Here is a 113,794-nt window from a genome sequence, read left to right on the forward strand (position 1 = left end):
CACCCTGGTCGAACTGGACCCGGCGATGACCCGGTTGGCGCGCACCTTCGAGCCGCTGCGCAAGCTCAACCACGGTTCGCTGGACGATCCGCGGGCCGAGGTCGTCAACGCGGACGCGTTCACCTGGCTGCGCGAGGCACGGCAGCAGTACGACGCGGTGATCATCGACTTCCCCGACCCGGACTCGGCGTCGCTGGCGAAGCTGTACTCGGTGGAGTTCTACGATCTGCTCCGCCGGGTGCTGGCGCCGAACGGCCAGGTCATGGTGCAGAGCGGATCGCCGTTCTTCGCCCCCAAGACCTACTGGTCCATCGCCAAGACCATCGAGACGGCCGGGTACGCGACGACGGAGTTCCAGATCGACGTGCCGAGCTTCGGCAACTGGGGCTTCGTGCTCGCCCGCCCCGGCACCGAGGCCCCGCCGCTGCGGCTCGCCCCGGACACGCCGAAGCTGCGCTACCTGGACGAGGCGGTGCTGAAGGCGGCCACCGTGTTCCCGGTCGACCGCCGCCGCACCGACGTACGGCCGAGCACCCTGATGGATCCCGCGGTGCTCGAATACGTTCAGGACGAGTGGCGCGACTACTGAGCCAGGACGACGCGGCCGTGCCCGCCTCCGTGGGGGTACGGAGACGGGCACGGTGTCCGGGGGGTGGGCCTTACCGCGGGGTCAGACTCCCGTCGGGTCCTTCTCGTACGTCCGCTCCGCCACGGGCGCCGGCTCGTGGCCGCCCTCACTGAGGCCGAAGCGGTCGTGCACCTTGCGCAGGAACGGCGGGGCGTACCAGGCCGAACCGCCGAGCAGGCGCATCGCGGCGGGCACGAGCACCCCGCGGACGGCGACGGCGTCGATGAGGATGGCCAGTCCGCTGCCCAGACCGAACATCTGCATGTAGCTGATCCCGGCCGTCCCGAAGGCGAAGAAGCTCACCGCCAGCAGGCAGGCCGCCGCGCTGACGATCCGTCCGGTGTGCCCGAGGCCGTCGACGACCGCGGTCTCGTTGCCGGCGCCCTGGTCGTGCAGCTCCTTGATCCGGCTGGTGACGAACACCTCGTAGTCCATCGAGAGGCCGAAGGCGATGCAGAACATCAGCAACGTCATCGACACCTCCATCGGCTGCGGCGTGAAGCCGAACAGGTCGGAGAAGTGGCCGTCCTGGAACATCCACGTCATGACGCCCAGGGCCGCTCCCAGGCTGACGATGTTGAGCACCAGCGCCCGCAGCGGCTGCACCACGCTGCCGGTGAACAGGAACAGCAGGATGAAGGTGGTGACCGCGATCAGGCCCCCGGCGAGCGGAATCAGGCCGGTGATGGATTCCTTGGAGTCGACCAGCGCGGCGTCCCTGCCGCCCACCAAGGGGTCGGTCCCCTCGGGTGCCGTGACCGCCCGGACGTCCTTGACCAGGTCCTGGGCCGCGTCCGACATCGGGGCCAGGTCGCTCACCACGTTGATCCGCTGTGCCTCGGGGCGGCCGAGCGCGGCGTTGCGCGGACCGGGCGCCGCGGCCCGCCCGCCGGTGTAGGTCCCGGTGGACGCCTCGACGCGGACGACACCGTCGAGTCGCGAGAGCCTGCCCGCGTACGAGCCCAGCGGTGCCGCGTCCACGGACTCGTCCATGACCACGTGGACGGCCGCCGCGTCACTGCCGTTGAAGTTCTCCGCCAGTTGGGCCGAGACCTGGCGGCTCGCCGCGTCCTCGGGCAGCGAGCGCTCGTCCGCGATACCGATGGAGATGCCCAGCAGCGGACTCGCCGCCAGCAGCAGCACCGCGAGCACCGGCAGCGCGGTGAGCGCGGGACGCCGCATGGCCGTGCGGGCCAGCCGCCCCCAGAAGGGCACCCGGGAGGAGGCGTCCTGCCGCTCCGTCTTCCCCGCCCACGGCAACTGCCCCTTGTTGACCCGGTGCCCCAGGACGTGGAGCAGGGCCGGCATCACGAACAGGGTGCTGACGGCGGCGATGACGACCACACCGACGCCGGCGTACCCGAACGAACGCAGGAAGTACTGCGGGAACACCAGGAGCGCCGCGAGCGCGACCGCCACCGTGGCGGCGGAGAAGGCGACCGTACGGCCCGCGGTGTGCACGGTGTGCCGGACGGCGTCGTCCACGCTCGCGCCCTTCGCGAGCTGTTCGCGGAACCGGCTGACCATCAGCAGCGCGTAGTCGATGCCGAGGCCGAGACCGAGGGCGGTGGTCAGGTTGGTGGCCGTGATGGAGATGCTGGCGACGCTGCCGAGGAGGAAGAGTTCCGCGAACGTACCCACGATCGCGATGAGCCCGATGGCCAGCGGCAGCAGGGCCGAGACCACACTGCCGAAGACGAACAGGAGCAGCAGGAGGGTCAGCGGCAGGGCGATCGACTCGGCGAGGACCAGGTCCTCGCCGGAGTAGGTCCCCATGTCGTCACCCACGGCCGCGCTGCCGCCGGCCTCGACGGTGAGCCCGCCGTCCCCGGCGCCGGTGTACTCGTCGATGATCTCCTTGGCGTTCTCCCGCTCCTTGGTGTCACCGCCCTTCACGTGGGCGAGCACCATCGCCTGCTCGCCGTCCTCGGAACGGAGGTCCGGGTTGCCCGTGTCCCAGTACGAGATCACGTTCGCGACCGTCTTCTCCTCCTTGAGGCCGGCCGTCAGCTCCTTGCCCTGCTGCCGGGCGCTCGCGGCGTCGACGCCGCCCTCGGGGGCACGGACCAGCAGGACCAGGTTCGACTCCCCGCCGAACTTGTCGGTGATGACCGTCCTGGCCCTGCTGGACTGGGAGGACGGATCGTCGAAGCCACCAGGCAGGAGCTTGCCGAACGCGCCGGCGCCCAGGGCTCCCATGAGGACCACGGCCACGGCTGCGACGACGAGTACCAGCCGGGACCGGCGGATCGCCAGTTCGGCTATACGGTCAAACACGCACTCTCTCCTTGCGTTCTCACGGCGTGAACCCTTGGCCCGCGCTGGTGGTGGGGGTGCGGCGGAGCCGCTGCCCCGTCGCCGGCCCTGACGCTATCCACGCCGTAAGTGTCTTTGGCAGTGCGAGATTTTCTTGACACCGTCAAGTCGTTGTCGTGCGGGCGCACTTCAGTCGACGGTCGCCTCGGGGACGAGCTCGCCGTGCCAGGTCTCCTTGCCGTCCTCGTCGTAGGCCGTCACCTCTCCGTCACGGAAGTGGTAACTGGTCCCCTGCGGCCGGAAGTCCACCACGTAGCCCTGCTCGGACTCCCTGGCCTGCGTGGGGTCGCCGTACGGTTCACCGTCCCTCGCCCTGGCGAAGTAGAAGACCTTTCCCGACGTGGTCCGGCAGAAGGCGTACCGCTCCTCGAGATCGTCCCGGCTGTAGGCGGCGACGAGTCGCGCCCCGGAACCCTCCGGCAGCATGTCGGCCATCGGCTTCGGGCAGGGCCCGCTCGCCGAGGGCGCGGGGGAGGGCTTCGAGGAGTCGGACCCGGTCACGAACGAGGTCACGGCCGACCAGTTGAGGATCAGCAGGACGATCGGGGTGATGATGGCGGCCGCGATGAACAGCAGGCAGCCGCACCCCGCCACCATCTCCCCGCGGGTCGCTTCCCTGGGGGGTGTCCGTGCGGGGAGGGGGGAGCTGCCGAAAAGGGCCTCCTCCGGGAGGGACTTGGCGGCGATCGACCAACGCGTGCCGCACCTGTCGCACCTCATGGCGCCGACCACACGGTGCGCGCAGAGCGGGCACTCCCACACGAGTCCCCGCACGGTCGGGCTGCCCGTCCCGGTCACGTCGACGCGCATGCCGGGCGGCGTCCTCCTGCCGCCCGTGGCGGGCAGGTCCGTGACGGGGGCCCGCTTGGCGGGGGCGGACTTCCGGGTGGCGGCCGGTTTCCTCGTGGCGGCCGCCTTCTTCGCGGCGGCGGACTTCTTGGCGGCCGCGGCCTTCTTCGGTACAGGCCTCTTCGGTGCGGCCTTCTTCGGTACCGCCTTCGTCGGTACGGTTTTCATCGGTACGGATTTCGCCGCGCGCGGCGTGTCACAGACGTCGCACACCCGCACCGCGGCGTCGTTGTACGTGTCGCAGTCCGAGCACTGCCAGGTCGGCCCGGTCACCATGCCTCCCTGAACTCACGAGTCCGCGACGGGCAAGCGGGCCATGACCGCGCGGAACAGGTCCCGCGTCGCCGGTGAGACGGGCGAGCCGACCCAGTCCCGGCTCTCCTCCCGCTCGGCGGCGGACGGCTCGGCGTCGTCCCACCAGGAGGCGGAGACGTCCTCGACGCGGTACGTGTGGGCGAACCACTGCGCGAACTGCCAGGCGGGCTCCGCCTGGTCGGCGCCCACGACGACCTCCGCCACCAGGTCGCCGGCGCTCGCCCCGGCGGGCCGGAACCGGAAGGCCAGCCGCAGGCTCCCGTCGTGCCCGGACAGCCGGCCCGCGATCGAGAGACAGCACTCGGGCTCCAGGTACAGCCGGCCGCCGACACCGGCCGCGCCGCCGTCCCGGCGGCTCCAGGAGAAGACCAGCCACCGCCGCCCGTCGAAGTCCAGCCGGACGCCGTCGCCCCGCAGCCGGAAACTCACAGGCTGTTCGCGATCGTCTCGATGATCTCGTCCATCTCGAACTCCTCCAGCCCCTCCCCGGCCCTGGAGGGGAAGTGCAGCGTGAGGTCCCACTCCTCCCCGATCGCCTCCTGCCAGGGCTCTTCCTCGGGAGCGAAGAGGACGAGTCGCTTCGCGGACTGTTCCATCACCGCCGTCTGGCTGCGGGCGTATCCCCATTGCTCGAAGAGATCGTCCATGGAGCGCGGGATGTTCCGCGGATACGTCTGCGCGGTGACACCCACCGTGCCGAGCGGGTGGGCGGGAGCGTCGGTGAACATGACGATGACGTGGCGCCGCCGGTCGAGCCCCGTCTCCCAGGGGGAGTTGATGGCCAGGGCCAGCGCCTCGAGACCGGACTCGGGGATGTCCCCGCCGCCGCCCGCCTCGAGGTTCCGCACGAAGTTCTCGAATTCCGCCACCTGCTGGGGCAGGCGCAGGAACTCCGTCTGCTCGATGGCGTCGGAGGGATCGTCCCCGAAGTCCCGGAAGGCGATGATCCGCAGCCGCAGCTGGCTGATCTCCTTGCTCTTCCTCGCCATCACCTCGTTCAGCCGCTGATGGAACCGGAGCGAGTTGTTCTTCACGATGTCCAGTACGGGATACATGCTGCCCGTGGCGTCGATGCACATCACGATGTCGACGGCGTACTGCAGGTTGCCGTGGTACTTCTCGATCTCCGCGCTCACGCGTTGCTCCTCGGTTTCGGTCATGGGGCGGAACGGCTGCCGGGGAGGTCGTCCCGGTGGCGGCCGAGGTTGATCCTGACCCTGGACTTCTTCGGTCCGTCGTCCGGCACGGCCGGCGGCCGGTGTCCGGAGCGGTCCGGCGGGTTGAACTGCACCCGGCTCCTGCGCGGTCCGTCGGACGTCGCGGAACCGGCGGGCTCCCCGCCCGGACCGGGGGCGGCCGGGCGTGGCTGCGGTGTGCTGTGGAGCGTGCACAGCCCGGTGTCCGTCAGCGCCTCCAGGAACGCGGCGACGGTGGGCCGGTGCTTCGGGTCGGCCGCCGTCATGGCCGCGATCAGCTCCTGCGTCGGGGTGCCGAGCCGTTCGTCGGCGACCAGCGGTTCCGCCGCGTTCACCGCGTCCGCCGGGGACCCGTAGCGGCCGGTGTACGCGGGCAGCGAGCCGGTCAGGTAGAGGTGTGTCATCAGGCCCAGCGCGAACACGTCCACGGCCGTCGTCAGGTCCCGGGCCTGTACGGACTCGTCGCCCCGCACATAGCGCCGCCACTCCGGTGCGCCGAACAGCGAGTCACCCGCGATGTCCTCGCGGGCCGGAGGACGGCCGGAGAGGTACGAGTCGTCGAAGTCGATGAGCTTGGCCGTGTGGAACGCGGCGGCCTTCCGCTTCTGGACCAGGACGTTGGCCGTCTTCAGGTCGCCGTGCACCACGTCGATGTCGTGCAGCAGCCGCAGGCTGACCGCCAGCGTCCGCAGCAGGACCGCCTTCTGCTTCGGGCCGAGCGAGTGCGGATCCGCCAGGCCAGCGGTGTCTATGCGTTCGGTCACCTTGTAGTAGGTGCTGCCCGCGTGGAAGAAGTCGTTGGCGAGCACCAGGTTGCCCGCGCCGCTGGCGTCGGGACGCAGCAGCTTCATGATGCTCCGGTGCCGTTCCTCGAATTCCCGGCACGTCTCCAGCCTGATGCGCCGGCTCGCGGCGCTGCCCGCGGAGCCCTCGCGAGGGCGCTTGGGTTCCAGGAAGCGCTTGAGGAAGTACTCCTTGCCGTTCTTCTCGGCGAAGGCCCACACGCATTTGCCGCCGTCGGCATTGGTCGGCTCGGTGACGACCCGGTACCCGCCGATCACATCACCCGGCTTCACTCACGCACCTCCGGCATGAACTTCTCGTACGAGGGTCGGTAGGTCCGCCAGGTCCGGTCCTGCCAGCCGCGCACCGCCTCCGGGCCGTCGCCCGGCGGGACGTGCGGGTATCCGCTCCGGACGACGTCCGCGTGCCGCTCGGCGAAGGCCTGCCGCAGCTGCCCGAAGTCCGCGAAGCCGAGGGCCGCGAGCGAGAGCGACGCGTCGTCGCCCGTGGCCGGCTGGATGGCCCGGCGCAGCAGGTCGGCCCACTCACCCGCGTCCCGGGCCCGCCCGAGCGTTTCGAGCAGTACGCACTCGAACTGCGCGGGCGTGTGCACGTAGCCGAAGAAGCCGTCGGTGGCGGCCAGCAGGACGCACGGCTCGCGGAACTCGCCGCGGTGGGCGGACAGGGTGAAGTCGCGGTCCGCGCAGATCACGTTCGTCATCGGCGGGTCCTGCCGGAGCTGGTCGAGGGCGTCGGCCTCGCGCGTGTCGTCCCGGGTGAGCGCGTGCAGTCCGCTGCCCGGAAGCAGGGCGTACGACCGGGAGTCGCCGGCCCAGATGGCCTGCCAGTGGACTCCCTCGTCACCGGCCCGGTACCGGACGGCGGCCAGGGTCGTGGGCAGTACGCGGCGCATGGACCCGGTGATCTTGCTCCGGGCTCCCGTCGGAGCCGCGCGCAGCATGGTCCGCAGGCAGTGCTTCAGGTGCGGCAGGGAGTCCGGCTCCTCGAAGGCCGCGACGCGCTGGAACCAGCACTCCGCGGCAAGCCGGGCGACCCGGGCGCCGGTCCAGGCACTGGTGTACGTCGCGCCGTCGGGTCCGCGCCAGGCAGGGGCCGCTCCGGAGCCGCCGGAGCCGTCGAAGACGGCCAGCAACCCGTTCGCGGTGGGCCGGTGGTACGCCGCGAGCGGTTCGGCGTCCTCACCGTGGCCGGGGCGGCGTTCCGTCCACACGACGAGGGCCTGGAAGCCGCCCTCGGCGGCCGACCAGGTCAGATGGCCGGACGGGGAACGAGGACGGCCCGGCGGGAGGGCGGGCCTGGGCGGAATGATCACGTGCGTCCACCGCCCCGGCGGTCGCGCCGCCCGTCGTCCGTCGTCCCCGCGCCCCGCACCCTGCTCACCCGACGCTCCGGCGCGGACACCGGGGGTGGCGGCACGTCGGGCGGCCGGGGCGGCGGAACGTCGGGGGGCCGGGACGGCCTGGGCGGTGGCAGTGGTTCCTCCTTGCGTGCCACCACCTCGCCCGGCAGTACGCCGGATCCGCCGAGTCCCGGCGGCGCCGCGGGCGGGCGGTGCGGTATTCCGCGCACGCGGCTGCCGCCGGGTCCGGCGGACGGTTCCCGGCGGGGGAGCAGTTCGGCCCGGGCTCCGTACAGCCGGACGTCCGGGTCCCCGGTGAAGTCCCGCAGGGCGGCGTTCAACGCGTCCTGCACCGCTGCCCGGGACCGGTCGGCGCCGTATCCGCGCGACACGTTCCGCAGCCGTTCGCGCAGCGGGCCGTGCCATGCGGCGCTCATGTCACGGATGCCCCGTGCCACCACGGCGCCGGGATCGGTCACCCGGCACATCAGCTCCACCCGGCAGTGGAGGGCGGACGGTCCCCGCCCGGCCAGTCGCAGATCGAGGACCAGCCGGTGCTCGGTCGTGTCGACCAGGAACATCCGCCGGTACACGCCGGCCCGCAGCTCGGGCACCGGTTCTCCCGCACGGACCGTGCGCATCGGCCCGGCGTCCGGGACCAGCACCCACGCCCTGCCCGGCGGCGGCGTCCGCAAGGGGCCCGGCGGGAGGGCCCGCGGCAGCGTGCGGCCCTCGAGCACCGGGTCGTACGTCAGCGCACGCGTCACCATGCCGGCTTCCGGTGCCCGGCCGCGGCCCTCCGGTGCGCCCCCGCACGGCGCTCAGCCATGGCGCCTTCCGCCATACGTCTTCCTCCCCCGGGACACGCGGCGCGGGGCCGCTGAGTGATCTGAAGGGCCTGCGATGCCGATTTCAGCGTGTCCCGAGTTGTTCAGCAGCCCGTTCCGGGCGGCTGAACAACTGACGCGTTCTCGCTTTCGTCGTCCCGCTCGCCCTCCGCCTGCGAGGGAGTGGTGTGCGGCACGTCGGGGGTGTCCGGCTCGTCGTCGCGTTCGCCCTCGGCCTGGGACGGGGTCGGCTCGCTCATCGTGGTACCTCCTCCTGCCGGGCGGTCACGGCCCGGGTACCCCGTCCGCAAGACCGGCACCATCCGCCCGGCGGCACCTAGAGCGGCGCCCACCAGGTGACCGTCGTGCCCCGCCCCGCGCCCCCGGCGTCCGCGCCGTCGTCGGCGACCCGCAGGCGCACCCCGTCCCTGCCCTCCGGCGAGGGTGCGGGCGTCTCGACGGTGACCTCGACGCGGGAGACGCCCGGGCGCGCCGACGCGGCGGCCAGCGCGTCGCGCAGGGCGGCCAGCAGGCGATCGGCGACCCGGTCGGGCACCCGGGCGTCGACGGGGCCCCTGAAGTGCGTGGACGGCGCGGTGCCGAGCCGGGCGGCGGCGGACGCGGTCTCGCGCAGGACCCGGCCGCGCAGGCCCGCCGGGGGGCCTGCCGGGGGCTGCTGGAGGGTGAGGATCGCCGTACGGACCTCACGGACCGTGGAGCGCAGCTCCTCCACCGCGCGGCCGAGGATGTCACGGACGTCGTCGGCACCCGGGCGGCGCTGGGTGGACTCCAGCATCATGCCGGTGGCGAACAGCCGCTGCACGACCAGGTCGTGCAGGTCCCGGGCGATGCGGTCGCGGTCCTCGTAGACCGCCAGCCGCTCCCTGCCGCGCCGGGCGTCGGCCAGGACGAGGGCGAGCGCCGCCTGCGAGGCGAACTGCGTCGCGAGCAGCCGCTCCAGGTCCGTGTACGGGCGCCCGCCGCGGCGTCGGGGCAGGGCGAGGGTGCCGATGAGCCGCCCGCCCGCCTGCAGGGGCAGCATCATGCTCGGCCCGAACCGGTGCCGTACGTGGGTCGTCATGCGCGGGTCGGTCGCCGAGTCGTCGATGAACACCGGCTCGCCGCCCAGGAGCTGTTCCAGGACCGGGCTGCCCGGCGCGATGGTGGCGCCGACCATGCCGTCCGGGTCCTCGGGCGTGGAGGCGGTCACGATCGCCATGCCGCCCTCGGCGGTCGGGTGCAGGATGACGCCCGCGGAGGCGTCGGCGAGCAGCCGGGCCCGTTCGGCCACCGTGGCCAGCGCGTCGCCCGCGCCCTCCTCGGTGAGCAGCGCGGTGGTGACGGCGGCCGCGCCCTCGATCCAGCGCTCCCGCTGCCGGGCCGTCTCGTACAGCCGGGCGTTGCCGATCGAGACACCGGCCTGCACGGCCAGGACCCGCAGCACCTGTTCGTCCTCGACGGTGAACGGGCCCGCCCCGGGCCGCCCGGCCAGCCGCAGCTCGCCGAACTCCTCGTCCCGCACGTGGACCGGCATCCGCAGCAGGGGCGCCGTCTCCGGTACGGGACGGTCCGGCCCCGGGGTGCGGATCCGGGCGAGGCCGCCCGGGTCCGGGTCCGCGACGACCAGGGCCGCGCGGTCGGCGCCGGTCAGCTCGGCGGCGCCGTCCACGATGTGCTGCAGGACGCCGCGCAGGTCCAGGGCGGTGCCGACGTCCAGGAGCGCCTCCAGGAGACGGGCCAGTCGGGGCGCGGGCTGCGCGGTCATGCGTCAGGCTTCCTCAGTTTTCCGGTTCTCCGGTTCTCCGGTTCCCGGGCTCCCCGGTCGCCGCCCGGCGGCGGGTCAGTCGGAGTCGGCGTGCGGGTCGGAGCCGGCGGTCGTCGGGTGCAGGACCAGCGGCTCCACCCGGCCCTCCAGCATGCTGCCGAGACCCTGGACCGCGCACACGTCGGGCCGCTCCGCGATGTGCACCGGCATGCCGGTGGCCTGACGCAGCATCTGGTCGAAGCCCGGCAGCAGCGCGCTCCCGCCGACCATCATGATCCCGCGGTCGGCGAGGTCCGCGACCAGGTCCGGCGGGCAGTCCCGCAGTACCTTGCCGATGCCGTCGAGCACGGCCGTCAGCGGGGTCTGGATGGCGTTGCGCACCGTGGCGGTGTCGACCCGCACACTGCGGGCCAGCCCGGTCGCCACGTCCCGGCCGTGGATCTCGGTGGACGCCGGTCCCTGCGGGGTCAGCCCGTTGCCGGACAGGGCGAGCTGCAGCGGGCGCACGGACTGGCTGGGCAGCACCAGCTCGTGCTGGTGGCGCAGCAGCTGCACGATCGCGTGGTCCACGGCCTCGCCGCCCACCGGAATGCGCACCGCGGTCACGATCGAGCCCAGGGAGAGCACCGCGACCTGCGTGGCGTGCGCGCCGCACACCATGATCATGGTCGCCTCGGGCTGCTCCACGGGCAGTCCGCAGCCGACCGCCGCCGCGATGAGCGTGTCGACGAGTTCCACGCGGCGCGCGCCGAGCCCGACCAGTGTCTCGATCGCCGCGCGCTGGGACAGCGGATCCGCGTCGTGCGGGGTGCAGACGGCGGCCCGCAGCCGGGGCTTGCGGCGCAGGGCGCGGCGGACCCGGTCGCCGAGCAGATGGCGCAGCATGCGCTGGGCCATCTCGATGTCGACGACCGTGCCGCCGGAGACGGGCCGCACGACACGGATGTAGCCGGGGGTGCGGCCGGTCATCTTCTCCGCGAACTCGCCGACCGCGATGAGCGCGCCCGTGCGGGTGTTGACCGCCGCGGCGGACGGCTGGTCGACGACGAGCCCGGCACCCTTCACGTACACGCGGGTCCGCGCCGCGCCCAGGTCGACGGCGAAGTGGCAGCGGCGCAGCGCCTCCAGACTGGCGGTATTGGCAGTACTGGCGGTCATGGCGAATCCTCCCGAGAGCGCGGACCGTGCGGGGCCGCCCGGTGGCCGGCCTCTTAGGCACCGATCGTGCGCGGCCGCGCGGGCGGGCGCCCGCTGGAGGGGGCCGGGCGGGGGGCCGCTGAACGAGGGGCGTTCCCGGCGCGGCCCGCAAGGACCGCGCCCGGCCGGGTCAGCGGAGGTCCGCCGCCGGACCGGGGCGCCCGCCGCCCTCGACCAGGTGGTACCAGCCGGTGTCGTCGGCCAGCGGGCGGAAGAGGTCCGGCGGGAAGGCGGGCCCGTCCTGCCCCTCCTCGCGCACCTCGTCGTAGTACAGGGAGTCGGACACCGCGACGACGGCCTGCGCGGAGGAGGCGTCCAGGACCGCGCCGACCGAATCGGCGTCGGCACGGCCCAGTGACTGCTCCCCGCTCCCGTCCAGCCCGAACTCCACCTGCCAGAACTCGATCCGCAGCCGCAGGCCGGCCAGGCGGGCCAGCCGCCCGGGCAGACCCTCGACGGTCGCCCTCAGGAGCGGGGCGGCCTCGGCCCGCGGCGCCAGCAGCACCTGCGGGCCACCGGGTTCGTCCACCAGTTCGTAGGCGGCGGTGTCCGTCCCGCTGTCCGCCAGCAGCTCCACGACCAGGCCGTGCAGTGCCGCGCGGGCGTCGTGGTCCACCGGGCCGTCGGCGAGGGTGTACCGGGCACAGGCGCGGAAACCGGTGTCGAAGTCGATCCAGGGCGGCTCCTCCGGTTCCTCCTCCTCCGGTTCCTCTTCCTCCGGCCCCGGATCCTCGTCCGGCTCCGGCTCCGGCTCCGGCTCCGGTTCCAGGCCCTCGCCGCGCAGCGCCTCCCGGCTCTTCGCCCGTTCCTCCCTCTCGTCCCCGTCCGCCGGGGCCCGTGCCGTGTCGTGCTCGGTGTCGTCGTCCAGCAGGGGCGTCCAGAGGCCGTCCTCCGTGGGGAAGGGGCCCTCCGGCAACTCGTCCGGCGCGGACACCATCGACTCGGGGGCGTCCGGCTCCGCGGGGCGGCGCTGCCCGTACTCGCTCCACGGGGGCGCGTCGTCCACCGGTTCGGCGTACTCCTCGCGCAGCTCCCGGCCCAGCGCCGTCAGGGCCGGGCTCCGTCCGCCGGACAGCTCGTACTCCTCGTAGACATCCAGCGCCTCCTCGACCCGGCCCTGGCGGCGCAGGGCGATCAGGTAGAGGCGGCGGAAGTCCTCCCGGTGCGGGTGGGTACGCAGCAGGCCGGACAGCTCGGCGGCGGCCCGGTCGTACTCGCCGAGGACCAGGTCCAGCTCGGCGCGCTTGGTGTGCAGGGCGAGCCGCAGCCGCAGCAGGCGGGTCCGGGCGGTGCGGGCGGCGGGGCCGGGCACGCCCGCCAGGGGGTCGGCGTCGCCCCACAGCGACAGCGCCCCGCAGACCAGGCCGTGCGCCTCGGCGAGCGCGCCCTCCAGCCGGGCCGCGTCGGCGCGCCGCACCAGCTCGTCGCAGCGCACCAGGTCCAGCTCGTCGGCGCTGGTGTGCAGGGCGTAGCCGTGGGCGGCCGTGGCCAGGACGCCCGGGCCCAGGATCTCCGCGAGCCGCTTCGCCAGCCGGCTCGTCTCGCCCCGCGGGTTGCGCGGCTCGTTGCCCGGGTCCCACAGGCCCCACCGCAGCTCCTCGTGGGTCACCGTGCGGCCGTGCTTGAGGAGCAGCATCGCGAGCAGCGCGCGCACGTCCCGCGGCAGGTCGGCCGGACCGTCCGGGAGGCCGACCCGCAGCGGGCCCAGGGCCCGGTACCGGCGCGGCGCGTACGCCTCGCCCGCGCGGGTGAGCAGCGCCGGGTCCCCGAGCAGGTCGAGGCCCCGGGCCTGGGCCGCCGGCGAGGGGGACAGCAGCTGGTCGAAGGCGTGCGCGTAGTGGATCCGCAGGGCGGTGGGCAGCCGGTCCAGACGGCGGGAGTCGACCGGGGCGGCCGGGCGCGAGGTTCCCGACGTCAGCCGCAGCAGCACCTCGCACAGGGCGCGCAGGTCCGCCGGGCGGGTCCCCGGGCCCGAGGCCAGACCCGGTTCGAAGAGGCTGAGCCGGACCGTGCCGTCCGGCAGGAGGACCACCCGGGACGCCTCCAGGCCGCCGTGCGCCAGACCCGCCCGGTGCAGGGCGGTGAGCGCCCGTGCCAGCTGCGCCCCCACGGACACCGTCAGCGGCACCGGCAGCCGTCCGTCCCCGGACCGGGTGAGGGCGCCCAGCGCTATCCCGTCGAGGTGCTCCATGACGACGTACGGGACGTCGCCCTCGATGCCCGCGTCGAACACGGCCACCAGGTTCGGGTGGGAGAGCCGCGTCAGCCGGCGCGCGTTGCGCAGGAACGCCTGGCGCGCGGCCGGGTCGGGGGCCGGGTCGTGCAGCCGGATCACCACCGTCCGGTTCGCCGGCCCGGGGTGGGCCGCCGTCCGGTCCGCCGCCGTCCGGTCCGCCGCGGTCCGGTCCGCCGCGGTCCGGTCCGGTGCCGTCCGGTCCGCCACCATCCGGTCCGCCGCCGTCCGGTCCGGTCCGGTGTCCTCCACCAGCCAGATCCTGCCGGACGGGGTGAGCCGTCGCGCGGGCCGGTACCGGGCGCCCAGGCCGGGCGGGAACGGCGAGGGGGCGGGGGGCCGCTCCCGCACGGTCAGCTGCCGGGCGCTCTCCTCGCTGATCGTCGCGAACGACTCGCTCGTGCCCGCCCGCTCGGTGCCCTCCCGGGAGGGGATCAGCGCGCGGAACTCGCCCGGCGAACGCCCCGCCCGGTCGTCGATCAGGCCGCCGGTGCGCAGCAGCAGGTCGTGGGTGCGGTTGCGGGCGGTGCGGGGCAGCCCGCGCAGGAGCAGCTCGCGCACCCCGGGGCGGAAGGCGTAGGAACCGGGCGGTCCGGCGACCGTGGTCAGCAGTCCGCCGAGGATGACCTCGGCCAGGTGCTGGGGCCGCGGATCCGGCTCGACCGCGGCCTGCACCAGCCGCATCACGGGCAGGTCGGGGCGTCCCAGCGCGAGGTGGCCGGCCAGCCGGTAGGCCTGCGGGGAGGCGCTGGCGCGGAAGCGCAGGACGAGTTCCCCGGGCGACAGCCGCGCGACGTCGGTGCGGTCGTCGGCGTCGGCCGGCAGCGGGCGGTGCAGCGCCGCGGCCGCGCCCGGGTACGGGGTGCCGCCCGGGCTCGCGACCAGCGCGGCCCAGTTCGCCAGCCACTCGGGGCCTGGCTCCAGCACGGGGACGTGCACGGTCCCCTCGGGGGCGCGGGGCGCGGCGGTGTCGTACGGCGTGAAGGCGAGCGAGGAGCTGGGCGCCGCCCGGTGCGGGGCCGACAGCCGGCCCGGGACCGGCACCAGGGCGGTGTCCCGCCACAACTGCTCGGGCAGCGGCTGGAGCACCGCCAGGGGCGTGCGGCGTGCCCAGCGGCGCAGCGTGGCGAACCACCGGGTGCCGTCCGGGCCCGCGCGCCACTGCGGCCCCATGCAGTCGCTGATCAGCAGCATCACCGTACGGCCGTCGGCGGGGATCTGGGCGCCGTCGCCGCGGACGGTGCCGTCGGGGTCCGCGCGGTGCAGGGTGACGGTGCGGAAGACGCCCGACTGGGCCAGCGCGGCCTGCAGTTCGCGCACGAGGGGCTGCCAGACGGGCATCGTGGGGCCCGCGTCGTGCACCAGGTGCAGGCGCAGCCACCGTTCCCGTACGGGGCGCAGCACGGGCAGCCACCACTCGGGGCCGGCGCCGAGGCGCGCGATGCGGTCGGCGGTCGCGGCCTCGTCCACCTCGTGGCCGACGGGCGCGTCCGCACGGCGCTTCAGCGGACGCAGGGCACGCTGCAGCGCCAGCGTGCGGTGCAGCATCGGCGGTGCGGGCGCGAGCAGGGCGCTGTGCGGCTGCGCCGCCGAGGTGCCCGGGGCGGGGGCCGGGGCCGGCAGGCGCAGGGGCGTGCGGGGGGCCTCGGAGCGGGGATGGGGCCACACCGGCCCTTCGCCCCGGGCCCCTTGCCCCGGCCCCCCGTCCTGGTCCTGGTCCCGCTCCCGGTCGCCGTGCCGGTCCCGCTCCGGCTTCCGGTCCCGCTCCCGCTCCCGTTCCTGTTGCCCGTCCCCTTCGTGGTCCTGCTCCCGGTGCCCCTCCGGGGCCGGTGGCGGCTCCGCCGGCCGTGTCCCGGACGCCGGGCCGTGCGGCGGGTCCTGCTCCGGGGGCTCCATCTGACCGGCCAGCCACAGGAGTTCGGCCAGCTCCAGCGGCGTCGGGCGGGCACCGGTGGCCGCCGCCCGGCCGAGGAGGTCGGCGAGGCGGGGCAGGGGCGGCGGGTCCGGTGCGCCGGGGCGGTCGGTGGGCATCAGAAGGCGTCGGGCTGCGCGGACCGGCCGAGGTAGGGCATCAGCTGCTCGGCCAGCTCGTCCAGGGAGTCGGCGGCCAGGCCGGAGGAACGGGCCAGGTAGATGGCGTTGAGCAACTGGTCCGTGGCCAGTTCGCCGCTGCCCACCCGGGACAGGAACCGGTGGATCAGCTGTCGCGCGTACCCGTCGGGCTCGCCCAGGTGGGCGCGGACGATCTCGGCGAGGTGGTCGTCGTCGGGCTGCCGCAGCCGCAGCGAGACGCAGCGGCGCAGGAAGGCGGGCGGGAACTCGCGCTCGCCGTTGCTGGTCAGGACGACGAAGGGGAAGGCGTTGCAGCGGACCCGGCCGCGCTCCACCGGCACCCGCTGGTCGGTGCCGTCGAGCAGGACCTCGGCGTGGCCGTCGGGGATGTCGCGGGAGGCGCGGACGAGTTCGGGGATCTCGTACTGGCCCTCCTCCAGGACGTGCAGCAGGTCGTTCGGCAGGTCGAGGTCGCTCTTGTCGATCTCGTCGATGAGCAGGGCGCGCGGCCGGGCGTACGGCAGCAGGGCGGTGCCCAGCGGGCCCAGCCGCAGGTGGTCCTCGACGCCAGTGGCGGCGGCGGGGGCGTCGGGCGGCTGCGTGGTGTGGCGCGCCGCGTAGAGGCGGGAGAGCGGGTCGTAGGTGTAGAGGCCGTCGCCCAGGGTGCTGCGGCTGGTGATGTTCCACCTGAGGACGGGGCCGAGCCGCAGTTCACGGGCGACCGCGTAGGCGAGGGACGACTTCCCGGTGCCGGGCGGGCCGGTGACCAGCAGCGGACGGCGCAGGTACAAGGCCGCGTTGACCAGTTGCACCGTGTCCTCGGTGGCCTGGTAGGTCGCGGCACGGTGGGCGCGGTCGGGCGAGGCGGCCGCGGTGTCGCCGTCCGCGTCCGGCGGATCGAGCACGGGGCCGCCGTCGAAGGCCCGCCAGGGCGGGGGCGGGGGCAGCCGGGTGATGCCGTCGTGGGGGGCAGGCGCGCCGGTGTAGACGGGCCACAGGGGCATGGGTTCTTCTCTCCGGGCGGTCGGTGCGGCGGTAGGTACGGGGGTCGGTACGGTCATCGGTGCGCGGGTCGGTCCGGCGCGGTCGCGGTTCGTCGTGGTGCGTCGGTGCATGGGCGCGGCGGGCGGTTCAGCCGACCGGGGAGTGGAGCAGGGCGGGCGGCTCGGCGAAACAGCGGGGGTCGTCCCACAGGAGCTGGACGTCCCGCGCCCAGTGCTCCTCCGGGACCTCCGCCGCGTCCGCCGTCTCGCGCAGTTCCATGACCAGGCGGGGCAGTTCGGCCGGGGGCACGCCCGCCACCGACGCCGCCAGCTCGTCGAGGAACGCCGTGCCGGAGCAGCGGCCGTCGGGGCCCTCCTCGCCGGGGCACTCCCGCAGCGGCCACAACAGCACGGGGACGGGCAGGTTGAGGCCGACCTCGAAGTACTCCGGCGCCGCCGAGGGCGGGGTGGCGAAACCGGCCAGCTCCGCGTCGTCCCGCAGCCGTTTGCGCAGCCCGGCCGGCCGCTCCCGGGTGCCGCAGTCCACACGGTGCAGCGTGCCGCCCGTGCCGGGCCCGAGCCTGCGCCACTTCTTGTGCAGCTGGTGGCGCAGGCGTCCGCTGCGGTGGCGGTACCGGTCGGTCACCACGAGCGGGTAGGCGCAGCCCAGCGGCGTGGAGTCGTCCTCTCCGCACTCCCAGTGCGCCACCGGTTCGTTCAGCCACTCGCGCGGGAGCACGAAGGTGAGCAGTTCGTCGGCGCCGGGATCGAGCTGGGTGAACGCCTCGTCGATGCGTTCCTGGACGAAGGACCGCACCGCGCCGCGGGCCAGCCGGCGCGCACCCACCGGGCGGCGCCGGCCGTCCCGGTAGGCGGACACCTCGACGGTGACCTGGTCGGCACCGGCACCGCTGTGGTCGATCTCCACGACGATGGGCGACCAGGTCGCGGGGCGCGGCGCCGGGACGGGCGGGGCGTGCAGCCGCTCCGTCAGCCGGTCGGCGAACCGGGCCACGGCCGCCGGGTCCGGCACCTCCCACTGCACGTAGGCGGCGGCCTCCCGCAGGGAGCCGAAACCGCCCTCCGGCAGCGGTGGGTCGAACGCGTCCATGGCGGACACGTACAGCCGGTTGGGGTCGCAGTCCAGGCCGCTCTCCTCGGCCCGGCGCACCAGCGCGTACAGCCGCCTGCGGGCGTCCGCCCGGTGGCCGGGGGTGGGCACCAGCTCGCCCAGCTCCGGCCAGTAGCGCGCCAGGACCTCGACGGGCAGCATCCTGCCGACCCGTACGTCCCGGGCGCCGGCCACGGCGGAGACCATGCCGACGACCGTGCCGTCGGCCAGTGTCAGCGCCGCGCCGCTGAACCCGGCGGCCAGCGGCTGCCCGTGTGCCGTGACGGCCTCCAGCTGGACCCACTCGTCGGAGATGAGGGGCCCGGGCAGGGCGCGGTAGGAGGCGAGCATGCCCTCGTCGTACCCCTTGGGGAAACCGTAGGCGATCAGCTCGGGGACGGGGGCGGTCCGCTCCGTGCCGGGCCGGGCGAAGACGGCCGGGGCGAGCGGCACCTCCCGGTCCAGCTCCAGCACCGCCAGGTCGCCGAGGTCGGCGGCACCCTCCTGCCACCCGCCGTGCACGACGACCGTGCCGGACAGCTCGCCCAGCTCCCGGCGGCCCGGGAAGGTCACCGTCACCGGCGCGCGGTCGGCCCACCGGACGACATGGGCGCAGGTGAGCAACCGGCGGGGGGAGACCAGGAATCCGGCGCCGACCTCCCTGCCGCACTCGACGCGGGCGTGCCACGCGGCACCGCTCATGACAGCGCGGCGGCGTCCGGGGCCTCGGGACGCGTCGGGGACGGCAGCGGTTCGGCACGCGTCGCGGGCGGCCGCGGTTCGGCACGCGTGGGGGACTGCTCGGGACGCGTGTGGGATTGCTCGGTACGCGTGGGGGACTGCTCGGGCGACCAGCTCAGCCGCACCACCAGGTGGCCCTCCGCCGAGCCCTTCGCGATGAGCGCGCCGGCCTCCGCGCTCAGCTTGACCCCGAACTCCAGCTCCACGGCGTCGGGTTTGAGCGAGCCGTCCCGGAAGACGCGCAGCGCGGACGCGGCCGCCGCCCGCACGCCGTCCAGGGAGTCCTCGAAGGTGCGGGCCGCGCGGGCCGGCCCGTCGCCGCGCGAGACCAGCCGCGCCCCGTCCTCGTCCTCGACGCCCTCGACGACCACCCGCACGCCGTCCTCGGTCTTGAACTCGACCAACCCGTCCATGACGCCGCTCGCTCCCCGTGTGCCGTACGTGTCCGTGCGCAGCACCATTGTGACGGACGGTACTCGGCCGTGTCCCGTCCCGCGCCGCCGGCCCGTCCCGCCGCTGGCGGAAACCCGCCAGGGCGACTAACCGCCGCCTCCGGTCAACTCCCGTGCCCCACCGGCCCCCTGAGACTGCTCACAGCACTCTTCACCGCACTCTACGACGACACGAAGAGAGACGTGGATGAGCACAGGACCAGTCAGACGCGGGGCGACCCTCCTGTCGGCGGGACTCGTGATCGCGCTGCTGCCGGCCGGGACGGCGGCGGCGCAGGATCCACCCCCGGACCCGGCGCCGCCCCGAACGGCGGCCGCCCGTACGGCCGGTGCGGCCGACGCGGCCCGCACCGTCACCCTCGTCACCGGCGACCGGGTGACCGTCACCGACCTCGGCGGCGGCCAGAAGACCGTCGCCGTCGAGCGGCCCGAGGGCGCCACCGGAGCCGTGCGCACCAGCAGCTCCGGCGGCCGGACCACCGTCGTACCGGACGAGGCCCTGCCGTACCTGCGCGACGGCAGCCTCGACGAACGGCTCTTCGACGTCGGGGAGTTGCTGGAGCAGGGCCTCGCCGACAGTGAGACCGGCGAGCTGCCGCTGATCGTGACCTACGACAAGGGCGCGCGGGCCGCCACCCCGCGGGGCGCCGATCGGACCCGGTCGCTGCCCAGCGTGCGCGGGGCCGCCGTCGAGGCCGACAAGGGACGGGAATTCTGGCGGGAATTCACCCGTGGCGGAGCCGGTGTCGACGGGGTGTGGCTCGACGGCCGGGTCACCGCGGACATGGCCGAGTCCAACGCGCAGATCGGCACGCCCGAGGCCTGGGAGGCCGGACTGACCGGCAAGGGCGTCACCGTGGCCGTGCTGGACAGCGGCGTGGACGCCGGGCACCCCGACCTCGCGGGGCGGATCGCGCAGAGCCGCAGCTTCATCCCCGGCGAGGAGGTCGCCGACCGCAACGGGCACGGCACCCACGTCACCTCCACCGTGGGCGGCAGCGGCGCGGCCTCCGACGGCAAGGAGAAGGGCGTCGCGCCCGGCGCCACGCTCGCGGTCGGCAAGGTGCTGGACGACGAGGGCTTCGGCAGCGAGTCGGAGATCATCGCGGGCATGGAGTGGGCCGCCCGGGACGTGGACGCCGACATCGTCTCCATGAGCCTCGGCTCCACCGAACCCAGCGACGGCACCGATCCGATGGCCCAGGCCGTCAACACCCTGTCCCGCGACACCGGTGCCCTGTTCGTGATCGCGGCCGGGAACACCGGCGCCCCGTCCTCCATAGGCTCGCCCGGCGCGGCCGACGCCGCCCTCACCGTGGGTGCCGTCGACTCCGCCGACCAGGCCGCCTGGTTCACCAGCGCCGGACCCCGGTACGGGGACAACGCGCTCAAGCCCGACCTGTCGGCCCCGGGCGTCGGCATCCTCGCCGCCCGTTCCCGGCTGACCGAGGGCAGCGGCGACTACACCAGCATGGACGGTACGTCGATGGCGACGCCCCACATCGCCGGGGTGGCCGCCCTGCTCGCCGAGGAGCACCCGGACTGGACCGGCGCGCGGCTCAAGGACGCGCTGATGTCCACCTCGAAGGAACTGGACGCCCCCGTCTACCAGTTGGGCGCGGGCCGGGTCAGCGTGCCCGACGCGGTCGACGCCGACGTCACCGCCACCGGCAGCGCCGACCTGGGCTTCTACTCCTGGCCGTACGAGGCCAACGAGCCGGTCACCAGGACGGTCACGTACACCAACGACTCCGACGCGGCCGTCGAGCTGAAGCTGTCCGTGCGGGGCGCCCCCGAGGGCGTCGCCACCCTCGCCGACACCTCCCTCACCGTGCCCGCGCACGGCACCGCCGCCACCACCGTCACCGGGGACGGGTCCAAGGCGCCGGTCGGCACCACCGGCGGGCAGATCGTCGCGGCCGACGCGAGCGGGAAGGCCCTCGCGCACACCGCGTTCGGGCTGGTCAAGGAGGACGAGCGGTACACGCTCACCGTACGCGTCTTGGACCGCTCCGGCGCCGCGACCCCGGCCGACCTGACCGTCCAGCGGCTCACCGAGGGCGTCGACCCCTTCGCGGCGCACGTCGGCGATTCCGGCACCCTGGAGCTGCGGCTCCCGCGCGGGACGTACAGCCTGTCGTCCTTCCTCGACGTGCGCGGCAGCCACGGCGCCGACTCCCTCGGCCTCGGCTTCCTCGCCGCACCCGAGGTCGTCGTCGACCGGGACCGCGAGATCACCCTGGACGGCCGCGAGCTGCGCGAGATCAGCGCCGACGTCGACCGGCGCACCGAGACCCGACAGCTCATCATGGAGTACGACCGCGAGGCGAACGGCTCCGACCTGTTCGGCGCCGTCCAGGTGCCGCTGACGTACGACAGCATCTTCGCCGCGCCGACCCGGAAGGTCACCGAGGGCGGCTTCGAGTACCGCACCGTGTGGCGGCTCGGCAAGCCGCTCCTTGAGGTCAAGGGGATCGGCGAGGCGACCGTCCAGTCCGGCGGCACCCTGACCGAGGGCCGCACCCGGCTGCCCCTGGTCGACGTCGGGGACGTCGGGGCCGGGCCCTTCCCGGACGGCGTACGCGGCAAGGCGGTCCTCGCGAAGCTCACCGAGGGGACCGAACCGACGGCGCTCGCCCAGGCCGCGCAGGACGCGGGCGTCAAGGCGCTGTTCGTGACCGACGACGCCCCCGGACGGCTGATGTCGTGGTGGGGCACCGCCGACAACGCCGACCGGCCGCTCCAGATCGCCACGGTCTCCGCGGCCGACGCCCGCCGGCTGCACCGGGCCGGCCGGGTCGACATGACCGGCACCCGCAACACGCCCTACGTGTACGACCTCTCCGAGGGGCACCCCGGTGCCGTGCCCGACCGGGACCTCACCTTCGAGCCCCGGCACCGCGACCTCGCCGTGGTGCGCGCCAAGTACCACGCCGCCGAACCGGCGAGCGGCGGCGAGTTCCGGTACTCGATCACCGACACCTTCCCGGTCGGCCTCGGCTTCCGGGAGCGGATCGACTACCCCGCCGAACGCACCGCGTACGTGTCCACCGGGCCCGGCCAGCGGTGGCACGAGACCGTGACGACCGGCGGCACGGCGCTGGAGGAGCGCGGCGGACTGATCCGGTACCGGGGAGGGTCGCGCACGGAGCGGAACTGGTTCAAGCCCGTGTGGCACCCCTACCTCGGCACCGGGCTCGGCTGGGGACAGCAGCGGCTGGGCAACCAGATCCAGCTCAACGCCCCCGGCTGGGGCGACTCGGGACCCGACCACACCGGCTTCGGCGACGTGTGGAGCGACGACAGCGGCATGACGCAGACCACCTCGGTCTACCTGGACGGCCAACCGGTCGACCAGGGCAACAAGGGCTCCGCCGCCTATGTGTGGGAGGCACCGGCCGACGAGCACACCTACAAGCTCGTCACCGACACGGCGCTGGACGCGGCGCGCTGGCCGCTGGCGACGAAGGGCCACGCGGAGTGGACCTTCCGTTCGGCCGAGACGCCGGACGACCGGTGGACCTTCCTGCCGCTGATCAACCTCTCCTTCGACGTCGACACCGACCTCGCGGGGAAGGTGCGCGGCGGCAAGAAGCTGCGGGTCGGTCTCGACGCCGCGTACGTGGCGGGCGCCCCGGACACCGGGAAGCTCGGCGGCGGGAAGCTCGAAGTCTCCTACGACGACGGGAAGAGCTGGCAGCAGGTCCGGCTGCGCGGCGGTCACGGTGACGGAGAGGCGTCCTGGCACGGGACGCTGCGCGTGCCGCGCGACGCCGAGCACGTCTCGCTGCGGGCCTCCGCGCGCGACGACCGGGGCGGCTCGGTCACGCAGGAGATCGTGCGGGCGGTGGCCGTGCGGTAGACCGCGCCCGCTTTCCGCAACGCGGACGGCGCCGCCTCCCTGGGACGGGGAGGCGGCGCCGTCGGTTTCTCGGACCGTCAGACCAGCCAGCCGACGAAGTGGACGATGCCGGCGAGGATGTCGGTGAGAAGGTTCATGATCGTGCAGCTCCTTGCGCTGTTCAGGTGCGGGCCCCTGAGACGGAGACCCGCGGGACTACTCGGGACATGTGCGTCAACTACGGTCTGCAGCCCGTTGCTTGCACACCGTAAGTATCGTTGGTCCCTGCAGTCACATGCGCTCTTCAGAGCGACGATCACCTGTTCCAGCGAACAACTGCTCGCTTGTTCGGATCACGCCAAGCGCCGCCAAGTCCTGCGGACGCAACCGCAGTTGCCCGGCCGTCGCCTCCGCCTCCTGCGGCGGGCGCTTCAGGATCGCCGCCGCGTGCTCCGGCGCGATGACGGAGAAGTAGCTGTCCGGGGTCGCCCAGGTGCGGCCGGGCGCCGCCAGGGCCAGTGCCCCGCCCGAGCCGCCCTCGCCGATCACCAGCGTGGTGACCGGCGTACGCACCGAGGCGACGGCGCCGAACAGGTCCGCGATCGCCGGACCCACCCCCTCCCGCTCCGCCGCCGCGTCGTTGGCCGCGCCCGGCGTGTCCACCAGGGTCAGCACCGGGATGCCGAGCCGGTCCGCGAGGTGGATCAGCCGGGTCGCGGTGCGGTACCCCGCGGGCCGGGTCGCCGTCCCCGTCTGGGCGGCGTACGCGACCGTCCGCCCCGCGTGCGTGCCGAAGCCGCACAGCATGCCCTCCGGGTCCCGGCCGCCGCAGCGGTCGCCGGACAGGGCCACGCGGTCGGTGAAGTAGGCGTCCAGGTACGCCCCGGCGCGCGGGCGTCCGGGATCGCGGGCCCGCCGTACCGCGTCCCAGCCGCTGACCGGCAGGTCCCGGGCGCCCAGTGGCTCCGGCACCGGCGCCGGACCGCCGGACGGCGCCGTCAGCAGCCGCAGCCACCGCCCCAGCACCGCGCGCAGCTCCCCGGGCGGTACGACGGCGTCCGCGCTGCCCGCCGCCAGTTGGGCCTCGGCCGTGTACGCCGCGGGGTCGGCACCCGGCGGCCGGACCCGCGACCCGGCGAAGCCGACCTGGGCGCCGGGCAGGGCGAGGACCACGTCGGCGCCCGCGCCCAACGTCGCCCAGCCGCCACCGGTCGCCGGGTCCCGCACCACCGCGACCTGCGCGAGACCGGCCGCCCGGGTGAGCGCCGACTGCCGGGCCACCCGCTGCAACTGGGTCAGCGCGAGCATCCCCTCCTGCATCCGGCTGCCACCGGTGGCGACCAACGGCACCACCGGCAGCCGGTGTTCACGGGCGTAGGTGTACGCCGCCTCCAGTCGGTCGCCGGTGCGCCGGCCCAGCGAGCCGCCGAGGAAGCCGAACTCGAAGGAGATCAGCACGGCCCGGGTGCCCTCGACACGGCCGGTGCCGCAGACGACGGACTCCGGCTCGCCGGTGCGCTCGGCGGCGCGGGCCCGCGAGGCGTCGTAGCCGGGCCAGCCGAGGGGCCCGTCAGGCCGCCACGCGCCGTCCGTGTGGGGGAGTTCGGCGAAGGCGGCGTCGTCGGCGACCAGGGCGAGGAACTCCCGCGCGGTCGGGCGCTCAGCCACGGTCCAGCGCCCGCTTCATGATCTTCCCCATGTCGTTGCGGGGCACCGCGTCGAGGTACCGGACGACGCGCGGCCGCTTGTGCGGGGCGAGCCGGGCGGCGACGTGGTCGGCCAGCGTGCCGAGGGCGGGCGGCGCGGCGGGGTCGGCCGGGACGATCCAGGCCACGATCCGTTCCCCGAGGTCGGGGTCCGGCTCGCCGGTGACGGCGGCCTCCCGGACCTCCGGGTGTTCGAGCAGGGCGTTCTCGATCTCCCCGGCCCCGATCTTGTACCCCCCGCTCTTGATCAGGTCGGTGGCCTTGCGGCCGACGATGCGGACATAGCCGTCGGGGTCGCGCACCGCCATGTCGCCGGTGCGGAAGAAGCCGTCCTCGGTGAAGGCGGCGGCGGTGGCGTCGGGGCGGTTCAGATACTCGGTGAACAGGTTCGGGCCGCGCACCTGGATCTCGCCGACGCTCTCCCCGTCGAGCGCCGCGATCGGCGTGCCGTCCTCCTCCACCAGCCGCAGCTCCACACCGGGCAGCGGCACGCCCACCGTCCCGGCGCGCGGCTCGCCGTCGGCGCGCACGCTGGTGTTCATCAGCGTCTCCGTCATGCCGTACCGCTCGATCACGCGCCGCCCGGTGGCGGCGGCGATCCGCTCGTGGTCGTGCACCGGCAGCGCGGCCGACCCGGACACCAGCAGCCGGGCCCCGGCGAGCGCCTTCGCCAGCTCCGGGTCGCCGGGGAGCGTCTCGGCGATCCGGTGGTACATCGTCGGCACCCCGAACAGCATGGTCGCGCCGTCGTTCAGCTCCCGCGCCGCGCCCTCGGTGGAGAACCTGCCCAGGTGCCGCACGGACCCGCCCCGGCGCAGCGGGCCGAGGATGCCGAGGACCAGCCCGTGCACGTGGAACAGCGGCAGCCCCTGCACCAGCACGTCGTCGCCGGTCCACTGCCACGCGTCGGCGAGCGCGTCCAGGGTCGTGGCGAGCGCCCGCCGGGGGATGACGGCGCCCTTGGGCGGCCCGGTGGTGCCGGAGGTGTAGACGACGAGCGCGGGGTCGCCCTCCTCGGTCCGGTCCTCGGGGACGGTCCCGCGGGCCGTCACGTCGACGTCGACGCGCTCCAGGGCGCCCAGGGCGGGCGGGAGTCCGGCGCCGGGGGGCGCCAGGACCAGGGAGGGCGCGCTGTCGGAGAGGATGTGCGCGAGTTCCTTGTCGCCGGACTTGGGGTTGAGCGGCACGGCCGCGACCCCGGCCAGCAGGGCCGCGACCACGGCGACGGCGGTCTCCATCGCCGGGGTGGCCCAGACCGCGACCCGGCCGGCGCCGCCGATCCTCCCGGCCGTGGCGCCCGCCGCGGCGGCGAGTTCCGCGTACGTCAGGGAGCGCTCGCCGAACCGCAGGGCGGGCCGGTCGGCCGGAGCGCCCGTCGGAGCGCCGGCCGGGGCCGGGGAGAGGGCCGGGAAGAGAGAGGACACGCGTCGTACTCCTTAGCTGTTGCTCACGATTGCCGGTCTTCGTGGGGCCTACCCGAAGCCGGGCACGACCAGTACGAGCCACGCCAGGGTCGGCACGGCCGCCACCACGATGCCCCCGTAGACCATCAACTGCCGGAAGAAGCGGTCGCGGTCGACGTCCGGGGCCGCGGCCAGCACCAGCGCGCCGTTGGTCGAGAACGGGCTGACGTCCACGACCGTCGCCGACACCGCGAGCGCCGCCACCATGCCGGCCGCCCCGATCTCGCCCTGCGCGAGGAACGGCACCGCCAGCGGGATCAGCGCGCCCATGATGCCCACGGAGGAGGCGAAGGCCGACACGATCGCGCCGATGTAGCAGAGCAGTACGGCGGCCAGCAGCGGGACGCCGATGCCGCCGACGCCCTCACCGGCCCAGGTGATGGTGCCCATCTCCTCCAGTACGCCCACGTAGGTGAGGACACCGCAGATCAGCAGCACCGTGGACCAGGCGATCTCGCCGACGGCGCGGCGGCTGTCGTCCGGCCAGGCGGTGCTCAGTACGACGGCGAGGGTGACCGCGGTCAGACCCGCGTCCAGGTCGAAGCCGAGGACGGCCACGACCAGGGCGACCAGGGCGACCAGGGTGGCGATGCGGGCGGGGGTGAGGCGGATGCCGCCGTCGGCGCCGCCGCCGGTCTCCTGGTCGGGACGGACCGCCACCGCGGTGGGGGCGGTGCCGGTGCCGGTGCTCGTGCCGCCGGTGCCCGTGCCGGTGGACTCCGCGGCCTCGCCCTTGCCGGGGATGCCGCCGTCCTCCGGTGCCACCGCCCCGCGCGACCACAGCTTCCGCCCGCCGAGCACCGCGAACAGCACGGCCGCGATGAGGAGGTTGGCGACCAGGGAGGCGAGGAAGAGGCCGACCTCGCTGCCGGGGAGCTTCTCCCGCTCCACGATGCCGTTGACGATCGAGCCGTAGATGCTGATCGGGGAGAACCCGCCGGCCTGCGCGCCGTGCACCACCATCGTGCCCATGAGCAGCGGGCTGATCGAGTACCGGGTGGCGAAGCTCAGGGCGATCGGCGCGACGATGGCGACCGCGGCCGGGCTGACCGCGCCGATCGCCGTGAGCGCGCCGGTGAGCGCGAACATCACCCAGGGGATCAGCGCGACCCGTCCCCGCACCAGCCGGACGGCCGCGTGCACCAGCCAGTCGGTGGTGCCGTTGGCGCGGGCGATGGCGAACAGGTAGGTGACGCCGACGAGGACGACGAACAGGTCGCCGGGGAACCCGGCGAAGATGCCGTCCGCGTCGAGGTCGGCGACGAGCGTGCCCACCCCGAACGCGGCGGCGAAGGCGAGCGCGCCCATGTTGACGGAGCGGGTGGTGGCGATGACGAACACCACGACGAGGACGAGGATCGAGATGAGTTCGGGGGACATGCGGGGGCTCCCGAGTGCTGACCTGACTGCCGATGGGAATGGCTCAGAGAATGGCTGAGTGGCTGAGCCACTTGGAAGGGTGCGGTTGGCTGGTCAGCGTGGGCCCGGCGGGAGCCGGCGTCAAGGGGTCGCGCAACAATTGGCTCAGCCACTCGGCCACCGGGCCACCGTCGGCCCCGGTGCTACGCTCCCGTCGAGAGGGGGGACCTCATGACCGACGCCCTGCGCCCCATGACCAGACAGCGCCTGTACGAACAGGTGCTGGAGCGGCTGCGCCAGTACGTCGCCGACGGCGGCCTGCGGGCGGGTGACCGGCTGCCGCCCGAGCGGGACCTGGCCCAGCGCCTCGGTGTCAGCCGTGCCTCGGTGAAGCAGGCGATCGTGGTCCTGGAGGTGCAGGGCCTGGTGGAGGCGCGGCACGGCGGCGGGACCTATCTGGTCCGGGACAGCCTCGACGTCGAGCCGGTCGAGAAGATGGTCGAACGCCGCCGGCGCCTCCCGGACGTCCTGGAGGCCCGGGAGGCCCTGGAGACGAAGCTCGCCGAACTGGCCGCCGAGCGCCGCACGGAGGACGACCTCGCCGCCATGCGGTCCGCGCTGGCCGTGATGGCCGAGGAGATCGACCGGGACGGGCACGGCGTCGAGGGCGACCGGCTCTTCCACGCGGCGGTGACGGCGGCGGCGCACAGCAGCCTGCTCGCCGAGTTCATGCGCTCCATCGCCCACCAGATCGCCGAGAGCCGCACCGAGTCCCTGCGCCAGCCCGGCCGCCCCGGCCGCTCCCTGGCCCAGCACCGCGCGATCCTGGACGCCGTCGCCGCCCGGGAGCCCCGGCAGGCCGCCGCCGCGATGCGCCGCCACGTCCGTACGGTCGCCAAGGTCCGCCTGCTGGACTGGGACCCGGAGGACGAGCGCTGACCGCCCGTCCCCGCCGGGCCCGCCGTCCCTGCCGTCCCCGCCTCAGCCGCCGACCGCCGTGCGCTGCAACAGCCCCCAGGTGAACTCCGCGACCACCTCGTGCCGTACGCCCTCCCGGTCCGGGGCGGTGAAGGCCAGCCCCCACCGGGTCGGGGCCGAGCCCTGGAGCGGCCGGGCGGGGGCGAAGGCGCGGGCCGCCTCGTCGACCGTGCACGACCAGGGCGCGAGGTCGTCCAGGGTGCGCAGCTCGGGCCCCCGCACGCCGGGGGCGCGCACCAGCCACTCGTTCCAGACGACGCCCTTGTCCGCGACGAGCACCTCGAAACGCAGGCCGGGCCACAGGGGCAGCGCCCACTGCCGGGCCTCGCACTCCAGGTCGCCGATCCGGCGCGGTGCCACCGACTCCGGCTCGCCCAGGACGGAGCGGTACCGGGCGGCGGCCGAGCGGGCCCGCGGGGAGTGCAGCATCGCCTGCCAGCGCCTGTTGGCCTCGCGCATCTGAGCGACCGAGGCGCCCAGCTCGCGGCGGGCGTCCGCCACCGGGCCGGGGTTGTGGTCGGCCATGCGGCGCAGCAGGACCAGCTGGAAGTCGCGCGGGGTGAAGGGGCCCGCGGGCCGCTTTCCGGTCGGCATGGCAGCCATCATCGCGGACGAAGCGGACCATGGGGCGGCCGCACGCCCATTGCCCGGGCAAACGCGGTATGAGTAGCCTGTGTTCGTTATCCCGATCACCTGTTGAAATCTCGAACACACCTAGGGAGGGGGCTGGACATGGGACGCCTCGTGCCGGCCGTGACCCGGGCTCTCGACATACTGGAGCTCTTCCTCGACGGGGACGGCACGCTCTCCGCCCCCGACATCGTGCGCAGGCTCCAGCTGCCGCGCACCACCGTGCACGAGCTGGTCACCACGCTCGCCGCCCGCAAGTACATCGTCCCCGTCGCCGGGCAGTCCGGACGGTACCGGCTCGGCGTGCGTCCGTACCAGCTCGGCGCCCGCTACGCCGAGCACCTGGACCTCGCCGCGGAGGGCCAGCAGGTCGCCCGCACCGTCGCCGAGACCTGCGACGAGACGGTGCACGTGGCGATCCTGGAGGACACCGACGTCATCTACATCGCCAAGGTCGACTCCACGCACGCGGTGCGCATGGTGTCCGCGGCCGGACGCCGGCTGCCCGCGCACTGCACGTCCGTCGGCAAGATGCTGCTGGCCTCCCTGCCCGAGCCGGAGGTCGCCGCGCGCTTCCCCGACGGCGCCGAGCTGACCGCGATGACCCCGAACAGCATCACCGACCCGGCCGCGCTGCGCGAGGCCCTGGCGGCGATCCGCGAGCGCGGTACGGCGGTGGAGAGCCGCGAGTCCAACCCGGACGTGTCCTGCGTGGCCGCCCCGGTCCGCGACCGCACCGGCCGGGTCGTCGCCGCGCTGTCGATCTCCGTGCCCATGATCCGCTGGAGCGAGGAGCGCCGCGCCGAACTGGAGCAGCTCGCCGTCAAGGGCGCCGCCGATCTCTCCGAGCGGCTCGGCCACCGGAGCGCGGCATGACGGCGACCGGTACGGCCTTCGAGGTGGCCGTCCACACGGAGGCGTCCCTCGGCGAGGGCCCCACCTGGGACCCGGCCACGGGCCGCCTCCTGTGGCTCGACATCCTGAACTCCCGTGTCCACACCCACGACCCGGCCACCGGCCGGCGCACCGTGCGCCGCACCGACCAGCACGTGGGCGCCGTCAAGCCCCGCGCGGGCGGCGGCCTGGTCCTCAACCTGCGGGACGGGATCGGCCTGCTCGACCCCGACGACACCTTCCGCTGGCTGCACCGCGAGCCCGTCCCCGGCCGCCGCGGCAACGACGCCGCCGTCGCCCCCGACGGCAGCCTGTGGGCGGGCACCATGCGCTACGACGAGGCGCGCGGCGGGGGCACGCTGACCCGGTACACCGGCGACGGCACCGCCGAGACCGTCCTCGACGACGTGACGGTGAGCAACGGCACCGGCTGGAGCCCCGACGGCACGCTCATGTACTACGCCGACACCCCGACCCGCCGTATCGACGTCTTCGACGTCACCGCGGACGGCCGGGTCGCGAGCCGCCGCCCCCTGGCCGCGATCGAGGACGGCGCGGGCTTCCCCGACGGCCTGTGCGTCGACGCCGACGGCTGCGTGTGGGTCGCCCTGTGGGACGGCGGCGCGGTACGCCGCTACACCCCGTCCGGCGACCTGGACCGGGTGATCGCCCTCCCCGTCCCCCGGGTCACGGCCTGCGCCTTCGGCGGCCCGGACCTCACCGACCTGTACCTCACCACGGCCCGCGTCGGCCTGCCGGACCCGCACCCGCTGGCGGGCTCCCTGCTGGTGGTGCCGGGGGCCGGACGGGGGGTGGCGCAGCCCGCGTTCGCCGGGTGAGCGGCGCAGGCGGCACGGCCGGCCGCCGTGCCGCCCGTCTTGGCTCATGCCCGTCTTGGCTCATGCCCGTCTTGGCTCATGCCCGCCTTGGCTCATGCCCGTCTTGGCTCATGCCCGTCTTGGCTCACGCCCGCCTTGGCTCACGCCCGCCTTGGCTCACGGCCGTCCTGGCTCACGGCCGTCCTGGCTCACGGCCGTCCTGGCTCACGGCCGCTCTGGCTCACGGCCGTCCTGGCTCACGGCCGCTCTGGCTCACGCCCGCTCTGGCTCACGCCCGTCCGGTCACTCGCCCGTGCGGTCCAGTCCGTCCAGCACCTCGCGCTCGCCCGGGGTCAGCGGCGGCCCGGTCAGCAGGGGGAGCGGCGGCCCGGCGAGCGCGGCCAGGACCGCCGACGGGTGGAACAGGCGGGTCGGCGGTGTGCGCATGCTGGTGACGTCCCAGAGCGCCGAGGCCGCGGCGAAGGAACCGGTGGCCGCCCTCGTCATGCGCCGCGTGTACGCCGTCGCCGCCCGGTCGGCGATCCCCGGCCGCCCGCCGCCGCGCGTCAGGGGGTAGAGGACGTCCTGCCCGACGGCCATGGCCCAGGCCGCGTCCACCGGGCGCGCCGCACCCCGCAGCACCCGCCGGGCCAGGCCGGGCGTGTCGAGCCCGCCGGCCCGGTCCAGCTCCCGGCCGAGGACGCGGGCGCCGAACGCGGCCACCGACATGCCCTGTCCGTAGGCCGGGTTGAAGGTGCCGAGCGCGTCGCCGAGGACCACCAGGCCCTCCGGCCAGTGGGGCACCTTGTCCAGGTAGTGCCGCACATTGCTGGTGGACCGGCTCAGGTGCACGTCGGTGAGCGGTTCGGCGCCGGAGATCAGCCGGCCCACGATCGGGTCCGGCAGATCGAGCGTGTACCGCAGGAAACCCTCGGGATCGGCCGGTGGTTCACCGCCGCGCGTGCCGCCGCAGCTGACCAGCCAGCGCTCGCCCTCGATCGGCATGACCATGGCGCTGCGGCCCGGCCGGGAGACGTACGGATCGGCGTGCACCACCGTCAGCGGGAACCGCTCCGCCCCGGCCGGTACCCGGTACAGGCGCGAGGCGTTGACCAGCCCCGAGTCCACGGTCCGGGTCCGGACGCCGGACAGCCCGAGCCCGTCCAGCCAGGGGATGATCCGGGTCCCGCGTCCGCTCGCGTCGACGACCAGGTCGGCGTCCAGGTCCTCCTCCGCGCCGGGCCCCGACACCCGCACGCCCCGCACCCGCCCCGCGGACCCGCTCAGGCCCACCACGGCCGCCCGGCGCACCTCGACGGCCGTCTGTTCGAGCACCGCGGCCCGTACCGTCCAGTCCACCAGCGCCCGGGTGCAGGTGAGCATGACGGGCCCCGCGCGCCGCCACCGCCGCAGCCAGCCCTCGGGGCCGCGGGCCAGCACGCCCGAGCTGAGGGACACCTCGTGCGCCCCCGCGGCGAGCAGCCGCTTGCCCAGGCTCGCGCCGGGCACGATCTCCTCCATCGCGGTGAGCCCGCCGGGCATCAGCAGGTGCGCGTGCCGGCCCTGGGGAAGACCCCGGCGCTGCCGGGGCCCGTCGGGCAGCTCGTCGCGGTCCAGCACGACGACCTCCGCCACGCCCGCGTCGGCCAGCACGGCGGCGGCCAGCATCCCGGCCAGTCCGGCACCGACGACGACTGCTCTACGCGACATGGGGCTCCTCGGGTTCGCTCAGGGGTCCGGTCAGGGAGGACGGGTCCGTGCCGCCGGGTGCGGCGGCCCGGCCGGGCGGACGGTGCAGGGCCTGCGACAGTTCCACCAGCCCGCTCGCGCCCGGTACCTCGGTGGCGTGCAGCCGGTAGGAGCCGGTGGCGTCGGACGGTTCCTCGCGGGCGGTGGCCCGGCGCGCCGCGTCGGCGAGCATCGCCGCCTCCGCCGCCAGCCGCGCCTCGTGCGGGGAGCGGCCCGCGCGCAGCGCGGAGTCCCGTGCCCCCTCGCGGACCCGGTGGTCGAAGTACGGCGCCAGGGTGAGCAGGGCGTCGTGGATGGAGACCTCGCGCCACTGGAGCCGGGCCCGGGGAAGCCGCCACCAGACGGACGGCTGCCGGGGAGCCGTGGACACCGGTTTCACCAGCGACCACAGCGGACCGAGGCGCCGGTAGTCGTCCAGCCCCCGCCAGTGGGCGAGGACGGAAGGCAGCAGCCTGGGCAGGGCGAACCCCACGGAACACACCAGCGCCGCCAGCGACGCCATCGGCGGGGCCACGCTGGTGGACAGGAAGTCGAGGTCGTGACCCGTCCACCGCGCCACCACGGCCGTGTACTTGGTGAGCTGGAACCCCACCAGGTCCAGCAGCGCGCCCAGCAGGATCAGCCGCAGCCCGACCCGCAGCAGGCCGCCCACCTCACGGCTCCACTTGACGCAGACGGCACACATCACCAGCATCGCCGCGCTGTGCCCGAGCAGGTACAGCAGGATCATCTCCCGCATGAACGGGGTGCCCGCGTAGTACGTGTCGAGGTCGGTCAGCCGCTCGGTGTCCGCGTCGGCGAGCAGGAACAGCACCACGATGGCGGCCACCAGCAGGCCGTAGGCCGCCATGCTGCGCAGCACCGCGCGCCGCACCACCGGCCGGGGGCCGCCCCGCCAGTTGATCAGCAGCACCAGCACCGCGCAGCTGTACGCGGAGAGCATGCCGTAGGTCAGCGGGGCCCCGAAGTTGGTGACGCCGGTGAGTTCGTTGACGGTGCCGAGGGTGGCCGGGGCGGCGCACACGAAGACCAGGGCACCCAGGACGATGGCCACGCAGGTGGACAGGGCCAGCGGATTGCGGACGGCCGTCCGGGGGCGGCGGAACAGCAGCACCGAGGTCATGCCGAACACCACTGCCGCCAGGTAGACGACGAGACTCACGTCCGACCACTCCTTACGTGCGGAACCTGTGCGACCCGGCCGTGCCGGGTGCCCGCGCGGCCGTCCGTGTCACCCTCGGTGACACCGCCGGGCGTCACGCGGTGCCCGCCGTCGTCCTGCCGCTCGGCGCGGTGGACGCGGCCGGCACCCGCACGGCGCCGGCGAGCACGTCGGAGATCCTCGCGAGGGCCGCCGGGTCCGGCGCCGGGGCCGGCGGGCGACCGGTGCCCGCGGCGGGCGGCGACCCCGTCCCGGGGCCGGCCTCGTGCCGCAGCGCGTCGACGATCACCGCGGCCCAGGCATGCGCCCCGGCCAGTGCGGGATCGCCCGTCGCCGCCAGCGTGTCGGCAAGGGTCCGGTCGTACAGGTCCCGGTCGCAGTACGCGTCCAGGTGGCCGAGCGCGTTGTGGATGCTCGTCCGGCGCCACATCAGGAGGGTGGCGGGCGAGGCGAACCGCGGGCGCGGCAGCCGCAGCGCCCGGCGCACGAGCAGGTCGTCCAGGGCCCGTTCCAACGGCCCCAGCCGGGCGTACGCGCGTCCCGCCCGGCGCCACTCGGCCACCCGCGGCGTCACCAGCGGCACCAGTACCCCGACGACCACCAGCAGAGCCCCGAGGCCGGCGGCGGCCGGGGAGACCGTGGTGCCGAGCGCCGACCAGTCGCGCCCGGACCAGCGGGCGCCCACCGCGACGAGCTTGCCGGCGCTGTAGCCGGCGCCGCACAGCGAACCGGCCCCGATCAGCGCCAGGCCGGCCCGCAGCCCGCCGCGCACCTGCCGGGCCCAGCGCAGCGCGGACACCGTCGTGACGGTCGCCGCGGTCAGGTGCGCGACCAGGTACAGCACGATCATCTGGGCGATGAACGGGGTCGTCGCGTAGTAGGTGTCCAGGTCGGTGCGGCGCTCCACGGGCGCGTCGCCGAGCGCGAAGGCCAGCGCGATGCCGAGGACCACGACGGCGTAGGCGAGCGTCCACCGGCGGGCGGTACGGCGCACCCGGGGACCGCCGCGCCAGTGCACGACGAGGACCTGGGAGGCGGCGCAGTATCCGGTGATCGCCGCGTAGGTCACCGGTGCCGCGAGGTTGGGCACGCCGCTGAGCCGGTTGACGGCCCCGACCGTCGGCGGCGCCCCGAGCAGGAAGCAGAGCCCGGCCATTCCCAGCACCGAGCAGATGGCCCGCAGATACGGATCGTGCCGGTGCCGCAGCAGGTCGGGGGCCCGCACCGCGAGGCCGAGCCAGAGCGCGGCGCAGCTCAGGTAGTTGATCAGGCTGTTCATCCGGTCGTCCCGCGGTAGTTGAGCGCGGCCCCGATGCGGCCGGCGAGGCTCTCCGGGCCGGCCGGACCGCCGCCCTCCGCGGCGAACACCGAGTCGGTGGAGGCGTCCAGCCAGGTGCGCAGCCGGCTGCCCATCAGCATGCCGAAGCGGTCCGCCTCCTGTTCCTCGGCCAGGGAGAAGTCGCTGCGCGCGGCCACCGCCCGGGACCGGTCGTCCGCCTCCGCGCCGCCCTCGGCCCGACGGCGGCTCATGTGCCACACCTCGTGGCACAGGATCACGATCTGGTGCCACACGGCCGCGCGTTCGTCGACCACCACGTCGTCGTGGCTCTCGCGCTCGAGCCACAGCCCACTCGCGGTGTGCGGCGGGAACGCCGCCCGGTGCACGACCACCTCCCGTCCCCGCCACGTGCTGACGGAGGCGACGAGTGCCTCGAACAGCACCTCGGGATCAGCCGGCACGGCCACCTCGATGGGGTCGATGAGAGCGTCAGCGAGACGCCGCATCTCCTTCCTGGTACGCACCGCTGTCTCCTCGTTCCCCCGGACGTCCGTCGGTCACCCCTGCAATATGCCAAGACGCGCGGCCTCTGGGCCAGTTCCCGGGGCCCGGTCGATCGCGAGGTGGCCGAGACGGTGCCCTCGGGACAGCCCCCGCCGCCTGTGAAGACCGGCCCGATCCTGCCTGAACCATTGACGCGCAAGCGCTTCCCACCTACGTTCCCGTTCGAAGTTACGAGCGACATCCGAGATATCGAACAATCACTCTTTGAATGACGACAGATGGGGCAGGGCATGGGACGACCTGGCCTGAATCGCAGGCACTTTCTGGCCGCGGCCGGCGGTCTGACGGTCGCGGGCAGCTTCGGCTTCGCGGCGCTCGGCACCGGCGCCGACGCGCTCGCCTCCGGAGCGGACACCCGGGTCCGCTACTGGAACCTCTTCAGCGGCGGCGACGGATACAACATGATCGCGATGCTGGACTCCTTCCGCGAGGACAACCCCGGCATCGACGTGAAGGACTCCACCCTCCAGTGGGGCAGCCCCTTCTACACCAAGCTCGCCATGGCCGCCGCCGGCAACCGCGCGCCCGACCTCGGCGTCATGCACCTCGGCCGCGTCACCGGCTTCTCGCCCGGCCGCCTCCTGGACCCCTGGGACCCCGCGCTGCTCGCCAAGTACGGCGTGCGCGAGCAGGACTTCAACCCGGAGCTGTGGAAGCGCGCAGTCATCGACGGCAAGCTCTACGCGCTGCCGCTCGACATCCACGTCCAGCTCTGCTTCTACCGCAAGGACGTGCTGAAGAAGGCGGGCCTGCTCGGCGAGGACGGCCGGATCGTGCCGGTCGACTCCACCGAAGCGTGGTTCGACGTGCTCAAGGAGGCCAGGAAGGCCACCGCGAAAGGGCTGCAGACCATCGGCCTGTGGCACAACGACCAGAACTTCCAGTGGTGGTTCTTCGTCGCCTTCTACACCCAGCTCGGCGGCACCTGGTTCAACGACGCCAAGACCGAGGTCACCTTCGACACCGGCAAGGCCGTCCAGGTACTGGAGTTCCTGCGCAAGCACGTCGCCGACGGGTACGCCGACCCCTCCTTCGGCGGCGGTGCCGGTGCCGAGCAGTTCGTCAACGGCGCCCCCTTCGCCTGGGAGGGCAACTGGTCCGTGCCGGTCTTCGACGCCGCGAAGCTCGACTACGGCGCCACCGAGCTGCCGCCCGTGTTCGGCCGGCGCGCCACCCACGCCGAGTCCCACTCCTTCGTCCTGCCGCACCAGGCCGACCGCGGCGGCGCCACCAACGAGGGCGCGCACCGGCTCGCCGCCTACGTCGTCAAACACGCCCGGCAGTGGGCGGCCGGCGGGCACATCCCCGCCTACACGCCGACCCTCTCCACCGCCGCGTACCAGAAGCTGCAACCGCAGAACGAGTACGTCTCGGCCATGGACCACCAGGCCACCGAGCCCAAGGTGTGGTTCGCCGGGTCCACCGGCATCCTCGCCCAGCGGGTCGGCCCGGCCGTCGTCTCCTCGACGACGGGCTCCGCGAAGCCCGAGGCCGCCGCCCGCCGGATGAAGGGCACGCTCACCGAACTGCTCGCCATGAAGAACCCCATGGACGGCCGCACCGCCGCGCAGGGAGGTGCCACCGCATGACCGCCACCAGTGCCGAGACGATCGTCCGCCCGGCGCGTGCCAGGACCGCCGCCGACAGCGCCGGCGTCCGCCGCGGGCAGGGCTTCCAGCACGGCGGCTGGTTCGTCGCCCCGTTCCTCGCGCTCTTCGCGCTCTTCGTGGTCTGGCCGCTGCTGCGCGGCCTCTACCTCAGCTTCACCGACGCCAACATCTCCGGCGACAGCGCGAACTTCCTCGGCCTCGACAACTACCGCGAGGCCCTGAAGGACCCCCTGATGTGGGACGCGCTCGGCCACAGCGCGTACTTCACGCTGCTCGTCGTGCCCTGCATCACCGTCCTCGCCCTCCTCCTCGCGATGCTGGCCCACCACATCGAGCGCGGCAAGTGGCTGTGGCGGCTCTGCTTCTTCCTGCCGTTCCTGCTGCCGTCCACCGTCGCCGCGAACCTGTGGCAGTGGCTGTTCAACCCCGGCACCGGCATGGTCAACCACGTCTTCGGCCTCGAAACGCCCTGGCTGACCGACAAGTCGTACGCGATGCTCGCGGTCGTCATCACCACCCTGTGGTGGACCGTCGGCTTCAGCTTCCTGCTCTACCTCGCCGCGCTCCAGGGCATCCCCGCCCACCTCTACGAGGCCGCCGAACTGGACGGCGCGAACGCCTGGCACCGCGTCCTGCACATCACGCTGCCGATGCTGCGCAACATCACCGGCCTCGTCGTCGCCCTGCAGATCCTCGCCTCCCTCCAGGTCTTCGACCAGGCCGTCGTCATCCAGGACTTCGGACCCGGACCGGAGGACTCGACCCGCACCTTCGTGCAGTACACGCTCGAACAGGGCTTCACCAGCTACCGCGTGGGCTACGCCTCCGCGATCTCCATCATCTTCTTCGTGCTCATCGCGGCCGTCGCCCTCGCCCGGATGTGGCTGCTGCGCAACCGTGAGGAGGGCGGCCGATGACCACCGCCGCACCGCCGGTCCGCACCCGCCCCCGCCGGAGCTGGACCCCCGGCCAGATCGTGCTCACGCTCCTGGGCACCGCCGTCTCCGCGGTGTTCCTCGCCCCGCTCGCCTGGGCCCTGTTCACCTCGCTCAAGTCGGAGACCGAGGCGGTCGAGGTGCCCACGCACTGGCTGCCCGACGACTGGACCGGGCAGGCCTGGAAGGCCCTCTTCGAGACCGGCAACATCACCGACTGGTTCGTCAACTCGCTGGTCGTGTCGGTGTGCGTGACGGCGATCGTGCTGCTGGTCGCCGCGCTCGCCGGATACGGCTTCGCCCGCACCGAGTTCCGGGGCAAGGGCGCCTTGATGGGCGTGGTGATGGCGGGCCTCATGGTCTCCCCGGCCGTGCTCGGCGTCCCGCTGTTCACCACCGTCCAGCAGATGGGGATGGTCGACACCTACTGGGGCATGATCCTGCCGCAGTGCGCACCCGCCGCGATGGTCTACATCCTCTACAAGTTCTTCCAGGGCATCCCGCGCGAGCTGGAGGAGGCCGCCTTCATCGACGGCGCGGGCCGCTGGCGCGTCTTCTTCACGATCATCGTGCCGCTGTCGCGCCCCTCGCTCGCGGCGGTCGGCATCTTCACCTTCATCAGCTCCTGGAACAACTTCCTGTGGCCCTACATGGTCACCAACAACCCCGACCTGATGACCATGCCCAACGGCATCGCGACCGTCATGAACTCCTACGGCATCCAGTGGGCCCAGCTCATGGCCGGCGGCCTGATGGCCGGCCTGCCGCTGATCGTCGTCTTCGTCTTCTTCCAGCGCCAGATCGTGGCGGGCGTAGCGCACACAGGACTCGCCGGTCAGTAGAGCGCCCCAAAGGGGCGCGGGGAACTGCGCGACAAGCCACGACGCGCCCGCAGACAACGTACAACCACCGAAAGGAAAAGATGCGCACCGCCCGCTTCACCCTCGACCCCGCCTTCACCGTCGGCGCCGTCAACCCCCGTCTCTTCGGCTCCTTCGTCGAACACCTCGGACGCTGCGTGTACACCGGCGTCTTCGAGCCCGGCCACCCCACCGCGGACGCCGAGGGCCTGCGCCAGGACGTGCTGGAGCTGGTCCGGGAACTCGGCGTCACCGCCGTCCGCTACCCCGGCGGCAACTTCGTCTCCGGCTACAAGTGGGAGGACTCGGTCGGCCCGGTGCAGGACCGCCCGCGCCGCCTCGACCTCGCCTGGCGCTCCACCGAGACCAACCGCTTCGGCCTCCGCGAGTACATCGACTTCCTGAAGAAGCTCGGCCCGCAGGCCGAGCCCATGATGGCCGTCAACCTCGGCACCCGCGGCGTCGCCGAGGCGCTCGAACTCCAGGAGTACGCCAACCACCCCTCCGGCACGGCCCTGTCCGACCTGCGCGCCGAGCACGGCGACAAGGACCCCTTCGGCATCAGGCTCTGGTGCCTGGGCAACGAGATGGACGGCCCCTGGCAGACCGGCCACAAGACCGCCGAGGAGTACGGCCGCCTCGCCGCCGAGACCGCCCGCGCCATGCGCCAGATCGACCCGGACGTCGAACTGGTCGCCTGCGGGTCGTCCGGGCAGTCCATGGAGACCTTCGCCGAGTGGGAGGCGACGGTCCTGAAGGAGACCTACGACCTGGTCGACCACATCTCGCTGCACGCCTACTACGAGCCGCACGACGGGGACGTCGACTCCTTCCTCGCCTCCGCCGTGGACATGGAGTCGTTCATCGAGAACGTCGTCGCCACCTGCGACCACGTCGGCGCCCGCCTCAAGTCGAAGAAGAAGATCAACCTCTCCTTCGACGAGTGGAACGTCTGGTACATGAGCAGGACCGAGGCCCAGGTCAGCGCCCTGGACTGGCCCGAGGCGCCCCGCCTGCTCGAGGACAACTACAGCGTCATGGACGCGGTCGTCTTCGGCTCGCTCCTGATCGCCCTGCTGCGGCACGCCGACCGCGTCACCGTGGCCTGCCTCGCGCAGCTCGTCAACGTCATCGCGCCGATCATGACCGAGCCGGGCGGCCCGGCCTGGCGCCAGACGACGTTCTTCCCCTTCTCCCAGGCCTCGGAGTACGGCCGCGGCGAGGTGCTCGACGTCCGGGTGGACTCACCCACGTACGAGACGGGCAAGTACGGCGAGGCCGACCTGCTGCACGCCACCGCCGTGCGCGCCGAGGACGGCTCGGTGACCGTCTTCGCCGTCAACCGCTCGCGCACCGGGGCCCTCCCGCTGGAGGTCGCCCTGAGCGGCCTGGAGCTGACCGAGGTCGTCGAGCACAGCGCCCTCGCGGACGCCGACCCCGACGCCCGCAACACCCTCGCCGAGCCCGAGCGCGTCGTCCCGCACGCGGTCGACGGCACCTCCCTGAGGGACGGCCGGCTCACCGCCGCCCTGGAACCGCTGTCCTGGAACGTGATCCGGCTGCGCTGACCCGGACCCGGGTCAGCCGCGGGGCCGGCCGGGGGAGGGGACGGGCTTCACCGGCACTCCTCCGGCCGCGCCGCCCAGCAGCTCCAGGCGCACCGGGCCCGGTCCCGACGGCGCGCCGCCGCCGGACAGGACCGCGAGGGCCAGGGTGTTGGCGGCGGCCCGGGTGCGCAGGATGCCGTTCGGCAGGACGAAGGTGTGCTGAGCGCCCGTGCGGCCGCCCACGTACGCGCCCAGGTTCCAGCCGTTCAGGAAGACCTGGACGCGGTGGGCGCCGGTGCCGCGGTCCCGGGGTCCGTCCAGGCGCAGCCCCACCGAGGCGTCGATCTCCGGCGGGACGTCCAGGCGGAACGTGGTCCGGTACCAGGTCACGCCCTGGCGCCGGTCCCCGCCGGACAGCGCCGCCGGGGACACCCGCTCCCACTCGCCGTCGCCGTACCCGGGCAGGTGCCAGCCGTGGCGCTCCCCGTACAGCCCGCCGTTGTTGAGCGGCCCGCGCACCGGGTCGGGGGCGGCCGCGCCCATGATCCGCCAGCGCACCTCGGGCGAGGCGCCCTCGAAAGCGGCCGACGTCAGCCCGCGGGCCTCCCGGTACGCGTCCTGGCCGTGCTGGGTGCGCCGGACCAGGACGGACAGGACGGCGCCTTCGTCGCCCTCGCCGCCCTTGCTCCCCTCGCCCGCCCTGCTCCCGGCGGTCCGCCGCAGCCCGGCGCGCAGGTCCGTGGGCAGCCCGAAGCCGGCCGTGCCGGTCCACGTGCCCTTCCCGTCGCCCGCCCCGCCCGGCTGGTGGCTGCCCAGCGGCACCCCGTCCAGCCAGGCCATCAGCAGGCCGTCCGCGCCCGTGCGGTACGAGAGGGACACCCGCTCCAGCCCCGTGGCGCCGGTGAGGCGGGCGCGGTACCAGACGTCGCCGTAGTGGAAGCCGTAGTCGTCGGCGAAGAGCACCGGCCGACCGTCCGGGACCGGAGTCGTGCTGTGCGACGTGCGCCGGTCGGCGACCGCCCACCCCTCGTCGCCGTAGTCGGGCCGGGACTCGAAGTTCTCCGTGCGCCGGCGCCAGCCGTCCAGCGCGGGCAGCACCGGGTCGGGCACGCCCGGCAGCGGCCACACGGCCATCAGGCTCAGGGCGCGGCCCAGGCCCGACTGCACCGCCTCGCCGTTCCAGGTGACGTCGGTGATGCCGCGCGGCGCCCACACCTCCAGCTCCCGTTCGGCGACCGTGTCACCGGTCAGCCGGATCGTCGTACCGTCCAGGGCGGCCTCGCGCAGCAGCTCCGGTCCGCGCACCAGGACCCGGCCCGACGGGGTCTCGTACGGCCACAGCCGCAGCGAGGCGGCGTCGTCGGCGACGATCAGCAGCAGGGTGCGGTCGGTGTCGCCGCCGCGCACCCGCACCCGGGTCAGCCGGTCCTCCTTGAGCGGCACCGTCACATGCAGTTGCCCGCGGTCGAAGGCCCAGGCCGCCTCCTCGTCCAGCCGGGTCGGCCACGGCTCGTCGGGACAGTCCAGGACCAGGTGCGCCATCTCGCCGGCCCGCCCCACGAACGCGGCGATGTCCAGCCGCCCGACGCTCATGGCCAGCATGGGCTGCACGGTGGCGTACGCCAGCTTGCGCCCCGAGCCCAGGCGCAGGCCGGTGGCGAGGAGCTTGGCGTCCCGGGCGGGCACGGTGACCTCCACGTCGGCCCCGCCCATGGGGAGGGTCGAGGTGACGTCGGCGGCGGAGTCGTTGCGCAGGACGTAGGCGTGCGCCCCGGTGTCCGGATCGGCCAGGTGCCGCACCCGGACCCGGGCGTCCGTGGCCCGGACCGCCGCCTCCGCCTCGGTCATTCCGGTGAAGTCCGGTACGTGGCGCAGCAGTTGACCGAGCTGGTGGAGCGGCGCGAGCTTGTCCGTCGGCCGCCGCGCCTCGTCGATCGCCGCGTCGGGGTCGTAGGTCGGTGCGGGCGCCGAGGGCGCGGGCAGCCAGCCCCACGAGGTGCCGCCGAACGCCATCCGGACGTTGTGCAGGGTGCTCCCCCGCGCCAGGCGGTCGAAGTGGACCCGCCGCGCCTCGGCGGCGTCCCGGACCGGCCCCGGCTCCCGACGGGCGAGCGGCGGGTCACCGTGCAGCAGGGGCACGTCGATGCCGTCGGCGCGCATCCTCGTGCGCAGGAGGTCCAGATCGGCGCTCCCCGGGGCGTCGGCCCGGTAGAGCAGCACCGTGCCGGTGCCCCGGGTGAACAGGTGCCGGGCGGCGACGGCGTCGACCCGGCTCAGCCACTCGCCGGCGTGGCGCAGGTACGCCGGGTCGGTGCTCCCGGCCCGGCCCCCGACGGTCGTCAGCCAGCCGGGCAGGCCCCCGGCGTCCACGTCGGCGCCGATGTACGGGCCCGGGTGCAGGACGACGTACAGACCGCACTCGGCGGCCGTGCGCAGGAACAGGCCGAGGTCGCGGACACCGGTGAAGTCGTACGCGCCGGGAGCGGGGGAGTGCTGGTTCCAGGCGAGGCGGACGTCGACCGCGTTGTGGCCGTAGGCCCGCATCTTCTGGAGCACGTCCCGCCACAGGGACGGGCTCGGCAGCCGGAAGGGGTGCAGCTCGCCGGACCACAGGGCCAGCCGCCTGCCGTCCACCAGCAGCGAGTCGCCCTTCAGCGCCACCCGGTGGCGCGCGCCGTCGGCGCCGGGCGGGCCGGGCGGCGGTCCGGTGGGCGCGGGGCCCGGGGCGCCGGAGGCGGGCAGCGCGGTGCTGCCGCCCAGCGCGAGACCGAGGACGGTGGTGCCCGCGAGGGCGCTGAACGCTCGTCTGCCGAGCCTGCTGGGCCTGCTGAGCTCCAAGGGAGCCCCTCCTGTAGCGCGCGTGTCTCCGGTCCCGCCGCCTGCGCGGGACCGCCTGTGCCGGGCCATTGTCCCAGCGGACGCCACAATGGTCGGCATGAGGATCTCGGCGCGTGCGGACTACGCGGTACGGGCGGTACTGGAACTGGCCGTCCGGGAGGACGGTTCCCCGGTCAAGGCGGAGGACGTGGCCGCCGTCCAGGACATTCCGCACAAGTTTCTGGAGGGGATCCTCGGGGACCTCAGGCGCGGCGGCGTCGTGGAGAGCCGGCGCGGCGGGGGCGGCGGGTACCGGCTGGCGCGCGGGGCGTCGCAGATCACGGTGGCGGACGTGATCCGGGCGGTGGACGGCCCGATCGTCTCGGTGCGCGGGGAGCGGCCGACGGAGCTGGTGTACACGGGCACGGCGGGGCCCCTGCTGCCGCTGTGGGTGGCACTGCGTGCCAATGTGCGCAGGATCCTGGAGGGCGTGACGATCGCGGACCTCGCGGCGGACGCGCTGCCGGACCCGGTGCGGGACCTGGCGGCGGAACCGGCGGCGTGGGAGAACCCGTAGGCCCCTCCCGCGGGGGCCTCCCGGGGGGTGGGAACCGGCCGGTGTGAATGGCCGGGAGAGTGCCTGTCCGCCCTCGGCGGCGCTCCCTACGATGCGACCGTTCCGTGAATGTCATGTGCACACCACGTGTAGATGGCGGACGCATTCAACCACATCCACCCCCCACCGACCGGGATGGGAGACCCATGGCCACCGGCCTGCTCCTGAGCGGCACGATCGCCGCGCTCCTCACCTCCGTGCTGCCCGCGCAGCAGCACCAGTCCTCCGGCGGGTTCGAGGACCCGCCGCCGGACAAGATCGTCATCAAGGTCGCCACCGTGAACGGCTCCGGCTGTCCGCAGGGCACGGCGGCGGTCGCCGTCTCCGAGGACAACACGGCGTTCACCGTCACGTACAGCGACTACCTCGCCCAGGCGGGCGGCGACTCCGCGCCCATCGACTTCCGCAAGAACTGCCAGCTCAACCTGCTCGTCCACGTCCCGCAGGGCTTCACCTACGCCGTCGCCAGCGCGGACTACCGGGGCTTCGCCGCCCTCCAGCCCGGCGCGAAGGGCATCCAGCGGGCCTCGTACTACTTCCAGGGCTCCCCGAACACGGAGTACCGCACCCACCCCTTCGGCGGCCCCTACAACGACAACTGGCAGGCCACCGACAGCACCGACTGGGCGCAGCTGGTCTGGGCGCCCTGCGGGGTCCAGCGCAACTTCAACATCAACACGGAGCTGCGGGTGAGCACCGGGACCTCCGACCCCGACGAGGTGAGCTTCATGACGATGGACTCCACGGACGGTGACATCAGCACGGTGTACCACCTGGCGTGGAAGGAGTGCCCGGAGCCCTGACCGGGCCGCCGCGGGCCCCCCTTCGGGGCGTCACCCCGCGGCGGGCGCGCCGTCCGGCCGGCACAGCAGTGGCTTGTCCAGCTCGGCGCAGGGGCGGTGGCCCTTGGAGCGGATGACGTCCTTGCCGACCTCGTCGGCGAGGTAGCGCAGGAAGCCCGCCGCGATCGAGTCGGCCGGCGGTTCGCCGTAGGTGTAGGCGATCTCCGTCTGCCAGTACGGGTACGCCCCCTGGTCGGCGCCCTCCAGGGTGGCCGGGTAGCCGTCGATGCGGATCTGCCGGACGTCGTCGTGCGCGGCGGCGGCGCCGACCTCGCTGTGCCCCAGGGCCCCCGGGGTCGAGGCCACCGTGTCCAGCAGCGTCCCGGTGCCGCCCACCTCGCAGCGGCCCGGCCGGTCGCGGTCGAGCCCCGCGCAGTCGGGCGTGGTGACGGCCGGGAGGGGGCGGCCGCCGAGGACCTGCCGTTCGAGCGTGGTCCGGGTGCCCGAGCCGGGGTTCCGGCTGACCAGGTGGACGGGGACGTCGTTGCCGCCCACCTGGCTCCAGTCGGTGACGCGCCCGGCGTAGATGTCCCGTATCTGCTGCAGGGACAGGTCCTCGACCCCCGCCTCCTTGTGCACGACCAGGGTGAACAGGGACAGCGCGACGGGCCTCGGCAGCAGCCGCGGGCGGCCGTCGGACTTCGGTCCGTCGCTGAACGCCAGTCTGTCGCCGAGGCCCCCGCCGTCCGGGAGCCGGGCGGCCGCGCCGGCGGCGGCGAGGGTGTCGAGCCCGTCGACGCTGCCCTTGAAGGAGGTGGCGGTGAGCGGGATGCGGGCGTCCGGGCAGGTCCGCTCGTACTGCTCCGCGGCCTCCCGCAGCACCGGAGCGAAGGCCGTGGAGCCCGACAGGTGCAGGGTCCCGGCGGCGCAGTCCAGCGGCGCGGCGGCGTCCTCGCCCCCGGCCAGGGTGAACGCCGACTGGGTGGCGCTGACCAGGATGAGCGAGGCGAGCAGCCAGCGGACCTGGCGCGAGGCGAAGGGGTAGTACGCGGTCTTCCTGATGTTCCCGCCGCGCACCCCGCCGACGATCCCGGCGGTGACCTCGGGCTCGGGGAACTCGGGCTCGGTGAAGCCCTCCTCGCGGTCCAGGACCGCCAGGACCTTGTAGTGCGCCCGGCGGTTGAGGATCACCTTCGGCAGTTTGACCTCCCTGCCCGTGGTCTCGAAGCCCTCGGCCCCCGGCACGAAGAAGGTGGGCGGCACCTGGGGGCTGCGCTCGGTGACGGTCATGCCGACGACGCGGCGGCCGGGAAAGGCGATGCGTATGCCCACGGGGTCGCTGGCGGGAGCGACGTAGTCGGCGGCGACGACGGGGCTCCAGCCGGCGTTCTCGATGCGCAGCAGGACGACCGAGGGGTCGCGCAGGTTCATACCGTCCCACTGCATGCGCTGCAGCACCGTGGTGTCCGGCCCCGAGGCGGCCGAGTCCCGGATCGTGGTGTCCAGCTGGACGCGGTAGCCGAGCCGTTTGCGGCCCGCCAGCACGAACTCCCACAGCGCGGCCGCCACGGGCACGGCCAGACCCAGGACGGCGGCCAAGGACCCCCAGGACAGACTCACGTCCGGCTCCCCCTCAGGACGGTGACACGGGAGGCCATGGTGGCGGGGGAGCGGTCGCAGGGTGCGCGACTCCGGTGACTCCACGGCTCGAATTCACGCGCCGGTCACCTTCGGCACCCGCTGTTCTCCGGACATCAACCGCCGTCGGCGCCGGGGGCATTGACGCGCAAGCGCTTCGACTCTAGGTTCCGTCACTGCGTCACGTCCGGCACCACGAATGTTGTTCGAGATATCGATCGGATATCGATCGGATATCGATCAGACGGGAGCCCCCATGCGTCGCAGACGAGCCGCACTCCTCGCCCTCCCCACCGCCGCACTGCTCGCCCTCGTCCCCTCCACGGTGTCGGCCTACCCGAACCCCGGCCGGGTCACCGGCTCCGTCGTCACCCACGACCCGACCATGATCCGCACCTCGTCCGGGCAGTACCGGCTCTACGCCACCGGCGGCGGCATCAGCAGCAAGGCGTCCTCGGACCGCACCGCCTTCTCCGCGGGCGCCGACGCCTTCGGCTCCCGGCCCGGCTGGTGGTCGCGGTACTCGTCCGTCCCGGAGGCCTGGGCGCCGGACATCTCGTACCACGGCGGCAAGTACCTGATGTACTACTCCGTCTCGTCCTTCGGCTCCAACACCTCCGCCATCGGCCTCGCGGGCTCCGCCACCGCGGCGCCGGGCAGTTGGAGCGACTACGGCATCGTCTACACGTCGGACTCCGCAAACGACTACAACGCCATCGACCCGAACCTCTTCGTCGACGACGACGGCAAGTGGTGGCTGTCCTTCGGCAGTTGGTGGACCGGCATCAAGATGATCCGGATCGACCCGGCCACCGGCAAGCAGCTCGCCTCCGACACCGCCCGCCGCTCGCTCGCCTCCCGCCCGACCGGGACCAAGGCCGTCGAGGCGCCGTACGTCGTCAAGCGGAACGGGTACTACTACCTCTTCGCGTCCTACGACACCTGCTGCGCCGGCACCGGCTCCACCTACAAGGTGAAGGTCGGCCGGGCGACGAGCGTCACCGGGCCCTACCGGGACCGGAACGGCGTCGCGATGACGGCGGGCGGCGGGACGCCGGTGCTGGAGTCGCACGGCAGCGTCATCGGCCCCGGCGGACAGTCGATCATGAACGACGTGGACGGCGACCTGATCGTCTACCACTACTACGACGGCAACGACAACGGCACGCCCAAGCTCGGCATCAACCTCCTGGACTGGAGCAGCGGCTGGCCCGTGGCGTACTGAGCCGCCCGCCGGTACGCACGCGCGCACCGGCCCCGGTCGTCACTCCGGGTCGTCGTGGCCCCGCAGGTGCAGCGAACGCAGGGCCACCTCGATGGCGAAGCGGTGGTCGGGGTCGGCGAGCCGGTCGCCCAGGTAGGTGTCGAGCGTCCGCAAGCGGTAGCGGACGGTCTGCGCGTGCACGCCCAGCATCTCGCCGACCTGCTCCGCGGGCGCCCGGGTGGACACGTGCACGCGCAGGGTCTCCACCAGCCGGTCGCGCCGCCTGGCCGGCAACTCGTCGAGCGGGGCCAGTTCACGGGCCGCGACCCGGTCGACCAGGGCCGAGTCGGACAGCAGCCACAGGGTCGTCAGATGATCCTCGCAGCGGATCAGCGGGGCGTCGGGTATGACATCGTCGTCAACGAGCTGCAGCACGCGGCGAGCCCAGCGGACGGAGTCGGCGGCCTGGCCGACCGGCACGGTCAGGCCCACCGCGGCGCGGGTGCCGGCCAGGGCCGTGCGGATCATGTCGAGGCGGGCGGGGGTGAGGTCCCCGGGCACCAGCAGGTGCGGCTGCGGTATGTCGAGGTCGGCGAGGACGTCCCGGTCGAGTCCCGCCTGGATGTGCTCCGGCGCCGGAGACTGCAGGGCGACCAGGAAGCAGGACCGGGGCAGCTCCCAGGCGGCGGCCTTGCACAGTTCGGAGACGGCCGTCCGGGGCAGCGGCGAGGCGGCGAGCAGGAAGTGCAGTAACTGTCTTCGTAACGCGGACTCCTCGGAGGCGGCCCGCTCCCGGACCTCCGCGTATCCCTCGCGGGTGATCGCCTCCAGCTCCTCGACGTAGGCGAAGAGGGCGTCGGCGAAGGCGAGGATCAGCGCGGGGGAGAGGCTGTACTGCCGGCCCAGTGTCTTGGCCCGGCGCAGCGCGATACGGGCGCCGAGCCGGTAGGCCCCTTGCAGGACCTCCAGGTCGCGGCCCTCGTAGGCCTCCACCCGGCCGAACCTGCGCAGCAGTTCGTCCCGCAGCTCCGAACTGCTGGAGGGGTCGGCCACCCGGTCCACGAAGGCGGTCAGCGCCTGCTCGACGCCCTGGCGGATCGCGTCCCCGTCCGGGCCGTTGAGCAGCCTGCCGTACACCGGATAGCTGCGGGTGACCTCGGTGCGTATCTCGTTCAGCAGCCCCGGGAGCAGCGGACGCATGAAGGCCGCGAACTTCTTGGGGAGGGGGTCGAGCGGTTCACCGAGCACCGAAGGACGCGCGATTGAGGGCATGAGTGATCCCTTGCCGTCGACATGTCCGGTGGCATGGGCCGACCGGGCCCCGCCCTCGGCGGGCGGGGCCCGGACCGGTCCACTGGGCGTTCACCGGTCTGGCAGAGCTGAAGGTAAATCAACTTTGTTGTGTTGTACATCTCTTGGGGAGGAAACGTGTCCCGGTTGTGTGTGCCTTTGGCTGTTACTCGACGGCGGAGTGCCAGTTCTCGGCCAGCACCTTGCCGGCGTCGGGGACGACGGTGCCGGGTGCGTTGAGCCCGGTGAGGTGGGTCCGGGTGTCGTTCAGGGTGACGCTGTTGTTCCCGGCGGCGGAGGGCAGCCCGGTCTTCGCGTTCACCGCGAGGTTGATCAGACCGACGTTCAGGCCGCAGCCGGTGGCGCCGGGCACCGCGAAGGTGCTGTCGTTCTGGGTGGCGCCGGTGAGGTTGATCCGGCTCATCTCGCCGGCCGGGTCCGCGGTGCCGTCGCCCTGGAAGAAGGTCATGCCGAACTCGGGGTAGTTGCGGTTCTCCGGGCGCAGCACGATCGGGTCGGCGGCCGTCCCGATGTAGCACTTGTCGCCGAGCAGCGGGTTCTCCAGGTGGATGCGGACCGGCAGGGCGACGATGGGCATGTCGGTGAGGACGCCCGCGGTCTGGTCGAAGGCGTAGGGCGCGCCGACCGACTCCATGGTCGCGGTGATCTTGTTGAGGCTGGAGTTCTCCAGCGACTCGCAGATGCCCGTGATGACGAATATGTCGCTCGGGCACATCAGACCGAGCAGTCCGCCGGGCACGGTGGCGGGCTCGGCGACCAGCGCGCCGGAGGCGGGGGCGACCACGCTGCTGGTGCCGTCCGCGTTCTGGACGACGCCCATCTGCAGGTTGGTTCTGCCGGTCGTCACGGTGGTGTCGCCCAGCTTGATGGTGCCGCTCGCCGAGGTGGACACCACACACTGCGGGGTCTTCTCGAAGCCGTCGGCCGCCAGCATCGCCGGGGCGTCCACGGGGCAGCGGGTGAAGGGGGCCCACTCGCCGTTCAGCGCCGGGTCGGCGGCGGTCGCCGTGCCCAGGGAGGCGAAGGCGCCGAGCGCGGTCAGCGCGGACACGGTGGCGAGCCGGGTGCGGGTGGAGATCGGGCGCATGGTGGTGGCCTTTCGGGGAGGTGGGAGAGGAGGGAGCCGGATCAGCGCTCGGCGACGGGGATCACGATGGGCTGGAGGTCCTCCGTGCACTGGCCGTCGGTGTTCGGGCCCGGGAACACCGGTGCGCCGAGCGCGCACGTCTGTCCCTGGACCTGCTTGATGTAGTTGCCGGGGCCCGAGACGGAGGCGGTGAGCAGGCGATCGAGGTCCTCGCCGTCGGAGCCGCAGCCGGTGAAGGCGGGAATGGCCGCCTCGCCGGTCAGCGTGCCGCCGCTGAGGAGTTTGTATCCGGTGACGTCCTGGCCGGTGATCTGCTCACCCCGGCCGTACAGCACCAGGTGGTCACCCGGATGATTCACGGGATCCGGGTCGACCGAGGTGAGGGACCCGTCGGTCCGGCACTCGGAACCGACTTCCAGAGGAGTCCCGTTGACCTCCAGGGAGGTCACATGAAGGACCAACGGAGCCCGGACATAGGTGTCCATGGTCGTCAGGCCCTTGAGGAAGTAGAACTTCAGGCGCGAATCGATCCTGATGGGGGCCGTCTGCTCCAGCACCATGGTGGCGGTCACCGGGGCGAAGTCGAAGGACAGGAAGGTGCTCCGGAACGGCGGTGTCTGCCTGCGCCCCTGGTAGCCGAAGTCGGCCCACGACACGGTGTCGAAGATGATGGCTTCCGGGTCCGGGGGGCCCGCCACGGGGTCCCCTTGTTCGATCAGCATGCAGGACGGCGGCAGGTACGAGGCGGCCTTCTGCTTGCGCACGTTGGTGTATCCGGTGATGTAGGCGGCGAGCGACGCGTCGGTGGGCGGATGCTGTTCGTCGAAGAGGCATGGCGGTACGGCCCGGTCCGCGGCGGTGCCGGGGGTGTTCTCCACCACCTTCGGCGACCGCTCGGACTGCCGCTCCTCAGCCTGGCTCCCCGGGGTGTCCGACTGCCCGTCCCCGGCCGGGTCCGAGGCCGACGCCGACCCGGACGGGGAGGGCGAGCCGCTCGCCCCGGGCCCGCCCGCGCTGACCGGCACGGTCGCCAGCAGCCCCTGCTCCGGCGCGTCCTCGGCGAGGGCGCAGTCGACGGTCAGCGAGCCGGGGTCCGCGCCGGCCGGATCCGCCGCCCCGAGCGCCAGGTCGATCGCGAGGGCACCCGCGGAGAACGTCAGGTCGCCGTCGCTCCGGCCGGCCACCGAGGGGACGTCGCCCTGCGTGACCAGCGTCAGCGGGCCGGACCCGGGCAGCGCGACCGGCTCGGAGCCTCCCCGCCAGGTCGCCGTGGCCGTGGCCGAGTTCTGGGCGACGTCCACGGTGAGCCGGGTGGCCGCCCGTACCTCGGCCGCGTCGTGCGCGGTGAGGTCCGCGACCGCCTCCGCCGGGAGTTCGACAGTGATGGTGACGTCGGACGGCGTGAACGCCTCGCCCGCCCCGGCCCGTTCGGGGAACTCCGCCAAGACCCGTACCGTCGCGGGCAGCTGCCCCGAGGGCAGGGTGCAGACGTAGGGGAGTTCGGCCTCGACCTCCTGGCTGCCCGTGGCCGACGCGGTGGTCGGGATCAGGGCGGCGAGGACGACGAACGCGGCGAACGACGTGATTCGGGCGCGGCCCCGAAGAGGCCGCGTGGTGGCGGTGGGTTGGGCCTTCATGCGACTCCGCTCGGACGTGGCGTGGATGCGCGGCGCAGAGCCCGCGAACGCCCGGCCGTGGTGTCGGCCGGGCGAAGGTGCGCGGGGTGCGGCTACGGGTTGGAGCCGACGATGGTCGGGATGACCCCGGTTTCCTTCTCCGTGACGGCGTAGTCGCCCTGGAAGGTGGGTTGCGTGTCTTCCGTGACGATCGCGCCGCAGTTGACGGGGTTGCTGACCGCCAGTTCACCGGCGACGCTGTCGACCGCCAGGATGCCGGTGGAGTTGGTGTAGGTGGCCGAGGCCTGACCCTTCACCGTGAAGCTGCAGGCACCGGCGGACACGTTGGCCTCGACGTCGCCGACGTAGCCCGTGGTGACACCGGTGGAGGCGTCGTAGTCCTCCGCGACGACGCTCCAGGGGGTGACCGAGGTGGTGGTGATGTTGCCCAGGACACTGGAACACGGCGCGCCGGCCGTACCGAAGTTCATGGTGTCGATGCCCGCGACGTTCCCCGGGTTGCCCGTGGTGCTCTCCATCGTGCCGTCGGCGGTCGAGACCGTACAGGTCATCGGGATGGTGGCGATCAGCACGATGTTGCCGACGTTCACGGCCTCGAACTCGGCGGGCGACGGGTTGACCGTCCACACCGTGGAGGGCACCGCCGAGGACGGGGCGGCGGCAAGACCCAGCGCCGACGCGGCCGCACACACCACGAGGGCCGACCTTCTCATGTTCTTCTTCATGACTCGGACTCTCCTTGAGGGTTGACCGGATTGGGCCGTGACGTTACTCGTCGGAAACATAGCCGAACAATGCGGCCGTCCATGATTCTTTGAAAAGTGGAACAAGCTGTTTCCGGGGTGAGTGAAACGCGATTCGGCTTAGTCATCCGATGCCAAGGTCGAACCGTTCGGCTCGCGGTGCTCCCGCCCCGTCACCGTCGCACGCAAGGAGGTTCCGATACTCATCCGATGACAAGTTGCCGATGGGTTCTTGTGTCTCCCATGACAGGTTCCGGATGGCCGAAGTCGGTATCCCGGAAAACTCCGGACCCGGTGTTGCCCGCCGAGGTTACTCGGCCGTAACGTGCCGGTGCGGTGCTCGGTTCCAGGTCGGTGGCCCCCGTCGGCCGGAGCCATGGCGGACGCGTTCTGGCCCACCCTCCATCGGGCCCGGGTGTCCGCCGGCGGGGTCCCGCGGGATCCGCACCCCCCGGAACCGCGAGACCCTGCCCTGTCTCCCCGGAGACAAGTGCGGGGCGGCGAGGTTGTCAGCGCGGTGACAAGTTCCGCGGGGGCGCCGAAGATCCGTGTCGCACCCGTTGTCAGTGCGCTTCGGGCCGACTTAACGTGCGGGCCCGCAGCGCGTATCCGATTGGCGTCCGCTGGAGGTGATATGGGAATCGAAGTAGTGGTCGAGGGCCTGACCAAGTCCTTCGGTAAGCAGAGCATCTGGCGGGACGTGTCACTCACTCTTCCGGCGGGAGAGGTCAGCGTGATGCTGGGCCCGTCCGGAACCGGTAAGACCGTTTTCCTGAAGTCGCTCATCGGGCTGCTCAAACCCGAGAAGGGCCGTGTCCTCATCAACGGGGTGGACATGGTGAACAGCCCGGAAAGAGACATCTACGAGACCCGGAAACTGTTCGGTCTCATGTTCCAGGACGGCGCCCTCTTCGGGTCCATGTCCCTTTTCGACAACATCGCCTTCCCGCTGCGCGAACACACCCGCAAGAAGGAGTCCGAGATCCGCCGCACCGTCATGGAGCGGATCGAGGTCGTCGGGCTGCTGGGCGCGGAGGGAAAGCTGCCGGGAGAGATCAGCGGCGGCATGCGCAAGCGGGCGGGACTGGCCCGCGCGCTCGTCCTCGACCCGCAGATCATCCTGTGCGACGAACCGGACTCCGGCCTCGACCCGGTCCGCACCGCCTACATCTCCCAGCTGCTGATCGACCTGAACGCGCAGCTCGACGCGACGATGCTGATCGTCACCCACAACCTCGACATCGCGGCCACCGTGCCGGACAACATGGGAATGCTCTTCCTGCGCCAGCTCGTCACCTTCGGCCCGCGCGAGGTGCTGCTCACCAGTGACGAGCCGGTCGTGGCCCAGTTCCTGGGCGGCCGGCGCGAAGGGCCCATCGGGATGTCCGAGGAGAAGGACGCGGCCACCCTCGCCGCCGAGGCGGACGCCGCCCCCGCGGCCCCGGCCGGCCCCCGCGTGATCGTCCCGCAGCTGGAGCCCTCGCCCGGCATGCCGCCGCGTCAGGCCGTCGTCCGCCGGCGTGAGCGAGTCATGGGCATGCTCGACTCGTTGCCGCCCGCCGCGCGGTCCGCCATCCGGGACACCTACGCCAAGAGCTCCGAGGCGGCCACCCTGCCGATGCCCACCGCCGGGGGCGGCGCGTGATCACCGGCGCGCTGCGGCAGACCGGGCGGCTGTTCGCGCTCGCGGCGGAAGTCGTGCGGGCCGTGTTCCGAAGACCCTTCCAGTTCCGCGAGTTCGTCGAGCAGTTCTGGTTCGTCGCGAGCGTCACCATCCTGCCCGCCGCCCTGGTCTCGATCCCCTTCGGAGCCGTCATCGCGCTCCAGGTCGGCTCCCTGACCGAGCAGCTCGGCGCCCAGTCGTTCACCGGCGGCGCCAGCGTCCTCGCCGTCGTCCAGCAGGCCAGCCCGCTCATCGTCGCGCTGCTCATCGCGGGCGCCGGCGGCTCGGCGATCTGCGCCGACCTCGGCTCCCGCAAGATCCGCGAGGAACTCGACGCCATGGAGGTCATGGGCGTCTCCCCGGTGCAGCGGCTGGTCGTGCCCCGGGTGCTGGCCGCGATGGGCGTCGCGGTCCTGCTCAACGGGCTGGTCTCCGTCGTCGGCATCCTCGGCGGCTACTTCTTCAACGTCATCATGCAGGGCGGCACCCCCGGCGCGTACCTCTCCAGCTTCTCCGCCCTCGCCCAGCTGCCCGACCTCTACATCAGCGAACTCAAGGCGCTGGTCTTCGGGTTCATCGCGGGCATCGTCGCCGCCTACCGGGGACTCAACCCGCGCGGCGGCCCCAAGGGCGTCGGCGACGCCGTCAACCAGTCCGTCGTCATCACCTTCCTGCTGCTCTTCTTCGTCAACATGGTGATGACGGCCGTCTACCTCCAGATCGTCCCGCCGAAGGGAGGCTGAGGTCCGATGGCCTCCCCGCTCGTCTGGCTCGACCGCTCCGGCGACCAACTGCTCTTCTACGTCCGGGCCCTGCTGTGGGTCCCGCGGACCCTGCGCCGCTACCTCAAGGAGGTGCAGCGCCTCCTCGCCGAGGTGGCCTTCGGCTCCGGCGGCCTCGGCGTCATCGGCGGCACCATCGGCGTGATGATCGCGATGACGCTCTTCACCGGGACCGTCGTCGGAATCCAGGGCTACGCGGCCCTCGACCAGATCGGCACGGCCGCGTTCACCGGATTCGTCTCCGCCTACTTCAACACCCGCGAGATCGCGCCCCTCGTCGCCGGACTCGCCCTCTCCGCGACCGTCGGGGCCGGCTTCACCGCCCAGCTCGGCGCGATGCGCATCAACGAGGAGGTCGACGCGCTGGAGGGCATGGGCATCCGCTCCATGCCCTACCTCGTCACCACCCGCATCATCGCCGGCGTCGTCGCCATCATCCCGCTCTACGCGATCGGGCTGCTCTCCTCCTTCCTCGCCTCCCGCTACGTGACCGTCCTGTTCAACGGGCAGTCCCGGGGCACCTACGACCACTACTTCAACCTCTTCCTCTCCCCGACGGACGTGCTGCTCTCCGTCCTGAAGGTGCTGATCTTCAGCGTGATGGTGATCGTCGCCCACTGCTACTACGGCTACCGCGCCTCCGGCGGCCCGGCCGGTGTCGGCGTCGCCGTCGGCCGCTCCGTGCGCAACGCCATCGTGCTGATCAGCGTCACCGACTTCTTCCTGTCGCTGGCCCTGTGGGGCGCGACCACGACCGTGAAGGTGGCGGGGTGAGATGAGCCGACCGGAAGGACAGACCCTGCGCCGCCGGCTCGCCGGGGTCGTGTTCGTGCTGGCGCCCGCCCTGCTGATCTGGCTGGCCGTCGCCGTCTACGACAAGAAGTTCACCGACTCCGACCCGGTGGTCGTCGAGACCGGCAGCGTCGGCAACCAGATGCATCCCGGCGCCGAGGTGAAGCTGCGCGGCGTGGTCGTCGGCGAGGTCCGCGCCATCGACGCCACCGGCGACGGCGCCCGGCTCACCCTCGCCATGAAGCCCGGCACGCTGGACGACGTACCCTCCGACGTCCGCGCGCAGATGCTGCCCACCACCCTGTTCGGCGAGCGGTTCGTGGCCCTCGTACCGCCCGCGAACCCCTCGCCCGAGCCCCTGGCGGCCGGGGCCGTGGTCCCCCAGGACCGGTCGGCCAACGCCATCGAGCTCCAGCAGGTGCTCGACGACGTCCTGCCGATGCTCACCGCCGTCCAGCCGCAGAAGCTCTCCGCGACCCTGTCCGCCGTATCGCAGGCCCTCGAAGGCCGCGGGGAGCGGCTCGGCGACACGCTCACCCTGCTGGACGAGCACCTGGCGGAGTTCAACCCCAACCTGCCCGCCCTCAACCGCGACCTCAAGGAACTCGTGAAGGTCAGCCATGTCTACGCGGACGCCGCGCCCGACATCATCACGGCGCTCACCGACTTCACCACCACCAGCGGCACCCTCGCCGAGCAGGAGGCGGAACTCGCCGCCACCCTCGGCGCCACGACCCGGACGGCCGAGGACGTGACGGCCTTCCTGCACAAGAACAAGGACAACATCATCCGGCTCGGCGACACCAGCCGCCCCACCCTGGAACTGCTCGCCGAGTACTCCCCGGCCTTCCCCTGCACCCTGCGCACCCTCGCCGAGTTCGTGCCGGCCATGGACAAGGCGCTCGGCAAGGGCACCGACCGGCCCGGCATCCACGTGGACGTCACCAGCGTCGCCTCGCGCGGCGCCTACCGACCCGGCCGCGACACCCCGGTGTACGACGCCGGCGGCGGGCCCCGCTGCCCCTCGGTGCCCTACCTCGGCGCCCTGCCCAGGCCCACCGCCCGGACCGCCACCCCCGCGGCCGAGCAGGACCTCGGGCCCGCCAACTCCCCGCAGGAGAACGACCTCGTCAACGAACTCCTGGCCCCCGCCGCCGGGAAGAGCCCCGCCGACCTGCCCGACTGGAGCAGCCTGCTCGTCGGCCCCGTCTACCGCGGTACGGAGGTGACCCTCGGATGACCGGCGCCGACCACGCGCACACCCGGCGCCGTCCGCTGACCGGACCGCTGGTCAAGTCCCTCGTCTTCGTGGTGGTCACCGCCCTCGCCACCACCGTGCTCGGCCTGAGCGTCGCCGGCACCAGTGTCGACTCCGGCACCGGCACCAGCACCTACAAGGCCCTGTTCACCGACGTCACCGGGCTCGTCGACGGCGACAGCGTGCGGATCTCCGGGGTGAGCGTCGGCGAGGTGACCGACGTACGCGTCGTCCACCGGCGCACCGCGCAGGTCACCTTCACCGTCCGCGACGACCGCAGGCTGCCCCGCTCGACCACCGCCGCCGTGAAGTACCTCAACATGGTCGGCCAGCGCTACGTCTCCCTCGGCCGCGGCAGCGGCGACCTCACCGGCACCCTCCCGGACGGCGGCACCGTCCCGCTGGACCGCACCACGCCCGCGCTCGACCTGACCCTGCTCTTCAACGGCTTCAAGCCGCTGTTCGAGGGCCTCTCCCCGAAGGACGTCAACGAACTCGCCGGATCGATCGTGCAGGTGCTCCAGGGCGAGGGCGCCACCGTCGACAGCCTGATCCGCCACATCGGCTCGCTCGGCACGACCGTCGCCGCCAAGGACAAGGTGATCGGCGAGGTCGTCGAGAACCTCACCACCGTCCTGGACACCCTCAACGACCGCGAGGACGGCTTCGACGACCTCGTGGTCACCCTCCAGAAGCTCGTCACCGGCTTCAACCAGGACCGCAAACCCCTCGGCGAGGCCGTCGCCGCCATGGGCGACCTGACCACCGTCACCGCGGGACTCCTCCAGGACGGACGCGCCCCCCTCAAGAAGGACATCCGCGAACTCGGCCGGCTCTCGGCGGGCCTCGGCGAACACACCCCGCAGATCGAGGACTTCCTGGAGAAGAGCCCCGCCAAGATGACCGCCCTGGCCCGCCTGTCCTCCTACGGCTCGTGGTTCAACCTCTACCTCTGCGAGGCGCGCGTGAGCGGAGTGACCACCTCCGACGGCTCGAAGCCGCCGACCGGCATCGCGATCACCGAATCGAGGTGCCGCGGATGACGCGTTCACGCGGGAAGCCGCTGGTCAAGCCGGTCAAGGAGCGCAACCCCGTCGCCGTCGGCGTCGCCGGACTGCTCGTCCTCACCCTGATCGCCCTGCTCGTCTACAACGTCGACCGGCTGCCGTTCGGCGGCGGCACCACCTACAGCGCCGACTTCTCCGAGTCCGCCGGCCTCGACGAGGGCGACGAGGTGCGCATCGCCGGCGTCAAGGTCGGCCAGGTCACCTCGGTCGCGCTCGACGGCGCCAAGGTCAAGGTCACCTTCGAGGTCGAGGACGCCTGGCTCGGCGACCGGACGACCGCCGCCATCGCCATCAAGACCGTCCTCGGCGACAAGTACCTGGCGCTCGACCCGCTCGGCTCCGGCCGCCAGGACCCCGGCGCCCGCATCCCGCTCGCCCGCACCACCTCCCCCTACGACGTGACCCAGGCCTTCCAGGACCTCAGCGGCACCGTCGACGACATCGACACCGGGAAGCTCGCGGAGAGCTTCGAGACCATCTCCGACACCTTCAAGGACTCCCCGCCGCACGTGCGCAAGGCGGCCACCGGCCTGTCCGACCTGTCGAAGTCGATCTCCAAGCGGGACGCGAAGCTCGCCGAACTCCTCAAGGGCAGCGCGCGGTTCACCAAGACGCTGGAGAACAACAAGTCCAGCTTCGAGACCCTCATCGAGGACGGCGGCCCGCTGCTCGGCGAACTGCGCGACCGGCGCACCGCCATCAGCGCCCTGCTCAAGGGCAGCCAGGACCTCGGCACCGAACTCGGCGGCCTCGTCAAGGACAACGAGAAGCAGCTCGGCCCCACCCTCAAGGCGCTCGGCCGGGTCACCAGCGTCCTGGAGAAGAACAACACCCGGCTCGGCGAGACCCTCGCGCTGGTCGGCCCGTACTACCGCCTGGTCGGCAACACCCTGGGCAACGGCCGCTGGTTCGACAGCTACCTGTGCGGCGTCGTGCCCCGCGACTACCTGCCCGAGACCTCCCAGCCCTCGACCGGATGCCTGCCGCCGAAACAGCCCGCGGCGGCCCAGGGGAGCGGTGCGTGATGACCCGACGCCGAAAGATCCTCACCGGGGTGCTCGCCCTCGTGGTGCTCGCCGCCGGCGGCCTGGCCGCCGCCCGGGTCCTCGAAGCCGACGGCACCCGCGTCACCGCCTACTTCGACCGCGCCATCGGCGTCTACGCCGGGTCCGACCTGCGCATCCTCGGGGTGCGCGTCGGCGAGGTGGAGTCGGTGGACCCCGAGGGCACCCGGGTCCGCGTCGGCCTCCGCCTGGACGACGGGATCAAGGTCCCCAAGGACGCGCGGGCCGTCGTCGTCGCGCCGAGCGTCGTCGCCGACCGCTACGTGCAGCTCACCCCCGCCTACCGCAAGGGCCCCGCCCTCGCCGACGGCGCCGTGCTGCCCGCCTCCCGCAACCACGTCCCCGTCGAGATCGACCAGATCTACGACTCCATCACCGAACTCGGCGACGCCCTCGGCCCGGACGGCGCCAACGCCGACGGCGCCCTGTCCGAACTGCTGAGGACCGGCGCCGACAACCTCGACGGCAACGGCGAGGCCATCGGCGACAGCGTCGAGCAGTTCGGCAAGGCGGCCAAGACCCTCGACGGCAGCAGCGGCGACCTGTTCAAGACGCTCAGCAGCCTCCAGACCTTCACCACCATGCTCAAGAACAAGGACACCGACGTGCGCACCGCCCAGGAACGCCTGGACGAGGTCGTCAGCTTCTTCGCCGACAACAAGGACGACCTCACCGGCGCCCTGGAGGAACTCGGCAAGGCCCTCGGCCAGGTCAAGACCTTCATCGAGGACAACCGGGGCGAGCTGAAGAAGAACGTCGACCGGCTCGTCCCCATCACCCGGACCCTGGTCGAGCAACGCGCCTCGCTGGCCGAGGCGCTGGACGTGGCGCCGCTGGCCGCCGGCAACGTCGTGAACGCCTACAACCCCGACACCCGCACCCTCGACGGCCGCGCCAACCTCAACGAGATCAGCAGTGGCGGCCCGCTGCTGCCGCTGCCCGTGGCCGGGACCCAGAAGGGGGAGGGGCGATGAGGGCCCCGAGGATCGGCGCGGGCCGGGCCGCCGGACTCACCGCCGGCTCACTGGCCGCCGTCGGACTCGCCCTCGCCCTGACCCTCGGCGGGGTCACCGTCGTACCGAGCGGCTTCGACGGCATCGAGGACCTGCCGCTGCCCGGCGGCGCCGACCTCGGCGACCACCCCTACACCGTCACCGCGGAACTCCAGGACGTACTCAGCCTCGTCCCGCACTCCGCGGTACGGGTCAACGACGTCGCCGTCGGCCGGATCACCGGCATCGAACTCGGCGAGGACGACTGGTCGGCCCGCGTCACCATGGAGATCAACGGCGAGGTGCGGCTGCCCGCCGACGCCACCGCGCGGCTCGAACAGTCCAGCCTGCTGGGCGAGAAGTACGTCCAACTCGTCGCGCCCGCCAAGGAGACCGGCACCGGCCGGCTGACCGACGGCAGCGTCATCCCGCTGGCCCGCACCAGCCGCAACACCGAGGTCGAGGAGGTGTTCGGCGCGCTGTCGCTGCTCCTCAACGGCGGCGGTGTCAACCAGCTCAAGACCATCACCCGGGAGCTCAACGCCGCGCTCGGCGGCCGCGAACCCGAGGTCCGCTCGATGCTGAAACGGGTCAACACCCTGGTGGGCGACCTCGACGACCACCGCGGAGACATCACCGACGCCCTCGACGCCGTCAACCGGCTCTCCTCGACCCTCGCCACCCGCAAGGACGACGTCGGCACCGTCCTCACCGACCTCTCGCCCGGACTGAAGACGCTGGAGAGGCAGCGCGGGTCCCTGCTGACCATGCTGCGCTCCCTCGACACGCTGTCCGGCGTCGCCGTCTCCACCATCAACGCGAGCAAGGACGACATGATCGCCGACCTCAAGGCCGTCGCGCCGACGCTGAGGGCCCTGGCCGACGCGGGCACGGACCTGCCCGACTCGCTCCAGGTGCTGCTGACGTACCCGTTCACCGACGAGGTGCTGCGCGGGGTGAAGGGCGACTACCTCAACACGTACCTGAGCATGGTCGCCGTGCCCGGGACCGAGGTGATCCCGCCCCTGGTGGACGGGGGCACGCCCGCGCCGACCGCGTCCGCGACGGCCTCCTCCTCGCCCCTGTCGCTGCCCTCCGTGTCCGGGGCCGGGCCGGCGTCCGGGGGTGAACACGGGTGATCACCCTCGCCGTACGCCTGAAGAACCTCGCCTTCCTCCTCATCGCCGTCCTCGCCCTCTCCTACCTCGGCATCCGCTACGCCGACCTGGGCCGCTACGTGGGCGTCGCCGACTACTACACCGTGGACGTGCAACTCCCGCGCACCGGCGGACTGTTCACCCACTCCGACGTGACCTACCGGGGCGTCTCGGTGGGCCGCGTCGGCCCGATCGACCTCACCGCCGAGGGCGTCGTCGCCGAACTCCGCATCAAGAAGTCCGCACCCCGCATCCCCGCCGACACCAAGGCCGTGGTCGCCGGGCTCTCCGCCGTCGGCGAGCAGTACATCGACCTGCGGCCCGAGAGCGACGGCTCCCCCTACCTCGCCGACGGCACCCGCATCGAACAGACCGACACCGAGGTGCCCGCCCCCGTCACCGACGTCCTCACCAGCGTCGACGACCTCGTGAGCTCCGTGCCGCTGGAGGACCTGCGCACGGTCGTCGACGAGTTCGGCAAGGCCTTCGAGGGACACGGCGACGACCTCCAGGTGCTGCTCGACAGCGGCAGCGACTTCGTCGAGGCCGCCGACCGCGCCCTGCCGTCCACCACGCTGCTCATCAACGACGGCGAGACCGTCCTGCGCACCCAGGCCCAGGAGGCGCGGGCCATCCGCGACTTCGCCGTCGGCGCGAAGGACCTGGCCGCCGCCCTCAAGGGCTCCGACGCCGACCTGCGCCGCCTGCTCGCCGTCACCCCCGAGGCCGCCACCCAGGTCAGCGGCCTGCTGCGGGACCTCGACCCGAGCCTCGGCGTCGTCCTCGCCAACCTCCTGACCACCTCCGAGGTCGCCGTCACCCGGCAGCGCGGCATCGAGGAACTCCTCGTGACGTACCCGGCGGCCGTCTCCGCCGGTGCCACCGCCGTCGACGGGGGCAAGCTGGACCTCGGCCTGGCCGTCACCTTCTTCAGCCCCCTGCCCTGCACCGACGGCTACGGCGACACCCGCTACCGCAACGGCCTCGACCTCGGCACCGCGCCCGCCCTCAACACCGGCGCCGCCTGCACCGCCCCGGCGTCGGGCGGGAAGAACGTACGCGGCTCGGCCAACGCCCCGAAGGGCGGCCCGGTCCCCGACCCGGCCACCCCCGGCACCCTGCCCTCGGGCAGCGGCGGGACCACCCCGGCCGGAGGCGGCTCCCCGGCCGAGGACGGCTCCACGGCCCTCCCCGGTGCGCTCGCCCTGCCGGGACAGAGCGGTGAGGCACCGGCGGACCTGACGGCCCTCCTCGCCCCGGCCGCCGGGGGTGCGCGATGAGGCGGGCCCGGATCCTCGCCGGAGCGGGGCTCGCGCTGGCCCTCGGCGTCTGCGGCACCGGCGCCTGGACGTACACGCAGGCCCGCACCGACGACGGGCTCGCGTACGGCCGGGAGCGGGACGAGGCGCTCGCCGACGGGCGGGACGGCATCGCCGTACTCACCACGCTCGACGCCGCCACCCGGGGGCGGGCGCAGCGGAGCATCCGGGACTGGCGTGCCGTCTCCACCGGGCCGTTGCGCGAGGAACTCGGCGGCACCGAGGCCAAGGCGGGCAGTTCGGCGCGCGGCACGGTCACCGAGGCCGCCGTCACCGCGCTCGACACCCGGTCGGGCACGGCCAAGCTCATCGCCACCGTGCGCGTCGAGGTCACCCCCGGCGGGTCGAAGAAGCCGTCCACCGACCGCAAGCGCCTGGAGGCGGTCCTGGCCCGCACGGGCGAGGGGGAGTGGAAGGTACGGGCACTGAGCGCCGTACCGGTGGCGCAGGAGAAGGGCGAGGAGCGATGACACCGACGTGGTTGCTGCGCAGGAGCGCCGCACCGGAGCCCGGCACGGCGGACGAGACGGCCCCCGACGCGGACGCCACGGACGCCACGGACGCCCCTGCCGAGCCCGGGGCCGCCGAGCCCGGGGCCGCCGGGTCCGGGGCCGCCGAGCCCGATGCCGCCGAGGCAGACGCCCCCGCCCCCCGTCCGCCGAACGGGCGCCTGCGGAAGGCGGTCCTGGCGGGCACCGCCGTCGTCCTCGTCCTCGGCGGCTGCGGATTCTTCTACGGGGCCCACCAGTTGAGGTCCGAGGCGCCCGCGCGGAACCGGGCGCTCACCGACGCCGAGGCCACCTCCCGCGTCGCGGGCGACGTCGGCAACGCCCTCGCCCGGATCTTCTCCTACACCCCGGACGGCACCGCGGCCGCCGAACGCTCCGCGAGCACCGTCCTCGACGGCCGCGCCGCCCGCCAGTACGAGACCCTCTTCGCCCGGGTCCGCGACGACCTCACCGAGCAGCGCGTCACCCTGAGCACCCGGGCCGTGCGCACCGGAGTGATCGAACTCGACGGCGACCGGGCCCGCCTGCTGGTCTTCCTCGACCAGACCTCCCACCGCGACCCGGGCAAGGGCAAGGCCAAGGCCAAGGCCAAGGGCGACGCCGAGGCGACCACCGCGGCGGCCCAGCTCACCGTCACCGCACGGCTCGACGACGACCGCTGGCGGATCGTCGACATCAAGGCCCGCTGACCATGCGCGGGAGACTGGAGCAGCCCATGAAACGCGCGATCCGCCTCCTCGGCGGCGGTCGCTCCCGGCCGCTGCCCGCCCTGGCCCTGGCCCTCGCCCTCGTCGCGGGCGGCTTCGCCGCCTGGGCCGGTCAGGACTGGTACCGGGCGGCCCACGACGAGCAGGCCGCGTACGCCGCACAGCGGGACGCGGCACTCTCCGCCGGCGAGCAGGCCGTGCAGAACCTGAACACGCTCGACCACCGTGAGCTGAAGCGCGGCCTGGACCTGTGGGAGTCGTCCACCACCGGCGAACTGCACGACCAACTGGCCTCCGGGCGCGAAGAGTTCACCGCCCAGATGAAGGAGGCGAAGACGGTCAGCACGGCCCGGGTGCTGTCCGGCGCCGTCACCGAACTCGACGACCGCGCCGGACGCGCCCGGGTGCTGGTCGCCCTGCGCGTCACCGTCGAGGCGGCCGACGGAGCGAAGAGCGACAAGGACAGCCGCATGCTCGGCGAACTCACCCGGACCGACGGCCGGTGGAAGCTGAGCGCCCTGGGCCAGGCGCCCGTCGGCGGGACGTCGACCGGCTGAGCCGGTCCCGTACCGCGAGAGCCGGCCGCAGCGAGGAGGACACCGCACCATGTCGACGACCCGTCACCACATCAACCGCCAGCGACGCCGCCAGGCCCGCGACACCCGGCCCGCCGCCCCCGCCGGGGGCCCGCAGGGTACGCCGGTCCGGGCCGGCGGGCGCGGCGCCACGGCCGTCCTGACGCCCGCCGACGCCGTCTCCGCCGACCCGCCCGCCACCGGGGACGAGAAGGCCGCCCCGGCCCGGTCGCGCCGCCCCGCGGTCCTCGTGCTGCTCTGCGCGCTGACGGTGCTCCTCGGCGGCTTCGCGGGCTGGGCGCACGCCGAGGCCGAGGGGCTCAGGTCCGAACCCGCCCGGAGCAACACCGCACTGACCGACCTCGCCCGCACCAGCGAGATCAAGGGCCAGGTGGCCAAGGCCGTCGACCGCCTCTTCTCCTACGACCACGCCGACCCCGGCGCCCTCGACAAGGCGGCGCGGGACCTCCTGACGGGCAAGGCCGTCGACCAGCACCGCGACCTGCTCGCCGACGTACGCAAGCGGGCCGACGAGCAGAAGGCGGTGATCACCACGACGGTCACCGAGAGCGCCGTCGAACGCATCGACGGCGACCGGGCCCGGGTCCTCGTCTACGCCGACCAGAGCAGCGTCGCCACCACCGGTAAGAAGGCCGCGCAGGACGAGGGCGTGTACGCGGCGGCCATGCTCGCCGTCGACGTCGTGCACCGCGACGGACGCTGGCTGGTCTCCGCCCTCGACACCTTCGGCCGCTGACAGCCGCCCGCATCTCCGCCGGATCCGACAGGAGTGACGACCATGTCCGTACGCCGTGCCCGACGCCTGTACTCCGGCCGGGCCCGCAAGGGACTGCGCACGACCGCGCTCGCGGTGGCGGCCATGGCGGCCCTCACCGCCTCCCAGGCCCCCGGCCTCACCCGGGACGCCGAGGACAGCCACGCCGGGCCGGCCGCCGACGACCTGGGCCTGCCGACGGCGGACGGCCCGTTCGCCGCGCTCGCGCCACCGGGCGACGGCTCCTACCACACCGAACTCCCGCCCCTGAGGACCCGGAGCGGCGGACCGGTCCCGCCCGCACTCGGGCCGCGGATCCGCGCCCAGTCCGGCATCCCGGCCACCGTGCTGCGCGCCTACCGCGCCGCCGAGACGGCCGTCGGCAGGACGGACCCCGGCTGCCGGCTGCCCTGGGAACTGCTCGCGGCGATCGGCAAGGTCGAGTCCGGCCAGGCACGCGGCGGCGCGGTGGACCGGAACGGCACGACCCTCGGCCGTATCACCGGACCGCCCCTGAACGGCCGGGGCTTCGCCCTCATCCGGGACACCGACGGCGGCGCCCACGACGGCGACACGGTGTACGACCGGGCGGTGGGCCCGATGCAGTTCCTGCCGTCCACCTGGGCCCGCTGGGGAGCCGACGGCAACAGGGACGGCCGCGCCGACCCGAACAACGTCTTCGACGCGGCGCTGGCGGCCGGGCACTACCTGTGCGCCGGCGACCGGGACCTGGGCCGGGCGGCGGACCTGGACCGGGCGGTCCTCAGCTACAACAACTCCCGCACCTATCTGCGACTGGTCAGGTACTGGCTGGAGTTCTACAGCCGCGGCGTCCACCCCGTCCCCGACGGCAAGGGCGTCCTCCCGAGGAGTCCCGGCGCGGGCGGCGACACCCGGGCGACCGAGCCCGTCGACGGCGAGGGCGGCGGGGGCCACGGGAACGGCGGTGGAGACGGGGACGGCGGCATCGTCATCGGCCCGGACCCGGGCACCACGCCGGGCAGCCCCGGGCCGTCCACCTCGCCGGTGCCGTCGCCGAGCCAGGACCCCTCCCAGCCACCCACCGAAACCCCCACCGAAACGCCCACCGGGTCCCCCGGCGGGACCCCCACCGACACCCCGGCACCCTCGCCGGACCCGACCGGTCCGAGCCCTTCGCCCACCCCCACGGACGACTGCACCGCGGCACCGGGAACCGCGTCCCCCGACCCCACGGCCTCCCCGACGGACGTGCCCTGCCCGAGCCCGTCGGACACCTCGCCGACGCCGGACCCGTCGGCCGGGTAGCGAGACCGGGCAGGGGAGACCGGGCAGGGGCAGCCGCGGGGAATCAGCCCGCCTGGCCCATCCCGGCCGCGTTCGGCCAGCCCGTCGCCGGGACCGACTCCAGGCCGTTGGTGCCCCTGACCTGGGCGGCCGTGAGACCGCCGCGGGCCGGAACGCCGGGCGGGGTGGGCCCGAACGGCGGCGGGTACGCGGCGGCCGGGGCGGGTGCCGGAGCCGGAGCCGGCATGGGCTGCGGGGCCGGTGCCGGGTGGGGGACCGGCACCGGCCCGGGATACGGCACCGGCTGGGGGACCGGCACCGGCCGGGGCACCGGCGCGGGGCCGGGCACGGCGGCCGCCGGAGCCACCGGCACCGCGGCGGGGAGCGGCATGCCGGTGCCGGTGCCGGTGCCGGCGGCGGGGGCCGGAGCGGCGGCGAGCCCCGGGGCACCGGCACCGGCACCGGCGGTCTGAGCGGTGATCGCGCGCATGCCGGAGCCGTTGGTCTCGTACATCAGGCGGTCCACCGCCGCCGTGCCCGAGCTGTAGCCGGTCCCTGTGGCGGGCCCGGGCACGGCGGCTTCCCTCCCGGCCCCGTAGAGCACCTGTTCCAGGCCGGACACCAGGCGACGCACGTCCGTCTGGGGGCGCACCACGAGACGCAGGAAGCGGCTGGACGAACCGATCTTGTTGCCGCACTCCCGGACCAGCACCCGGTGCTCGGTGAGCATGCGGTCCCGCACGGCGGTGCCCTCCGCGCCCACGGGGAGCCGGACGAAGAGGAAGTTGCCCTGGGAGGGATAGACGGTCAGGCCGGGCAGCGCGGACAGCTGGGCGGCCATCTCCAGGCGGTCCCGACGCACCTGGTGCAGGCTCCGCGCGTACTCGGGGCCGTGGTCGCGCAGCATGAACACCACGTGCTCGGCGAAGGAGTTGAGGTTCCACTTGGGCAGCATGGCGCGCACCCGGCCCGCGAGCGCCGGGTTGGCGACCAGGTAGCCGAAGCGGATGCCGTGCAGCCCGAAGTTCTTGCCGAGGCTGCGCAGCACGACGACGTTGGGGCGCAGCATCGCCTCCTGGACCACGCTGGGTTCGGCCTCCGCGTCGGCGAACTCCAGGAAGGACTCGTCGATCACGACGAGGTCCCGGTCGGCCATCGCGTCCATGAACTGCACCAGCGCCTGCTTGTGCAGATAGCCGCCGTCGGGGTTGTTGGGGTTGCAGATCACCACGGCCCGGGTGCCCCTGGCGCGGACGAACTCGCCGTAGCGGGCGAGGTCGAGGGCGAAGCCGCCGGCCTCCTGGAGCGGGAACATGTCGACCCGCTTGCCGGTCTCCATGGGCTGGTCGGTCCAGCGGCCGAAGGTGGGGACGGGGACGGCGAGGGACTCCCGGACCAGCAGGTGGTCGATCCAGGTGATCAGCTCCGTGGAGCCGTTGCCCATCGCCACGCACTGCGGCGGAAGCTGGAGCAGACCGCACAGCTCGGCGGTGATGGTGTCGGCGCTGCTCGGGTAGTACGTGACGATGTCGCGCAGCCGGGCGGCCATCTCCTCGAACATCGCCGGGGTGGGGAAGTAGGGGTTGCACGGGATGCAGAAGTCCACCGGACCGGCGCCCGCCGCCTCGCCGCTCTCCCGCGCCAGCGCCGCCATCGAGGGGCTGTGCGCCGCGGTGCTGCGGAACAACGAGGTGACGTTGCCGGACAAGGGGACCTCCGTGAGTGGGCGGCCCGCGCGGGGGACACGGGCCGCCCCTGTATACGGAGACGGACGGGGCACCGTTCAACACGTGTGAAGAAAGTGTGCCCGCGCCCCGTCGTCCTCTAGGCGTCGAAGGAGTGCACCGTCGACGTCCGGTACGTCTCGCCGGGCCGCAGCACGGTCGACGGGAACGACGGCTGGTTCGGCGAGTCCGGGAAGTGCTGCGTCTCCAGGCACAGGGCGTCGCCCTGGCGGTAGAGGGAGCCGCCGGTGCCGGTGAGGGTGCCGTCGAGGAAGTTGCCCGAGTAGAACTGCAGCCCGGGCTGGTCGGTGGCGATGCGCAGGGTGCGGCCAAAGGTGTGGTCCCGCAGGGTGGCGATGTGCTCGGGGCGGTCGGTGATGCCCTTGTCGAGCACCCAGTTGTGGTCGAAGCCCTTGGCGGTGACCAGCTGCGGGTGGGCGTCCCGGATGTCCCGGCCGATCGGCTTGGCCCGGCGGAAGTCGAAGGGCGTGCCGGACACCCGGGCCAGCTCGCCGGTGGGGATCAGGCCCGCGTCGGTGGGCGTGAAGCGGGACGCGGCGATCGACAGCTCGTGGTCCTCGATCGTGCCGCTGCCCTCGCCGGCCAGGTTCCAGTAGACGTGGCTGGTGAGGTTGACGACGGTGGCCTTGTCGGTGGTGGCCTCGTAGTCGATGCGCCAGTCGCCGCGCCGGGTGAGGGTGTACGTCACCTTCGCCTTGAGCGTGCCCGGGTAGCCCATCTCGCCGTCGACGCTGGTGTAGTGGAGCACCAGGCCGGTGTCCGAGCCGTGGGTGAAGGGCTCGACGTCCCAGACCCGGTAGTCGAAGCCGAGGGCGCCGCCGTGCAGGGAGTTCTCCCCGTCGTTGACGGAGAGCTGGTACTCCTTGCCGTCCAGGGTGAAGCGGCCCTTGGCGATGCGGTTGCCGTACCGCCCGATCAGGGCGCCGAAGTGCGGGCTGCGGGCGACGTAGTCGTCGAGGTTGTCGAAGCCCAGCGAGACGTTCGCGTGGCGGCCCCGGCGGTCCGGGATCTCCAGGGACTGCACCACGCCGCCGTACGACAGCACCTTCATCCGCGTGCCGCCGTTCTCCAGCGACCAGCGGTACACCTTCGTCCCGTCGGCCAGTCTGCCGAACAGCTCCTTCACCGGTTTCCTGCCTCCCGAGGCGTGCGCCGTGCCGCCGACCGCGGTGGCGGCCACGCCGGCCGCTGCCGCCGACGCGATGACCGTTCGTCTGCTCAGTTCCATACGTGCGGCTCCTGTACTTCCGTGAGAAGAAGCGGGCCCCGCCGTGAGTGGCGGGGCCCGAGATCCGTTACGAACCGACCCTGCGCTTGTTCCACACGTCGAACCCGACCGCCGCCAGCAGCACCGCGCCCTTGATGACCTGCTGCCAGTCGGTGCCGATGCCGACGAGGTTCATGCCGTTGTTCAGCACGCCCAGGACCAGACCGCCGATGATCGCGCCGAGGACCGTGCCGACGCCGCCGCTCATCGACGCGCCGCCGATGAAGGAGGCGGCGATGGCCTCCAGTTCGAAGTTGAGGCCGGCCTTCGGTGAGGCCGCGTTGAAGCGGGCGGCGTAGACCAGCCCCGCCAGCGCCGCGAGCATGCCCATGTTCAGGAAGACCAGGAAGGTGACCTTCTTGTCCTTCACGCCCGACAGCTTGGCCGCGGGCAGGTTGCCGCCGATGGCGTAGATGTGGCGGCCGACGATCGCGTTGCGCATCAGGTAGCCGAAGCCGACGACCAAGGCGCCCAGGATGAGCAGCACGATCGGGGCGCCCTTGTAGCTGGCCAGCAGCAACGTGACGACGAGGACGGCGGCGACCAGCGCGACCAGCTTGAGCAGGAACAGCTTGACCGGCGGCACGTCGAGGGCGAACTCCTGCTGCCGCTTGCGGTCGCGGACCTCCTGGTACACGACGAAGGCGATCAGGGCGAAGCCCAGCAGCAGGGTGAGGTTGTGGTAGTTGGTGTTCGGGCCGACCTCGGGCAGGAAGCCGTTGGCGAGCTTCTGCAGGTCCTTCGGGAACGGGCCGAGGGTCTGGCCCTTGAGGAAGATCTCCGTCAGACCGCGGAAGAGCAGCATGCCCGCGAGGGTCACGATGAACGACGGTATGCCGAGATAGGCGATGAAGAACCCCTGCCAGGCGCCCGCGGCGGCGCCGATGGCCAGGCACAGGATCACCGCCACCGGCCAGGGCAGGTCGTTCTTGACCATCAGCACGGCGGCCATCGAACCGACGAACGCGGTCAGTGAGCCCACCGACAGGTCGATGTGGCCCGCGATGATGACGAGCATCATGCCGATCGCGAGGATCAGGATGTAGCTGTTCTGGAGCACCAGGTTGGAGACGTTGCGCGGCAGCAGCAGGTCGCCGCCGGACCACACGGCGAACAGCACCACGATCAGGCCGAGGGCCATCAGCATGCCGTATTGGCGCATGTTGCGGCGCATGCCGTCGAGCATCAGCTGGAGCAGCCCGCCGCCGGAGGCCCCTCCCTCTCTGCCGGGCGGTGCCGGTGCGGGAGTCTTGGCGGTCACGTCCGTGCTCATCGGCTTACCTCTTCGCCCTTCAGGGTCTTCTGGTCCTGCTTGTCCTTCGTCATCTGCCGCATCAGCGCCTCCTGCGAGGCCTCGGCCCGCGAGAACTCACCCGTCAGCCGTCCCGCGGCCATCGTGTAGATGCGGTCGCACATGCCGAGCAGCTCGGGCAGCTCGGAGGAGATGAACACGACCGCCTTGCCCTCGGCCGCCAGGCGGTCGATGACCGTGTAGATCTCGTACTTGGCGCCCACGTCGATGCCGCGCGTGGGCTCGTCCAGGATCAGCACCTCGGGACCCGCGAAGATCCACTTGCTGAGGACGACCTTCTGCTGGTTGCCGCCGGACAGCTTGCCGACCGGCTCGAAGACGGTCGGCGCCTTGATGTTCATCGACTTGCGGTAGTCCTCGGCGACCTGCCGCTCACCGTGCTCGTCGACCACGCCCCGCTTGGCGACCTTGCCCAGCGCGGTCAGCGAGATGTTCCGGTTGATGGTGTCGATGAGGTTGAGGCCGTAGTGCTTGCGGTCCTCGGTGACGTAGGCGATCCCGTGCCCGACCGCCTCCGGGACGGTCCTCGTGCGGATCTCGTGGCCGTCCCTGAGGACCGTGCCGCCCGCGTGCCGGCCGTAGGTGCGGCCGAAGACGCTCATCGCCAGTTCGGTGCGCCCGGCGCCCATCAGCCCGGCGATGCCGACGATCTCGCCGCGCCGCACCTCGATCGAGACGTCGTCGACGACCTTGCGCTGCTGGTCGATGGGGTGGTGCACGGTCCAGTTGCGGATCTCCAGGGCCGGGGCCGTGCCCTCCTCCGGCTGGTGCGGGGTCCGGTCCGGGAAGCGGTTCTCCAGGTCGCGGCCGACCATCCCGCTGATGATCCGGTCCTCGGTCGTCTCCGCCGCCTTCACGTCGAGCGTCTCGATGGAGCGCCCGTCGCGGATGATCGTGACCGAGTCGGCGACCCGGCGGATCTCGTTCAGCTTGTGCGAGATGATGATCGACGTCATGCCCTGTTCCTTCAACTGAAGGATCAGGTCCAGGAGTTTGCCGCTGTCCTCGTCGTTGAGCGCCGCCGTCGGCTCGTCGAGGATGAGCAGCTTCACTTTCTTCGACAGCGCCTTGGCGATCTCCACCAGCTGCTGCTTGCCCACGCCGATGTCGGCGACGCGGGTCTCCGGGTGCTCGTCGAGCCCGACCCGGCGCAGCAGTTCGGTGGCGTGCCTGAGGGTGTCGTTCCAGTTGATCAGTCCGCGCTTGGCGTGTTCGTTGCCGAGGAAGATGTTCTCCGCGATCGACAGGTACGGCACCAGGGCCAGTTCCTGGTGGATGATCACGATGCCGTGCTGCTCGCTCGCCCGGATGTCCTTGAACCGGCAGGTCTCGCCCTCGAAGAGGACGCCCCCCTCGTAACTGCCGTGCGGATGGACTCCGGAGAGCACCTTCATCAGGGTCGACTTGCCGGCGCCGTTCTCCCCGCAGATGGCGTGGACCTCGCCCTGGCGAACGGTCAGCGTGACGTCCGACAGCGCTTTGACACCGGGAAAGGTCTTGACGATCGAGCGCATTTCCAGGACGGGTCCCGCCATGGTCGTGCCTTCCAATCCTTGAGGGGGCACGGTTAGTTGAGCTGGTCCGCGGAGTAGTAGCCGCCTTCGACGAGGACCTTCTCCCAGTTGCTCTTGTCGACGCTGACCGGCTGCAGCAGGTAGGCGGGGACGACCTTGGAGCCGTTGTCGTACGACTTGGTGTCGTTGACCTCGGGCTTCTTGTCGTTCAGGACCGCGTCGACCATGTTCGCGGCGACCTTGGCGAGCTCGCGCAGGTCCTTGAAGACGGTCTGGGTCTGCTGGCCCGCCTTGATCGACTTCACCGAGGCGATCTCGGCGTCCTGGCCGGTGACGACCGGCATGGCCTTGCTGCCGGAGCCGTAGCCGTCCGACTTCAGGGCGGACAGGATGCCGATGGAGATGCCGTCGTACGGCGAGAGCACCGCGTCGACCCGGGCGCTGCGGTAGCTGGAGGTGAGCAGGTCGTCCATGCGCTTCTGGGCGGTGCCGCCGTCCCAGCGCAGGGTGGTGACCTGGTTGAGGTCGGTCTGCTTGGAGCGGACGACCAGCTGGCCCTTGTCCAGGTACGGCTTCAGGACCTTCATCGCGCCGTTGAAGAAGTACCGGGTGTTGTTGTCGTCGTTGGAGCCGGCGAACAGCTCGATGTTGAAGGGGCCCTTCTTGCCCGCCTTCAGGCCGAGCTTGTCGACGATGTAGCCGCCCTGCAGCTCGCCGACCTTCTCGTTGTCGAACGAGGCGTAGTAGTCGACGTTCTCCGTGCCGAGGATCAGCCGGTCGTAGGAGATGACCGGGATGTCGGCGTCCTTGGCCTGCTGCAGGACGTTGCCGAGGGACTTGTTGTCGATCGCGGCGACGATCAGGGCGTCCACGCCCTGCGTGATCATGTTCTCGATCTGCGAGACCTGCTGGTCCGGGTCGTCCTCGCCGAAGACCAGCTTGGTCTCGAACCCCTTGGCCTTCAGTTCCTTCTCGACGTTGGCGCCGTCGGTGATCCAGCGCTCGGAGGACTTGGTCGGCATCGCGATGCCGACGGTGGCGCCGTCGCTGCCCGACTTGTCCTCCTCGCTGCCGCCCTCGCTGCTCTGGCCGCAGGCGGACAGGGTGAGGGCGAGCGAGGCGGCGGAGGCTATCGCGGCGAGTGCGGCTCTGCGGTTGCGCATGGTCATCATCCTTGAGGTGAGGGCTGGATCGGCGAGGCAGGTGTGTGGGATTGTGCGCGGTCGTGTCGTCTTTTGAGAAGGGAGTTTCCGGAACGTTATGACGAGATCTCGAACCGGTTGAGCGGGCCCGGCAGCCGGGTGCCGAGCGGCGCCATGTCGCCGTCCGCCCCGTGCCGGGCGAGCAGATCGAGGGCGAGCCGACCGCGGCGCACCCGCTCCTTCGCGGTGGCCAGCGTGAGTTCCCGCAGGTGGTGGCCGTACGGATAGATCCCGGGCGCCTTGGACAGGCCGAACTTCAGGTACAGCGGGGCGCCGCGCCGGATCAGCTCGGCGACCTCGTACATGCGGACATAGCCGCCGAGGTCGTCGGGAGCCTCGATGTACATGTCCATCGGCGCGGCCGAAACCCGCCGTATTTCGGTCAGGTGATCCGGCGTCAGGTCGCTGGGGACGTTGATGGAGTCGGCGCCGAGCCGCTCGTACACCGCGTACGAGGCCGGGTTGACCGGACCGACCAGCGCGGAGAGCTTGAGCGTGGTGTCGGCGGGGAGGATGCCGGCCGCACGGGCCCGGTGCAGCGTCCACAGCACGCCCTCGTCGGCGACGAGCAGGCACTTGACGCCCAGTTCGCTCGCCCGCACGGCGTCCTCGACGCACCCGGCGACCGCGGCGTGGCCGCGCGCCCTCAGGCCCGCGCCGCCCGAGTCGGTCCGGGTGGAGCCGCCGATGTCCCAGGTGCCGCGCGGGCCGGTGAACAGGCACAGCTCGATGTCGCGTTCGGCGGTGGCCTCGACCATCTCGGTGATCTCGGCGTCGGTCAGCATCCACACGCCGCTGCCCTGGCTGATCCGGTGGATCGGCACGTCGAGGCGCGAGGACTCCTTGAGCACCACCCCCAGCGCCTCCGGACCCTCGCAGGACGGGATCTCGGTGCGCCAGCGGCCGCCGCCCGGGAAGGAGTGCGGCGAGGCGTCGGCGGGGTCGGGGGCGGGCGCGGCCAGGCCGAGGGCGGTGAGGGCCTGCTCACCGGGCCTGCGTGCGGCGGCCGTGGCGGAAGCGTCGGTCACAAGCGTTCCTTAGTGTTCGATATGTCGGACGAGGTTCGCGGCCGTGGGCGTGGGTGGCGTGGGTGCGCGACGTCCGTTGCGGTGGTGTACGCCGGTGCGCAGGCCGTCAGGTCGCCCCCGCACCGGCGTACGGCTCAGGGGAGGGCGTCCGGGTGCAGCAGCACCTTGCCGACCTTCGGGTCGCCGGCGCCGACCAGCTCGATGGCCTGCGCGAACTCCGCGAGCGGCAGCTCGTGCGTCACCAGCGGCCGCGGATCGAGCAGCCCGGCCGCGAAGACCCGCACCGTGTGCGCCCAGGCGTCCGGCGGCGCCCCGAAGACGGTGTGCACCTCCAGCTGCCGTACGACCAGGTCGGTCGGGTCGAGGCCGTCGGCGCCCGGCGCCGGGATGCCGGTCAGCACCAGGCGCCCGCCCCGGCGCAGCAGCGCGGCGGCCGTGCGGGCGGCGTCCGCGGACCCGGCGGTCTCGATCACGAGGTCGAAGTCGTCCGTCGGCGGCCGGTCCTTGGTCCGGAAGTCGGTCGCGCCGAACTGCCGCGACAGCGCCTCCCGGTCCCCTCGCGTGCCGACGACCAGCAGCTCGGCGGGGGAGGCGGCGCGCAGGAACTGCACGGCGAACATCCCGAGCGTGCCCGTGCCGACCACGGCGACCCGCTCACCGGGCCGGGCGTTCGCCTTCAGCGCGGCGGCGGCGATGCAGGCCGCGGGCTCCAGCAGGGCGGCGGCGGTGAGGTCGGCGTCGTCGGGCAAGGCGTGCAGCAGCCGGGCGGGCAGCGTCAGCGTCGGCGCCATCGCGCCCGGCTGGGTGAACCCGGTCTCCTCGTACCCGGCCGTGCACAGCGTGGTCTCGCCCGCGTGACAGCGGTCGCACACCTGGCAGTTGCGGAAGCCCTCGCCCACCACCTTCCGGCCGACCAGCGAGCCCGGCACCCCGGTGCCGACCCGCTCCACGGTCCCGGACCACTCGTGCCCGGGGGTGAGCGGGTAACGCACGTACCCCTCGGGCCGGTTGCCCTGATAGACCTCGCGGTCGCTGCCGCAGATCCCCGCTGCGTGCACCCGCACCAGCGCCTCGCCGGGCCCCGGTTCACGCGGCTCGTGCGGCACGAGCCGGTGCACCCCCGGCGCCTCGACGACGACGGCGCCGCTCACGCCCCGGTCCCCTTGGGGGCGCGCTTCTCCCAGCCCTCGGCCCACAGGTCGAACCGGGCCTGCTGCTGCGGGAACTCGGCCGCCGCGTCGGTGTCCAGCTCGACGCCGAGACCGGGCGCGTCGGAGAGGTGGAAGCACCCGTCCTCCGGGTCGACCCGCGGCGCGCCCTTGACGACCTTCTTGATCTCCGCGTCCGCGAAGTCGTTGAAGTGCTCCAGGATCTTGAAGTTCGGGGAGGTGAACCCGACCTGGAGGGAGGCCGCCGTGAGCACGGGCCCGCCGACGTTGTGCGGGGCGACCAGCGTGTAGTGCGTCTCGGCGGTCGCGGCCAGCTTCCGGGTCTCCCAGATGCCGCCGATGTGACCGACGTCGGGCTGGATGACGTCCACCGACTGGTCCTCGAACAGCTCGCGGAACTCGATCCGGTCGTGGATGCGCTCACCGGTGGCGACCGGGATGTCCACCTTCTCGGCGACCTTCTTCAACGCCTTGAGGTTCTCCGGCGGGACCGGCTCCTCCAGCCAGGCGGGCTTGAACGGCGCGAGTTCGCGCGCGAGCCGGACGGCGGTGGAGGGCGAGAACCGGCCGTGCATCTCCAGCATCAGCTCGGCGTCGGGCCCGATGGCGTCCCGCACCGCCTCGATCAGCGACACGGCGTAGTTCGTCTGCTCCTGATCCAGCTCGAAGTGCCCGGTGCCGAACGGGTCGATCTTCAGGGCCCGGTACCCGCGCTCCATGACCCCCTGCGCCGCCTTGTGGTACGCCTCCGGCGTCCGCTCGGTGGTGTACCACCCGTTGGCGTACGCCTTGACCTTGTCGGTGACCTTCCCGCCCAGCAGCTGCCACACCGGGACACCGAGGGCCTTGCCCTTGATGTCCCAGCACGCCATCTCGACGACCGCGATGCCGGACATCACGATCTCGCCCGCGCGGCCGTAGTCGCCGTACTTCATGCGGCGGACCAGGTCCTCGACAGCGAACGGGTCGGAACCGAGAATGTGGTTGGCCTCGGCCTCCTTCAGGTAGCCGAGGAGCGCGTCGGTGTGCCCCAGCATCCGGGTCTCGCCGACTCCGGTGAGGCCCTCGTCGGTGTGCACCTGGACGTAGGTCAGGTTGCGCCACGGCGTCCCGACCACGTGTGTGCTGATTCCGGTGATGCGCACGGCGGCTGCCCTTCATTTTGTTCGATATTTCGTCACTCGTTCGAAATGCTGGCGTGACAGTAAGGACGGGGTGCGGGGAGTGTCAATGGGTCGGACCCATAACGGTTTCGGCAGTTTCGAGGCGGGGGAGGAGGCGCCGGCGAAGTGCTTCCCCACACAACTTTCACAGTGGCCTCTAGGAACGCGCCCGTCCCGGAACTTAACCTTCCCGCGTCATGGACTACTGCCACCCGTGCCGACGGCACCTCAACGGCGCCCTCGCCTGCCCGGGCTGCGGCACGCCCTGCCACGAACTCCGCGCGTCGGACGACGCCCTGACGGCGAGTGAGGCCTTCGACCGGCGATACGGGGTCGAGCCGGCGGCGGCCGACGACACCCCCCGGGAAGCCCCGGGGCGGAAGCGCGGCGACGACCCGGACGGGACCCCCGACGAGGACGCCGACGGCCCCACGCACGGGACCCTCGACGAGGACCCCGACGACGCCACCCCGCCCGGCGCCCGCTCCAGCCGCCGTGACCGCAAGGCCGCCGCCCACCGCAGGCGCCGCCGCCGGACCCTGCTCGTCGCCGCGGGCTTCGTCCTGGCGGCCGGGGGACTGAGCCTGGCCGAACTCGGCATGGACGCCCCGCACTCCCCGGAGAAACCGGCCGCGGCGGGCGGCGAGACGACGGACGGCGAGGCGACGAGGGAGGTGGGCGAGGCGTCGGCGGTCCCCGTCGACGACGCCCCGGGAACGACCGCGACCTCGGGCACGCCGTCCCCCGGCGCATCGGCGTCGGCAACGGTGTCGGCGTCCGCTTCGTCCTCACCGGAGACAGAAGAGTCGGAGTCGGCAAGCGAGTCCGACGCCGCCGGCGCCTCCAGCGCACCGGCCCCGAGCACCACCCCACCCGCGAACCCGGACCCGTCGCCGCCGGAGTCGCACGACGACCCGCCCCCGACGACGACCCCCACCCCGCCGGAACAGCCGGACCCGACCCCGACGGAGACCTGCGACCGCTTCCTGTGGTGGTGCACGTAGGAGTTCCGCTCACGCGGAGAACCTGTACCCGGCGAAGTCCGCGACGCGGCGATACCCGATGCGCTGATAGAGAGCGTTGCTGGTGGGGTTGTCCGGGTCTGTGAACAGGACGACGTCCGTGGCCCCCGCGGCCAGCGCGGACCTGCTCACCTCGACCGTCACGGCTCCGGCGTAGCCACGGCCGCGGCGGTGGGCCGGGGTGTAGACGGGGTCCACCCGGACCATGCCGCCGACGACCGGGGTCGCGGCCGCCATCGCCACGGGGGTGCCCTCCGGGGTCTCCCACAACGTGAAGTGCCGGTCGCCGAAACGCGAGTCGTCCCAGGAGACGTCGACGACTTCCTCGGCCGAGCCGGCGGATTTCTGTCCCCGCGTCCCGCCCTGCACAACACGGCACTGACGGACATCGAGAAGTTGCGGATACCCGGGGCAGCCGAACATGGCGCCGCAGCCTGCGTCTTCGGTCGACGCCAACGTCGTCGCGGACCGCGACACCGCCGAGGACCGTGCGCACGTCGTCCGCTGGTGCCGTGAGTTCTGCGTCGACGTCGGGGAGCAGCACTCCATCGACCTGATCGGCGCTGGCGCGCGGACGGCGACGCGGGAGCCGGTCGGGACGCGGTGCGACGTTGCTGGTGAACATGGTGCGAGGCCTTTCCCGGAGCGACGACGACCGGAGGGCAAAGGCCGGGTATCAGGTGTCGAGCAGGCCGGGGACAAAGATGTCCTCGGAGGTCAACAGCCTTTTGGACAGGCCCTGTTCGTAGTGGTAGCGCAGGAAGGTGTCGACGGCCTTGCGGTTGGCGCCGACGCCATAGGGCCACCAGTCCTCGCCCAGCAGCGCACGGTTCTCGTCGAAGAGTTCACTGAACCAGGGGGTGATCACGGACATGTGCTGCTTCGCGGCGCCGGCCCGGTACCGATCCTGCACGATCTCCTTGGCCCGTTTGAAGGCGCGGTAGACCGATTCCACCAGGCCGGGCTCGGCGGCCAGTTCCCGGCGGATCGCGACGACGTGCATCATCGGGAAGATGCCGGTACGACGGTAGTAGTCGCGCTCGACGGCCTCGTAGTCGGGGAAGAGCCGGCGGATCTTCCGCGTCGAACCGTCGAGCAGCCCCTGCGGCACGTCGACGGAGAGCAGGGCGTCTATCTCCCCGTTTTCGAGCATGGCGCCCAGAGTCTGCTCGCCCTCGGTGTGGCGGACGTGCACCCCGTCCGGGACGGGCTGGGGGATCCAGTCGAAGGAGGGGATGGGGTGGTCGGTGCCGCCGATCACCCAGTTCATCCGGTCCGGCGTCACCCCGAATTCGTCGGCCAGGACACCCTTGTTCCAGACGCCCGGGTCGTGGCCGTACAGCGCGAACTCGCCGACGGTCCGGCCCGCCAGGTCCTCCGGCCGCTCGATCCCGCTGTCGGTGTTCACGAACCACGCCGAGTGGCGGAAGTTGCGGTTCGGGAAGATCGGCAGAGCCAGGAACGGCGAGTCCTCCAGGTCGAAGGCGCGCAGGAAATAGGTCAGCCCGAACTCGGCGATGTCCAGCTCGCCCCTGGCCATGCGCTGGAAGAGGTCGGAGACGAGCGGCGAGGTCTCGAACGTCGCGCTCACGTCCTCGATCGTGACCCTCCCGTCGAAGAGGGGTTCGGTGTGTTCGTACCGGTAGACACCCACGGAGAGGCTTCGATCGGCCATGGCAGGCCCCTTCTGTTTACGCGAATGAGCTTTCACTTTTAGACTGGAACCGCGACACGTCAATGTCAAGGCGAATGGTCGTTCACGTTCGAAGGAGGGTCCGCCCGTGCCCCGCATCACCCCTGCTCGCCGGGAGGCGAACCGTGCGCAGATCATCGCCGCGGCGCGGCGATGCTTCGCCCGCGACGGTTTCCACCAGACCTCGATGCCCGACATCGCCGCCGAAGCGGGCGTGGCGGTCGGCGCCCCGTATCGCTACTTCACCGGCAAGGACGAGCTGATCCTGGAGATCGCCGGGGAGGCGTTCCGGCTGATCTTCGATCCGATCGGGCGCATCGTCGAGGCGGCCGAGGGCGTCACCGCCGCCGATCTGGTCGAGGCGGCGACGGCCCCGGTGAGTGGCGACGAGGCGGTGGACGGGGCCGGCAACACCGTTCCGGTCGACGAGCTCTTGCGCTGCGCAGTCCAGTCGTGGGCCGAACTCCTGCGCAACGAGGGGCTGCGGCAGCGCGCCAACGAGGGCTTCGAGCGGGTCCGCGGGCGCGTGGCGGACGCGCTGCGCACCGGTCGGTCGGCGGGCACCGTGCCGGCCGGGCTCGACCCCGAGCGCGGATCGCGGGTGGTCATGGCGCTCCTGCACGGGTTCGTACTGCAACGCACGGCGTTCGGACTCGAAGACACCGTCGGCTTCGCGCACGAGGTCCGGCTTGCCCTTGGGGATGCAGGCGTACTGAAGGAGGGTGGGCGACCGGACGGCGAGTGAAACGCGAGCGCGGTGCGCTCCTGGCGGCGATCGGGCGGAAAGCGGTCGCCGTCGGCGAGCCGGTCCGTTCGTCAATGGGCGGCCTCCCCGGCACCCTTGCTCGGCGAGACGCTCCCTCAGGGTCGTCCACGGTGGCGGTCAGCCCTCCGGCGAGCCCTCCCCGACCATCAGGCGCAGCGCGTCCCGCAGAGCCACCCGCTCCGCCTCCGACAGCCCCGCCAGCGGCTCGCGCGCGAAGCGCAGTGACTCCCGCAGGCCCCGGGCCACCCGGCGTCCCTCCTCCGTCGCCGCCGCGACCTTCACCCGGCGGTCGCCGGGGTCGGGGCGGCGCTCGACCAGGCCGCGTGCCTCCAGCCGGTCCACGATCCCCGTGACGTTCGACGGCTCGCACTTCAGCTTGTGGGCCAGCTTCCGCATCGGCAGCGGCTCCAGTGACAGCAGGCTCAGCAGCTTGGCCTGCGCCCCGGTCAGGGCGCGCTCCGCCGCCGCCTCCTCGTAGTCCGCGTGGAAGCGGGCCACGACCTCGCCGATCAGTTCGACGACTTCAAGGGTGAGAGCGTCGGGTCGGCGCGTGGTGTCGCGTGGTGTGGCCATGGAATCCAGGGTACCCATTTGTTTGACAAGCTGAAATGTTCAGCCGCATGGTTGTTTCAGAGCATGAAGCATTCTCGGCAAGCAAGTCCAGGCAAGTCCGAGCAAGCCCCCTGGAAAGGTGCCCCATGACCGACTCCCCCGCCCTCCCCGCCGTCAACCGCGCATGGCACCTGGTCACCCGCCCGGTCGGCTGGCCGAAGCCCGAGGACTTCGCGCTCGTCGAGGCGGAGGTCCCCGCCCCGGGCGCCGGGCAGGTGCTGGTGCGCAACCTGTACGTCTCCGTCGACCCGTACATGCGCGGCCGCATGAGCGCCGCCAAGTCCTACGCCGCCCCCTACGAGCTGGACAAGCCCATGCTGGGCGGCGCGGTCGGCGAGGTCGTCGCCTCCAACGCCGAGAACATCGCCGTCGGCGACCACGTCCTGCACTTCCTCGGCTGGCGCGAGTACGCCGCCGTGGACGCGAAGAGCGCCGTCAAGGTGGACCCGGACGCCGCGCCCCTGTCGACGTACCTCGGCGTACTCGGTATGACGGGCCTCACCGCCTACGCCGGCCTGCTGCGCACCGCCTCCTTCAAGGAGGGCGACTCCGTCTTCGTCTCGGGCGCCGCGGGTGCCGTCGGCAGCCAGGTGGGGCAGCTCGCCAAGCTCAAGGGCGCCTCGCGGGTCATCGGCTCGGCCGGCTCGGACGAGAAGGTCAAGCTGCTCCTCGACGAGTACGGCTTCGACGCCGCCTTCAACTACAAGAACGGCCCGGTGAGCGAGCAGCTGCGCGCCGCCGCCCCGGACGGCGTCGACGTCTACTTCGACAACGTCGGCGGCGACCACCTGGAGGCCGCCATCGGCTCCCTCAACCTGAACGGCCGCATCGCCATCTGCGGCGCGATCTCCGTCTACAACAACACCGAGCCCGCGCCCGGCCCGAAGAACCTCGCCCGCCTCATCCAGACCCGCGGCCGCATCGAGGGCTTCCTGGTCGGCGACCACTACGACCTCCAGCCGAAGTTCGTCGAGGAGGTCGGCCCCTGGGTCCGCACCGGCGAGCTGAAGTACCGCGAGACCGTCGTCGAGGGCATCGAGAACAACCTGGAGGCGTTCCTCGGGGTCCTGCGCGGCGACAACACCGGCAAGATGATCGTCAAGCTCTGACTTCCCGAAGATTCCGGCATGCGGTAGCGTCTTTCCGAAATCCGCCGTGATCGTGGGCGCGAGTCACGGCGGACCTAGGAGGAAGACACCCGTATGCCCATCCAGCAGTCCGAAGTCCTCTACACCGCCGTCGCCACCGCCGAGAACGGCCGCGACGGCCGGGTCGCCACCGACGACGGCAGGCTCGACGTCGTCGTGAACCCGCCCAAGGAGATGGGCGGCAACGGCGCCGGCACCAACCCGGAGCAGCTGTTCGCCGCCGGGTACAGCGCCTGCTTCCAGGGCGCCCTCGGCGTCGTGGCCCGCCAGGAGGGCGCCGACGTCTCCGGCTCCACCGTCACCGCGAAGGTCGGCATCGGCAAGAACGACGACGGGTTCGGCATCATCGTCGAAATCTCCGCCGAGATCCCGGCGGTCGACGCCGCCACCGCGCGGTCGCTGGTGGAGAAGGCCCACCAGGTCTGCCCGTACTCGAAAGCGACCCGCGGCAACATCACCGTCACGCTCGTCTGACCGGGGCCGTGCCGGGACCGGAAACGGTCCGGCGCGCCGACCGGTAGAGTGCCGCCCATGCGTGATCTTGGGGCGGGGTTCGGCCATCTGCTGAAGGGCCAGCGCTGGGTGGCCCGGCACGGCCGGAGCTACGGCTTCGGGCTCGTCCCGGGCCTGATCACCCTGGTCCTGTACGTGGGCGTGCTGGTCGCGCTCGCGCTGTGGGGCGAGGACTTCGTCGCGTGGGTGACCCCCTTCGCCGACGACTGGTCGAGTCCCTGGCTCGGACTCTTCCGCGGCTTCCTCACCGCCGTGCTGTTCGCCCTCGCCCTGCTCCTCGCCGTCCTCACCTTCACCGCGGTGACCCTGCTGGTCGGCCAGCCCTTCTACGAGGCCCTCTCCGAACGCGTCGACCGCGACGCCTCCCCGGACGGCACGGCGCCCGAGTCCCACCTGCCGCTCTGGCGCGAGCTGTGGATCTCCGGCCGCGACAGCCTGCGGATCCTCGTCCGCGCCGCGCTCTGGGGCGTGCTGCTCTTCGCGCTCGGCTTCATCCCGGTCGTCGGCCAGACCGTGGTCCCGGTGGTCGGCTTCTTCGTCACCGGCTTCTTCCTCACCGAGGAACTGGCCGCCGTCGCCCTCCAGCGCCGCGGCGTCGAGCTGCGCGAACGCCTCGCCCTGCTGCGCTCCCGCCGGATGCTGGTCTGGGGCTTCGGCACCCCGCTGGGCGTGTCCTTCCTGGTGCCGTTCGTCGCCGTGTTCCTGATGCCGGGCGCCGTCGCCGGCGCCACGCTCCTCGCCCGGGAACTGCTGGGCGAGGAGACGCGCGACGGCGCCGACGACCCGTCCGATGGCGATACCGCCGATCCTTCACTCAGCCCCGGTCGGGCCCCGCGGCACTGACCGCCACGCCCACGATCGCCCGCGTCTGCGCCACGATGTCCAGCCTGTTGCGCACGAACTCCGGGTCGGTGACCGCCCCCGTCGCCGGATCGGTGTTCCCGGTCCCGAACCGAAGCACCGGCGTGTGCACGTGCCCGCCCGGCAGCGCGCCGTGCAGCCCGAGCCGGTCCCGCAGCAGCGTCGCGCGGTAGGCGATCTCGTTGGAGAGGTAGTTGCCGCCGCCGCCCTCCCGGGCCGTCGACCCGGGCGTGGGCCCGTCGGGCCGTACGACCGGCTCGTCGCCGCCCACCGGAATCTCGGTCACGGTCGTGTTGTCGTACACCGGGAAGCGTCCGGTGTCCGCCGCCGTGATCGCCGCGTACGGCAGCGTGGTCGTCGTCCACTGCGGCTGCGAGGCCGGGTCGGCCACCGGGACCGTCTCCGTGCGGGAGACGTTGTCGTTGTCCGGGAAGCCGCCCCGCCAGGCCCCGTTGGTCCGCTCCACGTCGAACCGGCCGACCCGGCCCTGGCTCACCGTGGTGAACAGGTCCACCCCGGGCAGGTACGGCCGCAGCGCCCGCTCCACCGTCCCCTCGGCGAAGTCCGCCCAGCGCACCGGGAACACGGCCGTCTCCACCCGGGCGGGACCCTCCGGGGTGTCGATCACCGTGCCGTCCAGGGCGAGCGCGACGGCGCCGGACGGGTTGGAGATCCGGATGTCCCGGTCCAGCGTGAAGGGATCGAAGCCGGTGAGCAGCACCCGCTTCATCCCCTTGCCGTGCCCGCCGCGCGGCAGCCGGAGGTCGGTCTGACCGCGCGAGGCGCGCTCCAGCTCCGTCAGCAGCGCGGCCCGCTGCCGCTCGCCCAGACCGAACCCGGGCTCCCAGGTGCGCAGTTCGCGCGTCATCCCGAGCCGCGCCCAGTACAGCGGCCGGTCGTCGTCGCGGCTGAGGTCCCCTCGGGCCGGACCGCGCCCCTGTACCCGGTCCACCGCCCGCCGCCACAACGCAGAGCCCTCGCGCGCCACGACCCGTCGGGCCTCGCGGTAGGAGTCCGCCCGCCCGAGCCCCCGGGCGAACGCCGGCGCCACCGCGGCGAATCCGGAGCGCCGCAGGATCTCCCGGGGCACCTCCCCGTCGAGCCGCCGCTCCTCCACGGTCGGTGCGGGGGCGGCACCTCCCGCCTCGGGAGCCGCCGTCGCCGCCGTGGGGGCCGCGAGCCCCGCCACCAGGGCCAGTCCGAGTACGCCGATCCGAACACGTATGGGTCTCAAGGGAGTCCAGGTCCTTCCGTCGCCGTGGGGTGCTGCCGGAACGGCGGCAGTATCGCGTGGCGGAAGGGGTGGGCGCCATGGCGCATGGCCGACCGACTCATGGCCGTTTGTGAAGGGTTCGTACGAACTCCTGATCGGATGCCCGATCACGGACCGCCGGATCAGCGCGGCGATTAACGTCGGACCGGGACGCCCGCGAGCGCGCCGTCCCCATGAACAGCCCCGGCCCGGGACCTGACGGCCGGGCCGGGGCTCAGCCCCTCCCGTCGCCCCGGGGCGGCCTACCGGCGCACCGAGAAGCCGTACACCGTCTCCGAGCGGAACACCTCGCCCGGCCGCAGCACCGTGCTCGGGAAGCCGGGACGGTTCGGGGAGTCCGGGAAGTGCTGGGTCTCCAGCGCGATCCCGTCCCCGGGGGCGAAGGGCTCGCCCAGGTGGTCGGCGGTGTACAGCTGGAGGCCCGGCTCGGTCGTCGCCACCGTGAGCACCCGCCCCGACGCCGGGTCGTACAGCTCGGCGACCTCCTCGGCCGCGTCGGTCACGCCCTTGTCCAGGACGAAGTTGTGGTCGTAGCCCGAGCCGACCTTGCGCGCCCGCCGGAAGTCGAAGCGCGTGTCCGTCACGTCGTCGAGGCCGCCCGTCGGGATCAGACCGGCGTCGACGGGCGTGATCCGGGAGGCGGCCAGCCGCAGTTCGTGCCCGCCCGCGTGCCCGGAGCCGCTCAGGTTGAAGTAGCTGTGGTTGGTCGGGTTCAGCACGGTCGGCGCGTCCGTGACCGCCGCGTAGGCGATCCGTAGCGCGCCCGACCCGTCCAGCGTGTACGTCACCGACGTCTCCAGGCGCCCCGGGAAGCCCTCCTCGCCGTGCGGGGAGACCCGGCTCAGCCGGACGCCTTCCTCGACCGCCGCCACCTCCCACACCCGCTTGTCGAAGCCCCGCGCGCCGCCGTGCAGCGTGTTGGGCCCCTCGTTGAGCGCCACCGCGTGCGTCCGCCCGTCCAGCGGGAAGCGCCCGCCCGCGATCCGGTTGGCGTACCGCCCGACCAGCGCGCCGAAGTACGGCTCCGGGTGCGCCACGTAGCCGTCCAGGTCCGCGAACCCCAGGACCACGTCGGCCGGGTGACCGTCCCGGTCCGGAACCTCGGCCGACTGCACGATCCCGCCGTACGACAGGACCCGTACCCGTACGCCGGCCCGCTCCAGGGTCCAGCGGTGTACCGGGGTGCCGTCGGAAAGTGTGCCGAAGAGTTCGCTCATGTCCGGAACTCTAGGACACGCCCAGGTCAGCGGCCGGGTCAGGGACTCTTCGCGGTGACCGCGCGGTAGGCGATCTCCGCCAGCCGCGCCTGGCCGTCCACACTGGGGTGGAACCAGTCCCAGTGGCTCAACTGGTCCGTGCCGAACCGGAACTCGTGCACCGCTCCGTCGTCGGTGCGGCACCGCCGGTCCTTCGCGCAGACCTCCCGCAGCACCTCGTTGTAGTCCGCCACCCGGTCGCGCACCGTGTTGCGCCGCAGGGTGGCCGCCGAGTCCAGGGAGTCCGCGTCGCCCAGCATCGACGGGCACAGGCCGAGCTTCCACACCTGCTTGCCCAGCGGGTTGGTGCGGCCCTGGGACCAGAGCCGCTTGAGGTCCGGGATGCTCGACACGTACACCTGCGCCTTGGGGAGCTTCTCGCGCAGGGTGGTCATCGCCTCCTGGAACTGCGCCCGGAAGTCCGCCACCGACGTCATCGCCGAGGTCGTGGACCGGCACGCGTCGTTCGCCCCGGCCATCACCGCCACCAGCTCCGGCTTGCGCTGCGCCGCCCGCGTCACCTGAGCGGTCAGGTCCGCCATCCGGGCCCCGGTGACCGCGTAGTTCCAGCTGTGCTCGGCCGCGTCCGCCTTGCCCAGCAGCCGTACGGCCAGCGAGTCGACCTTCGCGCTGCTGCCGGTCGCCCACGACACCTCCGGGCAGTCGGACAGCACCGCGCAGGCGTCGAAGCCGCGCGTGATGGAGTCGCCGACGGCGGCGACGGATGCCGGGCTGGTGTCCCAGGCGGGCGCGGTCCTCGTCGGCTTCGACGGGCTGCCGGAGGGAGCGGGGGAGTCGCCGCCCGCGGCGTCGCAGCCCGCCGCACCCACGCCCAGGACGGCGGCGGTCAGGGCGGCGAGCGCGACACGCGCCCGGCGACGGCCGTACCGCGTCCGCTGGTCCGTCCCTCGCCCCATACCGGTCCCACCCCTCGCCTCGTGCCTCCACCGTGCTCAACCCATGACACCGCGCGAGGGTTCCCGAGGACGGCGATGCAACGGCTCACACCCGTACAAGCGTCCTGCCGGGTGAATGGCGGAGGTTTGTCGGCGGCGGGACCGACGGTACGTCACACTCCTTGCCCCGCCGCACGGTAGCCTCGCCATCAACGTGGCCCGCCCGGTCACGGCCGTTCCACCCGTTCCACCCGTTCCGAGAAGTCCCGCTCAGCCCGGAGGTTCCGGTGACGACACGTGGAGTCCTGTACGTGCACTCCGCGCCGCGCGCGCTCTGCCCGCACGTCGAGTGGGCCGTCGCCGGGGTGCTCGGCACGCGCGTCGGCCTGGACTGGATCCGGCAGCCCGCCGCGCCCGGCACCTGGCGCTCGGAGTTCTCCTGGCAGGGGCAGGCCGGCATCGCCTCCAAGCTCGCCTCCGCCCTGCGCGGCTGGCAGCTGCTCCGCTTCGAGGTCACCGCGGAACCCTCCGCGAACGCCGAGGGCGAGCGCTACAGCTGCACCCCCGACCTCGGCATCTTCCACGCCGTCACCGGCATCCACGGCGACATCATGATCCCCGAGGACCGGCTGCGCGCCGCCCTGGTCCGCTCCCAGCGCGGCGAGACCGACCTCGAGTCGGACATCGCCAAGCTCCTCGGCAAGCCCTGGGACGACGAACTGGAGCCCTTCCGCCACGCCGGCGAGGGCGCCCCGGTCCGCTGGCTGCACCAGGTGGTGTGACACCCGCCCGCCCCGCGCACACGAGGAAGGCCCCCACCGACCGGTGGGGGCCTTCCTCGTACGTACGGCTACGTCGCTCAGACCGACCGGAACGCGAGAACGACATTGTGCCCGCCGAAGCCGAACGAGTCGTTCAGCGCGGCGATACGGCCCTCCACCGGGAGCTTGCGGGCCTCCCCGCGGACGATGTCCGCGTTGGCCTCGGCCTCCGGGTCGAGGTTCTCGACGTTGACGGTCGGCGGTGCCACCCGGTGGTACAGCGCGAGCACGGTCGCCACGGACTCCACGCCGCCCGCGCCACCGAGCAGGTGACCGGTCATCGACTTGGTGCCGGAGACCGCCATGTGGTCGACATCGTCGCCGAGGACCTTGCGCAGCGCCTTCAGCTCGGCGATGTCACCGGCCGGCGTCGAGGTGGCGTGCGCGTTGACGTGCACGATCTCGGCCGGGTCCAGGTCGTTGCCGTCCAGCAGGTTCTGCAGGGCGGCGGAGATGCCGCGGCCCTCCGGCTCCGGCTGCACGATGTCGTGGCTGTCGGCGGAGATGCCCTGGCCGACCGCCTCCGCGTAGACGCGGGCGCCGCGCGCGGCGGCGTGCTCGGCGGACTCCAGGACCAGGACGCCGGCGCCCTCGCCGAGGACGAAGCCGTCGCGCGCCGTGTCGAAGGGGCGGGAGGCGCCCTGCGGGTCGTCGTTGTTCTTGGACATCGCCATCATGTTGCCGAACGCGGCGATGGGCAGCGGGTGGATCGCCGCCTCCGTGCCACCCGCGACGACGACGTCGGCGCGGCCGGTGCGGATCATCTCGATGGCGTAGCCGATGGCCTCGGCGCCCGAGGCGCAGGCGGAGACCGGAGTGTGCACGCCCGCACGGGCGCCCACGGCCAGGCCGACGTTGGCGGAGGGGCCGTTCGGCATCAGCATGGGAACGGTGTGCGGGGAGACGCGTCGGACGCCCCGCTCCTTCAGCACGTCGTACTGGTCGAGCAGCGTGGTCACGCCGCCGATGCCGGAGGCGATGACCGCACCGAGCCGGTCGGGGTCGACGTGGGCCGCGCCGTCCTCGGCGGGGCTCTCGCCCGCCTTGCCGGCGTACCCGGCGTCCTTCCAGGCCTCCTGCGCCGCGATCAGCGCGAACTGCGCCGAGCGGTCGAGGCGGCGGGCCTGCGGCCGCGGAATGACCTCGGAGGGGTCGACGGCGGCCGGCGCGGCGATGCGGACCGCCTGGTCGGCGGCCCACTCCTGCTCCAGGGGCCGGACGCCGGACCTGCCGGCGACCAGACCCTCCCAGGTCGAGGCTGCGTCGCCACCCAGCGGTGTGGTTGCGCCGATACCGGTGACGACCACGGTGCGATTGGTCGAGCTCACGGGAATTCTTTCTCCAACGGGATACGGATTCGTACGGCGCCACCGCCGGGCGGCGGGGCAGTCTGCCCGGATCTGCCCGGTACCCGGGTCATGCCCGAGTATCGGCGGATCAGGCCTGGTGGTCGAGGATGTACTTCGTCGCGTCGCCGACCGTCTTGAGGTTCTTGACGTCGTCGTCCGGGATCTTGACGTCGAAGCGCTCTTCGGCGGCGACGACGACCTCGACCATGGACAGCGAGTCGACGTCCAGGTCGTCGGTGAAGGACTTGTCCAGCTGGACGTCCTCAACCGGGATGCCGGCGATCTCGTTCACGATGTCCGCGAGACCGGCGACGATCTCTTCCTGAGTGGCGGCCATGATGGCGCTCCTTCTTGGTTGTCCAAAGGGGTGTGGCGGCCCGCCGCGTCGCGGCGGGCGTTGCTGCTCTCCGTCCCGGACCGCATGATCCGGCACGGAGTGCCTAGGGGAGGGTAACGACCGTCGCGGCGTAGACGAGACCCGCCCCGAAGCCGATGACGAGCGCGGTGTCGCCGCTCTTCGCGTCACCCGTCGCCAGAAGCCGCTCCATCGCGAGCGGGATCGAGGCGGCCGAGGTGTTGCCGGTGGTGCGGATGTCACGGGCGACCGTGACGTGCTCCGGCAGCTTGAGCGTCTTCACCATCGAGTCGATGATCCGCACATTGGCCTGGTGCGGGATGAAGACGTCCAGGTCGTCCGGGCTGATCCCGGCCGCGTCCAGCGCCTGCTGCGCGACCTTCGCCATCTCGAACACGGCCCAGCGGAACACCGCCTGGCCCTCCTGCGTGATCGCAGGAAACTTGACGTTGCCCTTGGAGTCGAGGGGCAGTTCGGAGACGTCGCCGATCCTGAAGCGGTCCCAGGAGACCGTCTGCTTGATCGTTTCGGCCTTGTCGCCCTCCGAGCCCCAGACCGTCGGGCCGATCGCCGGCTCCTGGGACGGGCCGACCACGACCGCGCCGGCGCCGTCGCCGAACAGGAAGGCCGTGGCCCGGTCCTCCAGATCGGTCAGGTCGGACAGCCGCTCCACGCCGATGACCAGCACATACTCCGCCGAACCTTCGACGACCATGCCCTTGGCCAGGGTCAGCCCGTAGCCGAAGCCCGCACAGCCGGCCGAGATGTCGAAGGCCGCGGCCTTGTCCGTGCCGAGGCGGTCGGCGATCTCGGTGGCGATGGCCGGGGTCTGGGCGAAGTGCGACACGGTCGAGACGACCACGGCACCGATCCGCGAGGCGTCGATCCCGGCGTCGGCGAGCGCCTTGCCGGACGCCTCCACCGACATCGCCGCGACGGTCTCCTCGGGACCGGCCCAGTGCCGGGTCTCGATGCCGGAGCGCGAGCGGATCCACTCGTCGGACGAGTCGATCGTCTCGAGGATCACCTCGTTCGGCACCACCCGGGTCGGACGGTATCCGCCGACGCCGAGGATGCGCGCGTACGGGGCGCCCTTGCTGGGCTTGATCTTCGACATGCTCTCGCGCTCCTTGTCAGGCCTGGATGTGCTCGGCGACGAGCTCACGGGCCGCGTCGAGGTTGTCGGGGGTCTTCAGGGCCAGCGTCCGCACGCCGGGCAGCGCCCGCTTGGCCAGCCCGGTCAGCGTGCCGCCCGGACACACCTCGATGATCGCGGTGACGCCCAGCTCCTTGAACGTCTCCATGCACAGGTCCCAGCGCACCGGGTTGGCGACCTGGCCGACCAGCCGCTCCAGCACCTCGGCACCGGAGGCGACGGCCCGCCCGTCCTTGTTGGAGACGTACGTCACCTTCGGGTCGGCCGGCGTCAGCGCCTTGGCGGCCTCGGCGAGCTTGTCCACGGCGGGGGCCATGTGGCGGGTGTGGAACGCGCCGGCCACCTTCAGCGGGACGACCTTGCGGACACCCTCGGGCTTGTCCTCGTTCAGCGCGGCCAGCTGCTCCATGGTGCCCGCCGCCACGATCTGACCGGCGCCGTTCACGTTCGCCGGGGTCAGGCCGAGCCGCTCCAGGTGCGCGACGCTCACCTCGGGGTCGCCCCCGAGCAGCGCGGACATGCCGGTCTCGGTGACCGCGGCGGCCTCGGCCATGGCCAGACCACGGCGGCGTACGAGGGACAGCGCGGCGGTGTCGTCGAGGACGCCCGCGAAGACGGCGGCGGTGATCTCGCCGACGCTGTGGCCGGCGACCGCACCGGGCGCGAACCCGGAACCCGTCGCGTCAGCGACAGATGTCTGCGTACCGAGTGCCGCGGCGGAGAGGATTCCGGCGGCGACCAGCAGCGGCTGGGCCACGGACGTGTCTCGGATCTCGTCCGCGTCGGCCTTGGTGCCGAAGTGGGCGAGATCGAGTCCGATGGCGTCCGACCACGCGGCGACGCGGTCGGCGGCGCCGGGGAGGGCGAGCCAGTCAGTCAGGAAGCCGGGCGTCTGGGCGCCCTGGCCGGGAGCGACGAGTACGAGCACTCTCACACTCTCTCTTGAGGACGGCCACGACCGCCCGTGGGGACAGGGACGAAGAACAGGAGCGGGTTTTGTGGACCCTGCACAAAATCTTAGAGCTGCGGATCTCCGTCGGCCAGACGCCCCAGGATGAGCGCGATCCGCAGTGTGAACGCAGACCGTACATCAGAGGGTGACCATCCGGTGACGTCAGTCACACGTCGGAGCCGGTAGCGCACGGTGTTCGGGTGAACGAAGAGCATCCGGGCGGCGCCCTCCAGACTGCTCGCCTGTTCGAGATAGACGCTGAGCGTCTCCAGGAGCGCCGCCCCCGCCTCCTCCAACGGTCTGTAGATCTCCTCCACCAGTTGGTCACGGGCCGAGGGGTCGGAGGCGATCGCGCGCTCCGGCAGGAGGTCGTCGGCGAGCACCGGACGCGGCGCGTCCTGCCAGGCGAGGCCCGCCTTCAGCCCGGCCGCGGCGGCCTGCGCGGACCGGGTCGCGGCCAGCAGGTCAGGCACCACGGGCCCGGCGACGACCGGGCCCTGCGCGAACGGCCCGATCAGCGACTTCGCCACCGCCAGCGGGTCGTTGCGGCCCCCGGCGATCACCACGAGCCGGTCCCCGAGCACCCCGGTCAGCACCTGGAGCTTGGCGTGCCGGGCCGCGCGCCGGATGGCCTCCACGGTCAGCTCGGAGTCCCCGTCGGGCGCGGTGCCCAGCACGACGCACACGTGCTCCGGCGAGTTCCACCCGAGGGCGGCGGCCCGCGACACGGCCCCCTCGTCGGCCTCCCCGCTGAGCACGGCGTTCACCACCAGCGACTCCAGGCGCGCGTCCCAGGCACCGCGTGCCTCGGCGGCCTGCGCGTACACCTGGGCGGTCGCGAACGCGATCTCCCGGGCGTACACGAGCAGCGCCTCGCGCAGCACCGACTCGTCACCGGGCGCCGCCACCTCGTCGATCGCGGACTCCATCACCTCGATGGTGGTCCGCACCATCTCCACGGTCTGCCGCAGCGTGATCGCCCGGGTCAGCTCGCGCGGCGCGGTCCCGAAGACGTCGGTGGAGATGGCCTGGGGCGCGTCCGGCTGCCGGAACCACTCGGTGAACGCGGCGATGCCGGCCTGGGCGACCAGCCCGATCCAGGAACGGTTCTCCGGTGGCATGGCCCGGTACCACGGCAGCGTCTCGTCCATGCGCGCGATGGCCTGCGCGGCGAGCGAACCGGAGGACTGCTCCAGCCGCTTCAGGGTCGCGGTATGCGGGTGGGCGGGCTGGGCGGGGGCGTCGGGCTTACCGGTTTCGGGTTCGGGCACGGGGACAAGACTGCCTTATCGGGCCGGGCGGGTGTGCCGCCGGGGCTACCGTGAACGACGTGATGGACGTACGCCGCGCCGACGAGCGCTACCCGGGCGGTGATCCGGCAGCCGGGATCACCTCCCGCCACGCCTTCTCCTTCGGCCCCCACTACGACCCCGACAACCTCCGCTTCGGCGCCCTGCTCGCCTGCAACGAGGAGCGCCTCGCCCCCGGCGCGGGCTTCGACGAGCACCCGCACAGCCACACCGAGATCGTCACGTGGGTGGTCGAGGGCGAGCTGACCCACCGCGACAGCACCGGCCACGAGAGCGTGGTCCGCGCCGGGGACGTACAACGCCTCAGCTCGGCGGCCGGCGTCCGCCACGTCGAACGCAACGACGCCGCAGTCCCCCTCACCTTCGTCCAGATGTGGCTGGCCCCGCTGGACCCCGGCGGCGACCCCGCCTACGAGATCGTCCGGGGCATCGCGGACTCCACCCCGTACGCCGTCCCCGAGTCCGGCGCGATGCTCCACGTACGCCGCCTGGTCCCGGGGGAGCGGACGGCGGTGCCGGACGGGGCGTACGTGTACGCGCACGTGGTGCGGGGCGAGGTGGACCTGGACGGCGAGCGCCTGGAACCGGGCGACGCGGCCCGCGTCACGGCCGCCGAGGCGCTGGACGCGGTGGCGGTGACGCGGGCCGAGGTGCTGGTGTGGGAGATGGCGGGGCGGTGACGGGGCCGGAGCGCGTCAGGTCAGCGGGTCCGTGAACGGACCCGCAGCGCTCTCGAAGGCGGCGAGAGTGACTGCCGGTACGAAGACGGAACTGTTCTCCATGCCCTCGGGAAGGTGCGCGCGCATCTCCTCCGGGCACAGGAACGTACCGTCGGGGATGAGGATCCCCGCGCGGAGTCGGTCCACCAGCTCGATGATGATCTTCCATACGTCGCCGACCTGGGGGCGTTCCACGCTGATGAATTCCGCGAAGACGCCGATCTCGACCTCGCTGCCGTCGGCGGCACGGATCCAGTACTCCGTGGCACTGTCGTGGGCCTTCTCCTGCCCGGCCCGGACGGGCGAGAGCACCGTCCGGACCACATCCATGTCGGGCTCGGCCGGTTCGCCGTCCGTGAACCGGTAGAGGCCCAGGTGATAGCTCATCGCGGCCGGGTCAGCCCCGTACCTCCGCCAGTACCGCGTCCGTGAAGGGGGGCCAGGTCTCGACCGCCCAGGGGCCGAAGGCGCGGTCGGTGAGGGACACGCAGGCCAGGGCGGCGTCCGGGTCGATCCACAGGAACGTGCCGGACTGGCCGAAGTGGCCGAAGGTGCGCGGGGAGGAGGCGGAGCCCGTCCAGTGCGGGGACTTGGAGTCGCGGATCTCGAAGCCGAGGCCCCAGTCGTTGGGGTTCTGGTGGCCGTAGCCCGGCAGCACGCCCTTCGTGCCCGGGTACTGGACCGTCATCGCCTCGGCGACCGTGCGCGGGTCCAGCAGGCGCGGTGCCTGGACCTCGGCGGCGAAGCGGAGCAGGTCCTCGACCGTGGACACGCCGTCCTTCGCCGGGGAGCCGTCGAGGGAGGTGTGCGCCATGCCCAGCGGCTCCAGCACCGCCTGCCGCGCGTACTCGGCGAACGGCATGTCCGCCGCCTTCGCGATGTGGTCGCCGAGCTGCTCGAAACCGGCGTTGGAGTACAGCCGGCGGTCCCCGGGCGGGGCCGTCACCCGGTGCTCGTCGAAGGCCAGGCCCGAGGTGTGGGCGAGCAGGTGGCGGACCGTCGCCCCGGGCGGACCGGCGGGCTCGTCCAGCTCGATCGCGCCCTCCTCGTACGCCACCAGCGCCGCGTAGGCCGCCAGCGGCTTGGTGACCGAGGCGAGCGGGAAGCGGTGCGCGACCGGGCCGTGGGTGCCGAGGACGGTGCCGTCGGCCCGTACGACGCCCGCCGCGGCGGTGGGGACCGGCCAGTTCTCGATCGACGCGAGGCTCTTCAGGGACATGGCGTCGAGCCTAGGCGCTCAGAGCCTCAGCTCCAGCAAGGGGTCCGGCTTGGGCTGGAAGCCCATCGACACGTACAGGGGCTCGGCCTGCGTGGACGCGGTGAGGCGGACCCGCCGGGCGTCCCGCTCGCGGAACCACTCCAGCAGGGCCTCCATGCAGGCGCGCGCGTACCCGCGGCGGCGCGCGTCCGGGTCGGTGGCGACGCTGAAGACATAGCCGTCGGTGCCGTGCGGATTGCCCGCGCCGCCGATGCGGTAGTCCAGCGTCCCGGCCACCAGCGCCGCCAGCGTCCCCGGGCGCTCCGGACGGTCCACGACGAACGCGGCGAAGACGCCGTCCGGCTCGGCCAGCCTGCCGCGCAGCACGGGCAGGGACTCCGCGTGCCACCCGGTGGAGGCGTCGGACCGGGCCAGCGAGTCGATCATCACCTGACGCAGCCGGAGTACTTCCTTCGCGTCCTCGGGGCGTGCACGGCGTACCAGGGTCGTCATGGCGGCATGCTAATCAGCGGCCGTGCCCGGCATCGCGCCATTTTTGCCGCCGCACGCGCTTGCTTGGAGTGCACTCCAAGGTCATAGCGTTACGGTCATGACGGTGATGCAGACCACGGCCGGGACCCTCGTGCCGAACGCCACCAGCAACGCCACCAGCAACGCCACCGCAACGGACGCCAGCGCAACGGACGCCAGCGCAACGGACGCCAGCGGGACGGACGTCTGCTCCGCCCCGACCCCGCGCCATCCGCGCCCCGACGGGCAGGACCGCTACACCATCAGCGAGGTCGTCGCCTTCACCGGCCTGACGGCCCACACGCTGCGCTGGTACGAGCGGATCGGCCTGATGTCCCACATCGACCGCTCGCACACCGGGCAGCGCCGCTACAGCAACCGCGACCTGGACTGGCTCGACTTCGTCGGCAAGCTGCGGATGACCGGCATGCCGGTCGCCGACATGGTGCGGTACGCCGAGATGGTGCGCGAGGGCGAGAGCACCTACCTGGACCGGCGGGAACTGCTGGAGTCCACCCGGCGCGACGTGCTGACGCGGATCGCCGAGCTCCAGGACACCGTCGCCGTACTCGACCGCAAGATCAGTTTCTACGGGGACGCCGGACGTGCCCGTGAAGGGGAGAGGGACCGATGACCGACAGCAGGATTCCGACGGCACGGCTCGGCACGGGCGGTCCGGAGGTCGGCGCCCAGGGCCTGGGCTGCATGGGCATGAGCTTCGCCTACGGCCCCTCGGACGCCGAGGCCTCCCGCGCCACCCTGGAGCGGGCGCTGGAGCTGGGCGTGACGCTCTACGACACCGCGGACGCGTACGGCGCCGGCGAGAACGAGCGGTTCCTCGCGCCGTTCTTCAAGGCCCACCGCGACGAGGTCGTCGTCGCGACCAAGTTCGCCCTGTCCATCCCGCCGGACGAGCCGACCAGGCGGATCATCCGCAACGACGCGCCGTACATCCGGGAGGCCGTCGAGGCGAGCCTGCGCCGGCTGGACCTCGACGTGATCGACCTCTACTACATGCACCGGCGCGACGTGAACGTGCCGATCGAGGAGACCGTCGCCGTCATGGCCGACCTGGTCCGCGAGGGCAAGGTCAAGCAGCTCGGGCTGAGCGAGGTGACGGGGGACGAACTGCGGGCCGCGCAGACGGTGCACCCCATCGCCGCGGTGCAGTCGGAGTGGTCGCTGTTCAGCCGGGACATCGAGGCGGGCGTGGTACCGGCCGCCCGCGAACTGGGCGTGACCCTCGTCCCGTACTCCCCGCTCGGCCGGGGCTTCCTCACCGGTTCCTTCGCCAACGCAGAACAGGACCTCACCGACGGTGACTTCCGCCGTCAGCAGCCCCGGTTCACCGGCGACAACGCGGCGGCCAACGCGGCCCTCCTCACCCCGGTCCGCGCTCTCGCCGAGGCCCACGACGCCACCCTCGGCCAGATCGCCCTGGCCTGGGTCCAGCAGCGGGCCCGGGTCCACGGCCTGCCGGTGATCCCGATCCCGGGCACCCGGAAGCCGGCCCGGGTGGCGGAGAACACGGCGGCGACGAGGCTCGTCCTGACGGACGACGAGCTGTCCGCGCTGGAGCCGATCGCGGAGAAGGTCGCGGGGGAACGGTACGCGGATATGACGTTCACGTCTGCCGGACGTGAGTAGAGACACCTAGGGGCGCGGGGCTGTATCGATATGCGGCTCCGCCGCGTGGGCGCGAGCAACCCACCACCGGGCTGGAGCCGAAAACGAAACCCCACCCGGCAGACGCTAGAGCTCCGCCAGCAACTCCGCCTTCTTCGACGAAAACTCCTCGTCCGTCACCAGCCCCTGCTGATGCAACTCCCCGAGATGCCGGATCCGCTCGGCGATGTCGGCCGGGTCCCGCCGGGGCGCCGGCACGGTAATCGGCACCGGGGCGCCCGTGCCCCGTTCCCGCACCGCCGCCAGCACCGCCGCCGCGAACGGCAGCGACTCGTGCACCGGCCCGTATCCCAGCCCGAACACGACCGCCGCCGGATCCTGGTCGGCCTGGGGGACGGCCGGCGCGGCCCCCGCGGCCCCAGCGGCCGCACCGGGCGCCGACGCGTCGGCGTCGCGCGGCAGCAGCCGCAGGTACCCCTCGAACATCTCGGGGGAGCGCCACTCCACCCCGCCCAGGTCGGCGACCGGGAAGCTCTGGTCGCCGGCCTTCCACTTCGCCGACGACGCGCCCGTCCAGGACCACCGGAAGGACACGGACTTCCCGTCGAAGGACGCCTTCCCGTCGTACGCCTTGAAGTGCAGCGGTGCCTCGGGCGGGGCCACCAGGTAGCGCTCGGTCCTGCCGGACTCGGTCAGCAGCGCCCGCAGCTCGTCGGCGTAGTACTCCGCGAGCGTCTCCCGCTCGGCGGGCAGCACCAGCCGGTAGGGGTCGCCGCCCTCCTTCAGCTGTCCGGCCGCCGCCTCGATCAGGGGATCGGCGCCCGCGCGCGGTTCGACGCGCAGCACGACGGTGCCGCGCCTGCCGGGCGTGAGCGTCACGCCCTCGATCGCCTCCAGGGGCACACGGCGTTCCCCCAGCGCCTGGAACAGCTTGGGTGTTCGAATCCCCCGTTCGTAGCGGATGAGCACGGAGTCGGACTCGAACTCCCAGGCGGCATGAAATCCGGCCAGTACGTCACCCATGCGGCTCATCGTATGCGGCACGAGCCTTCCCGTCCCCTCCCCGTGCAAACCGGAGTTTCTGCGCCTCTACGCGCGTCCGGCCGCCGTAGCCACGGACAAACCCGCCCGGCATGTGTCGTCTTCGTCGGCGCAGGCGACCGTGCGGTATGCGCCAACCCCGATCCCCGCGAAGTTCCGCAGGCTGTCCGTGCCCGGCACGAAATAGCCGCTGTGGCCCTGGGCGTCCCGCGCGGACAGCACCCGCGCCCCGAAACCGGCGGACACCGGATCGGCGCCGTGCCCGAGGCCGCCGACCTCCAGGTACGGCACGTCCTGGATCCAGTCGTCGGCGTCCCGCATCGCCCACACGCGGGCGGAGGTGTCCAGGTGGGAGGCGTTCTCGGCGCGCATGCCGGGACTGCCGGCCACCGCTATGTCGGTCACCCGCGAGGGGAGCGTGCCGGCGGCGAGGCCGCACACCACCGAGCCGTAGCTGTGGCAGAAGAGGGAGACCGGGGACCTGCCGGGCAGCGCCCGCAGCAGCGCGTTCAGCCGTACGGCCCCGTGCGCGGCGCGGTTCGCGGTGGCCGCCTCCATGCCGAGGCCGCTGGGCGAGGTGTAGTCGGCCCAGGCGATCACGGCCGTGCCGGTGCCGGGGCTCGCCGCACGCTCGGCCGCGTACAGCGACTTCGCCATGCCGACGGGCGCCGCGTACCTCTTGCGATCGGTGCGCTGGAAGGTGAGCAGTTCGGTGTCCACGCCGGGCACGACGACGGACACGCGCTCGGCGCGGTCCAGGTTCCCGAAGACCTCGGCGACCCGGCCCGAGCCCGCCGGGTCGAAGGCGAGGATGTGCCGGCCGGGGTCGAGCAGCGCCCCGTAGTTGCGCATCCGTCTGCCGGCCTCGCGCTGCCCGGCCGGGGACAGCCGCTTGTCGTGCGTGCGCTCCCGCTCCACCGACCGCGCCTTCTCCAGCGCGGAGCGGTTGGCGAGGTAGCGCAGCTGGACGGGGGCACCGTTCATGTTGCCGACGGCCAGGGGATACCGGTGGGCCAGGCTGGTGCGCTGCCATGCGGTGAGCGAGGCGAAGAAGCGGGCCAGCCGGGCGGGCGCGGCCTGGGCGTCGGGCAGCCGCCGTCCGTCGATCCGGCCGTGCTCCCAGGCCGTCACGGACGCTTCGAGGGCGGTGGGGCCCCGCTGGTCGCGCAGGGCGGTCCAGCCGGTGGTCGCCAGCATCACGAACACCACGGCCAGGGCGAGCAGTACGCGCCAGACGTTCAGCTGCGGGGAGGTGTCGAAGGAAGTCACTGGGAGGACACACTAGGAGAACGGGCCGGTCTCGCGTGAATCCAGTGACACGGATCACGTTTCGGCGCGGCGCCAGTTCCCGGTGAGCGCGGGCGCCACCTGGTCGAGGTAATCGGCCGTCAGGTCCCGCAGGGCCGCCAGGCTCGCGTCGTCGCGCGCCGACCAGATCCGCTCGGTGACCCGCATCACCGCTCCGAAGACCGCGACGACCACGCGGGGCCGCGGGTCGGCGTCCACGTCGAGGCCCTCGCGGACGGCGACGACCCGGGCGATCTCCTCCTCCAGCTCCGTCGCGCGTCGCAGGTGCGCGGCGAGCAGCGCGGGCGTCGACTCGATCACCCGGTAGAAGCGCATGTGCAGCTCGAGCGGGACCAGCTGCTCGACGGCCTCGCCGATGGTGCTCCAGCTCTCCGCGAGCGCCAGGCGCAGCGCGTCCAGGGGCGCCTCCTCGGGCGGGCGGGCGAGCACGGCCCGGACGAAGTGCGACTCCGCGAGCCGGGCCACGAAGAACGCCGCGTCCTCCTTGGAGGCGAAGTACCGGAAGAAGGTGCGCTGCGAGACGTCGGCGGCCTCGGCGATGTCGTCGACGGTCGTCTCCTCGTAACCGCGCTCGGTGAACAGTTCGAGGGCGGAGCGCAGCAGCAGGTCCCGGGTGCGCTGTTTCTTGAGTTCGCGCAGGCCAGGACGGGAGGCCGCCGGTGCGGTCTCCGGGGGCGGCGACGTGCCGGCCACCTTCAAAAGTTCTCTCCTTCGTACGGTTTTCCCTGTTCAGGCTATATGGGGGAGGTCCTGTCAGTTACTGACTGGTGAATTGGTTTGTCAACTGTCAGAGGCTGTCATTAGCCTCAGCGGTATGACTAGTCAGACCACGCTCGGCAAGCCGGGGCCGGGTGACGGAGCACCGGCGGATTCACCGCCCGCCAAGGGATGGCGCGGCCATCCGTGGGTCACCCTCGTCACCGTCGCGGTCGGGGTCATGATGGTGGCCCTGGACGGCACCATCGTGGCGATCGCCAACCCGGCCATCCAGGACGACCTGGACGCCAGCCTCGCGGACGTCCAGTGGATCACCAACGCCTACTTCCTCGCGCTCGCGGTCGCCCTGATCACCGCGGGCAAGCTCGGTGACCGCTTCGGCCACCGGCAGACCTTCCTCATCGGCGTGGCGGGCTTCGCGGCCTCCTCCGGCGCCATCGGCCTGTCCGGCAGCATCGCCGCGGTCATCGTCTTCCGTGTCTTCCAGGGACTGTTCGGCGCGCTGCTGATGCCGGCCGCGCTCGGCCTGCTGCGGGCCACCTTCCCGGCCGAGAAGCTCAACATGGCGATCGGCATCTGGGGCATGGTCATCGGCGCCTCCACCGCGGGCGGCCCGATCCTCGGCGGCGTACTGGTCGAGCACGTCAACTGGCAGTCCGTGTTCTTCATCAACGTGCCGGTGGGCATCGTCGCCGTCGTGCTCGGCGTCATGATCCTGCTGGACCACCGGGCCGAGAACGCGCCGCGCTCCTTCGACGTCCTCGGCATCGTGCTGCTGTCGGCCTCGATGTTCGCCCTCGTCTGGGCGCTGATCAAGGCTCCCGAGTGGGGCTGGGGCTCCGGCCAGACCTGGCTGTACATCGGCGGCTCGGTGGTGGGCTTCGTCCTGTTCTCCGTGTGGGAGACCAAGGTGAGGGAGCCGCTGATCCCGCTGGCGATGTTCCGCTCGGTCGCGCTGTCGGCCGGTGTGGTCCTGATGGTTTTGATGGCCATCGCCTTCATGGGCGGCCTGTTCTTCGTCACCTTCTACCTGCAGAACGTCCACGGCATGAGCCCCGTCGACGCCGGTCTGCACCTGCTGCCGCTCACCGGCATGATGATCGTCGCCTCGCCGCTGGCCGGCGCGATGATCACCAAGGTCGGCCCGCGCATCCCGCTGGCCGGCGGCATGGTGTGCACCGCCGTCGCCATGTTCGGCATCTCCACCCTGGAGACGGACACCGGCAGCGGTCTGATGTCGATCTGGTTCGCCCTGCTCGGCCTCGGCCTCGCGCCCGTCATGGTCGGCGCCACCGAGGTCATCGTCGGCAACGCGCCGATGGAGCTCTCGGGCGTGGCCGGCGGTCTCCAGCAGGCGGCGATGCAGATCGGCGGCAGCCTCGGCACGGCCGTGCTGGGCGCCGTGATGGCCTCCAAGGTCGACAGCGACCTCCCGGGCAACTGGGCGGGCGCCGGACTGCCCGAACTGACGCCGGAGCAGGCGGACCAGGCCTCCGAGGCGGTCCGGGTCGGTGTCCCGCCGGTGGCGCCGGGCACCCCCGGCGAGGTCGCCGGGAAGATCGCGGACGTCGCCCACGACACCTTCATCTCCGGCATGAGCCTGGCCTCGCTGGTCGCCGCCGGGGTCGCGGTCGTGGCGGTGTTCGTCGCCTTCCTGACCAAGCGCGGCGAGAACGCGGAGTCGGGCGCGGGCGTGGGTCACATCTGATCCGGCCCGCGGAGTTCGCCGGCCCCGTCCCCGTTTCGTCCATCAGGGTGACAGGGGCCGCGAACCCTCCCCTCCACCAGACCGCGCAGGTCACAGTGGGTCACGTCCTCCGCAGGGCACGGAGGGCGTGCGGCTGCGGCGCGCTGCCGGAGGGGGGCGGCGCGCGGGCAGCACGTTCGAAGCAGGCATGACATTCCGTGCGGGGGTACTCGAACCCCACAAGGAGTTCAGGGCGTTGACGGCGAGCCTCGGACAGGGGTCGCGCGGGTGCCCCCGCTCACGTGGCCGGACGTGGTCATGGATCGGGCAGGATCGCGCGACGCTCGCGATCGCCGGAGCCGTCCGCTCGGCCCCGGTCTCTTGGTGCCGGGGATCGTGCTCGGCCCCGGCGTCACCCTTCGCCCGGATGTTCCCACCCCCGCCCGTTACGGACGGGGGTGAGTCATGCGCCACCCCGGCCGGGTACGGGGTACGGGGGCAGGCGTACGGGGGGCGGGGGTACGGGGGCGGAGGTACCGCCTACGCGTCCCCGCCGGCCACCCCCGGGTCGGCCGCGGCCACGTCGAGCAGCCGGTACCGGTCGATCGCCTGCTTCAGCACCGACCGGTCGACCTTCCCCTCCCGGGCCAGCTCGCTCAGCACGCCCACCACGATCGACTCCGCGTCGATGTGGAAGAACCGCCGTGCCGCCCCCCGGGTGTCCGCGAAGCCGAACCCGTCCGCGCCCAGCGACTGGTACGTCCCCGGCACCCACCGCGCGATCTGGTCCGGCACCGACCGCATCCAGTCGGACACCGCCACGAACGGTCCCTGCGCCCCGGCCAGCTTCCGCGTGACCCAGGGCACCCGCTGCTCCTCCTCCGGATGCAGGAGGTTGTGCTCCTCGCAGGCCACGGCCTCGCGCCGCAGCTCGTTCCAGGAGGTCGCCGACCAGACGTCGGCGCGCACGTTCCACTCCTCGGCGAGGATCCGCTGCGCCTCCACGGCCCACGGCACCGCGACCCCGGACGCCATGATCTGTGCCGGGATCGCGCCGCCGGTGCCCTCGCTGAAGCGGTAGACGCCCTTGAGGATGCCCTCGACGTCCACGTTCTCGGGCTCGGCCGGGTGCCGGATGGGCTCGTTGTAGACGGTGAGGTAGTAGAAGACGTCCTCGCCGTGCGGGTGCTGTTCGTCGCCGCCGTACATCCGGCGCAGCCCGTCCTTGACGATGTGCGCGATCTCGAACCCGAAGGCGGGGTCGTACGCCACGCACGCCGGGTTGGTCGAGGCGAGCAGTTGCGAGTGTCCGTCCGCGTGCTGGAGGCCCTCGCCGGTCAGGGTCGTACGGCCCGCGGTCGCGCCCAGTACGAAACCGCGCGCCAGCTGGTCGCCCATCTGCCAGAACTGATCACCGGTGCGCTGGAAACCGAACATCGAGTAGAAGACGTACACCGGGATGAGCGGTTCGCCGTGCGTGGCGTACGCCGAGCCCGCCGCGATCAGCGAGGCCGTGCAGCCGGCCTCGGAGATGCCGTCGTGCAGCATCTGCCCGTTCGGCGCCTCCTTGTAGGCGAGCAGCAGATCGCGGTCCACGGACTCATACTGCTGCCCGAGCGGGTTGTAGATCTTCGCGCTCGGGAAGAACGAGTCCATGCCGAACGTGCGGTACTCGTCCGGCGCGATCAGCACGAACCGCTTGCCGAGCTCCTTGTCCCGCATGAGGTCCTTCAGCAGGCGCACAAAGGCCATCGTCGTCGCGATGGACTGCTGACCCGACCCCTTCTTCACGGTCGCGTACGTCTTGTCGTCCGGCAGCGGCAGCGGCTTCGACCGCACGACCCGGGTCGGCACGTACCCGCCGCAGCCCAGGCGCCGGTCGTGCATGTACTGCATCTCCTCGGTCTCCCGGCCGGGGTGGTAGTACGGCGGCGGGCCGGACTCCAGCTCCTTGTCGGAGATCGGCAGGTGCAGCCGGTCGCGGAAGCGCTTGAGGTCGTCGACCGTCAGCTTCTTCATCTGGTGCGTGGCGTTGCGGCCCTCGAAGTTCGGGCCCAGCGTCCAGCCCTTGATCGTCTTGGCCAGGATGACCGTCGGCTGGCCCTTGTGCTCCAGCGCCGCCTTGTACGCCGCGTAGATCTTGCGGTGGTCGTGGCCGCCGCGGCCCAGGTGCAGGATCTGGTCGTCGGTCATGTTCTCGACCATCGCGCGCAGCCGGTGGTCGTCGCCGAAGAAGTGATCGCGGATGTAGGCGCCGGACTCGGTGGCGTACGTCTGGAACTGGCCGTCCGGGGTGGTGTTCATGCGGTTGACCAGCACGCCGTCGCGGTCCTGGGCCAGCAGCGGGTCCCAGGTGCGGTCCCAGACCAGCTTGATCACGTTCCAGCCGGCGCCCCGGAAGACCGACTCCAGCTCCTGGATGATCTTGCCGTTGCCGCGTACCGGGCCGTCCAGGCGCTGCAGGTTGCAGTTGACCACGAAGGTCAGGTTGTCCAGGCCCTCCCGGGCGGCGATGGACAGCTGGCCCAGCGACTCCGGCTCGTCCATCTCGCCGTCGCCGAGGAAGGCCCACACGTGCGACTTGGAGGTGTCCGCGATCTCGCGCGCGTGCATGTAGCGGTTCATCCGCGCCTGGAAGATCGCGCCGATCGGACCGAGGCCCATGGAGACCGTCGGGAACTCCCAGAAGTCCGGCATCGACCGCGGGTGCGGGTACGAGGACAGCGCGTGCGGCGCCTTGGACTTCTCCTGCCGGAAGCCGTCCAGGTGCTCCTCGCTGAGCCGGTCCAGCAGATACGCGCGCGCGTAGATGCCCGGTGAGGCGTGGCCCTGGAAGAAGACCTGGTCTCCGCCGTCGCCCTCGTCCTTGCCCCGGAAGAAGTGGTTGAAGCCCACGTCGTACAGGGAGGCGGAGGAGGCGAAGGTCGCGATGTGGCCGCCGACGCCGATTCCGGGCCGCTGCGCGCGCGAGACCATCACCGCCGCGTTCCAGCGGGTGGCGTTGAGGATCTTGCGCTCGATCTCCTCGTTGCCGGGGAAGAACGGCTCGCTCTTGGTCGGGATGGTGTTGACGTAGTCCGTGCTGCGCATCTCGGGCACGGCCACGCGCTTCTCGCGGGCCCGTTCGATCAGCCGCAGCATCAGGTAGCGGGCCCGTTCCCGGCCGCGCTCGTCGACGGCGGCGTCGAGCGAGTCGAGCCACTCCTGGGTTTCCTCGGGGTCGAAGTCAGGAACCTGACTGGGAAGGCCGCCAATGATGATCGGACTGCGATCACTGCGATCGGATGCGGAAGCCACGCTGTTCCTTCGCTGTCAGAGGGCCGTTTTTCCGGGTTTCTCTCCGGGTTCTTCCCCGGTTCTTCCCGGGTTTCTGCGCCGATTCCCCCGCCGGTTCCCCATCGTGTACCTCGCGGGGGCAATCGTCATCTGTACCGTGGGGTAACCGGTTCTCTCGTGAGGATCGGGGGCACGTTCATTCGAGTCTCGTACCCACACATGGTTCCCAAATACGCAAACGGGGCAGATAGGTGTGGTGTACGTCACCTTCGGGCTGGACGGCATGGTTGGAGTTGCGGCGACACCGCCGGGATCGTCACCGTTTCGGCGGTCCCAGACGCCGGGTACTTGCGCGATCCGTCCCGCCCGTGTGGACTACGGCCAAGCCTCGCGCACGCGCGTGGCTGAAGACATCTACCGAAACATGATCAGGAGGCAACCCGTGAGCGCGACCGCGGACCACGCGGAGGAGCGGACGAACCCTGCCGCCAGGCTGGGTTTCCAGCCCGGGCAGGTGGTCCAGGAGATCGGCTACGACGACGACGTCGACCAGGAGCTCCGCGAGGCCATTGAGGGCGCCGTCGAGGGCGAGCTGGTGGACGAGGACTACGAGGACGTGGCCGATGCCGTCGTGCTGTGGTTCCGTGACGACGACGGCGACCTGACGGATGCGCTGGTGGATGCCACCACGTACATCGAAGAGGGCGGGTCGATCCTCCTTCTCACGCCGAAGACCGGCCGTGACGGGTACGTCGAGGCCAGTGACATCTCGGAGGCCTCGACGACCGCCGGACTGACGGCGTCCAAGAGCGTCAGCGTCGGCAAGGACTGGAGCGGCAGCCGGCTGGCGACGCCCAAGGCCGCCAAGTCCAAGCGGTAGCCCGGCCGGGCTCCGTGACATTCCGGACTCCGGGCGGGTCGGCGGCCGACGGCTGTCGGCCCGTCCGCGGGTCCGCGACCGTCCCTGCGTAGGGTGTTTCCAGCGAATCACCCGCGGAGATCTTCCCGCGGAGATCTTCCTACGGAAGGGACGAACGGGACATGGCGATCCAGGTCGGCGACAAGGCCCCCGAGTTCGAACTCAAGGACAACCACGGCAGGACCGTCCGGCTGTCCGAGTTCCGCGGCCGGAAGAACGTCGTGCTGCTCTTCTACCCCTTCGCCTTCACCGGTGTGTGCACCGGCGAGCTGTGCGAGGTGCGCGACAACCTGCCGCAGTTCGCCGACCGCGACACCGAGGTGCTCGCCGTCTCCAACGACTCCATCCACACCCTGCGCGTCTTCGCCGAGCAGGAGGGCCTGGAGTACGCGCTGCTGTCCGACTTCTGGCCGCACGGCAACGTCTCGCGCGCCTACGGCGTCTTCGACGAGGACAAGGGTTGCGCCGTCCGCGGCACCTTCGTGATCGACCAGGAGGGCGTCGTGCGCTGGACCGTGGTCAACGCTCTGCCGGACGCCCGTGACCTGGCCGAGTACGTGAAGGCGCTCGACGCGCTGTGACCGGCGCCCCCGCCGGCTGGCACCGCGTGACGGCACCGCGTGACGGCCCCGCGTGGCGACGCCGGGTGCCGACACCACGTGATTGGTCGGCTCCGGGGACTGCGGGGCGCGGGAACCCGTCACTAGGATCAACTCGTTGATCCGATATCCACGCACTACGGGGCACCCCGCCCCTGGACACCAATGGAGGACTCGTGGGAGTCAGCCTCAGCAAGGGCGGCAACGTTTCGCTGACCAAGGAGGCCCCCGGCCTGACCGCGGTCATCGTCGGTCTGGGGTGGGACATCCGCACCACGACCGGCACCGACTTCGACCTCGACGCCAGCGCACTGCTGCTGAACAGCGGCGGCAAGGTCGCCAGCGATGCGCACTTCATCTTCTTCAACAACCTGAAGAGCCCGGACGGGTCGGTCGAGCACACCGGGGACAACATCACCGGTGAGGGCGAGGGCGACGACGAGCAGATCAAGATCAACCTCGCCACGGTCCCGGCCGACATCGAGAAGATCGTCTTCCCGGTCTCGATCTACGACGCCGAGAACCGCCAGCAGTCCTTCGGCCAGGTGCGCAACGCGTTCATCCGCGTCGTCAACCAGGCCGGCGAGGCCGAGATCGCCCGCTACGACCTGAGCGAGGACGCCTCCACCGAGACCGCCATGGTCTTCGGGGAGCTGTACCGCCACGGCGCGGAGTGGAAGTTCCGCGCCATCGGCCAGGGCTACGCCTCCGGCCTGCGCGGCATCGCCCAGGACTTCGGCGTGAACGTCTGAGCGACTGTTTCGACGCGTCCGGCGCCGCACGGTTTACGTGCGGCGCCGGACGCGCAGGAAACCAGGAACCATCACCCGGGGAGGGACCATCACCATGGGCGTCACGCTTGCCAAGGGCGGCAACGTCTCCCTGTCCAAGGCCGCACCGAACCTCACACAGGTACTGGTCGGGCTCGGCTGGGACGCGCGTTCCACCACCGGAGCACCCTTCGACCTCGACGCCAGCGCACTCGTGTGCAGCAGCGGCCGGGTGCTCGGCGACGAGTGGTTCGTCTTCTACAACCAGCTCAAGAGCCCGGACGGCTCGATCGAGCACACCGGCGACAATCTCACCGGCGAGGGCGACGGCGACGACGAGTCGCTGCTGGTCGACCTCTCCCAGGTGCCGGCCCACTGCGACAAGATCGTCTTCCCGGTCTCGATCCACCAGGCCGACGAGCGCGGCCAGACCTTCGGCCAGGTCAGCAACGCCTTCATCCGGGTCGTCAACCAGGCCGACGGCCAGGAACTGGCCCGCTACGACCTCAGTGAGGACGCCTCCACGGAGACCGCGATGATCTTCGGCGAGCTCTACCGCTACCAGGGCGAGTGGAAGTTCCGTGCAGTGGGGCAGGGGTACGCGTCGGGGCTTCGAGGCATCGCTCTAGACTTCGGAGTCAACGTTTCGTAAAGCCGAGTACGGCGCGGGGGAGCCCCGTACACACACGATTGGGTAGCCAGTGCTTCTGAAAACCTTCGGCTGGTCGTTCGCGGTCACCGCGCTCGGCCTGGTCGCGGCGGTCTTCTACGGGGGGTGGACCGCCTTCGGCATCGTCGCGATCCTCTCCATCATGGAGATCTCGCTGTCCTTCGACAACGCGGTGGTCAACGCCGGGATCCTGAAGAAGATGAATGCCTTCTGGCAGAAGATCTTCCTCACCATCGGCATCCTCATCGCCGTGTTCGGCATGCGCCTGGTCTTCCCGGTCGTGATCGTGGCGATCAGCGCCCAGCTCGGACCGATCGAGGCCGTCGACCTCGCGCTCACCGACAAGGACCGCTATCAGGAGCTGGTGACGGACGCCCATCCGTCGATCGCCGCCTTCGGTGGCATGTTCCTTCTGATGATCTTCCTCGACTTCATCTTCGAGGACCGGGACATCAAGTGGCTGGCCTGGCTGGAGCGTCCGCTGGCCAAGCTCGGCAAGGTCGACATGCTGTCGGTCTGCATCGCCCTGATCGTGCTGCTGGTCTCCGCGATCACCTTCGGCGCCCACGCCCACCAGCACGGCGGCGCCCATGCCGACAAGGCGGAGACGGTCCTGCTCGCGGGCATCGCGGGCCTGATCACCTACATGATCGTCGGCGGCCTCTCCGGCTACTTCGAGGACAAACTCGAAGAGGAGGAGGAACGGGAGCACGAGGCGGAAGAGGAAGCCGAGCGCACCGGCAAGCCCAAGTCGGCCGTCAAGCTGGCCGGCAAGGCCGCGTTCTTCATGTTCCTCTACCTGGAGGTCCTGGACGCGTCCTTCTCCTTCGACGGTGTCATCGGCGCCTTCGCCATCACCAACGACATCGTCCTGATGGCCCTCGGCCTGGGCATCGGCGCCATGTACGTCCGGTCGCTCACGGTCTACCTGGTCCGCCAGGGCACCCTCGACGACTACGTCTACCTGGAGCACGGCGCCCACTACGCCATCGGTGCCCTCGCCGTGATCCTGCTGGTCACCATCCAGTACGAGATCCACGAGATCATCACCGGCCTTGTCGGCGTCGCCCTGATCGGCTGGTCCTTCTTCTCCTCGGTGCGCCGCAACCGTGCACTGGCGGCGGCCGGGGGAGACGGCGACCAGGAGAAGGCGGAGGTCTCCTCCGGGGTGTGAAACCCTTGCCCCCGGGCCGGGGCGCGCCCCCGGTGCGCCCGCACCCCTGGTGTGAACCCGGCCCGGACGAGGAACGCTCTGAGCGGGGCGGCCGACGAGGACGACTCCTCGGGGCCGCCCCGTCGGCGGTGACGCGAAGGTGGGGCGGGAATGGGCTTCTTGGACGGGCTGTGGCGCGGCCGCGAGTCCGAGTTCGACTCGGGCAGCGCGGCGACCAACTCCATACAGCTGACCAAACGGCACAGTCAGGTCTCCCTGACCAGGCAGGGCGCGGCGACCGGCAACCTCCGCGTCAACCTCTCCTGGCGGATGCGGACCTCCGACATCTCGGGCGTCCAGCGGGAGAGCCTGCTGCGGCACCCCTTCAAGGCACTCAAGCCCCCGGAGGTCGTCGGCCACAGCCAGAGCATGGTCAACGTCGACCTCGACCTCGGCTGCCTCTACGAACTCAAGGACGGCACCCGCGGGGTGGTTCAGCCGCTCGGCGGCTTCCTGGGCGACGTCAACGCCCCGCCGTACGTCAAGCTCAGCGGCGACGACCGCTTCGGCTCGGCCTCCGGCGAGACGCTCTACGTCAACCTCGACCACAAGGACGCGATCAAGCGCCTGCTGCTCTTCGCCTACATCTACGACCAGACGCCGGCCTTCGACCGGACGCACGCCGTCGTCACGCTCTACCCGAGCAACGGGCCCCGCATCGAGATAGGCCTCGACGAGCGGCACCCGCAGGCCCGGTCCTGTGCCGTGGTGATGATCGAGAACGTCAAGGACGAGATCCTCGTCCGCCGCGAGGTGAAGTTCGTCTACGGCTTCCAGGGCGAGCTGGACCGGCTGTACGGCTGGGGCCTGCAATGGGGCCGCGGGCACAAGAGCAAGGCGGAGCGCTGAGCCCCGGCCACCGACGACAACGCCGCTGGGGGTACCTCCCACGCCCTTAAAGGCAGTGGGGGAGTGCGTGCCAGGCCCCGCGACCCCGGCAGGATCCAGACGACACCCCCTAGCGGCCGACGAACTGCGGGCCCTGCGGGGGCAGCCGGAAGTCCGGATCGGGTGCCCCGGTGACCGGCTGCGGATAGCCGTAGCCGGACTGCGCGCCCGTGACCCCGGCCGCCGCAGGCGCCTGCGGATACCCGTACCCGGGCCGGCCGGCGTCCGGCTGGGGGTAGCCGTAGGCGGGCTGGGCCGTCGCCGGCTGCTGCGGATAGCCGTACGCGGGCTGCGCCGGTACGCCGGTGGGCTGCTCGGGCGGCAGGGGGCGCGAAGACCCCGGGAGCGGCTGCACGGCCGTCGGGTGGTCGGGGCCGACCGCCGGCGGAGCGGGGGTGGACTGGGCGGGCGTCGGCTGGTCGGGCGTGGCCTGCGAGGGGGCGGACGGGGAGGCGGCGGATGGGGCCGCGGGGGACGTCGACGCGGCGTCGGGGCGGGGAGCCGACATGGGGTCGTCCGCCCCCTCCGACTCGTCCACCGAGATGCCGAAGTCGGTCGCCAGGCCCTTGAGCCCGTTGGAGTAGCCCTCGCCCAGCGCCCGGAACTTCCAGCCCTCGCCGCGCCGGTACAGCTCGCCGCAGATCAGCGCCGTCTCCTGGCCGGTCTCCGGTGTGACGTCGAAGTACGCCAGCGGTTCCGCGTCGGCCGCCGCGTCGTGCAGCAGGATGCGCAGCGACCGGACGCGGTCGAAGGTCACGCCGTCCGCCGACGCGACCAGCAGGATCCGGCCCACCGAGGGCTCGACGCCCGAGAGGTCCGTCTGGATCGTGTCGGTCAGGCCCTCGGCGACCCGCTTCTTGCCGAGCCGCCAGACCTGGCCGGAGGGATGCCGTGGCTGGTTGTAGAAGACGAAGTCCTCGTCGGAACGCACGCGGTCGTCCGGCCCCAGCAGCAGCGCGGAGGCGTCGACGTCGGGAACCCCCTGCCCGGGGGTCCAGCGCAGCACGGCGCGTACCGTGGTGGCTTGCAGCGGGACGTTCGACCCCTTCAGCATCGCGTGCGTCATGTCGTCATCCTGCCCTCTCGGTCCTGGTCACGACAACGCGGGGGCGGGTACTCGGCTCGCGTCCGCCCGCCCCGGGTCGCCGTCGCCGACACGGCCGGGTTACCTGGAATTCATGCCCGGTGGGAACCTCCGACATCACAACCTACGTACTATTACCGGCCACCTTTCGACGATTCCAGGTCGCCCAGACACCACGGGGGAGTTTAAATGCGTCATTTCGGACAGATAGCCCCTGATGTGCGGGAGCGTCTCTTTCATCAGGAGCCCTGCTCCTTCACGGCGGACTCCCCGGCCCGGCTGCTGTCCGCGGCCCTGGGCGCCACGCTCTACAGTCCGGCCACCCGCCCCGGCCTCGCCGACGACATCGTGAAACAGAGCGCGCGCGGACTGGTGTCGATGGTGCTGTGCCTGGAGGACTCGATCGACGACGCCGACGTCCCCGTCGGCGAGGCGAACCTCGTGCGTCAGCTCACGGACCTGGCGGAACGTTCCGGCGACGATGTCCCCCTGCTGTTCGTCCGGGTCCGTACCCCCGAGCAGATACCCGACCTCGTACGGCGCCTCGGCCCCGCCGTGCGGCTGCTGTCCGGGTTCGTGCTGCCGAAGTTCACCGAGGAACGCGGCATGCCCTTCCTGGAGGCGCTCGCCGCCGCCGAGGCCGCCAGCGGCCGCAGGCTCTTCGCCATGCCCGTGCTCGAGTCCCCGGACCTGCTGTACCGGGAGTCCCGGGTCCAGACGCTGGAGGGCATCTTCCGGGCGGTCGACAAATACCGCGACCGCGTGCTGGCCCTGCGGCTCGGCGTGACCGACTTCTGCTCCTCCTACGGGCTGCGCCGAGGCCCCGACATGACGGCCTACGACGTCCAGATCGTCGCCTCCGTGATCGCCGACGTGGTCAACATGCTCGCCCGCGCCGACGGCACCGGATTCACGGTGACCGGGCCCGTGTGGGAGTACTTCCGCGTCCAGGAGAGGATGTTCAAACCGCAACTGCGGCAGAGCCCCTTCCTGGAGGGGCAGGCCGTCGAACTGCGCCAGAAGCTCATCGAGCACTCCATGGACGGTCTGCTGCGCGAGATCTCCCTGGACCGGGCCAACGGCCTGCTGGGCAAGACCTGCATCCACCCCTCGCACGTGCTCCCCGTACACGCACTGTCCGTGGTCAGCCACGAGGAGTTCAGCGACGCCCAGGACATCCTGCGGCCCGAACGCTGCGGCGGAGGCGTGATGAGGTCGGCCTACACGAACAAGATGAACGAGGTGAAGCCGCACCGCGCCTGGGCCGAGCGGACCCTGCTGCGCGCCGAGATCTTCGGGGTGGCGAACGAGGACATCGGCTTCGTGGAACTGCTCGCCGCCGGACTCTCCGACTGAACGCCGGGCGACCGGACGCAAGCGACCCACAACCGACGCCGGGCCCACGCCGCGGCGGACAACGGGAGGCACGAGTACATGACCGAGCGGGCGCACGCCGAGGGGCACGCCGGAGAGCGCGCCGACAAGGACGCCGGGGTCTGGTCCGGCAGCTGGGTCGCCGAGCGGCTCGGCGTCGGACTCAACGGCGACGAGGCGCTGACCGGCCTGCTGGGGCTCGCCCTGCGCCGCAACCCCAAGCGGGCGCACCTGCTCGTCTCCAACGTGCTCGGCAAGCACGTCCCGCAGTCGCCCGCAGTCGTCTACGGCCACGGCGTCGCCCTCGGCCGACGCGTCCGCGACCTGCTCGGCGCCGAGGAGGCCGCCCGCGCGGTCGTCCTCGGCTACGCGGAGACCGCCACCGGACTCGGCCACTGTGTCGCCGACGGCCTGGGCCCCGCGCCCTACCTGCACTCCACCCGCCGTCCGGTCGCCGGAGTCGCCCGGGCGGGCGGCTTCGAGGAGTCCCACTCGCACGCGACCTCCCACCTGCTGCTGCCCGAGGACCCGGCGCTGCTGGCCAAAGACGGGCCGCTGGTCCTCGTCGACGACGAGTTCTCCACCGGCAACACGGTGCTCAACACCGTCCGCGCCCTGCACGAGCGCTACCCCCGCAAGCGGTACGTCGTGGTCGCCCTGGTCGACATGCGCTCGCCCGCGGACGCCGGCCGGCTGGACGACTTCGCCCGGGAGATCGGCGCCCGCGTGGACCTGGTGACCACCGCCTCCGGCACGGTCCGGCTGCCGCCGGGCGTACTGGAGAAGGGGCAGGAACTGGTCGCCCGGCACGAGGCGACAGCCACCGGACCGACGGCCACCGAACCGACGGCCACCGAACCGACGGCCACCGAACCGACGGCCACCGAACCGACGGCCACCGGGCCGACCGGCCCCGCTCCGGCCGCGGCGCCGGCCGGATCCGTCGAGCGTGTCCGGCTGCGCTGGCCGCACGACGTGCCCGACGGCGGACGGCACGGATTCACCGCCGCCCACCGGGCCCGGCTGGAGGCCGCCCTGCCCGCCATGGCGGCACGGATCGCCGAGGCGCTCCCCACCGGTGCCCGACGCGTGCTGGTCCTCGGCTTCGAGGAGCTCATGTACGCCCCCCTCCGCCTGGCCCACGCGCTGGAGCAGACCGTCGGCGGCGACGTCGACGTGCGCTACTCCACCACCACCCGCTCTCCGGTCCTCGCCGTCGACGACCCCGGCTACGCCATCCGCACCCGCCTGGTCTTCCCCGCGCACGACGACCCGGCCGACGGCCCCGGCGAGCGCTACGCCTACAACGTCGCGGGCGGCGGCTTCGACGCCGTCGTCGCCGTCGTCGACTCGGCCGCCGACACCCCCGCGCTGCACGCCCCGGACGGACTGCCGGCCCGGCTCGCCGCCCACGTACCCCACGTCCTGCTGGCGGTCGTCCCGTCGTACGTCCCGCGCCCCCCGCACGACACCGAAAGGCCCTCCATGCTGCCCGAGCCCCTGCGCGGCCCCGACTTCTCCTCGTACGCGCCCGACGAGGTCGGCTGGCTGCTCCAGGACCTCTCGGACGTGACGCTGGAGGCACCGACCGAGGAGCGCGAGGAGGCGATCCAGCGCGGCGGCGCGCACTACGCCGAGTCGCTGCCCGTGGAGTACCAGCCCAGCGAGCAGTACCAGGACCTGTTCCACGCGGCGCTCGAGACGTCCGCGGCCCGGCTGGCGCGCGCCGTCGGCGCCGTCACCGAGATCGTGCTCGCGGAGCGCTCGCCCCGCCCCGTCCTGGTCTCGCTCGCCCGCGCGGGCACCCCGGTCGGCGTTCTGATGCGC

97 protein-coding genes and 3 pseudogenes (2 of these 100 only partly in view) are annotated in these 113,794 nt (G+C 72.4%); 45 read left to right on the forward strand and 55 right to left on the reverse strand.

Annotation, left to right across the window (positions count from 1 at the left end):
* Positions 1-589: the end of a polyamine aminopropyltransferase gene (locus ACFV9J_RS20760; protein WP_385356202.1), read on the forward strand. 1,007 nt of this gene lie to the left of the window's left edge; the window shows 589 of its 1,596 coding nt (coding positions 1,008-1,596); the start codon falls outside the window, past its left edge; the stop codon is at positions 587-589.
* Positions 590-670: 81 nt separating this feature from the next.
* Here ACFV9J_RS20760 and ACFV9J_RS20765 read toward each other — a convergent pair whose 3' ends face one another.
* The 14 genes from ACFV9J_RS20765 to ACFV9J_RS20830 all read right to left on the reverse strand — a co-directional run bounded on the left by ACFV9J_RS20765 (position 671) and on the right by ACFV9J_RS20830 (position 18,817).
* Positions 671-2,905: an MMPL family transporter gene (locus ACFV9J_RS20765; RefSeq protein ID WP_385356204.1), complete on the reverse strand. Its 2,235-nt coding sequence runs from the start codon at positions 2,903-2,905 to the stop codon at positions 671-673.
* Positions 2,906-3,073: 168 nt separating this feature from the next.
* Positions 3,074-4,069: a hypothetical protein gene (locus tag ACFV9J_RS20770; RefSeq protein ID WP_385356206.1), complete on the reverse strand. Its 996-nt coding sequence runs from the start codon at positions 4,067-4,069 to the stop codon at positions 3,074-3,076.
* 12 nt (positions 4,070-4,081) lie between these two features.
* A complete protein-coding gene (locus tag ACFV9J_RS20775; RefSeq protein ID WP_385356208.1) occupies positions 4,082-4,537 on the reverse strand; it encodes a hypothetical protein in 456 nt (151 codons plus the stop codon).
* Positions 4,534-5,244 carry a vWA domain-containing protein gene (locus tag ACFV9J_RS20780; protein WP_358740781.1) on the reverse strand — a complete coding sequence of 237 codons (711 nt, stop codon included), beginning with the start codon at positions 5,242-5,244 and terminating at the stop codon, positions 4,534-4,536. Before ACFV9J_RS20780 ends, ACFV9J_RS20775 begins: the two co-directional genes overlap by 4 nt.
* 20 nt (positions 5,245-5,264) lie before the next feature.
* Positions 5,265-6,380, reverse strand: a complete 1,116-nt coding sequence (locus ACFV9J_RS20785) for a protein kinase (RefSeq protein ID WP_385356209.1) — start codon at positions 6,378-6,380, stop codon at positions 5,265-5,267.
* Positions 6,377-7,420: a PP2C family protein-serine/threonine phosphatase gene (locus tag ACFV9J_RS20790; RefSeq protein ID WP_385356210.1), complete on the reverse strand. Its 1,044-nt coding sequence runs from the start codon at positions 7,418-7,420 to the stop codon at positions 6,377-6,379. The genes ACFV9J_RS20785 and ACFV9J_RS20790 overlap by 4 nt, the downstream gene beginning before the upstream one ends.
* Positions 7,417-8,217: a hypothetical protein gene (locus ACFV9J_RS20795; protein ID WP_385356211.1), complete on the reverse strand. Its 801-nt coding sequence runs from the start codon at positions 8,215-8,217 to the stop codon at positions 7,417-7,419. The genes ACFV9J_RS20790 and ACFV9J_RS20795 overlap by 4 nt, the downstream gene beginning before the upstream one ends.
* A gap of 161 nt (positions 8,218-8,378) precedes the next feature.
* Entirely contained in the window at positions 8,379-8,534 is a 156-nt protein-coding gene (locus ACFV9J_RS20800) for a hypothetical protein (RefSeq protein ID WP_385356213.1), read from the reverse strand.
* A 77-nt stretch (positions 8,535-8,611) separates the two neighbouring features.
* Positions 8,612-10,039: a GAF domain-containing protein gene (locus ACFV9J_RS20805; protein ID WP_385356214.1), complete on the reverse strand. Its 1,428-nt coding sequence runs from the start codon at positions 10,037-10,039 to the stop codon at positions 8,612-8,614.
* 75 nt (positions 10,040-10,114) lie between these two features.
* Positions 10,115-11,197 carry a rod shape-determining protein gene (locus ACFV9J_RS20810; protein WP_385356216.1) on the reverse strand — a complete coding sequence of 361 codons (1,083 nt, stop codon included), beginning with the start codon at positions 11,195-11,197 and terminating at the stop codon, positions 10,115-10,117.
* 169 nt (positions 11,198-11,366) lie between these two features.
* A complete protein-coding gene (locus ACFV9J_RS20815; RefSeq protein WP_385356217.1) occupies positions 11,367-15,500 on the reverse strand; it encodes an SAV_2336 N-terminal domain-related protein in 4,134 nt (1,377 codons plus the stop codon).
* Positions 15,500-16,525 carry an AAA family ATPase gene (locus ACFV9J_RS20820; RefSeq protein WP_385356218.1) on the reverse strand — a complete coding sequence of 342 codons (1,026 nt, stop codon included), beginning with the start codon at positions 16,523-16,525 and terminating at the stop codon, positions 15,500-15,502. The genes ACFV9J_RS20815 and ACFV9J_RS20820 overlap by 1 nt, the downstream gene beginning before the upstream one ends.
* Before the next feature lie 127 nt (positions 16,526-16,652).
* Positions 16,653-18,317: a trypsin-like peptidase domain-containing protein gene (locus ACFV9J_RS20825; protein WP_385356219.1), complete on the reverse strand. Its 1,665-nt coding sequence runs from the start codon at positions 18,315-18,317 to the stop codon at positions 16,653-16,655.
* On the reverse strand, positions 18,314-18,817 hold the full coding sequence (locus tag ACFV9J_RS20830; RefSeq protein WP_385356220.1) for a CU044_2847 family protein: 504 nt from the start codon (positions 18,815-18,817) through the stop codon (positions 18,314-18,316). The genes ACFV9J_RS20825 and ACFV9J_RS20830 overlap by 4 nt, the downstream gene beginning before the upstream one ends.
* A gap of 178 nt (positions 18,818-18,995) precedes the next feature.
* Here ACFV9J_RS20830 and ACFV9J_RS20835 point away from each other — a divergent pair, with 178 nt between their 5' ends.
* Complete coding sequence (locus ACFV9J_RS20835; RefSeq protein ID WP_385356222.1) at positions 18,996-22,670, forward strand: S8 family serine peptidase; 3,675 nt, start codon at positions 18,996-18,998, stop codon at positions 22,668-22,670.
* Between the two features lie 270 nt (positions 22,671-22,940).
* Here ACFV9J_RS20835 and ACFV9J_RS20840 read toward each other — a convergent pair whose 3' ends face one another.
* Genes ACFV9J_RS20840 through ACFV9J_RS20850 form a run of 3 tightly spaced genes read right to left on the reverse strand, consistent with a single transcriptional unit; the run spans position 22,941 to position 27,198 of the window.
* Positions 22,941-24,317: a carboxyl transferase domain-containing protein gene (locus ACFV9J_RS20840; RefSeq protein ID WP_385356224.1), complete on the reverse strand. Its 1,377-nt coding sequence runs from the start codon at positions 24,315-24,317 to the stop codon at positions 22,941-22,943.
* Positions 24,310-25,779, reverse strand: coding sequence for an acyl-CoA synthetase (locus tag ACFV9J_RS20845; protein ID WP_385356225.1), 1,470 nt, complete (start codon positions 25,777-25,779; stop codon positions 24,310-24,312). Before ACFV9J_RS20845 ends, ACFV9J_RS20840 begins: the two co-directional genes overlap by 8 nt.
* A 48-nt stretch (positions 25,780-25,827) precedes the next feature.
* The gene (locus ACFV9J_RS20850; protein ID WP_385356227.1) at positions 25,828-27,198 is read right to left on the reverse strand and encodes an SLC13 family permease; all 1,371 of its coding nucleotides are present in this window, start codon (positions 27,196-27,198) and stop codon (positions 25,828-25,830) included.
* A 210-nt stretch (positions 27,199-27,408) separates the two neighbouring features.
* On the opposite strand from ACFV9J_RS20850, the gene ACFV9J_RS20855 reads away from it, so the two are divergent.
* Positions 27,409-28,116 carry a FadR/GntR family transcriptional regulator gene (locus ACFV9J_RS20855; RefSeq protein ID WP_385356229.1) on the forward strand — a complete coding sequence of 236 codons (708 nt, stop codon included), beginning with the start codon at positions 27,409-27,411 and terminating at the stop codon, positions 28,114-28,116.
* Between the two features lie 42 nt (positions 28,117-28,158).
* On the opposite strand, the gene ACFV9J_RS20860 is transcribed toward ACFV9J_RS20855, so the two are convergent.
* Positions 28,159-28,761, reverse strand: coding sequence for a hypothetical protein (locus ACFV9J_RS20860; RefSeq protein ID WP_385356230.1), 603 nt, complete (start codon positions 28,759-28,761; stop codon positions 28,159-28,161).
* A gap of 126 nt (positions 28,762-28,887) precedes the next feature.
* On the opposite strand from ACFV9J_RS20860, the gene ACFV9J_RS20865 reads away from it, so the two are divergent.
* Positions 28,888-29,661: an IclR family transcriptional regulator gene (locus ACFV9J_RS20865; protein WP_007449320.1), complete on the forward strand. Its 774-nt coding sequence runs from the start codon at positions 28,888-28,890 to the stop codon at positions 29,659-29,661.
* Positions 29,658-30,518, forward strand: a complete 861-nt coding sequence (locus ACFV9J_RS20870) for an SMP-30/gluconolactonase/LRE family protein (RefSeq protein WP_385356231.1) — start codon at positions 29,658-29,660, stop codon at positions 30,516-30,518. Before ACFV9J_RS20865 ends, ACFV9J_RS20870 begins: the two co-directional genes overlap by 4 nt.
* A gap of 282 nt (positions 30,519-30,800) precedes the next feature.
* On the opposite strand, the gene ACFV9J_RS20875 is transcribed toward ACFV9J_RS20870, so the two are convergent.
* From ACFV9J_RS20875 to ACFV9J_RS20890, 4 genes are all read right to left on the reverse strand, one after another.
* Positions 30,801-32,207, reverse strand: coding sequence for an FAD-dependent monooxygenase (locus tag ACFV9J_RS20875; RefSeq protein ID WP_385356233.1), 1,407 nt, complete (start codon positions 32,205-32,207; stop codon positions 30,801-30,803).
* Complete coding sequence (locus tag ACFV9J_RS20880) at positions 32,197-33,408, reverse strand: MAB_1171c family putative transporter (RefSeq protein ID WP_385356234.1); 1,212 nt, start codon at positions 33,406-33,408, stop codon at positions 32,197-32,199. The genes ACFV9J_RS20875 and ACFV9J_RS20880 overlap by 11 nt, the downstream gene beginning before the upstream one ends.
* Positions 33,409-33,502: 94 nt before the next feature.
* On the reverse strand, positions 33,503-34,687 hold the full coding sequence (locus ACFV9J_RS20885; RefSeq protein WP_385356235.1) for an MAB_1171c family putative transporter: 1,185 nt from the start codon (positions 34,685-34,687) through the stop codon (positions 33,503-33,505).
* Positions 34,684-35,211, reverse strand: coding sequence for a toxin (locus tag ACFV9J_RS20890; RefSeq protein WP_385356237.1), 528 nt, complete (start codon positions 35,209-35,211; stop codon positions 34,684-34,686). Before ACFV9J_RS20890 ends, ACFV9J_RS20885 begins: the two co-directional genes overlap by 4 nt.
* A 270-nt stretch (positions 35,212-35,481) precedes the next feature.
* On the opposite strand from ACFV9J_RS20890, the gene ACFV9J_RS20895 reads away from it, so the two are divergent.
* The 4 genes from ACFV9J_RS20895 (at position 35,482) to ACFV9J_RS20910 (ending at position 40,224) form a co-directional block, all read left to right on the forward strand.
* On the forward strand, positions 35,482-36,840 hold the full coding sequence (locus tag ACFV9J_RS20895) for an extracellular solute-binding protein (RefSeq protein WP_385356238.1): 1,359 nt from the start codon (positions 35,482-35,484) through the stop codon (positions 36,838-36,840).
* A complete protein-coding gene (locus ACFV9J_RS20900; RefSeq protein ID WP_385356240.1) occupies positions 36,837-37,778 on the forward strand; it encodes a carbohydrate ABC transporter permease in 942 nt (313 codons plus the stop codon). The genes ACFV9J_RS20895 and ACFV9J_RS20900 overlap by 4 nt, the downstream gene beginning before the upstream one ends.
* Complete coding sequence (locus tag ACFV9J_RS20905) at positions 37,775-38,638, forward strand: carbohydrate ABC transporter permease (protein ID WP_385356242.1); 864 nt, start codon at positions 37,775-37,777, stop codon at positions 38,636-38,638. The genes ACFV9J_RS20900 and ACFV9J_RS20905 overlap by 4 nt, the downstream gene beginning before the upstream one ends.
* 80 nt (positions 38,639-38,718) lie before the next feature.
* Positions 38,719-40,224 carry an alpha-N-arabinofuranosidase gene (locus ACFV9J_RS20910; RefSeq protein WP_385356244.1) on the forward strand — a complete coding sequence of 502 codons (1,506 nt, stop codon included), beginning with the start codon at positions 38,719-38,721 and terminating at the stop codon, positions 40,222-40,224.
* Between the two features lie 12 nt (positions 40,225-40,236).
* Here ACFV9J_RS20910 and ACFV9J_RS20915 read toward each other — a convergent pair whose 3' ends face one another.
* A complete protein-coding gene (locus ACFV9J_RS20915) occupies positions 40,237-43,041 on the reverse strand; it encodes a beta-galactosidase (RefSeq protein ID WP_385356246.1) in 2,805 nt (934 codons plus the stop codon).
* Between the two features lie 97 nt (positions 43,042-43,138).
* Here ACFV9J_RS20915 and ACFV9J_RS20920 point away from each other — a divergent pair, with 97 nt between their 5' ends.
* Positions 43,139-43,597, forward strand: coding sequence for an RrF2 family transcriptional regulator (locus ACFV9J_RS20920; protein WP_385356247.1), 459 nt, complete (start codon positions 43,139-43,141; stop codon positions 43,595-43,597).
* A gap of 185 nt (positions 43,598-43,782) precedes the next feature.
* Positions 43,783-44,439, forward strand: a complete 657-nt coding sequence (locus ACFV9J_RS20925; RefSeq protein WP_385356249.1) for a DUF4360 domain-containing protein — start codon at positions 43,783-43,785, stop codon at positions 44,437-44,439.
* 30 nt (positions 44,440-44,469) lie between these two features.
* Here the strand turns inward: ACFV9J_RS20925 and ACFV9J_RS20930 are convergent, their stop codons facing one another.
* Entirely contained in the window at positions 44,470-46,038 is a 1,569-nt protein-coding gene (locus ACFV9J_RS20930; RefSeq protein ID WP_385356251.1) for a substrate-binding domain-containing protein, read from the reverse strand.
* A 274-nt stretch (positions 46,039-46,312) separates the two neighbouring features.
* Here ACFV9J_RS20930 and ACFV9J_RS20935 point away from each other — a divergent pair, with 274 nt between their 5' ends.
* Positions 46,313-47,281 (forward strand): arabinan endo-1,5-alpha-L-arabinosidase, encoded by a 969-nt coding sequence (locus ACFV9J_RS20935; protein WP_385356252.1) that lies wholly within the window; start codon positions 46,313-46,315, stop codon positions 47,279-47,281.
* A gap of 39 nt (positions 47,282-47,320) precedes the next feature.
* Here ACFV9J_RS20935 and ACFV9J_RS20940 read toward each other — a convergent pair whose 3' ends face one another.
* The 4 genes from ACFV9J_RS20940 to ACFV9J_RS20955 form a co-directional block, all read right to left on the reverse strand.
* Entirely contained in the window at positions 47,321-48,532 is a 1,212-nt protein-coding gene (locus ACFV9J_RS20940) for a helix-turn-helix domain-containing protein (protein WP_385356253.1), read from the reverse strand.
* Positions 48,533-48,716: 184 nt separating this feature from the next.
* Positions 48,717-49,658 (reverse strand): hypothetical protein, encoded by a 942-nt coding sequence (locus tag ACFV9J_RS20945; RefSeq protein WP_385356255.1) that lies wholly within the window; start codon positions 49,656-49,658, stop codon positions 48,717-48,719.
* A 41-nt stretch (positions 49,659-49,699) separates the two neighbouring features.
* The gene (locus ACFV9J_RS20950) at positions 49,700-51,295 is read right to left on the reverse strand and encodes a DUF6801 domain-containing protein (protein WP_385356257.1); all 1,596 of its coding nucleotides are present in this window, start codon (positions 51,293-51,295) and stop codon (positions 49,700-49,702) included.
* A 92-nt stretch (positions 51,296-51,387) separates the two neighbouring features.
* Positions 51,388-52,020, reverse strand: coding sequence for a hypothetical protein (locus ACFV9J_RS20955; RefSeq protein ID WP_385356258.1), 633 nt, complete (start codon positions 52,018-52,020; stop codon positions 51,388-51,390).
* A 652-nt stretch (positions 52,021-52,672) separates the two neighbouring features.
* Here ACFV9J_RS20955 and ACFV9J_RS20960 point away from each other — a divergent pair.
* From ACFV9J_RS20960 to ACFV9J_RS21025, 14 genes and pseudogenes are all read left to right on the forward strand, one after another.
* On the forward strand, positions 52,673-53,683 hold the full coding sequence (locus tag ACFV9J_RS20960) for an ABC transporter ATP-binding protein (RefSeq protein WP_385356259.1): 1,011 nt from the start codon (positions 52,673-52,675) through the stop codon (positions 53,681-53,683).
* 5 nt (positions 53,684-53,688) lie between these two features.
* A pseudogene (locus ACFV9J_RS20965) lies at positions 53,689-54,444 on the forward strand (MlaE family ABC transporter permease); the annotation flags it as partial.
* 6 nt (positions 54,445-54,450) lie between these two features.
* Positions 54,451-55,257, forward strand: a complete 807-nt coding sequence (locus tag ACFV9J_RS20970; RefSeq protein ID WP_115741938.1) for an ABC transporter permease — start codon at positions 54,451-54,453, stop codon at positions 55,255-55,257.
* Between the two features lies 1 nt (position 55,258).
* Positions 55,259-56,515: an MCE family protein gene (locus ACFV9J_RS20975; RefSeq protein ID WP_385356260.1), complete on the forward strand. Its 1,257-nt coding sequence runs from the start codon at positions 55,259-55,261 to the stop codon at positions 56,513-56,515.
* Complete coding sequence (locus ACFV9J_RS20980) at positions 56,512-57,576, forward strand: MCE family protein (protein ID WP_385356261.1); 1,065 nt, start codon at positions 56,512-56,514, stop codon at positions 57,574-57,576. The genes ACFV9J_RS20975 and ACFV9J_RS20980 overlap by 4 nt, the downstream gene beginning before the upstream one ends.
* Positions 57,573-58,625 (forward strand): MCE family protein, encoded by a 1,053-nt coding sequence (locus tag ACFV9J_RS20985; protein ID WP_385356262.1) that lies wholly within the window; start codon positions 57,573-57,575, stop codon positions 58,623-58,625. The genes ACFV9J_RS20980 and ACFV9J_RS20985 overlap by 4 nt, the downstream gene beginning before the upstream one ends.
* A complete protein-coding gene (locus ACFV9J_RS20990) occupies positions 58,625-59,638 on the forward strand; it encodes an MCE family protein (protein WP_385356263.1) in 1,014 nt (337 codons plus the stop codon). Before ACFV9J_RS20985 ends, ACFV9J_RS20990 begins: the two co-directional genes overlap by 1 nt.
* Positions 59,635-60,795 (forward strand): MCE family protein, encoded by a 1,161-nt coding sequence (locus ACFV9J_RS20995; protein ID WP_385356265.1) that lies wholly within the window; start codon positions 59,635-59,637, stop codon positions 60,793-60,795. Before ACFV9J_RS20990 ends, ACFV9J_RS20995 begins: the two co-directional genes overlap by 4 nt.
* Positions 60,792-62,093: an MlaD family protein gene (locus ACFV9J_RS21000; RefSeq protein WP_385356267.1), complete on the forward strand. Its 1,302-nt coding sequence runs from the start codon at positions 60,792-60,794 to the stop codon at positions 62,091-62,093. The genes ACFV9J_RS20995 and ACFV9J_RS21000 overlap by 4 nt, the downstream gene beginning before the upstream one ends.
* Positions 62,090-62,602, forward strand: coding sequence for a hypothetical protein (locus ACFV9J_RS21005; RefSeq protein WP_385356268.1), 513 nt, complete (start codon positions 62,090-62,092; stop codon positions 62,600-62,602). The genes ACFV9J_RS21000 and ACFV9J_RS21005 overlap by 4 nt, the downstream gene beginning before the upstream one ends.
* A complete protein-coding gene (locus ACFV9J_RS21010; RefSeq protein WP_385356269.1) occupies positions 62,599-63,330 on the forward strand; it encodes a hypothetical protein in 732 nt (243 codons plus the stop codon). The genes ACFV9J_RS21005 and ACFV9J_RS21010 overlap by 4 nt, the downstream gene beginning before the upstream one ends.
* Positions 63,331-63,356: 26 nt before the next feature.
* Positions 63,357-63,905, forward strand: coding sequence for a nuclear transport factor 2 family protein (locus tag ACFV9J_RS21015; RefSeq protein WP_385356270.1), 549 nt, complete (start codon positions 63,357-63,359; stop codon positions 63,903-63,905).
* 49 nt (positions 63,906-63,954) lie between these two features.
* Entirely contained in the window at positions 63,955-64,680 is a 726-nt protein-coding gene (locus ACFV9J_RS21020) for a hypothetical protein (protein ID WP_385356271.1), read from the forward strand.
* 42 nt (positions 64,681-64,722) lie between these two features.
* Positions 64,723-65,985 carry a lytic murein transglycosylase gene (locus tag ACFV9J_RS21025; protein ID WP_385356272.1) on the forward strand — a complete coding sequence of 421 codons (1,263 nt, stop codon included), beginning with the start codon at positions 64,723-64,725 and terminating at the stop codon, positions 65,983-65,985.
* A gap of 43 nt (positions 65,986-66,028) precedes the next feature.
* On the opposite strand, the gene ACFV9J_RS21030 is transcribed toward ACFV9J_RS21025, so the two are convergent.
* The 8 genes from ACFV9J_RS21030 to ACFV9J_RS21065 all read right to left on the reverse strand — a co-directional run bounded on the left by ACFV9J_RS21030 (position 66,029) and on the right by ACFV9J_RS21065 (position 76,346).
* Positions 66,029-67,672 carry a pyridoxal phosphate-dependent aminotransferase gene (locus ACFV9J_RS21030; protein ID WP_385356274.1) on the reverse strand — a complete coding sequence of 548 codons (1,644 nt, stop codon included), beginning with the start codon at positions 67,670-67,672 and terminating at the stop codon, positions 66,029-66,031.
* A 116-nt stretch (positions 67,673-67,788) separates the two neighbouring features.
* On the reverse strand, positions 67,789-68,937 hold the full coding sequence (locus ACFV9J_RS21035; RefSeq protein ID WP_385356276.1) for an aldose epimerase family protein: 1,149 nt from the start codon (positions 68,935-68,937) through the stop codon (positions 67,789-67,791).
* 67 nt (positions 68,938-69,004) lie between these two features.
* Positions 69,005-70,249 (reverse strand): multiple monosaccharide ABC transporter permease, encoded by a 1,245-nt coding sequence (gene mmsB / locus ACFV9J_RS21040; protein ID WP_385356278.1) that lies wholly within the window; start codon positions 70,247-70,249, stop codon positions 69,005-69,007.
* Positions 70,246-71,823 carry a multiple monosaccharide ABC transporter ATP-binding protein gene (mmsA, locus tag ACFV9J_RS21045; RefSeq protein WP_385356279.1) on the reverse strand — a complete coding sequence of 526 codons (1,578 nt, stop codon included), beginning with the start codon at positions 71,821-71,823 and terminating at the stop codon, positions 70,246-70,248. Before mmsA ends, mmsB begins: the two co-directional genes overlap by 4 nt.
* Positions 71,824-71,855: 32 nt before the next feature.
* Positions 71,856-72,965 (reverse strand): multiple monosaccharide ABC transporter substrate-binding protein, encoded by a 1,110-nt coding sequence (chvE, locus tag ACFV9J_RS21050; protein ID WP_385356280.1) that lies wholly within the window; start codon positions 72,963-72,965, stop codon positions 71,856-71,858.
* Between the two features lie 95 nt (positions 72,966-73,060).
* Positions 73,061-74,032, reverse strand: coding sequence for a hypothetical protein (locus ACFV9J_RS21055; protein ID WP_385356282.1), 972 nt, complete (start codon positions 74,030-74,032; stop codon positions 73,061-73,063).
* Between the two features lie 134 nt (positions 74,033-74,166).
* The gene (locus ACFV9J_RS21060; RefSeq protein ID WP_385356284.1) at positions 74,167-75,183 is read right to left on the reverse strand and encodes a zinc-binding dehydrogenase; all 1,017 of its coding nucleotides are present in this window, start codon (positions 75,181-75,183) and stop codon (positions 74,167-74,169) included.
* A complete protein-coding gene (locus ACFV9J_RS21065; RefSeq protein ID WP_385356285.1) occupies positions 75,180-76,346 on the reverse strand; it encodes a mandelate racemase/muconate lactonizing enzyme family protein in 1,167 nt (388 codons plus the stop codon). Before ACFV9J_RS21065 ends, ACFV9J_RS21060 begins: the two co-directional genes overlap by 4 nt.
* 215 nt (positions 76,347-76,561) lie before the next feature.
* On the opposite strand from ACFV9J_RS21065, the gene ACFV9J_RS21070 reads away from it, so the two are divergent.
* Entirely contained in the window at positions 76,562-77,368 is an 807-nt protein-coding gene (locus ACFV9J_RS21070) for a hypothetical protein (RefSeq protein ID WP_385356286.1), read from the forward strand.
* Positions 77,369-77,377: 9 nt separating this feature from the next.
* Here ACFV9J_RS21070 and ACFV9J_RS21075 read toward each other — a convergent pair.
* Positions 77,378-77,695, reverse strand: a pseudogene (locus ACFV9J_RS21075) (GNAT family N-acetyltransferase); the annotation flags it as partial.
* Between ACFV9J_RS21075 and ACFV9J_RS21080 the strand changes: the two are divergent.
* Positions 77,663-77,957: pseudogene (locus tag ACFV9J_RS21080) on the forward strand (hypothetical protein); the annotation flags it as partial. The pseudogenes ACFV9J_RS21075 and ACFV9J_RS21080 overlap by 33 nt on opposite strands.
* Before the next feature lie 105 nt (positions 77,958-78,062).
* Here the strand turns inward: ACFV9J_RS21080 and ACFV9J_RS21085 are convergent.
* A complete protein-coding gene (locus ACFV9J_RS21085) occupies positions 78,063-79,061 on the reverse strand; it encodes a 4,5-dihydroxyphthalate decarboxylase (protein ID WP_385356287.1) in 999 nt (332 codons plus the stop codon).
* A 106-nt stretch (positions 79,062-79,167) separates the two neighbouring features.
* Here ACFV9J_RS21085 and ACFV9J_RS21090 point away from each other — a divergent pair, with 106 nt between their 5' ends.
* A complete protein-coding gene (locus ACFV9J_RS21090; protein WP_385356288.1) occupies positions 79,168-79,824 on the forward strand; it encodes a TetR/AcrR family transcriptional regulator in 657 nt (218 codons plus the stop codon).
* Positions 79,825-79,962: 138 nt separating this feature from the next.
* Here the strand turns inward: ACFV9J_RS21090 and ACFV9J_RS21095 are convergent, their stop codons facing one another.
* On the reverse strand, positions 79,963-80,418 hold the full coding sequence (locus tag ACFV9J_RS21095) for a MarR family winged helix-turn-helix transcriptional regulator (RefSeq protein ID WP_385356290.1): 456 nt from the start codon (positions 80,416-80,418) through the stop codon (positions 79,963-79,965).
* Between the two features lie 125 nt (positions 80,419-80,543).
* Between ACFV9J_RS21095 and ACFV9J_RS21100 the strand changes: the two genes are divergently transcribed.
* The 3 genes from ACFV9J_RS21100 (at position 80,544) to ACFV9J_RS21110 (ending at position 82,961) form a co-directional block, all read left to right on the forward strand.
* Positions 80,544-81,566 carry an NADP-dependent oxidoreductase gene (locus tag ACFV9J_RS21100; RefSeq protein ID WP_385356291.1) on the forward strand — a complete coding sequence of 341 codons (1,023 nt, stop codon included), beginning with the start codon at positions 80,544-80,546 and terminating at the stop codon, positions 81,564-81,566.
* 93 nt (positions 81,567-81,659) lie between these two features.
* On the forward strand, positions 81,660-82,079 hold the full coding sequence (locus tag ACFV9J_RS21105; RefSeq protein ID WP_385356292.1) for an organic hydroperoxide resistance protein: 420 nt from the start codon (positions 81,660-81,662) through the stop codon (positions 82,077-82,079).
* Between the two features lie 57 nt (positions 82,080-82,136).
* On the forward strand, positions 82,137-82,961 hold the full coding sequence (locus tag ACFV9J_RS21110; RefSeq protein WP_385356293.1) for an EI24 domain-containing protein: 825 nt from the start codon (positions 82,137-82,139) through the stop codon (positions 82,959-82,961).
* On the opposite strand, the gene ACFV9J_RS21115 is transcribed toward ACFV9J_RS21110, so the two are convergent.
* From ACFV9J_RS21115 to ACFV9J_RS21125, 3 genes are all read right to left on the reverse strand, one after another.
* A complete protein-coding gene (locus ACFV9J_RS21115) occupies positions 82,933-84,213 on the reverse strand; it encodes a pyroglutamyl peptidase (RefSeq protein ID WP_385356295.1) in 1,281 nt (426 codons plus the stop codon). The two genes, ACFV9J_RS21110 and ACFV9J_RS21115, sit on opposite strands and share 29 nt — an antisense overlap.
* Positions 84,214-84,494: 281 nt before the next feature.
* A complete protein-coding gene (locus tag ACFV9J_RS21120) occupies positions 84,495-85,469 on the reverse strand; it encodes an aldose epimerase family protein (protein ID WP_385356297.1) in 975 nt (324 codons plus the stop codon).
* A gap of 38 nt (positions 85,470-85,507) precedes the next feature.
* The gene (locus tag ACFV9J_RS21125) at positions 85,508-86,425 is read right to left on the reverse strand and encodes an SGNH/GDSL hydrolase family protein (protein ID WP_385356299.1); all 918 of its coding nucleotides are present in this window, start codon (positions 86,423-86,425) and stop codon (positions 85,508-85,510) included.
* Between the two features lie 266 nt (positions 86,426-86,691).
* On the opposite strand from ACFV9J_RS21125, the gene ACFV9J_RS21130 reads away from it, so the two are divergent.
* Positions 86,692-87,186, forward strand: a complete 495-nt coding sequence (locus tag ACFV9J_RS21130; protein ID WP_003976415.1) for a DUF3145 domain-containing protein — start codon at positions 86,692-86,694, stop codon at positions 87,184-87,186.
* A gap of 77 nt (positions 87,187-87,263) precedes the next feature.
* On the opposite strand, the gene ACFV9J_RS21135 is transcribed toward ACFV9J_RS21130, so the two are convergent.
* The 5 genes from ACFV9J_RS21135 to fasR form a co-directional block, all read right to left on the reverse strand.
* A complete protein-coding gene (locus tag ACFV9J_RS21135) occupies positions 87,264-88,553 on the reverse strand; it encodes a beta-ketoacyl-[acyl-carrier-protein] synthase family protein (protein ID WP_385356301.1) in 1,290 nt (429 codons plus the stop codon).
* 109 nt (positions 88,554-88,662) lie between these two features.
* Positions 88,663-88,911, reverse strand: a complete 249-nt coding sequence (locus tag ACFV9J_RS21140) for an acyl carrier protein (protein WP_384967771.1) — start codon at positions 88,909-88,911, stop codon at positions 88,663-88,665.
* Between the two features lie 103 nt (positions 88,912-89,014).
* Positions 89,015-90,046: a ketoacyl-ACP synthase III gene (locus ACFV9J_RS21145; RefSeq protein WP_385356303.1), complete on the reverse strand. Its 1,032-nt coding sequence runs from the start codon at positions 90,044-90,046 to the stop codon at positions 89,015-89,017.
* A gap of 16 nt (positions 90,047-90,062) precedes the next feature.
* Complete coding sequence (locus ACFV9J_RS21150) at positions 90,063-91,013, reverse strand: ACP S-malonyltransferase (protein ID WP_385356304.1); 951 nt, start codon at positions 91,011-91,013, stop codon at positions 90,063-90,065.
* 89 nt (positions 91,014-91,102) lie between these two features.
* Positions 91,103-92,308, reverse strand: a complete 1,206-nt coding sequence (gene fasR / locus ACFV9J_RS21155) for a fatty acid biosynthesis transcriptional regulator FasR (protein ID WP_385356305.1) — start codon at positions 92,306-92,308, stop codon at positions 91,103-91,105.
* A 62-nt stretch (positions 92,309-92,370) separates the two neighbouring features.
* Here fasR and ACFV9J_RS21160 point away from each other — a divergent pair, with 62 nt between their 5' ends.
* Entirely contained in the window at positions 92,371-93,027 is a 657-nt protein-coding gene (locus ACFV9J_RS21160) for a pirin family protein (RefSeq protein WP_385356389.1), read from the forward strand.
* Positions 93,028-93,042: 15 nt separating this feature from the next.
* Here ACFV9J_RS21160 and ACFV9J_RS21165 read toward each other — a convergent pair whose 3' ends face one another.
* The 3 genes from ACFV9J_RS21165 to ACFV9J_RS21175 are packed head-to-tail and all read right to left on the reverse strand — an operon-like array spanning position 93,043 to position 94,777.
* Positions 93,043-93,453, reverse strand: coding sequence for a hypothetical protein (locus ACFV9J_RS21165; RefSeq protein WP_385356306.1), 411 nt, complete (start codon positions 93,451-93,453; stop codon positions 93,043-93,045).
* 10 nt (positions 93,454-93,463) lie between these two features.
* Positions 93,464-94,285: a serine hydrolase domain-containing protein gene (locus tag ACFV9J_RS21170; protein ID WP_385356307.1), complete on the reverse strand. Its 822-nt coding sequence runs from the start codon at positions 94,283-94,285 to the stop codon at positions 93,464-93,466.
* 18 nt (positions 94,286-94,303) lie between these two features.
* Positions 94,304-94,777 (reverse strand): GNAT family N-acetyltransferase, encoded by a 474-nt coding sequence (locus ACFV9J_RS21175; protein WP_385356308.1) that lies wholly within the window; start codon positions 94,775-94,777, stop codon positions 94,304-94,306.
* 106 nt (positions 94,778-94,883) lie between these two features.
* Between ACFV9J_RS21175 and ACFV9J_RS21180 the strand changes: the two genes are divergently transcribed.
* Both ACFV9J_RS21180 and ACFV9J_RS21185 read left to right on the forward strand, forming a co-directional pair.
* Complete coding sequence (locus ACFV9J_RS21180) at positions 94,884-95,429, forward strand: MerR family transcriptional regulator (protein ID WP_385356391.1); 546 nt, start codon at positions 94,884-94,886, stop codon at positions 95,427-95,429.
* Positions 95,426-96,442, forward strand: coding sequence for an aldo/keto reductase (locus tag ACFV9J_RS21185; protein ID WP_385356309.1), 1,017 nt, complete (start codon positions 95,426-95,428; stop codon positions 96,440-96,442). Before ACFV9J_RS21180 ends, ACFV9J_RS21185 begins: the two co-directional genes overlap by 4 nt.
* A 105-nt stretch (positions 96,443-96,547) precedes the next feature.
* Here ACFV9J_RS21185 and ACFV9J_RS21190 read toward each other — a convergent pair whose 3' ends face one another.
* The 3 genes from ACFV9J_RS21190 to ACFV9J_RS21200 form a co-directional block, all read right to left on the reverse strand.
* Entirely contained in the window at positions 96,548-97,444 is an 897-nt protein-coding gene (locus ACFV9J_RS21190) for a DUF4429 domain-containing protein (protein WP_385356311.1), read from the reverse strand.
* 66 nt (positions 97,445-97,510) lie between these two features.
* Positions 97,511-98,731: an alpha/beta hydrolase family protein gene (locus ACFV9J_RS21195; protein ID WP_385356313.1), complete on the reverse strand. Its 1,221-nt coding sequence runs from the start codon at positions 98,729-98,731 to the stop codon at positions 97,511-97,513.
* Between the two features lie 54 nt (positions 98,732-98,785).
* Entirely contained in the window at positions 98,786-99,469 is a 684-nt protein-coding gene (locus tag ACFV9J_RS21200) for a TetR family transcriptional regulator (protein ID WP_385356314.1), read from the reverse strand.
* 115 nt (positions 99,470-99,584) lie between these two features.
* Between ACFV9J_RS21200 and ACFV9J_RS21205 the strand changes: the two genes are divergently transcribed.
* The gene (locus tag ACFV9J_RS21205) at positions 99,585-101,195 is read left to right on the forward strand and encodes an MFS transporter (RefSeq protein ID WP_385356316.1); all 1,611 of its coding nucleotides are present in this window, start codon (positions 99,585-99,587) and stop codon (positions 101,193-101,195) included.
* A gap of 519 nt (positions 101,196-101,714) precedes the next feature.
* Here the strand turns inward: ACFV9J_RS21205 and aceE are convergent.
* Positions 101,715-104,471 (reverse strand): pyruvate dehydrogenase (acetyl-transferring), homodimeric type, encoded by a 2,757-nt coding sequence (aceE, locus tag ACFV9J_RS21210; RefSeq protein ID WP_385356317.1) that lies wholly within the window; start codon positions 104,469-104,471, stop codon positions 101,715-101,717.
* Positions 104,472-104,892: 421 nt separating this feature from the next.
* Here aceE and ACFV9J_RS21215 point away from each other — a divergent pair, with 421 nt between their 5' ends.
* The 6 genes from ACFV9J_RS21215 (at position 104,893) to ACFV9J_RS21240 (ending at position 109,470) form a co-directional block, all read left to right on the forward strand.
* The gene (locus ACFV9J_RS21215; protein WP_007449195.1) at positions 104,893-105,330 is read left to right on the forward strand and encodes a DUF3052 domain-containing protein; all 438 of its coding nucleotides are present in this window, start codon (positions 104,893-104,895) and stop codon (positions 105,328-105,330) included.
* 161 nt (positions 105,331-105,491) lie between these two features.
* A complete protein-coding gene (locus ACFV9J_RS21220) occupies positions 105,492-105,950 on the forward strand; it encodes a peroxiredoxin (RefSeq protein ID WP_385356319.1) in 459 nt (152 codons plus the stop codon).
* A 194-nt stretch (positions 105,951-106,144) separates the two neighbouring features.
* The gene (locus tag ACFV9J_RS21225) at positions 106,145-106,720 is read left to right on the forward strand and encodes a calcium homeostasis/redox stress adaptation protein (RefSeq protein WP_003976436.1); all 576 of its coding nucleotides are present in this window, start codon (positions 106,145-106,147) and stop codon (positions 106,718-106,720) included.
* 94 nt (positions 106,721-106,814) lie between these two features.
* Positions 106,815-107,390, forward strand: coding sequence for a TerD family protein (locus ACFV9J_RS21230; RefSeq protein ID WP_385356321.1), 576 nt, complete (start codon positions 106,815-106,817; stop codon positions 107,388-107,390).
* 49 nt (positions 107,391-107,439) lie between these two features.
* Positions 107,440-108,582 carry a DUF475 domain-containing protein gene (locus ACFV9J_RS21235; RefSeq protein WP_361014806.1) on the forward strand — a complete coding sequence of 381 codons (1,143 nt, stop codon included), beginning with the start codon at positions 107,440-107,442 and terminating at the stop codon, positions 108,580-108,582.
* Positions 108,583-108,732: 150 nt separating this feature from the next.
* Entirely contained in the window at positions 108,733-109,470 is a 738-nt protein-coding gene (locus ACFV9J_RS21240; RefSeq protein ID WP_385356322.1) for a Tellurium resistance, read from the forward strand.
* Between the two features lie 109 nt (positions 109,471-109,579).
* Here ACFV9J_RS21240 and ACFV9J_RS21245 read toward each other — a convergent pair whose 3' ends face one another.
* Entirely contained in the window at positions 109,580-110,575 is a 996-nt protein-coding gene (locus ACFV9J_RS21245; protein ID WP_385356323.1) for a TerD family protein, read from the reverse strand.
* Between the two features lie 207 nt (positions 110,576-110,782).
* On the opposite strand from ACFV9J_RS21245, the gene ACFV9J_RS21250 reads away from it, so the two are divergent.
* Complete coding sequence (locus ACFV9J_RS21250; RefSeq protein ID WP_385356325.1) at positions 110,783-111,949, forward strand: HpcH/HpaI aldolase/citrate lyase family protein; 1,167 nt, start codon at positions 110,783-110,785, stop codon at positions 111,947-111,949.
* Between the two features lie 78 nt (positions 111,950-112,027).
* Positions 112,028-113,794: the 5' portion of a phosphoribosyltransferase gene (locus tag ACFV9J_RS21255; protein ID WP_385356326.1), read on the forward strand. 816 nt of this gene lie beyond the right edge of the window; 1,767 of the gene's 2,583 nt are visible here — the first part of the coding sequence; it begins with the start codon at positions 112,028-112,030; its stop codon lies off the right edge, out of view.

Origin of the sequence: Streptomyces sp. NPDC059906 (assembly GCF_042730645.1) — a bacterium.
GTDB classification, from domain to species: domain Bacteria; phylum Actinomycetota; class Actinomycetes; order Streptomycetales; family Streptomycetaceae; genus Streptomyces; species Streptomyces rubrogriseus.

Excerpts from the sequence above, each read along its gene's own strand:
- ACFV9J_RS20770 (WP_385356206.1), bottom strand. The coding sequence starts at position 4,069 with ATGGTGACCGGGCCGACCTGGCAGTGCTCGGACTGCGACACGTACAAC.
- ACFV9J_RS20795 (WP_385356211.1), bottom strand. The coding sequence starts at position 8,217 with ATGGTGACGCGTGCGCTGACGTACGACCCGGTGCTCGAGGGCCGCACG.
- ACFV9J_RS20800 (WP_385356213.1), bottom strand. The coding sequence starts at position 8,534 with ATGAGCGAGCCGACCCCGTCCCAGGCCGAGGGCGAACGCGACGACGAG.
- ACFV9J_RS20805 (WP_385356214.1), bottom strand. The coding sequence starts at position 10,039 with ATGACCGCGCAGCCCGCGCCCCGACTGGCCCGTCTCCTGGAGGCGCTC.
- ACFV9J_RS20810 (WP_385356216.1), bottom strand. The coding sequence starts at position 11,197 with ATGACCGCCAGTACTGCCAATACCGCCAGTCTGGAGGCGCTGCGCCGC.
- ACFV9J_RS20815 (WP_385356217.1), bottom strand. The coding sequence starts at position 15,500 with ATGCCCACCGACCGCCCCGGCGCACCGGACCCGCCGCCCCTGCCCCGC.
- ACFV9J_RS20820 (WP_385356218.1), bottom strand. The coding sequence starts at position 16,525 with ATGCCCCTGTGGCCCGTCTACACCGGCGCGCCTGCCCCCCACGACGGC.
- ACFV9J_RS20825 (WP_385356219.1), bottom strand. The coding sequence starts at position 18,317 with ATGAGCGGTGCCGCGTGGCACGCCCGCGTCGAGTGCGGCAGGGAGGTC.
- ACFV9J_RS20830 (WP_385356220.1), bottom strand. The coding sequence starts at position 18,817 with ATGGTGCTGCGCACGGACACGTACGGCACACGGGGAGCGAGCGGCGTC.
- ACFV9J_RS20835 (WP_385356222.1), top strand. The coding sequence starts at position 18,996 with ATGAGCACAGGACCAGTCAGACGCGGGGCGACCCTCCTGTCGGCGGGA.
- ACFV9J_RS20850 (WP_385356227.1), bottom strand. The coding sequence starts at position 27,198 with ATGTCCCCCGAACTCATCTCGATCCTCGTCCTCGTCGTGGTGTTCGTC.
- ACFV9J_RS20855 (WP_385356229.1), top strand. The coding sequence starts at position 27,409 with ATGACCGACGCCCTGCGCCCCATGACCAGACAGCGCCTGTACGAACAG.
- ACFV9J_RS20860 (WP_385356230.1), bottom strand. The coding sequence starts at position 28,761 with ATGATGGCTGCCATGCCGACCGGAAAGCGGCCCGCGGGCCCCTTCACC.
- ACFV9J_RS20865 (WP_007449320.1), top strand. The coding sequence starts at position 28,888 with ATGGGACGCCTCGTGCCGGCCGTGACCCGGGCTCTCGACATACTGGAG.
- ACFV9J_RS20870 (WP_385356231.1), top strand. The coding sequence starts at position 29,658 with ATGACGGCGACCGGTACGGCCTTCGAGGTGGCCGTCCACACGGAGGCG.
- ACFV9J_RS20875 (WP_385356233.1), bottom strand. The coding sequence starts at position 32,207 with ATGTCGCGTAGAGCAGTCGTCGTCGGTGCCGGACTGGCCGGGATGCTG.
- ACFV9J_RS20885 (WP_385356235.1), bottom strand. The coding sequence starts at position 34,687 with ATGAACAGCCTGATCAACTACCTGAGCTGCGCCGCGCTCTGGCTCGGC.
- ACFV9J_RS20895 (WP_385356238.1), top strand. The coding sequence starts at position 35,482 with ATGGGACGACCTGGCCTGAATCGCAGGCACTTTCTGGCCGCGGCCGGC.
- ACFV9J_RS20900 (WP_385356240.1), top strand. The coding sequence starts at position 36,837 with ATGACCGCCACCAGTGCCGAGACGATCGTCCGCCCGGCGCGTGCCAGG.
- ACFV9J_RS20905 (WP_385356242.1), top strand. The coding sequence starts at position 37,775 with ATGACCACCGCCGCACCGCCGGTCCGCACCCGCCCCCGCCGGAGCTGG.
- ACFV9J_RS20910 (WP_385356244.1), top strand. The coding sequence starts at position 38,719 with ATGCGCACCGCCCGCTTCACCCTCGACCCCGCCTTCACCGTCGGCGCC.
- ACFV9J_RS20920 (WP_385356247.1), top strand. The coding sequence starts at position 43,139 with ATGAGGATCTCGGCGCGTGCGGACTACGCGGTACGGGCGGTACTGGAA.
- ACFV9J_RS20925 (WP_385356249.1), top strand. The coding sequence starts at position 43,783 with ATGGCCACCGGCCTGCTCCTGAGCGGCACGATCGCCGCGCTCCTCACC.
- ACFV9J_RS20935 (WP_385356252.1), top strand. The coding sequence starts at position 46,313 with ATGCGTCGCAGACGAGCCGCACTCCTCGCCCTCCCCACCGCCGCACTG.
- ACFV9J_RS20940 (WP_385356253.1), bottom strand. The coding sequence starts at position 48,532 with ATGCCCTCAATCGCGCGTCCTTCGGTGCTCGGTGAACCGCTCGACCCC.
- ACFV9J_RS20945 (WP_385356255.1), bottom strand. The coding sequence starts at position 49,658 with ATGCGCCCGATCTCCACCCGCACCCGGCTCGCCACCGTGTCCGCGCTG.
- ACFV9J_RS20950 (WP_385356257.1), bottom strand. The coding sequence starts at position 51,295 with ATGAAGGCCCAACCCACCGCCACCACGCGGCCTCTTCGGGGCCGCGCC.
- ACFV9J_RS20955 (WP_385356258.1), bottom strand. The coding sequence starts at position 52,020 with ATGAAGAAGAACATGAGAAGGTCGGCCCTCGTGGTGTGTGCGGCCGCG.
- ACFV9J_RS20960 (WP_385356259.1), top strand. The coding sequence starts at position 52,673 with ATGGGAATCGAAGTAGTGGTCGAGGGCCTGACCAAGTCCTTCGGTAAG.
- ACFV9J_RS20970 (WP_115741938.1), top strand. The coding sequence starts at position 54,451 with ATGGCCTCCCCGCTCGTCTGGCTCGACCGCTCCGGCGACCAACTGCTC.
- ACFV9J_RS20975 (WP_385356260.1), top strand. The coding sequence starts at position 55,259 with ATGAGCCGACCGGAAGGACAGACCCTGCGCCGCCGGCTCGCCGGGGTC.
- ACFV9J_RS20980 (WP_385356261.1), top strand. The coding sequence starts at position 56,512 with ATGACCGGCGCCGACCACGCGCACACCCGGCGCCGTCCGCTGACCGGA.
- ACFV9J_RS20985 (WP_385356262.1), top strand. The coding sequence starts at position 57,573 with ATGACGCGTTCACGCGGGAAGCCGCTGGTCAAGCCGGTCAAGGAGCGC.
- ACFV9J_RS20990 (WP_385356263.1), top strand. The coding sequence starts at position 58,625 with ATGACCCGACGCCGAAAGATCCTCACCGGGGTGCTCGCCCTCGTGGTG.
- ACFV9J_RS20995 (WP_385356265.1), top strand. The coding sequence starts at position 59,635 with ATGAGGGCCCCGAGGATCGGCGCGGGCCGGGCCGCCGGACTCACCGCC.
- ACFV9J_RS21005 (WP_385356268.1), top strand. The coding sequence starts at position 62,090 with ATGAGGCGGGCCCGGATCCTCGCCGGAGCGGGGCTCGCGCTGGCCCTC.
- ACFV9J_RS21010 (WP_385356269.1), top strand. The coding sequence starts at position 62,599 with ATGACACCGACGTGGTTGCTGCGCAGGAGCGCCGCACCGGAGCCCGGC.
- ACFV9J_RS21015 (WP_385356270.1), top strand. The coding sequence starts at position 63,357 with ATGAAACGCGCGATCCGCCTCCTCGGCGGCGGTCGCTCCCGGCCGCTG.
- ACFV9J_RS21020 (WP_385356271.1), top strand. The coding sequence starts at position 63,955 with ATGTCGACGACCCGTCACCACATCAACCGCCAGCGACGCCGCCAGGCC.
- ACFV9J_RS21025 (WP_385356272.1), top strand. The coding sequence starts at position 64,723 with ATGTCCGTACGCCGTGCCCGACGCCTGTACTCCGGCCGGGCCCGCAAG.
- ACFV9J_RS21035 (WP_385356276.1), bottom strand. The coding sequence starts at position 68,937 with ATGGAACTGAGCAGACGAACGGTCATCGCGTCGGCGGCAGCGGCCGGC.
- mmsB (WP_385356278.1), bottom strand. The coding sequence starts at position 70,249 with ATGAGCACGGACGTGACCGCCAAGACTCCCGCACCGGCACCGCCCGGC.
- mmsA (WP_385356279.1), bottom strand. The coding sequence starts at position 71,823 with ATGGCGGGACCCGTCCTGGAAATGCGCTCGATCGTCAAGACCTTTCCC.
- chvE (WP_385356280.1), bottom strand. The coding sequence starts at position 72,965 with ATGCGCAACCGCAGAGCCGCACTCGCCGCGATAGCCTCCGCCGCCTCG.
- ACFV9J_RS21070 (WP_385356286.1), top strand. The coding sequence starts at position 76,562 with ATGGACTACTGCCACCCGTGCCGACGGCACCTCAACGGCGCCCTCGCC.
- ACFV9J_RS21085 (WP_385356287.1), bottom strand. The coding sequence starts at position 79,061 with ATGGCCGATCGAAGCCTCTCCGTGGGTGTCTACCGGTACGAACACACC.
- ACFV9J_RS21095 (WP_385356290.1), bottom strand. The coding sequence starts at position 80,418 with ATGGCCACACCACGCGACACCACGCGCCGACCCGACGCTCTCACCCTT.
- ACFV9J_RS21100 (WP_385356291.1), top strand. The coding sequence starts at position 80,544 with ATGACCGACTCCCCCGCCCTCCCCGCCGTCAACCGCGCATGGCACCTG.
- ACFV9J_RS21105 (WP_385356292.1), top strand. The coding sequence starts at position 81,660 with ATGCCCATCCAGCAGTCCGAAGTCCTCTACACCGCCGTCGCCACCGCC.
- ACFV9J_RS21110 (WP_385356293.1), top strand. The coding sequence starts at position 82,137 with ATGCGTGATCTTGGGGCGGGGTTCGGCCATCTGCTGAAGGGCCAGCGC.
- ACFV9J_RS21120 (WP_385356297.1), bottom strand. The coding sequence starts at position 85,469 with ATGAGCGAACTCTTCGGCACACTTTCCGACGGCACCCCGGTACACCGC.
- ACFV9J_RS21125 (WP_385356299.1), bottom strand. The coding sequence starts at position 86,425 with ATGGGGCGAGGGACGGACCAGCGGACGCGGTACGGCCGTCGCCGGGCG.
- ACFV9J_RS21140 (WP_384967771.1), bottom strand. The coding sequence starts at position 88,911 with ATGGCCGCCACTCAGGAAGAGATCGTCGCCGGTCTCGCGGACATCGTG.
- ACFV9J_RS21145 (WP_385356303.1), bottom strand. The coding sequence starts at position 90,046 with ATGTCGAAGATCAAGCCCAGCAAGGGCGCCCCGTACGCGCGCATCCTC.
- ACFV9J_RS21160 (WP_385356389.1), top strand. The coding sequence starts at position 92,371 with ATGGACGTACGCCGCGCCGACGAGCGCTACCCGGGCGGTGATCCGGCA.
- ACFV9J_RS21165 (WP_385356306.1), bottom strand. The coding sequence starts at position 93,453 with ATGAGCTATCACCTGGGCCTCTACCGGTTCACGGACGGCGAACCGGCC.
- ACFV9J_RS21170 (WP_385356307.1), bottom strand. The coding sequence starts at position 94,285 with ATGTCCCTGAAGAGCCTCGCGTCGATCGAGAACTGGCCGGTCCCCACC.
- ACFV9J_RS21175 (WP_385356308.1), bottom strand. The coding sequence starts at position 94,777 with ATGACGACCCTGGTACGCCGTGCACGCCCCGAGGACGCGAAGGAAGTA.
- ACFV9J_RS21180 (WP_385356391.1), top strand. The coding sequence starts at position 94,884 with ATGCAGACCACGGCCGGGACCCTCGTGCCGAACGCCACCAGCAACGCC.
- ACFV9J_RS21185 (WP_385356309.1), top strand. The coding sequence starts at position 95,426 with ATGACCGACAGCAGGATTCCGACGGCACGGCTCGGCACGGGCGGTCCG.
- ACFV9J_RS21190 (WP_385356311.1), bottom strand. The coding sequence starts at position 97,444 with ATGGGTGACGTACTGGCCGGATTTCATGCCGCCTGGGAGTTCGAGTCC.
- ACFV9J_RS21205 (WP_385356316.1), top strand. The coding sequence starts at position 99,585 with ATGACTAGTCAGACCACGCTCGGCAAGCCGGGGCCGGGTGACGGAGCA.
- ACFV9J_RS21220 (WP_385356319.1), top strand. The coding sequence starts at position 105,492 with ATGGCGATCCAGGTCGGCGACAAGGCCCCCGAGTTCGAACTCAAGGAC.
- ACFV9J_RS21230 (WP_385356321.1), top strand. The coding sequence starts at position 106,815 with ATGGGCGTCACGCTTGCCAAGGGCGGCAACGTCTCCCTGTCCAAGGCC.
- ACFV9J_RS21240 (WP_385356322.1), top strand. The coding sequence starts at position 108,733 with ATGGGCTTCTTGGACGGGCTGTGGCGCGGCCGCGAGTCCGAGTTCGAC.
- ACFV9J_RS21245 (WP_385356323.1), bottom strand. The coding sequence starts at position 110,575 with ATGACGCACGCGATGCTGAAGGGGTCGAACGTCCCGCTGCAAGCCACC.
- ACFV9J_RS21250 (WP_385356325.1), top strand. The coding sequence starts at position 110,783 with ATGCGTCATTTCGGACAGATAGCCCCTGATGTGCGGGAGCGTCTCTTT.